Below are 115,343 nucleotides of genomic sequence, written 5' to 3'. Positions count from 1 at the left end.
CCACCTTGCCGCTGCGCCAGCCGCCGACCAGTTCGGGCGCTTCCACGCCCGACGCCATCGCCACGTCCGGACCGATGCGGACCCAATCGCCGGCCCCCAGTTCGCTGGCGCCGGCGGCCCCCTCTACCCGGACCCGGCCGTGCCGCACGGCGACGCTGGTCTCATCCCCGATCATGCGCACATCAAAGCCGGTGCCCAGAACGGTGGTCGTGACATCGCCCGCCGTCACCCGGAACGGCCGCGCGGGATCGGGCCGCACCTCGAACATGGCCTGGCCGGCCAGCAGGCGGACACGGCGCCCCCCTTGCCCATAGTCAATCGCGATGGCACTGTCCGGTCCCAGTTCGACGGTGGAGCCGTCCGCCAGCATCACGGTCTCGACCTGCCCCACCCCCGAGATGTGGTCAGCCGCCAGGCGCAGCGCGATCATCGGCCGGGCGATCAGCACCAGGGCGATGACCGCGGCGGCGGCGGCCATCACCCGACGGCGCCGCGGGTTGGCGGCACCCTGCGGCCCGCCACGCCGCCAGGGCAAGCCGTCACCCGGGCCCGGCACTTCATAGGTTCGCCGCTCCGGCGGCGCGGTGGCGATGATCCGGGCGGTCTCATCCATGTCGGCCCAGGCGGCGGCATGGGCGGCCTCGGCCGCCAGCCAGGCATCAAAACGTACCCGCAGCGCCGCGTCGTCGGGATCCTCCCGCAGCAGGATGAACCATTCGGCAGCGGCCCGTTCGGGCGTGGCTCCGCCCCCCGTCATGGCCGGCGTGCCTTTCGGCACCAGGCGCGGACGGTGGGGATCGGGCGGAACCGGGAATGGTGGCGGGGCCTGCATATGGAGGAGACGTTGGAATTCACGCGTTTTCCTGAAAATTCTTGCGCGGCGAATTTTTCGGCGACCATCGCATCAGCGCCCTTGGCGCCGGCATTGATTGCAGATTTCCATCCCACGCGTAATCAGGGTTTGCGTGTATGAGAGCGACATGCCCAGCTTCTCGGCGATCTCGCGCAGCTTCATTTCCTCAAAGTGGTACATCTTGATCGCGGCCCGCTGGCGCGGCGGCATAGCGTCGATGGCGTCCAGCACCCGTTCCATCATCTGCCGCGCCATGCATTCCGCCTCCGCCGACGGCCGCTCGTCGGCGATGTCGGGCATGTCCTCCGGGGCGATCACCGTCTCACGCGACTGGCGCGCCTGGGAGAAGACCAGGTTGCGGATGATGCGCCGGAGATAGCCCAGCGGTTCGCGGACCACCCCGCTTTCGACCTTCCGGTCCAGCAGCAGCCAGGCGTCCTGCACGATGTCCTCCGCACCCACGCGATCCCCCGACAGCTTGCCGGCGTAACTGACAAGCGTGTCGCGGTGCGTCCTGTACAGGCGCAGGGTTATGCCTTCGTCACTCAAAACGTCTGGCTTCCTTCAGCGCGATGTCTCGCGGCCGAAATGGACAAGGACCAATCAGTTGCGAGGCATTCGCACCCACACGTATCGGATCAGGTGCTGATCTGCAAATAAAAATCCAACCCCGGACGCCATCGGCCAAGGCGCTGTATTCACAACGGAATAACCGAAACCCCACCCACCAGGGGCGGCGCGCCCCGGGCAAATTGTCGCAGATACGCGATTAATGGCGGATTCCCTGGGAATCTTGAGAATCAGTCTTATTTGACGCGTTGACGCCCCGCAAAACGGCAAATAATAGTCGATCTCATTCCTAACAAGGAAATTACCCTTTCCCGCGTTGGGAACGGGGGGAGCCAATCGGCAAAAGCCGTGACATCAAGGTGGGGACCGTAATGTCGAGCAATCGCGATTTCATCATCGCCAGCCGGGCCAAGGCGCCGCGCACGCTGGCGCGCACCGCCCTGTCGCTGGCGGGCGGCCTGTCGCTGGCGGGCGGCGGCCTGCTGTCGGCCGGCGCCCAGGCGCAGACGGCGGCCCCCCAGGCCAGCGCGCCGGCCCCGGCCGGACAGCAGCAGCAGGGCGGCACCCTGGCCCTGCCGACCCTGTCGGTGCAGGACCAGGACGTGCAGGCGCCGGATTACCGGACGGAGCGGCCGGCCAACAAGATGCTGACGGAAAAGCTGCTGGACACACCGCAGTCGGTCACCGTCATTTCCAACCAGGAGATGAAGGACCAGGGCGTCACCACCCTGCGCGACGCCCTGCGCAACGTGGCCGGCATCAGCCTGGCGGCCGGCGAGGCCGGCGCCCAGGGCGACAACCTGACCCTGCGCGGCTTCAGCGCCCGGTCCGACATCTTCCTGGACGGCCTGCGCGACTTCGGCAGCTATTACCGCGACAGCTTCAACTACCAGTCGGCCGAGGTGCTGAAGGGCCCGGACAGCGCCATGTTCGGCCGCGGGTCCACCGGCGGCACCATCAACCAGGTGAGCAAGGCCGCCGGGCTGGAGGCCATCACCGCCGGCACGGCCGGCATCGGCACCGACGGCATGAAGCGCCTGACCGCCGACGTGGACCGGGCGATCGACGCCACCACCGCCGTGCGCATCAACGCCATGGGCACCACCGCCGACGTCACCGGCCGCGACGGTGCCAAGAATGAGCGTTACGGCGTGGCGCCGACGGTGGCCTTCGGCATCGGCACGCCCACCCGCGTGACCTTGAGCTATCTGCACCAGTCGGAAGACGACCGCCCCGACTACGGCATCCCCTTCCTGCTGGGCAAGCCGGCGCCGGTGGACTACCGCAACTTCTATGGTTTCCACAGCGACTACCTGAAGACCGACGCCAACGTCGTGACCGCCGACGTGCAGCACGACCTGACGCCGGCCATCACCCTGGAAAACCAGTTCCGCTACGGCAATTACTACCGCAACGCCCGCATCACCGAACCGCAGTTGAACACCGCGGTGACCACGGCCACGGTGGGGCCCCTGTCCGGCCTGAACGTCACGCGCAACGAGATCACGGTGCGCAGCGTGGAAACCAGCCTGGACGACCAGGCGACGGCCAACATCCATTTCCACACCGGGTCGCTGGAACACGCCGTGGTGACGGGGATCGAGCTATCGCGCGAAACCTCCGACCCCACGCGGACGGCGTGGACGGGCGTGCCCACCACCAGCCTGGTGTCGCCCAATGAGGCGCAGGCTTTCGCCGGCGTGCCCAAGACCTCGTCCCGGGTCAGCGCCACGGTGGACACGGTGGCGGTGTTCGCGGTGGACACGGTGAAGTTCAACGACCAATGGTCGCTGGTCGGCGGCTTCCGTTACGACCATCTGGACAGCGACTATGCCCAGACGGTGGCGCCGGCCACCGCGTTCTCGCGCACCGACAGCCTGCCGTCCGGCCGCGCCGCCCTGGTGTTCAAGCCCACGCCGGAAAGCAGCGTCTATGCCAGCTTCGGCACCTCGTTCAACCCGTCGGCGGAGCAGATCTCCCTGTCCGCCGCCACCGCCAACGTCGATCCGGAAAGCAACAAGACCTATGAGGTCGGCGGCAAGATCGACCTGCTGCATGACCGCTTGAGCGTGCGCACCGCCCTGTTCCAGACGGAAAAGGACAACGCCCGCGTCACCGACCCCAACAACTCCGCCCTCAACGTGCTGGGCGGCGACCAGCGGGTGCAGGGTGCGGAACTGGAGTTGGAGGGGCACATCACCGACGCGTGGCAGGCCACCATGGGTTACGCCTACATGGACGGCACGGTCATCAAGTCCACCACCTTCGCCCAAGTGGGCCGGGCGCTGGCCAACGTGCCGCACCACACCTTCAACCTGTGGACCACCTATCAGCTGACCAAGGACTGGCAGATCGGCGGCGGCGCCAACGCCGTGTCACAGCGCGCGGCGACCAGCAGCCCGGTGGCGGCCACCAACCTGATCAACGTCGTGCCCGGCTATTGGACCTTCAGCGCCATGGCCAAGTACGACCTGAGCGACAAGATCAGCATCCAGGCCAACGCCACCAACCTGCTGGACCGGTCCTACATCGACCAGCTGCACCCGGCCCACCTGGTGCCCGGCGAAGGGCGGACGGTTCAATTCACGCTTAATATCGCGTATTAATCTCAACTGGCCTTTCCATCCGGCATTCAGGGCGGCATTCCCATGCTTTTGCACATCCCCGGCGTCTTGACCCGTGAGCAAGTGGCGTGGTGCCGCCGTGAGGCCGAAACCGCCGACTGGGTGGACGGACGCGCCACGTCCGGCCACCTGTCGGCCAAGGCCAAGAACAACGTCCAGATCCGGGCCGGCCATCCGGCGGCCCGGACCATGGGCGACACCATCCTGGCGGCGCTGGAGGGCAACCCCCTGTTCCTGTCGGCGGCCCTGCCGCTGAAGGTTTACCCGCCGCTGTTCAACCGCTATGCCGAGGGGCAGACCTTCGGCACCCACGTCGACAACGCCATCTGCATCGTGCCCGGCAGCCCGCAGCGGGTGCGCAGCGACCTGTCGGCCACCCTGTTCCTGACCGACCCCGCCGATTACGACGGCGGCGCGCTGGTGATGGAGGACACCTACGGCACCCACCATGTCAAGCTGCCGGCCGGCGACATGGTGCTGTACCCCTCCTCCTCCCTGCATCGGGTGGAGCCGGTGACCCGGGGCGTCCGCTTCGCCTCCTTCTTCTGGATACAGAGCATGGTGCGCGATGACGGCGAACGCACCCTGCTGTTCGACCTGGACAGCGCCATCCAGGACCTGAACCGGGGGGCGGACGAACAGCCGACGGTGGTGCAGCTGACCGGCATCTACCACAACCTGCTGCGCCGCTGGGCCGACGCCTGATGCCAGGCCAAGGATCTAAATGAGACTTCGACGCATTTTCTAGTGATAAATTCGCCGTCTCGTTCGTCTTAGCTAGAGATGGACGCGTTGTTTTGAGGAAGGGGTAGGACCATGGTGATCACGAAGACAGCGGGCAAGAAGGCCGGCCAGGGCATGGGCTGGGCCGCCGGCCTGGGTGTCGCGCTGGCGGCCGGCGGCGCCTGGGCGCAGGATGCCGCCGTGCGCGCGGCCACCACGGTGCCCCATGATCTGTCCGCCATGGGCATGTTCCTGAACGCCGACGGTGTGGTGAAGACGGTGATCCTGGGCCTGCTGGCGGCATCGGTCGTCACCTGGACCATCCTGCTGGCCAAGGGCCTGGAGCTGCGCTCCGCCCGCCTGCGCCTGGCGGGTTCGCTGGCCAAGCTGGACGACGCGCCGTCGCTGGAGGTGGGGGCCGGGCAGCTGGACGCCCGGGACGACGCCCTGGCCGCCGCCTTCGCCCGCAGCGCCAACGCGGAACGCGCCCTGTCCGACGGCCTGCCGGCCGACGGCGTGAAGGAGCGGGTGATCCTGCGCCTGGAACGGCTGGAGGCGCAGGCCCGCCGCGCCATCGTGCGCGGCACCGGCATCCTGGCCACCATCGGCGCCACCGCCCCCTTCATCGGCCTGTTCGGCACGGTGTGGGGCATCATGAACAGCTTCATCGGCATCTCAAAGACGCAGACCACCAGCCTGGCCGTCGTCGCCCCCGGCATCGCGGAGGCCCTGCTGGCCACCGCCACCGGCCTGGTGGCCGCCATCCCCGCCGTGGTGGTCTACAACGTCTTCGCCCGCAAGGTTGACGGCTATCGCGTGCTGCTGGCCGACGTGTCGGCCGCCGTGCTGCGTCTGGTCAGCCGTGACCTGGACCGCGACGCCGTCGCCGGCCGCGGCCACGCCCGCACCCACGCGGCGGAGTAAGCGCCATGGCGGCCCGTCTTTCCCACGGCGGCGATGAGCTGGCCGAAACGCATGAGATCAACGTCACGCCCTTCATCGACGTGATGCTGGTGCTGCTGATCATCTTCATGGTGGCGGCCCCCCTGGCCACCGTGGACGTGCCGGTGGACCTGCCCACCTCCAACGCCCCGCCCCAGCCCCACCCCGACCACCCGGTGACGCTCAGCATCCGCGCCGACCTCAGCCTGGCGGTCAACGGCCAGGACGTGACGCGCGACGCCCTGGCAGCGGCCCTGGACAAGGCGGCGGAGGGCGACAAGGAACAGCGCGTCAACCTCAGCGCCGACCGCGTCGTCAGCTACGGCGACCTGACCGAGGTGATGAACAGCCTGCGCACCGCCGGCTACCTCAAGGTCTCGCTGGTCGGCCTGGACGGCGGGGGAGCCGCGCCGTGAGCGTGATGTCGGTGGGCAGCAAGGCGCCCCAATCCGGAACGGCGACCAACCAGCACGCCAGTGCCGACCTGGACGGCCAGGGCCCCGGCCGCTGGCTGGTCAGCTTGGGCCTCGTGCTGGGCCTGCACGCCCTGGCCCTGCCCTGGCTGATGAGCCGCGCCGACCAGGCGCCGCCCCCGCCGCCCGCCGCCCTGCAACTGGACCTGCCGCCGCCGCCGGCCCCCGCCCCGCCGGAACCGCCCAAGCCGGAGCCGCCGAAACCCGAACCGCCCAAGCCCGTGCCGCCGAAGCCGACCCCGCCCAAGCCGGTGGTGGTGCGGCCGGTGACGCCACCCCTGCCCGCCCCGCCGGTGCCCTCACCCGTGGCCGCCCCCACGCCGCAGCCGCCGGCGCCCAGCAGCGCCCCGGTGCAGAGCGAGGCCCCGGCCGTGCAGAACCCGCCCGCCCCGCCGGCCCCCGCCCTGAAGGGCCCGGACACGTTCGAGGGCCGGCTGCTGGCGCAGCTGTACAAGTACAAGCGCTACCCCGCCGCCGCCCGCACCCGCCACCAGACCGGCACCGCCATGCTGCGCTTCACCATGGACCGCAGCGGCCACGTCCTGTCCGCCAGCCTGGAGCGCAGCTCCGGCGCCAGCGCCCTGGATGAGGAAACCCTGGCCCTGGTGCGCCGCGCCGAACCCCTGCCCGCCATGCCCGACGAGATGCCGGGCGCCACCCTGGAACTGGTGGTGCCGGTGGAGTTTAGTTTGAATTAGTAGGGTGTTTTACCCGCACGCCCTCAAGCGCCGGGCGCGAGGCTATTTATTGGTTCTCTCAAGCGCCGGGCACGGCCATCCGGCCGCTGGGCTTATCCTCCCTTTTCGGTCCACTTCGTTCCCCAAAAAGGTCCGGCGGACGCGGTCGCGTCCTACAGCGGCATGAGGCAAACGCTCCTGCCGCTGCTTGGGGAAGCAGCCTCCCAAAAACAACCGGGTGGCACGGTGCAGCCCCCGCGAAAAAGCAAGCGGTTCATTTGGCGGGCCGGGCGCGCTTACGTGCCGTCCCGCCTTGCCCTCATTCCAGTTGCCCCGCTGATCCGGCTGGTCAATTATTTTGACCGGAGCGCCGCGCCAGACGGCGCGCACAGCGGGGCAGGAAGCGTTGACGGGACCCATGAAGGACAGCATCCGTCCGGCCAAACTGGCCGATACCATCGCGGAGCATCTGGAACAGCTGATCGTGGAGGGCAGCCTGCGCCCCGGCGAGAAGCTGCTGCCCGAACGCGAATTGGCCCTGCGCTTCAACGTCTCCCGCCCGTCCCTGCGGGAGGCGCTGGACAAGCTGGAACGGCGCGGCCTGCTGCACAGCGGCCGGGGTGGCGCCACCTTCGTCGCCCCCCTGTTGGGACAGTCGTTCACCGAGCCGCTGCACGCCGTGCTGTCCGCCCGGCCCGAGACCACCCTGGACTACCTGGAGTTCCGCACGGAGGTGGAGGGGGCCGCCGCCTACTACGCCGCCTTGCGCGCCACCGACGTGGACCGCGCCCAGATCGCCAAGCGGTTCGAGGCGATGGAGGCCGCCCACGGCACCGACGATCCCCAGGACGAGGCCAACGCCGACGCCGACTTCCACCTGTCGATCTACGAGGCCACCCACAACGTCGTCATCCTGCACATCATGCGGGCGCTCGCCGAGATGCTGCGCAAGGACGTCTTCTTCAACCGCGCCAAACTCTACCAACGCACCGGCGTCCGCCAACTGCTGCTAACGCAGCACCGCGCCCTGTTCGACGCCATCATGGCGGGTGACCCGGCGGCGGCGCGGGTGGCGGCGGAGAGCCACATCAACTTTATCCGTGACGCGCTGGTGGAGATCTCCCGAGCGGACGCCCGGCTGGAGGCGTCGCTCAGGAGGATCGCAGGTGGGGATATCGTGGCGGAGAAGTAAATTCGCTAAATCGGACATGAGACTTTCATATATCTGCAGAGCAATAACTCAATCCTAAGCAATAGTATTATTTGATGGTGCACCCGTGAACATCGCTGAAGATAATCTGCGTAGGTGATAATAACCTCCTTACCATCAGCTCCCTTTCCTGTTCGATATGAAATATCGCCCACTTCACGATTGAATACCAAATCTCCATGGTGAGAGGCGTTTCTGAGTTGATTATCATGCTCTTCGCATAAGGCCGAAAATTGCAAATTTTCTGAAAATGCAGAAAAGCGATTTGCTTTATCTAGCGTAAGATATTTCTCCAAAGATATGGTTGAAAGTTGGTCAAATGACCTTCCTAGCTTCACATTGTTGATCATTGTCAGAATATCAATAAATGACCCAAGGGCCTCGAAAGCATTTCCGTAATACATTTTGACAGAATTGAAGTTTACAGACGTTGCAGCCAAACTTCCCACCGTCATTCCTTGACCAACTGAAAAATGAACTTGGGAAAATTCACTCCACCCGGAGAAATATTCTCGCAGTATATCGAAATATTTTTGAGAGCGCATCGCCACTAAATTCGCGCTATAATGAATCATAACATCAGACAATTTACCAGACTCAGCTTCTGGTCGTATTATGTCGAGAGCATCTCTAAATCTCACTTCATAAGAAGTTCCAGTGAAATATAGAGCAAACCTCCACAGCCAATCCTGGATACCATCCAGTGGTTCATTGGAATAAAACTCATCACTCGCTTCTCGTAATATGTTTTCTGATAATTTTATTCTATTGCGGCGAAACAGTGACCAAGACTTCTTAAGCTTCTGCCATTCATTCTCTATATCAGGTCGGCGATATGGTCTAGCAGATAAGTTCTTTCCAGAGATATCAGCCACGCGCACGAGAGATCCTGATGCCTCTGCAATCCGAGCACGCTCATACATTTGTGATAGATGAGGAAATGCACCATCAACATTCCGCATGTCATCTGGAATGACGAAATTGGCATGGGTATTTACGATAATAAAATTCGATTCTTCTTGAACATTTTCACAATTTCCGACCTCTTCAATGCTATGTGTGCTGGTTTGATAGTCAGCTCTTAAACCAACTTCCATTTCCTCGCCACATGCCTGACAATCAAAACGATAGACATGAAAATCTTCGTGACCCATTCCCATGCGGACAACATGGCCCTGGCCACACGTACGGCATCGGAATGATGATCTGACTATCATTTTAACATCTCCTCCCGTGTCATTATTAGCGTGCGAAGAAAATCACTTGAGATGACCCCATCCTATGTGCCGCCATTCCCCTTGATAAATTCGTAAATACTATATCGCAGGTTGTCGCACCATTCACCCCGCTTGCACATCAAAACTCTCCACCCGTCCATCCGCCAGCACCTGAAGCACCACCCTCAACTTCCGTCCACTGACCTGCACCTCATAGGTCCGCGTGGTCAGCCCGTCCGCCTCATCCTGGCTGCGCAGGTCAAAGCTGTCGGGCTCACCCAACGGGCCCAGGGTCTGGGCGAACGTCCGGGCGCGCTTAGCATCAAAGTAAGCGTTGAAGTCAGCGCTCGCCTGAGCGCGGTCCAGACGCCCAGCCTGGATGTCGCGGAACAGGGCGCGGGCCTGGGCGTCGGTGGGGGTGGGTGGCACCACCAGGTAGGCCAGGCGGTCGGCGATGCGGGAGAAGGCGGGGCTGCTGCTGTCGTTGGTCAGGACGACGATGGCGATGCCTTCCGCCGGGTACAGGCGGTTGACGGCCAGGAAGCCCAGGCCCTGGCCGACATGATAGAGCAGGGTGCGGCCGCCACGTTTTGAGACGAACAGGCCCAGGGCGTAGGGCGAGGTGCCGCCGTCCGCCAGGGTGGGCGGGGTGATCTGTTCCTGCGCCTGCGCGGGTGCCAGCAATTGGTGCCCCAGGAAGGCCGCGTCCCAGCGGGCCAGGTCGCCGGCGGTGGTCACCACCTGGCCGGCGCCGAAGGACCAGCCCGCGCCCTCGGCCGGGGCCGGTTCCAGGGGGCCCAAGGCGGCGCGGACATAGCCGGTGGCGATACGCGGGGTTTGCGGGGTGAGGGCGTCCAGGTCGAGGGTCGCGGCCATGCCCAGCGGCGTGAAGACACGGGCTTGCAGGAAGGCGAACAGGGGCCCGCCCGCCGCCCTCTCCGCGATGCGGCCGGCCAGGACGTAGTTGAGGTTGGAATAACGGAAGCGGCTGCCCGGTTCGAACAGCAGGGGATGGCGGCCCCATTCATCGATGATGGCATCGGGCGTGGTCGGGCGGGTGCGCGGGCCGGCGGGATAGGTCTGCGGGTAATGGTCGGGGAAACCGGCGGTGTGCTGCAACAGCTGGCGCACCGTCGCCCGGCCGCCGTCCGACACATCCGGGTACCAGCCGGACACCGGGTCGTCCAGCGACAGCCGGCCATCCTGTTCCAGCAACAGCAAGGCATGGGCCGTCAGCGTCTTGGACAGGGAGGCCAGCTGGTAGCGGGTGTCCGGCGTGGCGGCAATCCGGGGGGACAGGCTGGCATCGCCATAGGCCGCGACGTAGGCGACATGGCCGTCCCGGACGATGGCGATGGAGGCGGAGGGCGCGCGCTCCTCGGCCAGCACCTGGCGCACCGCCCGGTCGATGCGCCGCGCCAGGGCGGGCGCGATACCGGTGGGCGCCACCGCCTGCGCCGTCCCGTCCTGCGGGGCCACCGCCAGCACTACCGCGGCCATCGCCGCCAACCGGCGCACCAACAGGTGCCAGCGTGCCATTCCGCGTCATCCCCCGTCGCCCATCCCGTTGTCCTTGATACCCCAACACGGCGGATCATTCGACCCCACCCGCGCCGAACGTGCCGCGCCGCGATTGCCCGGAAGGCGGCAACCGCCTAAGGTTGTTTTCTGTAGCATTCTTGCTCGCCCGATCGGAGCCGCACCCCATGTCCACCGCGCTGACCCTCTACATCATCCGCCATGCCGAAAAGCCGGGCGAGGCCTGGCCGGGGCCCGGTCTGACGGACCAGGGACAGGCGGATGACGAGTCCCTGGTCATCCGGGGCTGGCAGCGCAGCGGGGCGTGGGCGGCGCTGTTCGGGGCCGGGTTGGACAGTGGGGATTATGCAGCACCCCAGGCCGTCTACGCCGCCACGCCCGGGACGGCCTTGAGTCAGGGGCCCAGCAAGCGGCCGTTCGAGACGGCGTCGGCCCTGTCGGCCAGGCTGGGCCTGACCACCGACACCACCTATGGCAAGGGGGACGAGGCGGCGCTGGTGCAGGCGTTGCTGGGCCTGTCGGGCGTCGCCGTGGTGTTCTGGGAGCACAAGGCCATCGTCGAGGACATCATCCCCAAGCTGCCCGTCGACCACGGCACGCCGCCCAGCCATTGGCCGGGCGACCGCTATGACGTGGTGCTGCGCTTCGACCGCAAGGACGGGGACAGCCAGTTCCATTTCAAGGAGCTGTATCCCTGCCTGCTATCGGGGGACAGCGACACGCCGCTGGGCTGAGGCCGAGGAAGCCATAAGCGAATTTTCCGGAAATTCGCATTTCCGCATCCTTGCCCCTGGACCGGGAAAAACTCTGATCTAATTCACCGTCTGAGACCTTCGGTCCGATCCATCGGGATGGGGGGAACGGCGGTGCCTGACAGCTTTCATGGTGGTGCCGGGTCGGCGGGCCCGCCCCTGTACGACTGGATGGACGCGGAGGTTCCCGACGGCCGGCTGCTGATCGGGCCCACGCGCGGCCTGCCGGATTCCCTGCGGCGCTACTCGCTGCTTCATGCGGGCGTGCCCATTTGGCGGGAGCCGCACGTCGTCGGCTATATCAACGGCCTGGATGAAATCGGGCGGGCGCGGCTGCGCGTGGCCCTGCAAAGCGTCGAGTACCACGCCACCAATGAGGATTTGCCGACCCGCGCCGGCCGGGCCCTGGGCAACGGCACCCTGACGGCCGTGCTGATCCCCAGGGCCGTTCCGCCCCTGGTCGTGCCCCGGACGACGATATCCCCCGCGCAAGGGGACGGCGACCCGCCGGGCGAACCGGCGCAATGGTCGGTGACCGACCGCGTCGCCGCCATGCTCCGCCGCACCATCCCCCACCTGCCGCGCGACATGCAGCAGGCGGCGAAAAGCCTGTTCACGCTGGAAAACCTGTACGCCCTGGCGGGCTTCCTGGTGATCTGGGCCGCCGGCCACGCCGCCGGTTATGGCGAGGCCATCGACCTGGCCCTGCTGGTCATCGGTTACGCCATGGTTGGGTTCTCGGTGTTCAGCGGCCTGAACGATCTGGGCCACGGCGTCGCCATGGCCACCACCGCCAAGACGCAGCGCGACTTGGACGAAGCCGCGAAACGCACCGCCGCCGGCCTGACCACCCTGACCATCAACGCCCTGCTGGCGTTGCTGACCAAGCTGATGCCCAAGGCCGCCAGCGGCAAGTCGGCGCCCCGGGAAGAGGCGCCACCGCCGCCGCCCCGGGATCCGCCATTGCCGCCGAAGACGGTTGAGGCTCCCAAGCCGCCGGAACCTGAGATCAAGTCTCTGAAAGAGCGCTTTCCAAAAGAAGTCAATGACGCTTCCACGTTCAGAACTTTGGGCGTTGGGGAAAAAGGCGCTGCCAAATACATGGCTACTCCGGAGGGCCAACGTTTACTATCCGAGCTAAGCTCCGCCGACCCTATGGCGGACGAACAAACTATTTTGAGGCGCGCAACCGACTTATTGAGATCTGGCTCAAATCTCCCCAAAATGGAAAATACGTCATCTTCCTTAATTAAGATCGTACCCCAAGGAGAGGGGGTGACCCCCTATTCCCCATTTTTCACCACCGAACAGGGACTAAAAGACGCAGCTTCATCCGGGAAAGGGCTCTCCGACTATTTCGCCCTTCCCGCCAAAAGCGACGCAACTCTATATGATATTTATCAGATATCCCCAAAATCCAGTGTGGATTCGCCCGCTATATTTATCAATAATGTTGCACCGACCAGCGAACTTGGGGGCTTGGTGCAGCACCCGGGTGGTGCGATTCAATATCTTGTTCCGAACCGAGGACTTTGGTCCAACCCAGTGAAAATCGGCACAATAGGAAATTAGAGGGTGTGATGGACCAAGCTCTGATTAAACAAACTTCTATAGCGCTTGAAGATTTACTAAAAATCTACGCGAAGAATGACCCTGAAGCTCAAAGCTTATTCGGGGCGCTGAAACCTATTATCGATGATGCCAAGGCCGGAAAGATACAGTCACCAATGGATTGGGGAGATGTTCCTGGAGGATGGTTCTTCATGGAAGGAACTTTGCGCAAATACCGCGACCTTGAAAGCGCGTTTTCTAAGTTTCAGATTGAAGTGACGGGCGGCGAAACGCCTGACGTGAAGGCCGCGCTTCAAGCAATAAGGGCGATGAGGGCAAATAAGCCATAGAATCTATGAGGTATGGACGGGAACATCGCCCCTTCCGTTCGGTTGCGGCCAGGTCGACGCGCCCTCCCCCACACAGCCAGAGGCCCCGGCGGTCACCCGCCGGGGCCCTCAGCGCAGGCGTAGCGGCAGGCTCCCCCGCCCTACTGCGGGATCATCCCCGTCAGGAAGTAGGCTTGCAGCAGGGTGATCACGCCCACGATGCAGACGAAGAACACGCTGTGCTTCAGGGTGAAGCGCAGCAGGTTGGATTCGCTGCCCACCAGGCCCACGGCGGCGCAGGCCACCGCGATGCTTTGCGGGCTGATCATCTTGCCGGTGACACCACCGCTGCTGTTGGCGGCCACCAGCAGCAGGTCGGACACGCCGATCTGTTGCGCGGTCGTCGCCTGTAGTGCACCGAACAGGGCGTTGGACGAGGTGTCGGAGCCGGTGAGGAACACGCCCAGCCAGCCCAGGATGGGCGAGAAGAAGGGGAAGCCCTTGCCGGCGTCGGCCAGGGTCAGCGCCAGGGTGGAGGACAGGCCGGAATAGTTGGCGATGTAGGCGAAGGCCAGGACGGAACCGATGGTGTACATCGGCCACTTCAGCTCGTTCAACGTCTCGACAAACGTGCCGAAGGCACGGGCCGGGTTGTAGCGCAGCACGATCATGGTGAGCAGGGCCGCCACCAGGATGGCGCTGCCGGTGGCGGACACCACGTCCAGCTTGTACTGCGCGGCGTAGGGGGTGGGGTTGGCGACGATGGGCGCCACCTTCATCACCAGCTTGTCCAGCGACGGCACGTCGAACGCGAACACCGTGCCGGACAGCGCGCCGCCCTTGGCGAACAGCGCCTTGAAAGGCTTCAGGCTCCAGATCGTCACGATGACGGTGAGGATGAGGAAGGGCGACCACGCCTTGATGATCTGGCCCGGGGTGTAGCGGGTGGCGGCACGCTCCACCTCCGTCATCTCCTTGAAGCGGAAGATGGTCTTGGGCTTCCACACCTTCAGGAACCCGGTCAGGCACACCAGGCTGAAGAGGGAGGAGATGATGTCCGGCAGTTCGGCGCCGATGTGGTTGGAGGTGAAGTACTGCGCCACCGCGAAGCTGAGGCCCGTCACCAGGATGGCCGGCCACGTCTCCCGCACGCCCTTGACCCCATCCATGATGAAGATCAGCCAGAAGGGCACGAACAGGGACAGCAGCGGCAGTTGCCGCCCGGTCATGGCCGCCACCTTGTAGACATCCAGGCCCGACACCTGGGCGCCGACGATGATGGGCGTGCCCATGGCGCCGAAGGCCACCGGGGCGGTGTTGGCGATCAGGCAGAGGCCGGCGGCGTACAGCGGGTTGAAGCCCAGGCCCGCCAGGATGGCGGCGGTGATGGCCACCGGCGCGCCGAAGCCGGCCGCCCCTTCCAGGAACGCGCCGAAGGCGAAACCGACCATCAGCATCTGCAGCCGCTGATCCTCCGTGATCGAAATGACGGAGGCGCGGATGATCTCGAACTGCCCGGTCTTCACCGTGATCTTGTAGAGGAAGACGGCGGCGATGATGATCCAGGCGATGGGCCACAGGCCGTAGAAGAAGCCATAGACCACCGCCGCCAGGGCGGAGGCCGCCGGCATGCCGTAGGCGGCGATGGCGATCACCAGCGCGATCAGCACGGTCAACGTGCCGGCGACATAGCCCTTCATCCGCAGGACGGCAAGGGCCACGAAGAAAAAGACGATGGGCACCACCGCGACGATCGCGGACAGCGCCATGTTCCCAAACGGATCATAGACCTGGACCCAAGGCTGCATGGCCTTCCCCCCTAGTTATTGTCAGATCGCGGTACGGTTGGCCCGGTCGGGGCCAGGGCATAGGCAGACGTACTGGGACTGGAAACCGGATAGGCGGAATGTGCGGTGCGGGGCCCGGCCCAAACTGGGTACGGGCCGGTCTGTCGTTGTCGTCACCGGCGGCCTCGTGCCCCATCGGGGCGTGTAAGACGGCCGGCGTCCTCCCTAGCTTCACCGCGCCCGGGCGCGGTCCGGGTTCACCCCGGTTTGATCTCTCCCTGGTCAATTAACTGAACCACGGATATCGAGATGGATAACCCGCGCACCGGCCGGGCGCAAACGGAAAAGTCGAACCATCTCAAGTGGCCCCGTTTTGCCACGGCCCCTTCATCCCATACTGGCCGTGCACTTGGGCACAACCCCGCCCTTGGCAATAACGGCGCCGCAGCCATGGGGCCTATGCTGTCCAGCGGACCATTCGGCGGCGCACCATTTGGCCCCAGGCTTACGCGGTAGGCCGCCGCGACCAGATCGCCCAGAAGGCCCATGCTTGGTAAAATGATTTGACCAAGGCATCGTGCCGGTCAAAGAATGACGGCGACAAATCCCCGCCCCCGGCCGCACCGGAACGGGCGGGCACCTTCCTGGGAGGGAACGGTATTGACAGCAGCGTCCACGACCGCCGCCGCCAAAACGCCTTTTGACGCAACGTCCGGCGGCACGGCACCCAAGCCCGACACCGTCTATTTCTTCGGCACCTGCCTGGTGGACATGTTCTATCCGGAGGCCGGACTGGCGGGCATGGACCTGCTGCGCCATGCCGGGGTGCGGGTGATCTTCCCCGAGGCGCAAAGCTGCTGTGGCCAGCCGGCCCGCAATTCCGGATATTTCGAGGAGGCGCGGGAGGTGGCGCGGGCGCAGCTGGGCGCCTTTCCCGGCGACCTGCCCATCGTCGTGCCGTCGGGTTCCTGCGCCGGCATGATGAAGACCCATTACGAACATCTGTTCGAGGGCGATCCCGACCAGCCGCGCGCCGTGGCCTTCGCCGCCCGCATCCATGAGCTGACCGCCTTCCTGGTCAACGTGCTGGGCGTCACGCTGACGGATAAGGGGGAGCCGGTGACCGTCACCTGGCACCCGTCCTGCCATTCCATGCGCGAGATGGGCGTGACCGATGAGCCCAAGTCCCTGCTGCGCCAGCTGTCCAACGTCACCTTGGTGGAGAACAGCCGCGAGCGGGAGTGCTGTGGCTTCGGCGGCACCTTCTCCGTGCGCCAGACGGCCGTGTCCACCGCCATGGTGTCGGACAAGCTGGCCAGCGTGCGCGACACCGGCGCCGGCACCCTGCTGTCGGGCGACTGCGGTTGCCTGATGAACATCGGCGGGCATGTCGAAAAGGTGGGCGACGCCACCCGCTGCCGCCACATCGCCGAGTTTTTGATGGAGCGGTGTCATGGCTGATGGCGGGACGCATCCCGATCACGGACCCCGCTTCGCGGAGCGGGCGCCCGAGGCGCTGAACAACCCGCAGTTGCGCCGCAACTTCCGCCGCGCCATGGACGGCCTGATGGCCAAGCGCGCCGCCCAGTTCCCCGACCCGGCCTATTGGCAGGAGTTGCGGGAACGGGGGGCCGCGGTGAAGGCCCGCGCCCTGTCCAAGCTGCCGGAACTGCTGGAACGGCTGGAAGCCAACCTGACGGCCAACGGCATCCAGGTGCACTGGGCGGAAACGACGGATGAGGCCAACGCCATCGTCCTGGACATCCTGCAACAGGCCAGCGCCCGCACCGTCATCAAGGGCAAGTCCATGGTGTCGGAGGAGATGCACCTGAACGACCACCTGGCCCGGCATGGCATCGAGGCGGTGGAATCGGATCTGGGCGAATACATCATCCAATTGGCGGGCGAGGCGCCGTCCCACATCGTCATGCCCTGCATCCACAAGAACAAGGATGAGATCGCAGACCTGTTCGCGGAGAAGATACCGGGCCAGCCGCGCACCGATGACGTGGATGAATTGACCGCCGCCGCCCGCCGCGTCCTGCGCGAACGCTTCGCCAACGCCGACGCCGGCATGTCCGGCGTCAACTTCGCGGTGGCGGAGACGGGCACCCTGGTGTTGATCGAGAATGAGGGCAACGGGCGGCTGTCCACCACCCTGCCGCCGCTGCACATCGCGGTGACCGGCATCGAGAAGGTGGTGGAGTTCCTGGACGACATCCCGCCGCTGCTGGCCCTGTTGCCGCGCAGCGCCACCGGCCAGCCCATCACCACCTACGTCAACATGATCAGCAGCCCCCGGAAAGAGGGGGAGAAGGACGGGCCCAAGGCGGTGCACCTGGTGCTGCTGGATGCGGGACGCAGCCGCGTCTACCAGGACGTGGAACTGGCCGACACGCTGCGCTGCATCCGCTGCGCCGCCTGCATGAACCATTGCCCGGTCTATACCCGCGTGGGCGGTCACACCTATAACGCCATCTACCCCGGCCCCATCGGCAAGATCCTGACGCCGCAGTTGCAGGGGCTGGAGGCGGCGGGCGACCAGCCGCACGCATCCACCCTGTGCAACGCCTGTGCCGAGGTCTGCCCGGTCAAGATCCCCATCCCCGACCTGCTGGTCCGCCTGCGCCGCGAGGCGGTGCGGCCGACGGAGGTCGCGGCCAACCATCTGCCGGTGGTCAAGGACGGCGGGGCGGGGCGGTCGTGGACGGAAAACCTGGTCTGGGCCGGATGGCGCACCGTCTACACGCACCCGCTGCTGTACCGCGCCGTCACCCGCGCCCTGGCCTGGGGCGGCAACTGGATGCCGGCCGGCGCCCCCCTGATGCGCGACTGGACCAAGGCGCGGGCCAAGCCGCGCTTCAAGCCCCGCACCCTGCATGATCTGGCCCGCGAACGGGGTTACCTGGGCGAGGCGCCGAAATGAGCGCCACCGCCACCAGCAACACGGCGAGGGCCAACATCTTCGCCCGGCTGAAGGCCGCCCCCGGCCGGCTGGGGCCCGACCTGCCGCCGTGGAACCCGCCCACATATCCGGACCCGGCCGCCCGCCTGGCGCGCTTTCGCCAGATGGCGGAGGCCAACCATGCCGAGATCCACGACGTCACCACGACCAACTGGCCGGAACGGCTGGCCGCCATCCTGGGCAACCGGGGGGTGCGCACCCTGATGTACGCGCCGGACACACCCTGCGGCGACGCGCTGGCGGCGGCGGTAGCGGCGGGTGCCCGCCTGCCGGACCTGGTGCCCTACGATGCCACCGTGGAGGTGATGAAAGAAGCGCTGGTGCACCGGGTGGATGCCGGGCTGACCGGCACCCGGGGCGCCATCGCGGAGACCGGCACCCTGATCCTGTGGCCCACGGCGCAGGAGCCGCGCCTGCTGTCGCTGCTGCCACCGCTGCACATCGCCGTACTGGACGCGGCCACCCTGCACGACACCCTGGCCGTGGCGGTGAAGGACGGCGGTTGGGCGGGGGCCATGCCCACCAACGCCCTGCTGATCTCCGGCCCATCCAAGACATCCGATATCGAGCAGACCCTGGCCTATGGCGTCCATGGGCCCAAGGAACTGGTCATCCTGTTGGTGAACGCGCCCACGCAAGAATAGGCCGCACCGGATTGCAGAGGGAGGGAACGCCATGCCTGACACCGCCCTGGGAACGCATTTATCGCTGGATTACAATGGCCTGCGGGCCGACTTGGCGGCCCTGGTGCCGGCCGACCGGCTGATCACCGACCCGTTGCGCCGCCTGGCCTATGGCACGGACGCCAGCTTCTACCGCCTGGTGCCCAAGCTGGTCGTGCGGGTGGACAGCGAGGATGAGGTCAGCGGCGTGCTGGCCGCCTGCCGGCGCCACGGCACGCCGGTCACCTTCCGCGCCGCCGGCACGTCGCTGTCGGGCCAGGCCATCACCGACAGCCTGCTGATGGTGCTGGGCGACGGCTGGCACCGTTCCGTCATCTCCCCCGACGGGGCGGTCATCAAGGTACAGCCCGGCATCATCGGGGCGGAGGTCAACCGGCGCCTGGCGCCCTATGGCCGCAAGATCGGGCCGGACCCTGCCTCGATCGAGAGCTGCAAGATCGGCGGCATCGCCGCCAACAACTCGTCCGGCATGTGCTGCGGCACGCACGAGAACACCTACAAGACCATGCTGTCGCTGCGCTTCATGCTGGCCGACGGCACCCTGGTCGACACCGGCGACCCGGCCAGCGTCGCAGCATTTCGCACCAGCCACGCGACCCTGCTGGCCCAGTTGGATGAGATGGGCCGGCGGGTGCGGGCGGATGCCGTGCTGGCCAGCCGCATCCGGCGCAAGTTCGCCATCAAGAACACCACCGGCTACAGCCTGAACGCCCTGGTGGACTATGAGGACCCGGTCGACATCCTGGCCCATCTGCTGATCGGGTCGGAGGGCACGCTGGGTTTCATCGCCGAGGTCACCTACCGCACCGTGCCGGAGCTGGCGGACAAGGCCAGCGCCCTGTTGCTGTTCCCCGACATCGTGGAGGCCGGGCGTGCCGCCTGCCTGCTGAACGGCGGGCCGGTGGCGGCGGTGGAACTGATGGACCGGTCCAGCCTGCGCTGCGCCAAGGGGCAACCGGGGCTGCCGGACGAAGTCCACGCCATGGGCGACGAGGTCGCGTCCCTGCTGGTGGAGACGCGGGCCGAAAGCCCGGAAAAGCTGGCGGAGAACATCCGGGCCATCACCGACCTGCTGGGCGGCGTGACCCTGATCCGGCCCCCGGCCTTCACCACCGACCCGGTGGAATACGGCAAGCTGTGGAAGATCAGGAAGGGCCTGATCCCCACCGTGGGCGCGGTCCGCCAGACCGGCACCAGCGTCATCATCGAGGACGTGGCCTTCCGCATCGAGGATCTGGCCGACGCCTGCCGCGATATGCGGGCCCTGTTCGACCGCCATGGCTACCCCGACGCCATCCTGATGGGCCACGCACTGGCCGGCAATTTGCACTTCGTCTTCGCCCAGGACTTCAGCACCAGGGAGGAGATCGACCGCCACGCCCGTTTCATGGATGAGATGGTCCACATCGTGGTGGAGAAATACGACGGTTCCCTGAAGGCGGAGCACGGCACCGGCCGCAACATGGCGCCCTTCGTGGAACTGGAATGGGGCCGCGCCGCCACGGCATTGATGTGGGAGATCAAGCGCCTGATCGATCCCGCCAACCTGCTGAACCCCGGCGTGCTGCTGAACACCAACCCCACCCTGCACCTGGAGAACCTGAAGGCCCTGCCAGCGGTGCACGGCCTGGTCGATACCTGCATGGAATGCGGCTTCTGCGAGAAGATGTGCCCGTCCCACGGCCTGACCCTGAGCCCGCGCCAGCGCATCACCGGCCTGCGGGAGATCGCGCGGCTGGAGGCGCTGGGCCAGCCGACGGTGGAGATGCGGGACCTGTTTGACTATCACGCCATCGACACCTGCGCCGCCTGCGGCCTGTGCGCCACCGCCTGCCCGGTGGGCATCGAGACGGGGCAACTGACCAAGGCCTTGCGCGGCCGGCGCCATGGGCAGACGGCCCGCACCCTGGCCAGCCTGATGGCCCGCCACTACGGCACCGTATTGGCCGCCACCCGGGGGGCCCTCACCCTGGCCGGGCTGGCGTCCCAGGCCTTCGGGCCGAAGAAGGTGGCCAGCCTTGCCGCCCATGCCCGCCGCCTGACCGGCGACCGGCTGCCCCATGTCGGCCCGCACCTGCCGGACGGGGCCAGCATGGCCTGGCTGCGCGACGTGCCGCCGGCAAGCGATGTGGGCGAGCCCGTGGTCTACCTGGCGGCCTGCGCCGGCCGCACCATGGGCCCGGCGGTGGAGGATGCGGAGAGCGACCCCCTGCCCGCCGTCACCCTGCGCGTGCTGGCCCGCGCCGGTTACCGGGCCATCGTGCCCCAGGGGCTGTCCAACCTCTGCTGTGGCCTGGCCTTCGAGTCCGAGGGCATGGGTGAGGCGGCCGACGCCAAGGCGGCGGAGATGGAGGCCGCCCTGGCCCTGGCCAGCGACCATGGCCGCATCCCCATCGTGCTGGACGCCAGCGCCTGCACCCAGCGCCTGAAGACCTATCTGTCCGGCCGGCTGCCCGTCCGCGACCTGGTGGACTTCCTGGCCAAGGACGCCCTGCCCCGCCTGAACCCGGTGCCGCAGGAGGCACCGGTGATGCTCCACCTGAACTGTGCCGCCCGCAAGATGGGGCTGGACGGCCAGGCCACCGCCGTCGCCAAGGCCTGTGCCGGCACCGTGGTGTTGCCGGAACGGGTCGGCTGCTGCGGCTTCGCCGGTGATAAAGGGTTTGTGGAGCCGGAGTTGAACGACCACGCCCTGCGTTTCCTGGCCCCCCAGGTGCCGGCGGGCTGCGAGGCGGGATATTCCAGCAACCGCACCTGCGAGATCGGCTTGGCCGACCACGCCGGTGTGCCTTACCGCCATCTGGTCTACCTGGTCGACCGGGCGACACGATGACGGTCATACGCCCGCCGGCGGCGGGCAACACCTTCCGCACCGTTGACGGGGGCGCCCTGGCCCCCTACCCATTACGGGCGTCAAACAGCGGTGCGTCACAACCAGCTGGCCTTGGGGGCGAACCCCCAGGCCGCACGTAGGAAGATTGGGAGAAGACACATGACGGCACGGGTTACGGCCGGGCATCTTCAAGTGGCGCAGGAACTGTTCGACTTCGTCGAAACGGAAATGCTGCCCGGCACCGGCTTGTCGGTGGAGGCGTTCTGGCAGGGCGTGGACGTCCTGGCCCATGAACTGACGCCGCTGAACCGTGAACTGCTGGCCAAGCGCGACGCGCTGCAACAGCAGATCGACGACTGGCACAAGGGCCAGAAGGGGCGCCCGCTGGATCCGGCGGCCTACCGCGCCTTCCTGTCGGCCATCGGCTATCTCCAGCCCGAGGGGCCGGACTTCGCCGTCAGCACCAAAAACGTGGACGCGGAGATCGCCACCATCGCCGGCCCGCAGCTGGTGGTGCCGGTGATGAACGCGCGTTACGCCCTGAACGCCGCCAACGCGCGCTGGGGCAGCCTGTACGACGCCCTCTACGGCACCGACGCCCTGCCGGAGACGGACGGCGCGGAGCGTGGCCGGGGCTACAACCCCATCCGCGGCGCCAAGGTCATCGCCTTCGGCCGCACCTTCCTGGATCAGTCCTTCCCCCTGGCCGACGGCTCCCACCGCGACGCCACCGGCTATACGGTGGTGGACGGCGCCCTGTCGGTGACCTTGGAGGGTGGCGCCAAGACCGGCCTGGCCGACCCCAGCCGCCTGTGCGGCTGGCAGGGGGACGCCGCGGCGCCCACCGTGCTGCTGCTGGCCCGCCACAACCTGCATGCCGAGATCCACATCGACGCCGGCCACCGCATCGGCCGCGAGGACAAGGCCCACGTGGCCGACATCGTGCTGGAATCCGCCGTCACCGCCATCATGGACTGTGAGGATTCAGTGGCGGCGGTGGATGCCGCCGACAAGGTGCTGGCCTACCGCAACTGGCTGGGCCTGATGGCCGGCACCCTGACCGCCCAGTTCGACAAGGGCGGCCAGACGGTGGACCGCCATTTGAACCCCGACCGCACCTACACCGCCCCCGGCGGCGAGACCCTGAGCCTGCCCGGCCGCAGCCTGATGCTGATCCGCAACGTCGGCCACCTGATGACATCGGACGCCATCCTGCTGGCCGACGGCAAGCCCATCCCCGAGGGCATCCTGGACGCCATCATGACCGGCGCCATCGCCCTGCACGATCTGCGGCGCGACGGCGTGGGCGACACCCCGGACGTGCGCAACAGCCGCGCCGGCTCCGTCTACATCGTGAAGCCCAAGATGCACGGCGCGGAGGAGGTGGCGTTCGCCAACCGCCTGTTCGGGGCGGTGGAACAGCTGCTGGGCATGGCGCCCAACACCCTGAAGATGGGCATCATGGATGAGGAGCGGCGCACCACCGTCAACCTCAAGGAATGCATCCGCGCCGCCCAGCACCGGGTAGTGTTCATCAATACCGGCTTCCTGGACCGCACGGGCGACGAGATCCACACCTCAATGGAGGCCGGCCCGGTGGTGCGCAAGAACGACATCAAGTCCACCGCCTGGATCAAGGCGTATGAGGACTGGAACGTCGATATCGGCCTGGCCTGCGGCCTGAAGGGCCGGGCGCAGATCGGCAAGGGCATGTGGGCCATGCCCGACCGGATGGCGGACATGCTGGCCGCCAAGGGCGCCCACCCCCAGGCCGGCGCCAACACCGCCTGGGTCCCCTCACCCACCGCCGCCACCCTGCACGCCCTGCACTACCACACCGTGGACGTGGCCGCGCGCCAGGCCGTGCTGGCCGGCCACCGCCGCGCCAAGCTGGAGGATATCCTCACCCCCCCGCTGGCCAACGGCATCAACTGGTCGGAAGAGGAAATCCAGCAGGAACTGGACAACAACGCCCAGGGCATCCTGGGTTACGTCGTCCGCTGGATCGACCAGGGCGTGGGCTGTTCCAAGGTGCCGGACATCAACAATGTCGGCCTGATGGAAGACCGCGCCACCCTGCGCATCAGCAGCCAGCACATCGCCAACTGGCTGCACCACGGCGTCTGCACCAAGGAACAGGTGAGGGCGACACTGGAGCGCATGGCCGGCGTGGTGGACAAGCAGAACGCCGGCGACCCGGCCTATACGCCCATGGCCGCCGACCTCGCCAACAACATCGCCTTCCAGGCCGCCTGCGACCTGGTGTTCGACGGCGTGCGCCAGCCCAACGGCTATACCGAACCCGTGCTGCACCGCCGCCGGCGGGAGGCGAAGGCCAAGCAGGCGAGCCACTGATCCATTGATGAACCATCCCAGCCCCGCCCCTTTCCGGGGGCAGGGCTGGCCTCATCCGGACATAAGCCCATCTCACTTACGTGTATAAGCCTTTATACTTACAGCTCAACAGTTGAGTTGTTTGCCGGGTTTTCCTACCCTCGGGTCCACAAACCGGATCCGGAGCCAGCCCATGCCTCTCAGCTTCGTCACCTGGAACAGCCAGGGCGACCCCCGCAATTCCCCCGCCAAGACGGCGCAACTGAACAATCTGCTCACCGCCCACGGCTATGTCCTGGTGCAGGAGGCGGGCGCGCTGGCCGCCCAGGCCAGCTACACGGTCCTGGGCGTTCAGTACACGATCCTCAGTGAACAGCAGGCGGGCGCGTTCAACAACCGCTGCGGCACCGCCATTCTGACCCGCCGTAATTTCGTGGCCTTCGCCCCCTATACCTTGCCGAACAGCAATGGCCGCTTCGGCCTGTCGCTGCGTGACACCGGCATGGGTGTCATCGTCGGCACCCTGCATTCCAACGCGGCAGCGAACGCCGGCGTCGACCGCACCGGCTTCCTGCAGCACCTCGACCGCAACGCCAACGGCGGGCCGGTGATGGTGGGCGGCGACTTCAACGCCGTCCCGCCCCCCAACCCCTTCAACATCGGCACCTTCGCCCGGCCCGACATCTGGGAGGTCTACGCCAGCGGCGGCCCCACCCAATTCCCGGGTGGCCTTGAACTGGACTATTTCATCGGGCGCGGCGTCGTGGTGGCGGGCGCGGTCGCCCGCGACACCCCCGGTGTGGCCGCCGGCAGCGCCGGTTCAGACCACAAGTGGGTCACCGTCACGATTTCTTGATAGTTGACTATGACGTCTGCCGAATCGACCAAGGGAGTGGCGGCAGCTTGTGATCGGGAATGCCACGCTCTTTCAACGCGAACCGAGCAGTAGCATGATTATTGACCCACTCCGTCCAATCGGGCAGCCGGCCAGTGTCGATGAGGACGTGGTCCCAATCAGGCGGCGGCGAACACAGATATAGGGATTGATCGGGCATCCTTCTCGACACCGCCGACTCAAGGTTCAATGATGGCGTGCGTGTCAGGGGAAACCAAAAAATGCCATCGCTCTCAATGGCCTCAACCGCCAAATCTACGATCTTCTCGACGGGCAAAGTCCAATAATCTTCAGGCAAGGCCATGGCAATCCCTCTTCAATCTACCCAAATTACGATAACAAAATGAAAATATCTTCGGAAGATTCTATATTAGAAGAAAGGATATTCCAAGAAGCCTGGAACAATACTTCATAATAAAGACTCTCCTAATCGGCACGTCACGCCTGCTCTTCGGCGTCTTTTGCAAGCCAATCATCAAAGGATTCGCGGGAAATATTTGTCAGCATACTCGCGAAGACATTGCGATTCGCCGCATAAAGCACATGACGCATCTCCGTGAATACGTTAAAATTTTCACCCCGATTCGTTCCGATAAAATGCTCCTTATATCGCCGCACTAACCCAATCTTCTTTCTGAGGTAAAAGTTGAACTTCCCCCTACTAATATTCGGCTCACGTTCGATCACCTCGGCAGTAAAACCATCGATCATCCTTGGCTCGAACTCAACGCCTGGGAAAAAGTGGCGAGCAATACGCAGCAGCCTGAAAGCGTTAAGCGGCGCAAACTGCCCACGCTCAATGTCGTCGGCACTTGCCGCAGGGTAAGCTTGCCCCTCCTCCTGCGCGGTCTCCTGTGCCTCCGGTTCCGGCTCAACCGCAGCCTTATTAATCTCGACCTCGGTCTCATCTCTGACTTGGCGGAACTCACGGTCAGCAAGTTCAAATAGAGCGGCAAGTGTGTTTATACGGCGCTTGAGTGAGGGGGGAATTGATTTTTTATACTTTATCTTATGGTCTAACGTACTCCAAGAGTCCTGTATAATCGTGCGGATTTGGAGCTCAAATCGATAAGGAGCAAAGAGCTCATACTCGGGCATCCTCGCGCGTGCTGCGCTGAGCTTCAAGTCGAGGTGAAGACCTTTGTAGCCAAATGTGTTTTCCGTACCCTCGATTTCAGCTATTTTGTCTGTAAATTCTATTACGTCAAAGTGCTTATGAACGAGATCGCCAATTTTTTCAATCTAATCTTCGTACAAACACACAAGACGCAACCCGATCAGGTCGGTAATTCGATCTTTGATTTCGTATGGTATCTCATTTTTCTCCAGATCACCCCGATACTTTCGGGTGAATTTCTTAATGCACTCCTCTCGGTCTTTAATGCGACCACCTTGTCACGCAGACAATATCGCCCTTGAACCGCCTGTCCCCCAGCCCGTATCGACAATGGGAGCGTCCCCACCAGTGGAGGCCCCCATGGCCGAGATCACCACCACCCCCATGACCGTCACCCCCGTCACCCTGGTGGGGACCGTGGTGCGGCTGGAGCCGTTGAGCCATGAACACCTGGCCGGGCTGATCGCGGTGGGGCTGGCCCCGGTGCTGTGGCGCTGGGTGCCCACACAGGTGACGACGCCGGAGGAGATGCGGGCCTACGTCGTGGCGGCGCTGGAGGAGCGGGACCGGCATGCCAGCCTGCCCTTCGCCATCGTGGACAAGGCATCGGGTGCCGTCATCGGCAGCACGCGTTATGGCAACATCGACGGCGTCAACCGGCGGGTGGAGATCGGGTGGACCTGGGTGGCGCGGTCACATCAGCGCACCGGGGCCAACACCGACGCCAAGCGCCTGCTGCTGACCCACGCGTTCGAGGTGTTGGGCGCCCATCGGGTGGAACTGAAGACCGACGCGCTGAACCAGCAATCGCGCGCCGCCATCGCCCGTATCGGCGCGACGCAGGAGGGCATCTTCCGCAGCCACGTGGTGGTGCCGGCGCGCGTGGGGCCGGAGGGGGAGGTCATCCCCGCCCGCCTGCGCGACAGCGTCTATTTCTCCGTCATCGCCGCCGAATGGCCGGTGGTGAAGGCCCGGTTGGCGGACCTGGCCCGGCGCGCCTGAGCCGTCACACGACCGTCACATCCCCTATTGCCCCGACCGACCGCGCGGCCTATCGCTGTTGCGGTGCGGCGGGGCCGTTCGCAAGCGCGGCATGCCAGCCATGCGCCCACTTTCGGGGTAATCCAGTTCGTCTATCGATTTCCCAGATTGACCACGGCATTGCCCTCAATGCTAACTATGTTCATGTGTGATTTATAATAATACACACTGAATTAAGGGTTAAATTCGGCGGCCGGGTATCCGGCCCATGAGCCCCGAAGGGGCCGCGCCGAGGCAACGGGAGTACGAAGGATGAAGGGTCGGATCAAAAAGACGGGTGCCGTGTTGGCCGTGACCTTGGCCGGATGCGCCAGCGGCGCGCTGGCGCAGACCGCAGCCCCGGCCTCGGGTGCGGACGCCCGTGACGGCGGCGTGCCGGAGATCATCGTGACGGCGCAGCGCCGGGCGCAGTCGGCCCAGGATGTCGGCCTGTCGGTCTCCGTGGTGTCGGCCGGCGACCTGGCCGCCCATCACGTCAACTCCATCAACGATTTGCAGAACCTGACTCCGGGGCTGGAGGTCATCAACGCCTTCGGCGGCGGCCAGCCGCAGTTCCGCATCCGCGGTGTCGGCTTCAACGACTATGCCTCCAACAACTCCCCCACCGTCGGCATCTATGTCGATGAGGTGGCCTATCCCCTGCCCATCATGACCCAGGGCCTGATCTTCGACGTGGATCGGGTGGAGGTGCTGCGCGGGCCTCAGGGCGTGCTGTACGGCCGCAACACCACCGGCGGCGCCATCAACATCCTGACGGCGGAGCCGACCGACAAGGTCTCCGCCGGCATCACCGGCGACTACGGCAGCTATAACGCCAGCAAGATCGAGGCCTTCGTGTCCGGCCCGGTCAGCGACACGGTGAAGATCCGCCTGTCGGCCGTAACGCAACAGGGCGGCGCCTGGCAGACCAACCGGGTGACCGGCCAGGATCTGGGCAACGCCGACCGCACCGCCGTGCGGGCCAAGATCGACTGGACGCCCACGCCCGACACGGACGTGAAGCTGAACGTGCATTACGGCCGCGACCTGTCGGACGGTGCCGGCGCCTATCTGTTCAACCCCATCGCGCAGTCGTCCACCGTGACGGTGCCAGCCGACACCGACCCGTCCAAGACCGGCTGGGGCGTCTCTCAAGCCTTTTCCAAGGCCACCGGCATCGACCCGTCGTCCAAGCCCTTCCGCAACAACACCAGCGGCGGCGTGGACCTGACGGTCGAACACCGGTTCGAGGATTTCAAGATCACCAGCATCACGGCGTGGGAGGCCTTGAACCGCAAGGAGTTCGACGATTGGGATGGCACCGCCTACCACGACGCCGACGAATACTTCAACAGCCGCGCCCAGGATGTGTCGCAGGAACTGCGCGTCGCCTCCACCACCGCAGACAAGCTGCAATGGGTGGGCGGCATCTATTACTCGCACGAGACCCTGCGCGAGGCCTTCCTGTCGGATTTCAGCGACAATTACGGCTTCATCGCCAACACCCGTTATCACCAGACGGAGCAATCCATCGCCGGTTTCGGGCAGGTGGACTACGCCGTCACCGACAAGCTGAAGCTGATCGCCGGCCTGCGCGAGGAGCACGAGGACCGCACGCTGTACGACTTCAGCACCAGCACCATCCCCAGCGGGCTGGGCCTGGGCGTCGGTGCCGCCAAGGTGCCGACCGGCTTCACCCAGACCACCGGCAAGGTCGGCGTGGAATACAAGGTCGCCGACCCCGTCCTGCTGTACGCCAACATCAGCCGGGGGGTGAAGTCCGGCGGCTTCACCGCCTATAACGCCCTGTCGCTGGAGGCGCTGAAGCCCTTCGCGCCCGAAGTGCTGTGGGCGTACGAGGTGGGGGCCAAGTCCGAATTCCTGGACCACACCCTGCGCCTGAACACGTCGGCCTATTATTACGACTATCATAACCAGCAGGTGCAGTCGGTCGTCATCGACCCGGTCTATGGCGCGGTCGGCAAGATCGTGAACGCGCCCAAGTCCGAGATTTACGGTGCGGAGGTCGAGGTCGAATGGGCACCCGCCCACACCGGCCTGCTGTTCACCCAAGGCCTGGGCCTGTCGCATGGCGAGTACAAGGATTTCAAGGCGGTGGACACCGCCGCCTCGCTCGCCACCTGCTATCCCTGCACCGCCGTCTATACCGACCAGAGCGGCCAGGAGCTGGGCTATCCCCGCATCACCTACAACGGCAGCGCCAGTTATGACTGGAAGCTGCCGGGCTACAGCGTGACGCCGCAGGTGGACTACAGCTACCGCAGCAACCTGCGCTCGCCGCTCGGCAGCACCTACAACGTCCGGGGCTATTGGCTAGCCAACGCGTCGGTGACGCTGAAGCCGGACCAGGGGTCGTGGACGGCATCCGTGTATGGGCAGAACATCTTCGACAAGCGCTATGACCTGACCCGCAACTTCTTCACCAACGCCGACATCGCCATCCCCGGCCGGCCGGCGACCTGGGGCATCCGGTTGAGTTATTTGTACTGATCCGGGGCGCCGGCATCCGCCGGCTTGTCCTCAGTTCAAGGGGGCGTTAGCGCCCTAAAACTTCCGGCGGCTGCGGTCGCAGCCTAGCGGCATGAATGCCGCCGCTAGATTCTTCCCACCCTGTGATGGCGCCTATTGATAGCGCGCCATCACAGGCATTCAGTCCCGCCCGAACAGTCGCGAGCCTGCACCATGACCGCGTTTGAGGATTTCCTGGGCAACCCCGTCACGGCGGATGGCGACCATAGCGCCGGCCTGATCGACGATTTCGTCGGCGGCCTGCTGGCCTATGAGACGCGGGCGGTCAACCTGCTGGCGGTGGCGGACGAGGCCACCGACCTGCCGCTGGTCCAGACCTATGCCGGCATGCTGTGGATGTTCCTGGAATCCACCGATGGCCCGGCCAAGGCCGCCCCCTATGTGGAGCGCGCGCTGAAAGCCGCCGAAAACGGCACGGCGCGGGAAAAGCTGAACGCGGCCTTGCTGGACGCCTGGTGGCGGGACGACATCCCGGCGGCGCTGGCCATTGGTGAGCGCATCGCGGAGGACTTCCCCCGCGACCTGGCGGCGGTGAAGATCCACCAATACCTGAACTTCAACCGCGGCCAGTCGCCGGACATGGTGCGCATCGGCCTGAAGGTGCTGCCCCGGGCCGGCGACGTCGCCTATCTCCACGGCATGCTGGCCTTCGGGTTTGAGCAATGCCATCTGCTGGACGATGCGGAAGGTGCCGCCCGGCGCGCCATCACCCTGAAACGCAAGGAGCCCTGGGCCCACCACGCCCTGGCCCATGTGCTGCTGACGCGGGGCGAAATCGGCCAGGGCGTCGATTTCCTGCGCGGCGTGAAGGACACCTGGACAGATCTGAACTCCTTCATGTCCACCCATCTGTGGTGGCACTTCGCCCTGTTCCTGCTGAGCCAGGGGCGGGAGGCGGAAGCCGTGAAGCTGTACGACGCCCATATCTGGGGCATCGACAAGGGTTATTCCCAGGACCAGATCGGCGCGGTGCAACTGCTGACCCGCCTGGAACTGGCGGGGGTGGACGTGGGCGACCGCTGGGACGATGTGGCAGGCCATCTGGCCGCCCGATCGGGTGACACCGCCCAGCCCTTCCTGGCGCTGCTGTACCTGCTGGGCCTGGCCCGGGCCGGCCGGGCGGAGGCAAATACCTTGCTGAATGCCATCCGCGACCAGGCCGCCAAGGCCCCGGCGCACAGCCGCGCCACCTGGACCGACGTCGCCGTGCCGGCGGCCGAGGGGCTGGTGGCCTATCACCACGGCGATTACCGCACCGCCGTCACCCACCTGGGGCCCGTGCTGCCCCGCATGGTGGAGATCGGCGGCAGCCATGCCCAGCGCGACCTGTTCGAACAGGTACTGCTGGACGCCCATCTCAAGGGCGGACGTTGGGCGACGGCACAACAGCTGTTGGAACTGCGCCGGGGGTTCGATCCCGAAGGCGTGCCGGTGAACCGGGCGCTGGCCAAGGTCTACGATCACCTGGGTTTGCCGACGCTGGCCCAGCGCGCGGCGGGACGGGCGGCGGCCACGGCGGCGGCCCACCGCAACGACGCCCCCATCCTGACGGCCTGACCCCATGGCTTTGACCCTGCTTTCCCGCGCGCTTAGAACGCTGGCCGTGGTGGTGGCGCTGGTGGCGGTTCCCGCCGCCGCGCGCGACACCCTGACCTTGGGCCTGCAACTGGAACCGCCGGGCCTGGACCCGACGGCGGAGGCCTCGGCCGCCATCCCGCAGGTGGTCTTCCCCACTGTGTTCGAAGGCCTGGTCCATCTGGGCGAAGGCGGGCGGGTGGAACCCCTGCTGGCCACCGACTGGACGGTGGATCCCGACGGCCTGCGCTACGTCTTCCACCTGCGGGCCGGGGTGCGGTTCCAGGACGGCAGTCCTTTCGATGCTGAGGTGGTCAAGTTCTCGCTGGAGCGCGCGGGTGCGGACGGCAGCACCAACCCGCAGAAGGCCGCCCTGTCGCACATCACGCAAGTGGACGTGCTGGACCCGCTGACGGTGGCCGTGCGCCTGAAATCCCCCTACGGCAGCCTGATGCAGGTGCTGGGCTGGCCGGCGGCCGTCATGGTCTCGCCCGCCAGTGCCGCCGGCAACGTCACCCACCCGGTGGGTACCGGCCCCTACACCGTGGCGGACTGGCAGCGGGGCAACGCCCTGACCCTGGCCCGCAACCCGGCCTACTGGGGGGCCGCACCCCACCTGGCCAGCGTCGTGCTGCGCTTCATCGCCGACCCGGCCGCCGCCACGGCGGCGCTGAAGGCCGGCGACATCCAGGGCTTCCCGGCCTTCCCCGCACCCGAGGCCATCGCCGACATCAAGGCCGATCCCCGCTTCGCCGTCACCGTCGCCTCTTCCGAAGGCGAGACCCTGCTGGCGCTGAACAACAAGCGCCCGCCCTTCGACAATGTGCTGGTGCGCCGGGCCTTGAGCTACGCCGTGGACCGCCAGGCCGTCATCCAGGGCGCCATGTTCGGCTACGGCGACCCCATCGGCAGCCACTACCCACCGCAGAACCCCGGCTATGTCGACCTGACGGGCCTGTACCCGCACGATCCCGCCCGGGCCAAGGCCCTGCTGGCGCAGGCCGGATACCCCAACGGCTTCACCGCCACCATCCGCGTCCTGCCCCTGCCCTATGCCAAGCGGGCGGCGGAGATCATCGCGGCGCAGCTGGCGGAGGCCGGGGTCAAGGCGGTGTTGCAGGACGTGGAATGGGCCACCTGGATCTCGCAAGTCTACGGCCAGCACGATTACGACATGACCATCGTCGCCCATGTCGAGCCGATGGACTACGATATCTACGGCCGCGACGATTACTACTTCGGCTATTCCAACCCGGCCTACAAGGCGCTGCTGGCCAAGCTGGACGCCACGGTGGACGAGCCCGCCCGCCTGGCCCTGCTGGGCGATATCCAGCGCACGCTGGCCAATGACGCGGTCAACGTCTTCCTGTTCGAATATCCCTATTTCGGGGTGTGGGACGCGCGGGTGCGGAATATCTGGCACCCCACCCCGGTGCAGTTGACCGACCTGGCCACGGCGCAGTTTGATGACGCCGCAAGCGGCAATGCCGGCGGCGGCACCTCCCCCGTTGCCCGTTGGCTGGCCTGGGCGCTGGGCCTGGGCGCACTCGCCGCCGTGGCGACGGCGGCGGCCAAGGCGGGGCCGCGTTATGTGGCGGGGCGCCTGGTGTCGCTGCTGGCGACCCTGATCGCCGCCAGCTTGGTGATCTTCCTGGCCCTGCAGGTCATCCCGGGCGATCCGGCGCGGGTGATGATGGGCATGAGCGCCGACCCGACGGCATTGGCCACCCTGCGCCACCAGATGGGCCTGGACGCGCCGGCACCCCAGCGCTACCTGGCCTGGCTGGCCGGCATCGTCCAGGGCGATTTCGGGCTCAGCTACACCTATCGCGTCGATGTCGGCCGGCTGATGGCCGAGCGGCTGGCCGTGACCCTGCCGCTGACCCTGTACGCCATCCTGCTGTCCACCCTGCTGGCCCTGGTGCTGGGCGTGGTGGCGGCGCTGGGGGCCGTTCGTCCCCGCAGCGCCGGCCGTGTCCTCGACGGCGCGCTGAACGGCATCGCGCAGTTGCTGATCGCCGTGCCCAACTTCTGGATCGGCACCTTGGCAGTGGCGGTGTTCGCCGGCACCCTGCACTGGTTCGCGGCCGGCGGTTTCCCCGGCTGGGACGGCGGCCTTATCCCCGCCCTGAAGGCCCTGACGCTGCCGGCCATCGCCTTGGCCGCGCCGCAGGCCGGCATCCTGGCCCGGGTGCTGCGCGGTGAACTGATCGAGCAGATGGGCCGCGACTATATCCGCACGGCGCGGGCCAAGGGCCTGAGCGTGCGCCAGGCCCTGCTGCGCCACGCCCTGCCCAACGCGCTGGTGCCGGCCGTCACCATCCTGGGCATGCAGTTCTCCTTCCTGCTGGCGGGTGGCGTGATCATCGAGAACGTGTTTTTCCTGCCGGGGCTGGGCCGCCTGGTGTTCCAGGCCGTGGCCCAGCGCGACCTGATCGTGGTGCAGGGCGTGGTGGTGGCCCTGGTGTTCGCCGTCGTCCTCGTCACCTTCCTGGTGGACATCGCCACCGCCGCGGTCGACCCGCGCCTCAGCCGGGGGACCGAACGATGACCCTGTTCTCCGCGACCCTGAGCCCCCTCTCAAAAACCGCCCGGACCGCCAGCCTGACGGCCGGCCTGGCCCTGACCGGGCTGGTGGTGCTGGCCGCATTGCTGTCCTTCTTCTGGACGCCCTATGACCCCACCGCCATCGCGGTGGCGGGCCGGTTGGCGCCGCCCTCGGCCACGCACTGGTTCGGCACCGACGCCTATGGCCGCGACGTGCTGTCCCAGGTGCTGGCGGGGTCGCAAAGCGCCCTGGGCGTGGCGCTCGCCGCCGTCGTGGTGGGCCTGGGCGGCGGCGTGCCGCTGGGCCTTCTGGCGGCCGGCCGGCGCGGCTGGGTGGATGAGGTGGCGATGCGCGGCAGCGACGTGGTGTTCGCCTTCCCGGCATTGGTCACCGCCGTGCTGATCGCCGCCGTGGCCGGACACGGCGCGCTGGACGCCATCGCCGCCATCGGCATCTTCAACATCCCGGTCTTCGCCAAGGTGACGCGGGCCGCAGCATTGGGCGTGTGGGCGCAGGACTACGCCCTGGCCGCCCGCCTGGCCGGCAAGGGCCGGGGCCGCATCAGCCGCGAACACGTCCTGCCCAACATCACCGGCCTGCTGCTGGTGCAGGCGACCATCCAGCTGTCCTTAGGCATCGTGGCCGACGCCGGCCTGTCCTTCGTGGGCCTGGGCACCCAGGCGCCGCGCCCCAGTTGGGGCCGCATGCTGGCCGACGCCCAGACCTTGGCGGGGCAGGCGCCCTGGCTGCTGATCGTTCCCGGCCTGGCGGTGGTGGCCGCCGTGCTGGGCCTGAACCTGCTGGGCGACGGCCTGCGCGCCCGCCTGAACCCGGGACGGGGTGCATAATATGGCCTTGCTGGAGATCGAGAACCTCAGCCTGTCGCTGGACGACCGTGACATCCTGAAAGCCGTCAGCCTGGCCGTGGAGGCCGGGCAGATCGTGGCCCTGGTGGGCGCGTCGGGGTCGGGCAAGTCGATGACCGCGCTGTCGGTCCTGGGGCTGGAGCCGGCGGCGGCGGCGCGCACGGGTGCCGTCCGCCTGGGGGACCGCGACCTGACCCGGCTGACCGAGCGGCAGATGAACGCCGTGCGCGGCCGCGACATCGGCCTGGTGTTCCAGGAACCGATGACGGCGCTGAACCCGGTGCTGTCCATCGGCGACCAGGTGGCGGAAACCGCGCGCATCCACGGGACGGCCGGGCGCAAAGAGGCGGCGGCCATCGCCGACGCCGTGCTGACCCGCGTGGGCCTGTCCGCCGACCGCTTCCCGCGCACGCGCCGTCCACATGAGCTGTCGGGCGGGCAGCGTCAGCGCGTGGCCATCGCCGCAGCACTGGCGCTGAAGCCCAAGCTGCTGATCGCGGACGAGCCCACCACCGCCCTGGACGTCACCACCCAGGCCCGCATCCTGGATCTGCTGATGGGCCTGGTGCGGGAGGATGGCCTGGGCCTGCTGCTGGTCAGCCACGATCTGGCGCTGGTGTCGCGGGTGGCCGACCGGGTGGTGGTCCTGCACCAGGGTGCCGTGGTGGAGACGGGCACGCCGGTCGAGGTGTTCGGCCAGCCCAAAGCCGCCCATACCCAGGCCCTGCTGGCCGCATCCACCGTGCATCGCCGCCGGCCTGACACCTTCACGCCCACGGGCCAACCCATTTTGGCGGCGGAGGGCATCGTGCGCGACTATCCCCTGCCCCGCACCTCCTGGCTGGCGAAACCCGCCCATCTGCGCGCCGTGGACCAAGCCTGGGTGAGCGTCCACCGGGGTGAAAGCGTGGGCATCGTGGGGGAGTCGGGCTCCGGCAAGTCCACCCTGCTGCGCACCCTGCTGGCCGCCGACAGCCCCCAGGCGGGGGAGGTGCGGTTGCTGGGCCAGGCGTGGTCAGCGGCCTCTGAGGCCGCCCGCCGCCCCCTGCGTCGCCACGTCCAAATGGTGTTCCAGGACCCGGTGGGCAGCTTCGATCCGCGCTGGCGGGTGGAACGGCTGGTGGCGGAACCGTTGGCCCTGCTGGATAACCCGCCCCCGCCGGCGGTGGCGCGCCAGCGGGTGGAAAGCCTGTTGGAACAGGTGGGCCTGTCGGCCACGGATGCCGACCGCTTCCCGCATGAATTCTCCGGCGGGCAGCGCCAGCGCATCGCCATCGCCCGCGCCCTGGCCGCCGAACCCGACCTGATCGCCCTGGATGAGGCGACCTCCGCCCTGGACGTCGCCACCCGCGCCCAGATCCTGGACCTGCTGGCCGGCCTGTCGGACCGGCTGGGCCTGGCCTATCTGGTGGTGTCGCACGATCTGGACGTGGTGCGCGCCCTGACCGACCGCGTCCTGGTCATGCAGGGCGGCCGGGTGGTGGAGGAAGGGCCGACGGCCCGGGTGCTGAGCCAGCCGTCGCACCCCTACACCGCCAGCCTGCTGGCCGCGACACCGGTGCTGGCGGCTTGAAAGCCTCAGGCGTGATGCACCGCGCGGGCGATGGCGCGGGCCAGACAGTCGGCGGCGGCGGAGCCGATGCGCGCCACCCGCGCCCAACGGACGCCGCTTTCATCGGGCAGCGCGGCCCCCTTGGCCACGGCGAACACGGTGTCGCCGTCGAACGGCGTGTGCGTGGGGCGCACGGCACGCGCCATGCCGTCCTGCGCCATCATCGCCACCCGCTTGCACTCCGCCGTGGTCAGGTCGGCCGAGGCCGCCACGATGGCGATGGTGGTGTTGGCGCCCGGGGTGGGGCGGTCATGCACGCCCAGGCGCGACAGCGCCGGCACCGGGTCGGTGATGTCCATGGGACCTTCCGGCCGGCGGCCGCCGAACTCATCCCCGATCTCGAACGGCCAGGCCCAGTAGGTGCGCCCGTCCGGCATGTGGACGGACCCCACGGGGTTGGCCGCCACCAGCGCCCCCACCACCAGGCCGTCGCCCAGATCGATGGAGGCGGTGCCGATGCCGCCCTTGACCAGGCCGGCCATGGCGCCGCGCCCGGCGCCGACGGAACCTTGGGCCACCTCCGTGGTTGCCGCCTCGACGGAGCGCAGGCCAAGGTCACGGTAGGGCGGGACCAGTCCCCAATCCTTGTCGCCGCCGTTGGCCAGGTCATACAGCACGGCGGACGGCACCAGGGGGACGGCCGGCGTGCCCGGCCGCAGGGTCAGGCCCTGGCCCCGTTGCGACAGGGCCGCCACCACGCCGTCGGCCGCGGCCAGGCCGAAGACCGATCCGCCGGCCAGGACGATGGCGTGGGCCCGGCCCACCAGGTTTTCCGGCGACAGCGCCTCGGTCTCGCGCACGCCGGGGCCGCCGCCGCGCACATCCACCCCCGCCGCCCAGCCGTCGGGGCACAGCAGGGTGGTCACGCCGCTTTGGACATGGTCGTCCGTGGCGTGGCCGACCATCAGGCCGGGAACGTCGGTGATGGCGTTGCGGGGTCCGGGCACGGGCATGGTAGGCTTTCTCGACTGCAGGAACGCGCCGGATACTCCGCCTTCACCCCTTTCCATTCAATCGCAAACCCCTAAAGGGACGCATCATGCCGGCTACCCTCGACGCCTCCACCACCACGGCCCGCGTGGTGACCGCCCCGGCGCCCATCGCCCTGCGTCCCGGCCGCCCCCTGCTCAGTGTGGTGGTGCATGAGGGGGGTGAGCGCGCCGACACCACCGTGTTCCTGACCCATGGTAGCGGCGGCAACAAGAACCAGTGGCGCCACCAATGGCAGGCGTTGAAAAGGGCCGGCGTGCGCATCGTCGCCTGGGACTTCATCGGCCACGGCCAGAGCCCGCAGCCGCGCGACCACGCGGCCTATGAGGGCAGCCGCATCGTCGATGATTATCGCCACCTGCTGGACACCTACGGCCCCGCCCCCGGCCAGGGCCGCATCGTGCTGGCGGCCCATTCCTACGGCTGCCGCCTGACGCTCAGCCTGTTGCAGGATCTGGCGGCGGAGGGTCGGCTGGACCGGGTGGCGGCGGCCTTGCTGCTGGGTCCGCCTTCGCCCCTGGCGCAACTGGGCGCCAACCCGCTGGGCTGGCTGCCGCCCTTCGTGCTGGAATGGCTGCGCCCCGTCATCGCCGCCAAGTTCCGGGCGCTGGCCTGGCATCCGGATGTGGACGCGGAGCTGCTGGCCTTCGAGGAGGAGGCGACCAAGGGCAACAGCCTGTTCATGATGAAGGCGCTGATGGGCCAGGCGGTGCAGCCCGACCCGGCCAAGCTGAAGGACCTGACCCTGCCCGTCACCGTGGTGGCCGGCACCAACGACGGCCTGACCCCGCCCGCTGGCGCCCGCGACCTGGTCGACCGCCTGCCCAACGCCACCTACGTGGAACTGGAACGCTGCGGCCACCAGATCATGCTGGAGAAGCCGGCCGAGACCAACGCCCTGCTGCTGCGGCTGGCGGGGGTCTAATCGGCGCGGAACCACTGGTCCCCAATTCCTGCTCCGCCGCCGCCCGGCGGTCAGCCGATAGCTCGTCCACCAAGGACATACCTTCCGGAATATACCGACGCACCAACGCCTGCGCGCGGCGGACAGCTTCACCCACCGGCTCAAAGACGGCAACGCCATCGACCATCCTGGCAACGATCTTGCCGTCGTTCTGCGAATTCGGAACGGTGCGCATGTCAGAGGGGAACCCGTGTCCGGCGGTATGCCCTATTATGACATGCGCCCCCGGCTTGTCCCTACTCATACCGCAGCGCCGTCACCGGCGGCGCCTTGGCCACGCGGATGACGTGGACGGCGACGGTGGCCAGCGCCACCGCCAGGGCTATCACCCCCGCCGCCAGGAAAGTGCCCGGCCCCTGGTCCACCCGCACGGCGAACTGGATCAGCCAGTGGTGCAGGCCCCACCAGGCCAGCGGCCAGGCGATGAGGTTGGCCAGCAGCACGGGGCGGCTGAACTGCCAAGCCAGCAGGCCCAGGATGTCGCCCACGCCGGCCCCCACCACCCGGCGCACCCCGATCTCCTTGGTCCGGCGCGCTGCCGTCAGGGCGGTCAGGCCGAACAGGCCCAGATTGGCCAGCACGATGGCGAGCGCGCTGAACGTGGCGAAGATCCGGGCCTGACGCTCCTCCGCCGCGTAAAGGCCGGCCACGCGCTGATCGACGAAATCGCGGCGCAGGTAATCGGCGTCGGGATAAATCCGGTCGGCCACGGCGTTCACCGCGTCCACCGTGGCGTGCTGGTCACTGGCCGCCAGACGCAGAGTCAGGCTGTCGCCCCCGGCCTTGAGGACGAACACCAACGGCTGGTCGGATTGCCGGGCCGACTGGAACCGCATGTCCGCCACCACGCCGGCGACCTCGATAGCCTGGGTGCGCGCGCTGTCGGCATAGAATCGCTCCCCCACCGCGTCCTGGGGCCGGGCATACCCCATGCGGCGGGCGGCCTCTTCCGTCACGACGGCATAAAGAAGCACACCAGCATCGCCCTCCAGGGCGGGCTTCCAACCGGGGGGTAGGCCGCCGGCCACCCAGCGGGCGCCATAGGTGCCGAAGAAATCCTCATCCGCCGTGAAGGTGGCGATGCCGCGCGCCTCCCGCAGGGTGCTGCGGCTGTCCTCCGCTAGGCTGAGGTTGGACAGGCTTTCCGATGTCGCCGCCGGCACCAGGTTGGAATATCCCGCGTCCAGCACCCCGGGCAGGTGCCGCAGTTCCGCCTTCAGGGTGGCCAGGCGGGCGGCGTCGCCCGGCAGGTCGGACAGGACATACAAATTCTCCGGCGCATAGCCCAGGCCGGCGGCCTGGACATGCGCCACCTGGCGCTGCACCGTCAGGGTCGCCACCATCAGGGCGATGGACACGGCGAACTGCCCCACCACCAATGCCGCGCGCAATCGCCCCACGCCGGGGGCCTGGGTCCGGCCCTTCAGCACCTCCGCCGGGCGGTGGCCCGACAGCACCAGGGCCGGATAGAAGCCGCCCAGGCCGCCCACGACCAGGGGCGTCACCAGCAGCAACGGCAACAGCCAGCCATGGGTCAGGGGCGCCAGGCTGACATCCCGTCCCACCAGCGCCTGGAACACCGGCAGGGTCACCTCCATCAGGGCCAGCGCGGCCAGCGTGCCGATGGCGGCCAGCGCCACCGCCTCACCCGTGAAAAGGGCCAGCAGTTGCCGCCGCCGCGCGCCCAGCAGCTTGCGCACCCCCACCTCGCGCGCGCGGTTGATGGCCTGGGCCGTGGCCATGTTGGTGTAGTTGGCGATGGCGATGCCCAGGATCGCCATCGCCACGCCGCCCAGCACCCGCAACGTCCCGACGTCGCCGCCGGCGGTGAGGTCGCCCAGCGCCTTGACATGCAGGTAGATGCCGGGCACCGGATCCAGCCGCAGGCTCAACAGGTTCTGGTGACCGGCGCCGGCCTGGTCCGGGTTGGGCGGATTGTGATGATCGACGAAGGCGGGCAGTGCGGCGGCCACGGCGGCGGCCGACACGCCCTTGGCCAGGCGGACGTAGGTCACGGCCCCATGGATGTCGGTCCAGGGCCCGCCGGCGGTATGCGCCCACGACTTCGGCCCCCGGGCCGCGTCGGCGGCGATGGCGGTGAACGCCAGATGGCTTTGCGGCGGCGTCGCCAGGATGCCGGTGACGGTCAGCGCCGGCCCGTTCTTCACCTGGACCACGCGCCCCATGGGATCGGCGTCACCGAACAGGCCGCGCGCCGCCGCCCGCGTGACGACGATGCCGTCCGGCCGCGCCAGCGCCGTGGCGGCGTCACCGCGTTCCAGCGGATAGTCCAGCAGGCGCAGGAAGTTGGGATCGGCCCACAGCAGGTGCTGTTCGAAGAAACGGTCGGCGGCGCCCAACATCACCCGGTCGGATTCCATGCGGGTGGCGGCCTCCACCCCCGGCACCTCCTCCAGCAATGCCGCCGGCAGGTCGGTGGGGGCGTAGACCATGCGGATGGCCTGGCCGCCCACGTTGAACTGGCTGCCCACGCGGTACAGGCGGGCGGCATCGGTGAACCCCCGGTCCACCGACAGTTCCTGCGCCACATACAGGCTGACCAGCAGGAAGGCGGCAATGCCCACCGCCAAACCAGCCAGGTTCAGCAAGGTGAAACCCAGGTGGCGGCGCAGGAAGGAGGGCAAGGCGTTCATGTCCCGTCCCCCTCATTCATACCGTAGCGCCGTCACCGGCGGCGCCTTGGCCACGCGGATGACGTGGCCGGCCACGGTGGCCAGTGCCACGGCCAGGGCCAGCGCCCCCGCCGCCAGGAAGGGGCCCGGCCCCTGGTCCACCCGCACCGCGTATTGGATCAGCCATTGGTGCAGGCCCCACCACGCCAGCGGCCAGGCGAGGAGGTTGGCCAGCAGCACGGGGCGGCTGAACTGCCACGCCAGCAGGCCCAGGATGTCGCCCACGCCCGCCCCCACCACCCGGCGCACCCCGATCTCCTTCGTGCGCCGGGCCGCCGTCAGGGCGGTCAGGCCAAACAGGCCCAGGTTGGCCAGCACGATGGCGAGCGCGCCGAAGGTGGCGAACACCTTGGCCTGCTGTTCCTCCGCCCGGTAAAGGCCGGCGACGCGCTGGTCGGCGAAGTCGCTGCGCAGATGCTCGGCTTCCGGAAACAGACGGTCCACCAGGGCGTTGACGGCGGCCACGGTCGCCGGCTGGTCGCCCGCCGCCAGCCGTACCGTCAGGTTGTTGCCCCCGCCTTGCAGGTCGAACAGCAGGGGTTCCGCCGTCTGGCGCACGGAGTGGAAACGCACGTCGGCCACCACGCCGATGATTTCCGACAGCCGGCCTTCGCCATTGCGGTCGCGGAACCGCTCCCCAATCGCGTCGGCGGGCTGGCGATAGCCCATCTGCCGCGCCGCCGCCTCGGTGATCAGGGTATAGCGCGGGTCCTTGTCGTCGCTGGCATCCGGCCGCCAGCCGGGCGGCGCACCAGATCCCGCCACCAGGCGCAAACCGTAGGTCGCCAGGAAATCCTCATCCACCCCGAAGTATGAGACGCCGCGCACCTGCTTCAAGGTGCTGCGGGTGCCGTCCGGCAGGTCGAAGCCGGCCAGGCTGGCCGACTGGGTGGCGGGCGCCACCGAGGAGAGCGACGCCGCCTGCACGCCGGGCAGGTGCTGGACCTCCGTCCTCAATGTCTCTTGCGCCGCCCGATCCGTCGGCAGGTTGGACACCACATACAGGTTGTCGGTGCGATAGCCGGAGCCGGCCGACTGCATGTGCGCCACCTGGCGCTGCACCGTCAGGGTGGCGACCGTCAGTGCGATGGCGATGGCGAACTGGACCACCATCAGCACCGACCGCACCCGGCCGGCCCCAGGCGCCTGGGCACGGCCTTTCAGCACCTCCCCCGGGCGATAGCCCGACAGTACCAGCGCCGGATAGAACCCGCCCAGCACGCCCACCACCAGGGGCGTGGCCAGCAGCAGCGGCAGCAGCCGGCCCTGGGTCAGCGGCGCCAGGCTGACCGTCCGCCCAACCAGCTGGTGAAAGGCCGGCATGCACAGTTCCATGCCGGCCAGGGCGGCCAGCGTGCCCAGGGCGGCGATACCCACCGCCTCACCGGTGAAACGGGCCACCAGTTGCCGGCGGCGGGCGCCCACCAGCTTGCGGATGCCCACCTCCCGTGCGCGATTGATGGCCTGGGCGGTCGCCAGGTTGGTGTGGTTGGCGATGGCCACGCCCAGGATCAGCACGGCCACGCCGGCCAGGATGCGAAGGGTGCCGACATCGCCGGACTGCCGGTCGCCGATCACCCGGCCGCGCAGATAGATGTCACCCACGGGGTCCAGGCGCAGGACCAGGAAGTCGCCCACGCCGGCAGCCACCATCTCCGGCGACGGCGGGCTGTGGCGGTTGACGAAGGCCGGCAACTGCGCGGCCAGTCCGGCGACAACGCCCGGTGCCACGCGGACATAGGTCATGACCTCCTGTACCGAGGACCAGGGGGTGCCGGCCTGCCGCGCCCAGGACTTGTCGCCGCGCCCGGCATCGGCGGCGATGGCGGCGAAATCCAGATGGCTTTGCGGCGGCGGCGCCAGAATGCCGGTGACGGTCAGCGCCGCGCCATGCCGGACCAGCACGGTCCGCCCCATGGGATCAACGTCGCCGAACAGCATGCGCCCCAGCGCCCGCGTGATGACCACGCCGTCGGGACGCGCCAGCACCGTCGCTGGGTCCCCCTGTTCCAAGGGGAAATCCAGTACCCGCAGGGCGTTGGGGTCGGCCCACAGCAGCGGCTGTTCGAAATAGCGATTGTCGTCAACGCCCAGGGACGGCCGGTCGAACTCCACCCGCGTGACCGCCTCGATATCCTGGCGGAAGTCCTCCCGCAGGGTGGCGGCCAGGTCGGCAGGCGAGAAGGCCAGCGCCATGGTGTTGCCGCCGATGTTGAAATTCACGCCGACACGATAGAGGCGGTCGGCCCCGGTGAAGCCGTGATCGACCGATAGTTCATCGGCGACGTACAGGCTGACCAGCAGGAAGGCCGCGATGCCCACCGCCAGCCCGAACAGGCTGAGCAGGGTGGAGCCCAGATGGCGGCGCAGGAAGGACGGTAGGGTGTTCATGGTCATGTTCCTCAGCCCCTCACTCGTACCGCAGCGCCGTCACCGGCGAGGCATGGGCCACGCGCGCCACGTGGACCGCCACCGTGGCCAGCGCCACCGCCAGGGCCGTCCCGCCCACCGCCAGGAAGGTGGCGGGGTCCTGGTCGATGCGGACGGCGTATTGCCCCAGCCAGCGGTGCAGGCCCCACCAGGCCAGGGGCCAGGCCACCAGGTTGGCCAGCAGCACCGGCCGCGCGAACTGCCAGGCCATCAGCCAGACGATGTCGCGCACCCGGGCGCCAACCACGCGGCGCAGGCCGATCTCCTTCGTGCGCCGGGCGGCCGCCAGGGCGGTCAGGCCGAACAGGCCCAGATTGGCCAGCGCGATGGCCAAGCCGCCGAACAGGGCGAAGACCTTGGCCTGCCGCTCCTCCGTCCGGTACATCGCCTCAATCCGGTCGTCGGCGAAACCGCGTTGCAGGTGTTCGGCTTCGGGGTACAGGCGATCCACCAGAGTATTGATGGCGGCCACCGTCGATGGTTGGTCCCCCGACGCCAGGCGGACGGTCAGCAGGCCGCCGCCATGGCCCAGGGTGAACATCAGCGCCTCATCCGCGTCGCGGGCGGAACGGAAGCGGATGTCCGCCAGGACGCCCGCGACCTCCAGCGTCGCGTCCTCGCCAATGAGGCGGTCGCCCACCGCGTCGGCGGGATGGGCGTAGCCCAGGCGCCGGGCGGCGGTTTCGGTCAGCAGGATATAGCGCCGGTCCTTGTTGCCGTCGGGGTTCCAGCCATCGGGCCGCGCGGTGCCGGCCAGCACCGTCAGGCCATAGGTGGCGGCGAAGTCGCCATCTGCGCCGTAGCTGGGCATGTACACGTCACCAGCCGTGGCGCCGTGGGTGCCGGACGGTACCGTCACCTTTTCCATGAACTGGCTGATGTCGGCCGGCGCCAGGTTGGCCAGGGTGGCGGCGCGCACGCCGGGCAGGCGCGCCAGTTCCGCCTTCAGGGTCGCGGCCCGATTGGCGTCATGGGGCAGTTGCCCCACCACGTACAAATTCTCCGCCGCATAACCCAGCCCGGCGCCGCGCGCGTGATCCACCTGGCGCTGCACCGTCAGGGTGGCGATGGCCAGGGCGATGGAAATGGCGAACTGCGCCCCCACCAGCACGGCACGCAGCCGGCCCGACGACGGCACCCCGGCCGGTCCCTTCAGCACCTCCGCCGGGCGATAGCCCGACAGCACCAGGGCGGGATAGAAGCCACCCAGCGCCCCCACCAGCAAAGGCGTGGCCAGCAGCAAGGGCAGCAGGCCACCATGATACAGCATGGCCGGGCTGAGTGGCCGACCCACCAGCCCCTGGAAGGCTGGCAGGCAGACCTCCACCACCGCCAGGGCCAGCAAGGTGCCGACGGCGGCCAGGGCCACGGATTCCGCCGTGAACAGCACCACCAGTTCCCGCCGGCGGGCGCCCACCAGCTTGCGCAAGCCCACCTCACGCGCCCGGCCGATGGCCTGGGCCGTGGCCATGTTGGTGTAGTTGGCGATGGCCACGCCCAGGATCAGCAGGGCGGCGGCGGCCAGGATGCCGACCGTGCCGACGTCGCCGCCGGGCTTGGCCTGGTTGAAGGTCTTGATGTGCAGGTGGATGTCCGGCACCGGGTCCAGCCGCAGGGTCAGGAAGCCGGCGCGGATGTCCTCAGGCAGGGAGGTCAACACCGCCCGGCGCTTCACGAAATCCGCCAGCCGGGCCTGCACCCCCTGGGCGGAGGTGCCGGGCGTCAGGCGGATGTAGACCGCCGTGTCGCCGATCATGGCCCATTCGTCGCCGGCATGGTGGGCCCAGTCCTGGGCGCCGCGCGCCGCGTCCGCCGCGATGGCGGCGAAGGACAGATGGGTTTCGGGAAGGGGCGCCAGCAGGCCGGTGACGGTCAGCACCGCACCACCCTTGACCCGCAGGGTCCGCCCCATGGGATCGGCGTCGCCAAACAGGGTGCGGGCCAGGGCCGGCGACAGCACCAGCCCGTCGGGCCGCGCCAGCGCCGTGGCGGCATCGCCCCGCGCCAGGGGATAATCCAGCACCCGCAGCATGTTGGGATCGGCCCACAGCAGGGACGTCTGGAAGCCACGCGCCCCATCCTGCAACTCGACCTCATCCTCCGCCACGCGGGTCAGGGCCTCCACCTCCGGGAAGTCCTGCGGCAAGGTGCCGGCCAACTGCGGCGTGGTGGCGCCATGGACAATGACGTTGCCGCCCACCGACAGGGTGCTGCCCACCCGGTACAGCCGATCGGCCCCGGTGAAGCCCCGGTCGACCGACAATTCCCCCGCCACGTACAGGCTGACCAGCAGGAAGCCGGCGATGCCCGCCGCCAGGCCCGCCAAATTCAACAGGGTGAACATCAGGTGGCGACGCAGGAATGGCGGCAGGACGATCATGGGCACAGGACAGCTCCCCCAGCTTCGGCGCGAACGATACCGCATCGTTAAGCAAGGGGCATGCCTGATAGCAAGACACTGGAAAGACTAGATCATTTTCCATGCCCCATCTGTTCGCATGCGGACAGTGTCCGTTTGCGGACGCCTGATCCCAAAGCCGCCAGCCCCTTCGATGTTGAGGCCGTCGAGCGGATCGCCGCCGAGGAGAAGGAGGCACCAAGACCGGTCTCCAGGGGCCGACGGCGATCCCCGCACGGTTCAGCGATAATGGGCCAGTCTTCACGGACGGCTACCGAAGGTCCGCAATGCGCTCCTTCGCGGCCTGTCTTGCCCGGGGATCCGGATCGGATGCCATTACCTCCTTCAAGATCTCGATCTGCGCGACGTCGAGAGCCTTGCTTTCGGAAGACGGCAAATCCGGCAGCACGCCCGTCTCTTGCCAATTCGTCTGCGTGACCGGATTGATGGCCCGGCCGGTGGGCACGAAAATCATGAAATGGGCGTTGATCCGCCGCGGCTGTCCGGGATGCGCGCCCCCGCCCTGGGTCGAGGTGCCGACGATGATCGCACGTCGGTTGGCTTTCAGGGCATAGGCGAAATCCTCCGCGGCCGAGAACGTGTTTTCCCCGGTCAGCACATAGACCCTGCGCGTGGAACCATATTTGGTTCCTGAAACGCTGGCCCGGGTCCACCGTTCCTCAATACGGTTTTCGTCGCGCCAATAGATATCGTTGAGATGCGTCGGCGCATCGAAGAGGTAACTCGCGAACAGCATCACCGTGTCGGGATCGCCGCCTTCGCATTCGCGCAGATCGATGATCAGGGCGCGGGTATCGCTGACCAGCGCCATCGCGCCGGCGATCTTCGCGGCGGCCTGCGCCGGCCGGCCGAACGCGCGCAAATCGATGTAACCGATGTTCGACTTGAGCCGCGACACGGTCTGAAAGCCGTAATTCAGGCGCTTCTGGGTGCTCTCCTCCTCCGCCTTCTCCTCAGGCGTCTGGTCCTGGCCCGGCGGCAATTCGGCGATTGGCTTCTCGAAGTAACGCACCGTGAGATGCGCGTCGCCCGTATCCTTTTGCAGGCTGTCGGTCAGTACCTGCGCCAGTTTCTCCGCACTGGTGATCGCGTCGAAATCTCCCTGCGCCATCCTGGTCGCCAAGTGCTGCGCCATCTGGGCGGCCTTTTCGGGAAACACGTAGTAGCGCTCGATAGCGGCGACGGCGCCATCGATCACCGCGGTTCGCGCGGCGCGGTCAATCGCCATGTCGGCCTGAAACGGCGCGAACGGCCCCAAGCCCAACCGGTACGCGGCGAACCCGGCAATCCCGCCGGTAACGGCGATGGCCGCGATAACAGCCGTCGAGATCACCAGCGCCTTCTTCCATTTCCATGTCATGCCCATTTTCCGCCGCCTCATCCGTCAATCGAATGAGGGCACGCTGGACGCGGACTGTGGAGGCAATATGGATGTGGGCTACAGTTCGACGCGATAGCCCACGCCGTACACGGACTGGATGATGTCCGCGCCTGGCAACAGCGCGCTGAGCTTGCGGCGCAGGTTCTTGACATGGCTGTCGATCGCCCGGTCCGTGACGTCGAGATTGTCGGTGCCGGCCACGTCCAGCAGGCGTGCCCGCGACAGGATGACACCCGGTCGCTTCGCCATCGCCGCGAACAGGCGATACTCGGTCGGCGTGAGGTCCAGCACGTGCGACCGGATGCGGACGACCTGCATCTCCTCATCGATCTCGACCGGCGGCGCGTCGGCCCGTTGGCCAGCGGACCGGCGCAGGACCGTCTTGATCCGCGCGATGAGTTCACGCGGGCTGAACGGCTTGCACAGGTAATCATCCGCACCGGTTTCCAGGCCGAGCACCCGGTCGATCTCCTCGACCCGTGCGGTCACCATGATGATCGGAACGTCCGATTTCTCGCGCACGGCCCGGCACAAGGCGATGCCGTCGAGGCCGGGAAGTGTCAGGTCGAGGACGATCAACCGGGGACGCCGCTGCCGGATATGGGCCAGCGCCGCCTTCCCGTCGCCCATCACCAGCGCCTCATGGCCGGCCGCACGAACGTAATCGGCGATCAGCGCGGCCAGGTCGGGTTCGTCCTCGACGATCAGGATCGTGTCGCTCATTGGTGCACCAGGGGCAGGCTGATCCTGGCCTGCAGGCCCCCCAGGGGGGACGCGGCGAAGCCGATCCCGCCCGCATGCGCGTCGACGATCTGACGCGCCAGCGCCAATCCGAGGCCGGCGCCGCCATGCCTGCCGGCGCGCGCCTGTTCGGTGCGGAAGAAGCGCTCACCCAGCCGCCCGAGCGATGATTGAGGCACGCCGGGTGCGGAGTCATCGATGGTGACCAGCAGGGATCCGCCCTCCACCCATCCACTAACCTGAATGTGCCCGCCGGCGTCGGTGTATCGCACCGCGTTTTCGAAGAGATTGACGAACACCTGCCGCATCCGGTCGGCATCGCAGATCACGGTCGATTGGGGCGGCGGGGCATCGATCGTGATCGTCTGGGCCGCCACCGCCGCCCGGTCGCGGAAACTGTCGGCGACCGATCGAATCACCGGCCAAAGGTCGGCGGGGTGCTTCTCATAGCGCAGTTGCGCCCTGTCGGCCTGTGCGAGGGCGTACAGATCGTCCACCCGCCGCGTCATGGATTCCACGTGCGTCAGCATCATCCGGAGATTTTCGGGCGTGGACAGCCGGATGCCGTCCTCCAGGCTCTCAATCTGCGCGCGCAGAACGGCGAGCGGGGTGCGCAGTTCATGCGACGTGTCCGCCACCCATTGCCGCCGCGCCAGCTCGGCCTGTTCCAGGCGCGCGGCCATGTGATTGAAGGTGCGGGCCAGCTCACCCAGTTCGTCACGGCGGCTGTCGTCCATCCGTGCATCGAAGCGACCACTTTCCAGCATCCGGGCCCCCTCCACCAGCTTGCCGATGGGCCTGCGGAAATGGGCGGCCAGCAAGACCGCCAACACGATGGCCAGCAGCAAGGCGCCACCGGCAATCGCCCCGAGCCGACCGCTTTTCTGAAGCAGGAACGCCACGGCCAGCGTGTCGTCCGCATCGTCCGCGCCGGCCACGACAAGGTGGCCCACTGCCCGGCCGTCGACGATCACCGGCAGAGATCGCGTATCGATCGAGCCGATCGCCCGGATGATACGTCCCGGCATCACCCCGCTGAGAATGTGTCCATCGGCATCGACCAGTGCGATCCGGTCGCCGAATGTGCCGGACGTCCGGGCGAACCTGCCGGGGTCCCCCGCCCCCACCGTTTCAATCCGCCGGGCGCGCAGCCAACCGCGACGTTCCTGCGGATCATTGGGCAGGAATGCCCAACTGCCATGGCCGATGTAAGATGTCTCCAAAGCGCGGATCAACTCTCGGCTGCCCGGTTCGGGCACACGGGACGATGCTGCCCCGCCAGTGAGCAGGCTCCATCGGGTTGTGACGACCGCTGCCGCGCCCAGCACTGCCAGGAAGAGCAACACGGTCAAGAACAGTCGAGGACCGATGCCAAATTTCAAACTTGCCCGAGCCCATGCGAACAGAGTGCTGATGGCGCGACAAGCGGCCATCCTCGGTGCCGTTCGCCCTGGATATTGCCTGAGCGATGGCGCCGAACGCCGATAAGCCGTTGAATATTTCCCCGCACCACTCATGAAAGCCTCTCACGAATGAGGCATGGGTGCCATCGGGAATGGCCGCCTGGAATGAACGATCCGTAAGGGCCCTCACCCTTGAGGGCGTGTTCGCCGGCGTTGGCGGCGACCGGCGCGAGAAGCCCTGCCAGATGATCGAAACTAGCCCAGTCACTTATATACTGTCGATAGAATGTTTTCACATTCATATGTCATAAGAATAGCAATTAAGATTTTGAAATGCACTTTTTACGTGATAAACATTCGAAACGCTAATCCGACGCACGTTGCGATGGCGCACCAACGGGCCTGCTGGCCCGATTGTTTTTCTATGCCCCCGCTGTCCCTTGCAAAACGAGCGATATCCCGTGGACGCCATTCGCAACGTGCTGGAGACCATTCGTCAGGCCGCCAACCAATACCTGATGAATCTGGGACATCGCAGCGACGATTGGATTGTGCTGTCGAACATCGTCGACCATAGCGGCCAGGAAAGCGACCTGACCCGGGACAAGGTCGTGATGACCGTCTACAACATCACGCATGAAACGGTCATCGCCAGTTACACGGCGGCGCAACCGGGCACGGGCGGCAGCTTCGCGGTGGTGCAACCGCCGCTATATATCGACCTGCACCTGATCTTCATGGCCAATTTCACCGACCGCAATTATGCGGAAGGCTTGGCCGCCATTTCCCGCACCATCGCCTTCTTCCAGCAGAACCCCTGGTTCACCCATGCGACCACGCCGCAACTGGATCCCGTGGTCGACAAGGTGACATTGGAATTCACCAGCCTGGACCCCGTGGCGGTGAACTACGTCATGGGCATGCTGGGCACGCGCTATCTGCCCAGTGTGTTCTACAAGCTGCGCCTGATCCCCTTCGCCTCCACCGCCATGCAGGCCCGGGCCTATCCCGCCCGCGGCACCGATGCGCAAGGCCGGATGGAACGCCTGGAGGGGACGGCGACATGAGGCGGTTGCCGAACTGGTCCTTCCAATACATCACCGGTTCCAAGGATAAGGGCGCGGCGGCGGCCGATGTCCGGGCGATGGCCACGGAGTACGCGGCCGGCCGCTTCAAGCATCTGTTCAGCGTCAACTTTTTCCACAGCTACTACAACGGCAACCATGACCGGTGCCCCGATCTCCAGGCCATCCCAACGCCGGAGACGATGGAACTGATGCAATCCCAGGCCCTGGTCATGCGTCCCAACCAGGCCGGCTTCAGCGTCTATGTCGACGAAATGCGGATCACGTGGCTGCGGGATTATCTGCTGCGCCAGGGCGCGCCAATCGACAATCCCCCCCCTTGCGCGACCTGTCCGCCAGACGAGCCGGGCCAATCCGAGGCGACGGCGCGGACACTCCAGCCCCAGTACTGGACCCGGCTTTCATTCGCCGTGACCCCCATGGTCACCAGCTACGTCAGCCTCACCGCCATGCCGATCGACCTGAACCCCACGATCCTGAATGGCTACGGCTGCAACAACACATCCCATCGCCTGACCGGCCAAGATACCGGCGATATCCGGGCCACCTTCCATTGCGACCAGGGGGACGACTGGCAATTCGTGACCCGGCCGCAGTTCCCCATGGCGGTGCCGACGGACGCCCTGTGCGTCGACGTGTACGACATCTCCGGCCAGGTCGTGCACTGCCAGAAGATACGGCCCGACGATCCCCCGGACGACTATGTCGCCCCGCATTACGCGCAGGTGAACCTGGGGTCCTTGCCCATGGGGCTGTACAAGTTGCAGGTCCAGACCATGGAATCGCCGCCGCCGGCCGCGGAATACCGCCTTTACACGATCGCCAGCCCGACGCCCCTGTACTTCCTGGACATCCTGTTCAGCCAACCCGCGGACGACAGCCAATACGCCGACGGCGTCTATCCCTATCCGCCCCTGTTCTCCACCGACCCGTTCGATCCGGCCCGGGTGGGCGACATCCAATACAACCTGTACTTCGAAGCCCGCCCGACGCAATGGCGCTACTACGTGGTGTCGCAAAGCCCTGGCGGCATCCTGTCCGACCTGAAGATCGAGGGCCGGGGAATGGAGTTCGTCCGGCGGAACGACGTGCGCCTGCCCACGGGTGAGGTCGCGGCCGTACTGGACGCCATCGCGACCCTGCCGCTGAAGCAGCACCCGCCGGAACGCTTTCGCCTGCGCGGCCGCCGGCGGGCACCGGATGGCCATGAGAGCGAGGTCCGCATGGATTTCCTGCCGGCGGCCCCCAGCACCCCGGTCTGGCCCAACGACAGCGGGACCATTCCCGACCCGCTGTCGGCCGGCCTGTCCGAAATGTTCGTCTATGTCTGAGTCCGGCGTGCGGCCCCCCGCCTCGCGTCCGTCATTTTTCGACCCATGGGGAGGAGAGTTACCATGTCGAGCTTGAGGAACCGCACCACGCCGGGCGTCTATCTGACCGAACTGCCGGCATTCCCGCCATCCATTGTCGGCGTGGCGACCGCCGTGCCCATCTTCATCGGCTATACCGATTTCGCCCGCGACCCTGTCAGCTTTAAGCAAGTCTACATGCAGGCGGTCGAGTTGACCTCGATGGCTGATTACTACAGCTATTTCGGCTATGCGTACGATGTCCAATATGCCGTCACCGATTCCACGGCGGACGCTAATTTCGACTTCGAGGCCGCCAAGCCGGACGGCACGGGCGTCGGCTATTACGCCGTCAGCCCCACCACCACGGGGCATTTCAATCTTTTCACGGCCGTAAAGCTGTTCTACGCCAACGGCGGCGGCATCTGCTACGTCGTCTCCGTCGCCAACTATGGCGGCCAAAAGTCGACGGCCCCGTTCACCGGCACCCCCGTCTCGGTGGACAAGCAAGCCCTGCTCGACGGCCTGGCCGTGGCCCAGGACAAGGTCGGGCCGACCATGGTGCTGGTCCCCGACGCCTGCCTGCTGCCCTATGACGCGGCAAAGAAGGTAGCGACCGATTATTCGGAGGTCGTGTGCGCCATGGTGAACCAGGCGGCCACCCTTCAGGACCGGGTGGCGATCCTGGACCTGCCGGGGGCCACCGATCCGTCGACATGGACCAAGGACGGATTGGCCGCGCAGCAGGACACCTTCTACGGCGCGATCGCGCCGGCGTCGGCCAACTTCAGCTACGGCACCGCCTACGCCCCGGCCCTGCAAACCAACGTCCTGTCCGTCAGCGACGTGGACTACACGAACCTGCAAGGCACGCCCGCCGCGGGGACCAATCAGTTGGAGGGCCTGCTGAAGCAGCAGAACGCCGATCTTTATACGAAGGACTCCGCCAAGTACAAACAGGTCGACACCAAGTTGACGGAGGCGTTCCCGACCACGCCCCCGGCCGTGCCGCTTACGCCGGCGGAAATCCAGGCGCTGGACCAGTACCTGTGCAACGCCCTGCCCTTGCTTCAGCAGGTCGAGGAGATCCTGGTCCACAAGCTGAACGCGGCGCCGGCCAGCGGCCCCATGGCGGGCATCTGGACCAGCAACGACGCCAACCGTGGCGTCTGGAACGCACCGGCCAACATGTCGATGCTCTCGGTGATCGCGCCCGAGGTGCTGGTGACCGATGCCGAACAGGGCGATTACAACGTCCCGCTGAACGGCAACGCCATCAACATCCTGCGCGCCTTCACCAACCGCGGCACGGTGGTGTGGGGTGCCCGCACCCTGGACGGCAACAGCAACGACTATCGCTACATCCAGGTGCGCCGCACGCTGGTCTATATCGAGCAGTCGATCAAGACCGCGCTGCAGCCCTTTGTCTTCGCCGCCAACGACGGCCAGACCTGGGTAACGGTCACGGGCATGATCTCCAACTTCCTGACCGGGCTTTGGACCCAGGGCGGGCTGATGGGCGACAAGGCCAGCGACGCCTTCTCGGTGCAGTGCGGCCTGGGTTCCACCATGACGGGGCAGGACATCCTGAACGGCTATATGGTCGTCGCCGTCACCCTGCAGATGGTCCATCCGGCGGAATTCATCGAACTGACCTTCACCCAGAAGATGCAGGGCGTCTAAGCGCGCCCTTCACGCATCCGCGAAGAATAGGAGAACACCATGACTGGTGAAGTGCAAAACAACATTTGGCCGCTTCCTAAATTCTACTTCTCCGTCCAGATCGGCGGCAACAATGTCAGTTTCCAGGAGGTGACGGGCCTGGATTCCGAGGCGCGGCCCATCGAATACCGGCACGGGGACAGCCCCAGCTTCTACCCGATCAAGATGCCGGGCCTGGGCAAGGTGAGCAACGTCACCATGCGCAAGGGCATCTTCGTCAACGACGCCACCCTGTGGAACTGGTTCAACCAGATCAAGATGAACACCATCGCCCGCCAGACGGTGGTCATCAACCTGCTGGACGAAACCGGCGCGCCCAAGATGGTGTGGACGCTGAACAACGCCTGGCCCACCAAGGTCACCGGCACCGACCTGAAGTCCGAAGGCAACGAGGTTGCCGTGGAAAGCGTGGAGGTGGCCTACGAAACGCTGGTCATCTCCGCGCCGTAAGGTCCCATGCTGGGCAGCGGCCCCTATTACCCGGCACCGGGGTTCTACTTCACCGTCGCAGTGGCGGGCAGTGGAACCCCGCTGCAACTGCTGAGCCGCGCGGACGCCAGTTTCCAGGAGGTCAGCGGGATAGAGGCCAAGTTCGACGTCGAGGACCTGAAGGAGGGCGGGGAGAACCGCTATGTCCACAAGCTACCCGGTGTCGGTCGTTATCCCAACCTGGTGCTGAAGCGCGGTTACGTCACGGCACCGTCCTTCCTGTCGGAATGGGCGGCGCAGACGGTCGGCAGCACCCTGTCCCAGCCCATCCTGACCCAGACGCTGGTGGTGATGCTGCTGGGGGAGAACCAGTTGCCCCTGGTCGCCTGGAACTTCACCCGCGCCTGGCCCGTGCGCTGGGTCACCGGTCCGCTGAATTCCACGTCCAACGCCGTCCTGACGGAATCGCTGGAGTTCGCATACGCCTATGTCACCCGCATCCCGCTGAACGAGGCCTTGGCGATGGTCGCGTCGGTGGCGTTGCTGATCGATGCCTGAAACCAAGCGCCGACCCCGGTCGGCGGAAGCGAGGTGCGACATGCCCCTGGAAATCAGCGAAATCGGCGTCCGCCTGGCCGTGCGCGAGGGCGGCGGCCAGGCATCGGGCCGTTCATCGTCGGAGTGCGGCGGCGAGGGGGACGACCAGGGCGAGATGAACGGCGCATCGCTGAACGATACCCAGATCAACGACATCGTCAGCCGGTGCGTGCGCCGGGTGCTGGCGGTCCTGCGCGCGACAGAGACACGCTGACATGATGGGCAGCCTGGAAAAAATGACCATCACGGCCTATTCCGACGCGGATTTCAACACCGCGGTCGGCAAGCCCTTCACCGTGTGGATCAATCCGGCAACCTACGTCTATAAATTCAAGATCCTCTACAACAACCGCCAGGCCCAGGGCAGCAACGGCCCCTCGCCCGACTTCAACCGCGTCGGCTGCGACAGCGTCTCCTTCGACCTGGTATTCGATGCCACGGGCGTGGTGCCCAGCCCGCTGGCCGGCGTATCGGACGCGCCGGCCGACGGCGTGGCCGGCCTGATCGCGCAGTTCCAGGCGTTGGTCCTGAACATGAACAGCCGCATCCACAGCCCGAACTATGTGAAGCTGTCCTGGGCGCAATTGCAGTTCCAGTGCCGCATGTCCTCGCTGAACATCAGCTACACGCTGTTCAAGCCCGACGGCACGCCCCTGCGCGCCAAGGCCAGCGTCACCTTCCTGGGCTTCACCAGCGAAAACCAGCTGGCCAAGCAGGCCAACAAGAATTCCCCCGACCTCAGCCACCTGGTGACGGTGGCGGCCGGCGACACCCTGCCCGCCCTGTGCCACCGCATCTACGGCAGCAGCCTGTATTACATGGGCGTGGCGGCCACCAACAACCTGACCGACTTCCGCCGCCTGGTTCCTGGCAGCCAGCTGCTGTTCCCGCCGCGTGGCCGGCCCGACATCCGAGAGCGCCAGCCTGCTGGAGGGCCTGTCATGACGGCGCCGTCGCCCCTGCAGGCGGCCGGTGCCCTGGCCACCCATACCATCACCGCCAACGGCAAGGCGCTGGACAGCACCTGGCAGGTGCAGTCGATCGACGTGTGGAAGGGTGTCAACAAGATCCCGAAGGCCCGGCTGGTGCTGTACGACGGCAGCCCCGCGGAGGAAACCTTCCCCATCAGCGAGAGCGACAGCCTGATCCCCGGCGCGACACTGTCGATCACGCTGGGATACGACAACGCGCCGGGCACCACCGTGTTCACCGGCGTGATCTACCGCCAAGGCGTCGAGGTGACGGAGAACGAGGCGTCCAAGCTGATCGTGGAGGCCACCGACATGGCCATCACCATGACGCTGGAGCGCAACAACGCCATCTATGAGAAGACCACCGACAGCGACCTGATCGGCAAGCTGATCGGCAACGCCGGCCTGTCCAAGTCCGTCACCGCCACATCGGGCCAGCAGGATGTCATCGTGCAGTATTATTGCACCGACTGGGACCTCATGCTGATCCGCGCCCAACTGAACAGCATGGTGGTGATCGTGGACGCCGCCAAGGTGACGGTGGCGCCCCCCAACACCGGTGCGGCCCCGGTGCTGACCGTGACCTACGGCCAATCCATGCTGGACTTCAAGGCGGACATGGACGCGGCCACGCAATACACGCCCAGCGCCATCAAGAGCTTCGCCTGGGATCCGGCGGCGCAGGCGCTGGCCAAGTCATCGACGCCATCGGCCCCGGTGTCGGAGCCGGGCAACATCTCGTCCGAAACCTTGGCCAAGGTGTTCAAGGTTGGCCTATACCCCCAGCAGACCGGTGGCGACCTGCCCGCGGCGCAGCTGACCGCCTGGTCCTCGGCCGAGCTGATGAAGGTGCGCCTGTCCAAGATCCGGGGGGCCGTGGCCTTCCAGGGCAGCGCGCTGGCCAAGGTCGGGGCGATGATCACCCTGGCCGGCGTGGGTGCCCGTTTCAACGGCGACGCCTTCATCTCCGGCGTGCACCACAACGTGACCGACGGCTTCTGGCTGACGACGACGGAATTCGGCCTGTCGCCCAACTGGTTCTCCGCCACGGCGCCCGACATCGCCGCCCCCGGCGCCGCCGGCCAGTTGCCGCCCATCAGCGGCCTGCAAACCGGCGTGGTGCAGAAGATCGACGGCGATCCGGCGGGCGAATTCCGTGTCTACGTCACCATTCCCCTGCTGCAGGCCACCGGCACGCTGGGCGTGTGGGCGCGGCTGGGCAGTTTCTACGCTTCAAAAGGCTTCGGCGCCGAATTCTATCCCGAGGTGGGGGACGAGGTGGTGGTGGCGTTCATGAACGACGACCCCCGCTTCCCCGTCATCGTCGGCAGCCTGTACAGCAAGGGACGGGCGCCGCCAGTGCCGCCCACGGCCAAGAACACCCAGAAGACCATCGTCACCGCGTCCAAGCTGCGCATCGACTTCTTCGAGGACAAGAAGGCGGTGGAGGTCAGCACCCCGGGCGGGCAGAGCGTCCGCCTGGACGACGACGCCAAGACCATCACGGTGAAGGACATCAACGGCAACAAGGCGACGTTCGCCGCCGGCGGCATCACCCTGGAAAGTGCGGCCGACCTGACCCTGAAGGCCAAGGGCAGCATCAACCTGACGGCCCAGGCCAACATCGCCGCCAAGGCCAGCGCCAACGTCACGGTCGAAGGATTGCAGATCAAGCAGACGGCACAGACCAGTTTCCAGGCCCAGGGCAACGCGGAGGCCAAGCTGGTGGCGTCCGGCATCGTCACGGTCCAGGGCGCCCTGGTCAAGATCAACTGAACCCGCCGGAGGATGCCCCCCATGCCGCCCGCCGCCCGACTGACCGACATGCACACCTGCCCCATGGTGACGCCCGGCCTGCCGCCCATCCCCCATGTGGGGGGCCCGATCGTGGGCCCGGGCGCACCCACCGTGCTGATCGGCGGCTTGCCCGCGGCCAAGGTGGGCGACATGCTGGTGTGCGTCGGGCCGCCCGACAGCATCATCAAGGGATCGGCCACGGTGATGGTCCAGGGCATGCCGGCGGCCCGCATGGGCGACACCACCGCGCACGGCGGCAGCATCGTGCTGGGCTGGCCCACCGTCATGATCGGGGGCTAGGGGCCATGGGCCAGGACAGCGGTTCCTCCTCATCCTTCCTGGGCACGGGCTGGAGCTTCCCGCCCACCTTCAGCCGCGCCGGCAACACCATCGTCATGTCCAGCGACGTGGCGGACATCCGGGAAAGCCTGTGGATCCTGTTCTCCACCACCCTGGGCGAACGCATCATGCTGGCGACATACGGCACCAACTTGTGGCGCATGGTGTTCACCGCGCTGACCACGACCAAGGCCAATGAGATACGGGACCTGATCGCCAAGGCCATCCTGGATTGGGAACCCCGCATCGACGTCAACGAGATCACGGTCTATGAGCTGCGGCCCCTGGAGGGGCGGCTGAACATCGAGATCGACTTCACCGTCCGCATGACCAACGTCCGCAGCAACCTGGTCTATCCTTTCTACCTGCAAGAGGCGACGCTGCCGCCCGCCCCGCCTTGAGCATCGCCCAGCCATGCACACCGATCCCGGCCCCATGGTGCTGAATGACGCCCTGAGCCAACTGGACCGCCAGCTGGATGCGCCGGCGCCTGAACGGGTGCCCGTGGATGGCCGCAGCCTGGCCCAGTTGCTGGCCTTCGCCGCCGAATACGGCACGCTGATCAATTTCTATGACCTGACCAACACCCGGGACGGTGACTGGTCGGCCTTTTTCGCAACCGATCCCACCATCGCCCTGGCGCTGCTGGCCGGCCTGGACCTGCCCGCCATCGGCGCGGACCTGCAGCGGCTGTTGCGCGACCTGAAGGCAGCGGAAGGGCTGGAGGCGCGCCGGCACCTGTTGCGCCTGCTGCTGGCCGCCATCCTGCGCATGGTCCGTCTGCTGGACAACGGCGCGCAGTCGGACGGCGGGGCCGGCGCGGGCCTGGTGAAGGCCATCCGCCGCGAAATCCAGGGGCCGTTGGGCCAGAACCTGCGGCGCCTGGCCACGCTTACCGCCAGTTCCCCACCGGAACAGGGGCTGCGACTGGATCTGGCCGGCTTGACACCGCACTGGGGCCTGGCCCGGGCGGCGGCCGAAGGCGGCGCGGGTTTCGGCGGCCGCGACCGGGGCTGGATCGACCGGATCATCGCCCTGATCGGGGATGTGGCGGCAACGCTGCTGGCCGCCCTGCAGCGGCTGTGCGCCCAGGCGCGCGACGCGCTGGACGCGTCCATGCGGCAGGAGGGGCACGCCCCCCAGTCCGCCCTTTACATCACCTTCGCCACGCTGTTCTGCCAGCCGCAGACCGTCATCAACGGCTTCGCCCGGCGGCTGGTCGACTATTACTATTACACGATCCTGCGGCAGGACAGCCGCGCCCCCCTGCCCGACCAGGTGTACCTGACATTCACCCCGGTGGACGGCGTGGACCAGGCGTCGGTGCCCAAGGACACGCTTTTCCCCGCCGGTACCGACGCCGCCGGCCAGGACATCGCCTACGCGGCCGAGCGATCACTGGCGGTATATCCGTCGGCGGTGGCCGCACTGCGCACGCTGAGGGTGACGCAAGCCCCCCTGATCGCCGGCAAGGAGGGGGACGACGCCCCGGCCCAGGTGCTGACCGGCACGGTGACCCTGGCCGACAAGCCGCCCCAGATCGCCACCCCTTTCCCGCCATTCGGCGATGACACGGCCGGCAACGCCGGCGTGCTGGCGTCGGCGCCGGCCAGCCTGGGCTTCGCCCTGTCCAGCCACACGCTGATGCTGACCGGCGGAACGCGCACCATCACCTTGCGGCTGACCGTCACCGCCGCCAGCCTGGCCGGCATCGACGGCCACCTGCAGACCATCGGCCAGGCGTTGGACTGCACGGATCCGGCCACGGTGCTCGCGTGGATCCTAGGGAAAGGTTTCATCCTGCGATACTCTGCCGCCGGCGGATGGGTCACGATCCCGACCTACACCGTCAGCTTGCCGGTTCAACCCACCCCGCCGGCCACCTCGGCGGATCAGACCTTCCTCCTGTCCTTCACCCTGCCGGAGACGGCCGACGGCCTGGTCGCACTGGACACCACGCCGCCCGCCGATGGCGCCACGCCCCCGGCGGAGGGCAGCGCCATCCCGACCGCCGACCGGCCCGTGATCATGGCCAGCCTGATCACCGACCGCGTGGCCGTGGCCGGCGACAACGGCACGACGGTCTGGGTCTATCCCTATGCCGTGCTATCGGAACTGGCGCTCAGCGCCATGACCACCGAGGTGTCGGTGAGCGGATTCGCCAACCTCACGCTGACGGGGCCCAACGGCCCCATGGACCCCAGCCAGCCCTTCGCCCTGCTGGGCTCCCCCCCGACGCAGGGTGGCAGCCTGGACATCACGGCACCCGAACTGTTCGTGAAGACGCTGGACAAGCTGTCGCTGTCGATCAACTGGTACGACCTGCCGCAGACGAAGACCGGCTTCGACGGTTACTACCAGGGCTATGTCGTCGATCTGGACGGCAACAGCCCCCCGCAACCGCTGTTCACCAACACGTGTTTCCAGGTCGTCCTGGCGGTGGTGGAACCGGGCTTCTGGACGCTGCCGCTCCCGCCGCTGACGACGGTTGAGCCCTATTACCTGTTCCGCACCGCCAAGGATGATCCCACGCCGGTCAACCAGGAGAAGATCCTGCCGCTGACCGATTTCAGGGATTTGCAGCTGCTTCAGCAGGGCCCCCCCGACTATTACAACCCGGCCGCCAGCGCCCTGCGCGTGACGCTGAGCGAACCGCCCTACGCCTTCGGCGACACGCTGTACGCCCGCAATGTCATGGCCGCCGCCCTGCAAGAAGCGCCGGTGGCCGCAGCCTGCGCCGAAATCTGCGCGCTGAAATGCGCACAGGAAGGGGAATTGGCCGCGGTTGCGCCCGCCCTGGACCCAGCACTGCACGCCAACGCGGAAACGCCGGACGGCAAGTATCGGGAAACCGTGGACGCCGCCTGGAAAACCGCGTTGCAGCGCCTGAACGGCGCGGTGCTGAAGATCGTGAACGACGCGGTGGACAAGGCGGCCCCGGCCCTTTCCGACGTCGAAACCTCCCGCCTGCGGCTGAGTTTGCAGGACGCCCTGTCCGCCCCCCTGGCGGAGGGGGGCGGGCTTCTGTCGCGCCTGAGCAGCCTGGTGCGCGCCTCGGGACCGGAACCCGCCGACATCACCCGCAACCTGGCCGACTGGGTCAGGAACAACCGCCCCAAACTGGCCGCCGCCGGCGGATCCAGCCTGGATGTCGCCCAGGCGGGGCTGGACGCCGCCGCCAAGGTCAACGCCACCTGGGCGGCCTTGGGGGACGTGGGCCCCGGCAGCGCCCGGCCGCAGATGGAAGCCGCCCTGTTGGCCGCCAAAGCGGCGCTGACCGTGCTTCAAGGCACCTGCCTGCAACAGTGCATGGCGGATTGCACGGGCGGCCAGCCCACCAAGACCTATCCCAACACCCCCTGGCTGCCGACCGCCACGTCCGTGGCACTGGATTACGACGCCCGGTCCTACCTGCCTGGGCGCGTCCCGGGCGGGGGTGACACCTTCTATCACCTGCTGCCCCTGAACCAGGTGCGGGCGGTGCCCTGGCCCCTGGGGGGGACCGTGCCCCTGTTGGCGCCGCAGCCGGTGGAGGGGGCGTTGATGATCGGCCTGACCGGCGCACCGCCGGCACTGACCCTGCTGTTGCAGATGACGGCCGGCGACGCGGGATGGAGCAGCGATCCCCCACCCGTCACCTGGTCCCAGGACCTGGACGGCGCCTGGGCCCCCCTGACGGCACCGGACCATCTGCAGGGCGACGGCACCAATGAACTGCAGAACGCCGGCATCGTGACGCTGAAGCTGTGGCCCCAGCCTGGCGGCGCCGATGGCCTGTCCTGGCTGCGCGTGTCGGTGACCGAAGGCGCCGACCGCTTCCCCCTGCTGGCCGGCCTGGCGACCAACGCGCTGACGGCGGCATGGGTGGGACCGGGCGGGGCCGAGACACTGGGCACGCCCCTGCCGGCGGGCACCATCACGGCCAGCGCCCCCACGCTGGACACCATCGCCACCATCGACCAGCCCCTGCCATCCTTCGGGGGACGGCCCAGGGCGCAAGGGGCGGCCTTCCAGATGTGGATGGCCGAGCGGTTGCGCCACAAGGATCGCGCCATCCAGGGCTGGGACTACGCCAACCTTGTGCTGGCGGAGTTTCCCGCCCTGTGGCAGGCCGCCGTGATCCCCGCCGGCGACACCCTGGGCGACCCGAAGCCGGGCGAAATTCGGGTGGTGGTGGTTCCCGGCCCGCAGACGCCCAACATCACCGACACCACCGTGCCCCGCGCCGATCCCGTGCAACTGGCCGAGGTGGGCGCCATGCTGCGCGACCGCGCCAGCCCCTTCATCACCCTGGACGTGGCAAACCCGCCCTATGTCCGCGTCACGGTCCGCGCCTCCGTCAGTTTCCGCGACACCGACACCGTGGCCGCCTGGACCGACCGCCTGAACCGCGACCTGATCGCCTGGCTGTCGCCCTGGCCGCCCACGGGCCTGGGGCCGAGGCCGGCGGACTATTACAGCGAACTGGCGATCATGGAATTCATCCGGCACCGCCCTTACGTGCTGGCGGTTCTGGACCTGGACCTGGCATATGACCCGTCGCCCGACAGCGGTCCCTGCTATCTGACATCCGCCGCGCGGCACCTGCTGTCGGGTGAGGCCTCCGCCGCGCGGCGTCCGGCTACCCCGCTGGCCCTGCCGGCGCCGGCAACGGGGGCCCCGTCTTGAGCGCCCAGTCCCCCACCATCCCGGCGACGCCGCCGCAGGACCCGCCTTTCAGCTACGTCTGGCTGCGGGAGGAGGGCATCAGGCTGGTCCAGCAGATGGCGGGCACGGTCTGGACTGACTACAATTTCTCCGACCCCGGCGTCACCATCCTGGAACAGCTCTGCTACGCCCTGACGGAGTTGTCGTACCGGGCCGGCCTGCCCGTGCCCGACCTGATGGCCGACCCGGCCACCGGCCGCATGGCGCTGGGGGCCGGCGGCCTGTACCCCGCCCGCGCCATCATGCCGGTCAACCCCGTGACCATCGACGACCTGCGCCGGCTGGTGCTGGACCGCGTTCCGGGCGTGGGCAACGTCTGGTTCAAGCCCTGCCCCCCCGCCGACGCGGGCGGGGTCAACGGCCTGTACGACATCGCCATCCTGGTGCCCAACCAGGACCCCTGCTGCCGGTCCGACGGCCCCCTGCCGGATGAGGTGCGCGAGCGCGTGCTGGCCGCCTATACCGCCCATCGCGGCCTGTGCGAGGACGTGCACCAGGCCCGCGTGCTGACCCTGATCGACATTTGGGTGGCCGCCAAGGTGCAGTTGGATGAAGATGCCGACGTCAACACCGTGCTGGCCAACCTGCTGTTCGCGCTGGGCCTGCTGCTGGCGCCGGAACCCAGGCGGACCTCGCTGGACACCCTGGTCGCCGCGGGCCTGACCACCGCGGAAATCTTCGATGGCCCGCTGATGCTGCGCGGCTTCATCGCCGACGACCAGCTGACGCCGCAGCCCACGGCCGTGGCCATGCATGACCTGCTGCGCGTCATGGCGGGAACGGACGGCGTGGTGTCGGTCAGCGGCCTGATGGCGGAGGTGGACGGTGACGACCACCGCTACAGCGGCAACGACATCATCCCGGTGCCGCCGGACAGCCTGCTGTGGCTGCTGGCGACAGCACTGGAGGGCCGTTTCACCATCAGCCTGTTCCGGGGAACGGTGGAATGCCGGCCGGACCCGGACCGGGTGGCCCGGCTGCTGGACGGGCTATGGACGGTGCGGCGCCAGACCTATCCGCTGTGGCCCGACTATGCCGAGCAATATCCGGTGCCCGTGGGCCGGCGGCAGGACCTGTCGGCCTACACCTCCGTGCAGGAGCAGTTCCCCAACACCTACGGCATCAACAGCTATGGCCTGTCCGACACGGCGACAGCGGCCAGGCATGCCCAGGCGCGGCAATTGAAGGGCTATCTGATGCCTTTCGATCAATTGATGGCCGATTATTTCAGCCAGCTTTCCTTCCTGCGGACATTGTTCTCCCCCCGCGCCGGCGGCGCCAGCACCTACGCCGTGCAGTCGCTGGCCCCCATCGTGCCCGACGTCGCCCCCCTGCTGCGCCCCGACTATATGGCCGGCCTGCGGGCCATCACGGCGGCGGACGATCCGGTGGTCCGCCGCCAGTCGGCCATCGTGGACCTGCTGCTGTCGCTGTACGCCGAGCGGCTGGAGGCGCCGCCGCAGCCGGGCTGCACCTGCGATTCCGGCGCGGAGGTGGAAAACGCCCTGCTGCGCGCCAAGCAACAATTGCTGGCCCGCACCGTCCGCGCCACCCGCGACCGGGGACGCGGCGCCGACTATCGCCGCCCCTCGCTGGGGCGCAACGTCCCGGGCATGGAGGTGCGCTGCCGGATCGAACTGGGCGTGGCCGACGCCACGGCGGCGGACGGCGGCGCGGACGGCGCCCAAGCGGTCGGCGATCCCACCCATGCCACCCTGGGCCAACGGCTGCCGGCCGACATGGATGAGGTGGTGATCCGATACTTCCTGCCGGTGGACGGCATCATCGCCACCGACACCACCGAAGGCGCCGCAACGGTATCGCCCCTGGCGGGTCAGCGGGTGGCCGCCGCCCTGCTGCCGGCCCTGGCCATACCGGGGCGCTATCGCATCGGCATCCTGCCCGGTGAGGGCATGGTGCGGGCCGTGTGCCGGGGGGACGACGGCGCCTGGTGGCACATCGGGCATTATCAAGGTGCCGCGGCCGCCATTGAGGCCGTGGGCCGCCTGGCGCGGGCGGCCGGCGGCGGCGGCCACCGGCGCCAGTTGTACATCGTGGACCACACCCTGCTGCGCTGGGCCCGAGGTGCTGACCGGCGACGACGGCGCCTGTTACACCTTCCGCGTCACCGCCGTGATCGCCACCACCCCGGAAGAGGCCGCCGACGCGGGCTGGCGTCGGCAGGTGATCGCCCTGGTGCGGGAAAACACGCCGTCCCACGTGGCGCCAACCTGCCTGTTCCTGGACCGCCGGCGCCTGCGCCGCTTCCTGGCCCGCTATGACGACTGGCTGGCGGCGCTGCGCCGGGGGCCGGCCGGCCGGCGGGCGGAGGCCTGCCGGCGGCTGCAACATTTCCTGGAAACGCACGGGGCAGAGCCATACGACGGCGACCCGGCGGATCAACCCTTCCCCGATTGACGGCAGGAGAGCGGACCCATGTTCAAGCATGCCCCCGTACAGCGCGCCCCCCATCCCACGCGGCAAGACGGCGCCCATGCCGGGACGGCCGCCGCCGGGGACGCGCGCACCGCCCAATTGGCGGCGGACCTGAACGCCCGGCCGCAAGCGCAAGCGCTGAACGCGCTATCCAGCCAGCTGTCGGCCCCGCCGGCGCAGGTGCCGGCGCAGCGGAAAGCCGTAATTCAACGGTGGGCATCCCCATCGCTGGAACATGAACAAGACCAGGAGCGGGTGATGGGCCTGCGGGGACACGCCCTGTTCTACGCCCACGAGGACGAAGCGGACGTGGACGAGTACGAGAGCAATGAGGATTTGGCGAATTTCCTGCCGGCGCGCGAGAAGGCGGACCTCCAGCATCTCAGCGCATTGGACCAGTTGAGCCGCCGGAACATGACCGAAACCATCCACCACATCCTATCCCGCGACAAGATCAACAGTTTCTATAATTTACTGTCACCCGACCAGCAGGTGTTCATCGGCGACCTGTTCCGTCGGCAACAGGGGGTTGGCGGCTTTCAAGGGCACGGCGACGGTCCCAATGACCGGCGCGCGGCCTTGTTGAGCCTGCGATCCAACCTGAGCCTGGGGCCCGATGGCGCGAAGCGCGCCGACGACCCTGCCCGCAACGACTTCGGAACCGATTTCGATCCCAATTTCACCGCCACCGGCGAACTGGATGCCAATTCACAAATCTACGCGCAGGTCGATCACCTGATGGGCCAGGCGGTCGGCCAGCGCCAACCGGTCGATGATGGCGTGTTCAACCAGGTGGTCAACCTGTTGCTGGACGCGGAGCAGGGGCTTGCCGCCGCTCAGCGCAATGAAAGCTTCTGGGATAATCGTATCGCCACCGCGGGGGTGGAAGGGAATTGGGAGGTCCGGAACCGTGGCCAGCCGGGCCAAAAGTTCTGGAAGCGTGACAGCAACCGGAATTTCCCGCGCTGACCGGCAACCGCAAGGAGACCGCCATGCACGCCTACGAACAGAAGCGCCGCCCACCCGGTCCGCCGGCGCAGGCGGCGCGCAACGTCGCCGGCCCGGGAAACGGCAAGCTGGCTCAATTGGCGACGGACCTTAACGCCCGCCCCCAGGCGGAAGCGCTGGAAGACCTGTCGCGGCGCCTGTCCCCCCCGGTACAGCGCCAGCCCAACCGCACCGGGCTGCCGGACACCCTGAAGTCCGGCATCGAAAGCCTGTCCGGCATGTCGCTGGACCCCGTGCGCGTGCGCTATAATTCCGCCGAGCCGGCGCGTTTCCAGGCCCACGCCGTGGCCCAGGGCCACGACATCCACCTGGCCCCGGGCCAGGAGCGCCACCTGCCGCATGAGGCCTGGCACGTCGTGCAGCAGATGCAGGGCCGCGTCCCCGCCACCCTGCAAATGAACGGCACGTCCGTGAACGACGACCCGGGCCTGGAGGCCGAGGCGGACCGCATGGGCGCCCAGGCCCTGCAGATGAAACGGCAGGAAGGCGACGACGATAATGAGACGCTGCTGCGCGCCGGCCTGCTGGGCAGCACATCCCTGACGCCGGTTCAGCGGGCGCTCTGGGACTACTTGCCCAGCTGGCAAACGGCGAAGTCGCTTGCGGTCGGGGGCGCCGTCGGCACCGGCCTGTTCCTGGGCGGCCTGGCGGCGGCGCCGGCCGCGCTGGGCTTGGGCTTGTTGAGCGCGGCGGCGACACGCGTGGCGGGCGTGGGTGCGGGGCTTGGCGCCGGTGCCCTGGGCCTTGCCGGTGGTGCCGCCGGAATGGCGTTGGGCGGCCCCGTGGGCGCGGCCGTCCTGGGCGGCGTCGGCTCGGCATTCGGCGGCACGCTGGGCGCCGACGCGCAATCCAAGTTGACCCCGCATCCCAAGCAGCCGGGTCTGCGCACAGCACCAAAAACCGAAGAAGTCATCTGGCAACGGGCCCTGGAGAAGGCCGAGAAAATCCATCCCGTGCCGAATTTGGCCCAAATTGTCGCGCAAATAGATGATCCAGCGTTGCGAAATAATATGAATAGGTATGTGGGCAGCGCCCACGTGTCACATCAAGACATGAAAGACATAATCGAACACGATTACTCGACACGAGGGAGATATCCGCAAGTAAATAGTCCTGCCACGGCCCCGGCGAACATCACCGCTGTCCGGAATGCCGTCAACGCCGACCCCTTCATCCAAGACATTCTAAACGGGACACAACTTGCCCCGCCCACGGGGTATCCCCAGGCCATGGCCTTGAATGCGGGCCCAACCCGACATCCACCGGCCGCCGCGGCCGCGCGAAACAAATTCAACGCGCTTGTCAGCCGCCCGGCCGCCCTGCCGCCCATTGATGTGCGGAAAGGCAAGATATCGGACCCGATCTCCTATATGTCCGACACCGGCCGCCTGAGCATCGGCTGGGGATCATCAACCGACACCCTAGTCCATGAAATGGGCCATCACCTTGAAAACAATCTGGAACCAACCGAGTTCGGTTCCATGCACAGCTTCCTGCTGGCGCGCAGCAGCTCAAACACCTATCGCAAAGTCGGGTACAATCATCTCAGCAACAGCGTGCCTACGGCAGAAGGCTACGATGCCGACGTGCCGGTTCCCGACGTCGGCCTGGGACTGCGTCGCCATGCGCCCTTGACCAGCCTGGGGGCTGATTTCCTGGGGATGCAGCTCAGGATTCCTGGCGCCGAACAGGGCGTGGACAAATTTGTGCAGCACCATGCCCACACGCAGGAGTCCAGCTACGCGACACAGGTTTATGACGGCGGCGACCATCGGACGGAATTCCTGGCCACCACCATTCATCTGATGGCCGCCCCCGCCAGCGCCCGTGCCCTGATAAATGCCGATCCCTTGCGGGTGGCCCTGTTCCTATCCCTGGCCCAGCCCCAGGCCTATGGGCGGGTTCACCAGACACTGCAGTTGCAAGGCCTGGATCTCGACCAATTGATTCACAAGCTGAACTAGGCGCCCGCGCATGCCCGCCCAACGCCACCACCTGCGCCGACTGAGCGTGGAGGCCGACCTGACGGACGCGGGTCTGGCCGTGGCCCTGCGCAGCCGGGTGGAGGATTTGGCGCGGGACCGCGTGCCGGCGCTGTTGCAGCGCGTCTTCGACGCCGTGGTGCCGGCCGAGGCCCATGTCCACCTGGACCGCCTGGACCTGGACCTGGGCGTGCTGCCGGCGGCGGGGCTGGAGGAGGCCATGCTGCAAACGCTGGAGACGGCGTTGATGGAGGCGCTGACGGAAGCGGTGGCGAGGGCCCGCCATGCCCCCGACGACGACGCCCGCAGCCTGACAGCGGAGCAGACGCGGCTGGAAGCGCTGGACCGCTACCTCGCGCGCGGCACCCTGCCGTTCTGGGCGCAGGGTGAGGATTACGCCCCCGCCCCCCTGCTGCGCCGGGTGGCGGCGGAACAGCCGGCGGCCCTGGCCGCCCTGCTGCTGCGCCGGGGACGGGAACGGCGGGTGCTGGAACGCCTGGTCCTGCAAGCGGGGGAGGATGGGCTGCGCGACGTGCTGCGCCTGATGACCCCGGACGCGGCGGCGACCATCCTGGCCTATCTGGCCGACCTGGCCGTACTGCACCGGGAGGAACCCGTGGCGGCGCTGGCGGAATCGGCGTTGCGGCGCCTGCTGTGGCTGCTGACCCTGGACTATCTGGTGCGGGAAGCCGGATCGCAATTCAACCGCCGCAGCTATCTGGCCGATCTGCTGGCCGGCGTGGTGGAGCGCGAGGGCATACCCCTGTCCCGGCTGATGGACCTGCTGCGCCGGGGGCTGGAACGGCGGCGGCGCCACGGGCCGCTGGGGTCATCCCTGCCCGCGGTGCTGGAGGAGTTGCTGGCCGGGCGGGCGGCGGACGCCCCACCCCACGACGCGGCCCCACCGCCCGAACCGGACATCTTCACCGCCGTGGCGGCGGCGGCCGAAACCGGGCGACTGGATGACCTTCTTCTTCCCCTGCGCCGCCGCGCCGGCGACCGGCCGGCGCTGGAGGCGCTGCTGCGCCGGTTGTCGGCCATGGGCTTCGGCCGGCTGGTGGCGGCGCAGGAACCGGCACATGCCGATCTGATCCTGGCCTATCTGGCGGACCTGGCCGCCGCCCATCACGACGCGCCGCTGGTGGCCCTGTCCGACGCCGGCCTGGATCGGCTGTTGCGCCTGCTCACGCTGCTGGCCCTGTGGCGCGATCCAGGGTCGCAGTTCAACCGCCGTGATTTCATGCGCCGCCTGCTGCAGGGCATGGCCGCCGCCGACAGCGTTCCCTATGAGGCGCTGCTGGACCTGCTGTCACGGGCGGCGGCGCGAACCGCGCGGCACCGGCCGCTGTCCGCATCATTCCCCGCGGTGATGGTGGAACTGGCGGGGGAACGGGCGGTGACCACCGCCGCCCAGCCCCCCGCGCCAGCAGCCATGGCGGGCACGGCCCCCCTGGCCCGGCTGGAGGCGGCGCTGCGCACCGGCGAGGGCCTGTCGGAATTGGGAACGCTGGTCAACGACCTGGCCGCCACCACCCCCGGTTCCCTGGCCGACCTGGTACGGCGACTGGCATCTCAGCGGTCCGCACTGCATCGGCTGGCGGGATTGGCGCCGGACGCCCTGGGCCGCCTGCTTGGCCTGCTGGACGCCGAACACGCCGAACTGGTGCTGTCCTACCTGGACGGCCTGCAAGCGTTGCACCGGGCCGACGCCCTGCTGCCCGTGGACGAGGCGGCGTTCCGTCGCCTGACCTGGGCGCTGGCCCTGACCTATGTGGCCCGCGAACCGGGCAGCCAGTTCAACCGGCGCAGCCTGTTGCGCAGCCTGATCCACGGCATCGCCGCCCATGACGGGTTGGACCAGGCGCTGTTGCTGACGGCCCTGCGCCGTGGCCTGGACCGGCTGGCGCACCACCGGGCGCCGGCCGGGTCACTGCCCGCCGTGCTGGGCGAACTGCTGGCCGAGACCGGCGACGGTCCGTTGCCGGCCGATCCCCTGCCCCTGGTCGACCGTTTCCTGCGGACCGGCCAGTTGCCGGGCGTCGACCTGCGGGTGCTGGCCGCACACGACCCCACCGGGCTGGCGACCCTGCTGCGGCGCCTGGCGCGGGCGGAACCGGCCGCCTGGACCGTGCGTCTGGAGCGCCTGTTAAACTACCTGTTGCCCATCGAGGTCGCCCGCCTGCTGGCGCCCGACCATGCGGAAACCATGCAGCGTTGGCTGGACCGGGAGGACGGCGGTGACGCGGCGGCCTGGCAACAGGCGCTGGCCCCCCTGCTGCGGGGGGAGGCGCCGCTGACGCCGGTGGACGGCACCGACCCCACCAGCCGGTTCGACCGTGCGGCGTTGCTGCGCCATTGGCTGGATCATGGGACCTTCCCCTGGTGGGTCCCGCCCGGGCTGGAACCCTCGGCGGTGCTGGATGCGGCGCTGCCCGGATTGGCCGACGGCCCGATGGCGGCGCTGCACGCGCTGTTCCTGGTTCCCGACGCCGGGCAGCGCCTGGCCCGACTGGCCCGCGCCGTGGGCTGGCTGGGGGCGGAGCGGGGTGACGCCCTGCTGGCGCGGCTGGCGCCCTGGGCGCGTGATCCCACCGGGCCCCTGGCCCTTCTGTTGCGTGATCGGGCACCGGAGGGGCGGCGCGATATCCTGTTGCGCGCCGCCGCCGCCGGCCTGGCGGGCGCGCCGTTGAACCTGATGGACGTGTCATCGGCCGGCGCCATGCCGCTGGCCCCGGACGCCGCCCCGCCCCCCCGCGAGCCGCCCCCGGACCGGACCGGGGTGGACAAGGCGCAGGCCCTGGACTGGCTGACGGGGGATGGGGCTGACGCGCATCCGGCCCTTCCCCATCTGGCGCGCCTGATCGCCAGCATGGCGGACGCGGGCGATGCGGACCTGCGCCACGCCCTGATGGCCGGCCTGGCACATCCCGCCACGCGGCGACGCTGGGCCGCCTTCCTGCCGGACGAGATCCTGGGCCGGCTGCTGGAGATCCTGGCCGGCCCCCTGGCCACCTTCCTGCGGCAGGCGGCCGGCGTGCTGACCGCCGCCCACCGCCATTTTCCGACGGCGAGCACCCCGCCGGGGGCCCTGTCGGGGATCACGGCCGGCGGCCCGCCCTGGGCGATGTTGCTGGACATCCTGGCGGCCCGCCCGGCGGAAGACCGGACCGAGCGGTCACTGGCCAACGATTTGGTCCAGCGCCTGGCCGGCGCGGATCCGGCGGCCCAGGCCCCCCTGCTGGCACAGGCGCTGTTCCTGGCGCGTAATGCCGGCCTGGCCGGGCTTTATGCCGTGCTTCAGCCGCCGCAGGTCACCCGGGATCACAGGGCCGCCGCCCCATCCGGACCTTCGCCGTCGCGCCAAACACCCGCCGAACCCAACCGGGGCAAGACCCGGTTCGGCCCGGATGAGGAGGAAACGATGCCCACAGGTGAGTCCCTGTATGCCGGGAATGCCGGCCTGGTCCTGGTCGCCCCCTTCCTGCCCCACTTCTTCAAAGGCCTGGACGTGTTGAGCGACGGGCCGGACGGCAAGCCGCGCATCCAGGGGCTGGAGGCGGCGTCGCGGGCCGTGCACCTGCTTCAGCACCTGGTCGATGAACGCTGCGACCGCCCTGAACCCGACCTGGTGCTCAACAAGCTGTTGTGCGGCCTGGCGCCCTCCACGCCGGTGGCACCGTCCATCGCGCCCTCCGAGGCGGAGCTGGCGCTGTGCGCCCAGTTGACCCAGGCGATCATCGGCAACTGGCCCGCCATCCGCAGCACCTCACCCGCCGGCCTGCGGGAAACGTTCCTGCAGCGCCAGGGACGCCTGAACCAGACGGAGGCCGGTTGGGCGCTGACGGTGCAGCGCAAGACGGTGGACGTGCTGGTCGACCAGGTCCCCTGGAGCTTCAGCGTGGCGTTCCAGCGGTGGATGCCGGCACCCATCCACGTGACATGGTGAATCGGATGAGCGAGAGCGCGCGCCACCCCAATCCCATTGGCCCCAATCCTGCCGGCACAGGCCCGGCCGGCCCGGATGCCGCCGCGATCCATGCCGCCAACGGCCGCGTGCTGGATTTGGAGATCGCGTGGTTCCAGCGGGTGCTGGAGCACCGCTTCGCCGCACACGCGCCCCGCGACGGCGCGCCGCCACCGGCGGGCGGCCTGCCGCCGCCACCCCGCCTACCCAAGGGCGACGCCCCCTACGCCCGGCTGGTGCGCGACCTTCGCCTGGACGCGGCGGAGCGGCTGGTCCTGATCCTGGCCCTCATCCCCCATCTGGCGCCGGAACTGCTTGACCCCTTCCTCATCCAGAACCAGGCCATAGGCCGGCGCTTCAGCGAGTTCGGCGGCCACATCGGCCAAGCGCACGCGGGCTTCCTGCCCACGGCGGAGACGGCGCTGTTTCTGCTGGCCGGGGGCGACCGGGCCCGGCGCCTGGCCCACCGCCCCCTGTTCGCGGCCGAGCATCGCCTGACCGTCCAGGGCATCCTGGCGCCGGACCATCGCGGCGGTGAGGAGCCGCCACCGTCGGCCCTGCTGCGACTGTCACCGGAATATCTGGAACGGCTGTTGAGCGGGGGGGACTACCAGCCGCCGCCCGGTCCCGAGTTTCCGGCCCAGCGCATCACCACCGCGCTGGACTGGGACGACCTGGTGCTGGACACACCCACCCGCGCCCAGGTGGAGATGATCCGCCGCTGGATCCGCCACGCCGACACGCTGATGAACGGCTGGGGCCTGGCCAAGCGTCTGAAGCCCGGTTACCGCAGCCTGTTCTATGGGCCGCCGGGAACGGGCAAGACGCTGACCGCCAGCCTGCTGGGCAAGGCGCATGGCCTGGCGGTCTATCGGGTGGACCTGTCGCGCGTCGTGTCGAAATGGATCGGTGAGACGGAAAAGAACCTGGGCAACCTGTTCGACCAGGCCCAGCACCGCAATTGGATCCTGTTCTTCGACGAGGCCGACGCCCTGTTCGGGAAACGCACGGAAACGCGCAGCGCCAACGACCGCTCCGCCAACCAGCAGATCGCCTATCTGCTGCAACGGCTGGAGGATTTCCCGGGCGTGGTCATCCTGGCCACCAACCAGCGCGCCCATATGGATGAGGCATTCACCCGGCGCTTCCAATCCTCCATCCTGTTTCCCATGCCGGATACGGACGCGCGCCTGCGACTGTGGCGGGACAATTTCCAGGACCAGCCGTTCGACCTGGCCGCGGACGTGGATTTGGAGCGCCTGGCGACGGATCACGAACTGGCCGGCGGCAGCATCCTGAACGTGCTGCGCTACGCCTGCCTGCTGGCAGTGGAGCGGAAACCGGCCACCATCACCGCCAACGACCTGATGCAGGCAATTCGCCAGGAATTGAACAAGGAGGGGCGCTACTTGCGTTAGAGCGGAACGCGATCAGGTGGAATCACCTGATCGCGTTCCGCTCTATCATGAACAGCTTAAGAGCAAGATGCCCCAAGCACCATCCGATGCCAGGGTGAACCGCGCCGGGATTGTCGGAGGCTTTCACTCCTGAGAGACTGAAGCCACGATGAGCAAGACGACGAACAAGTTTTCCCCCGAAGTTCGGTCCCGCGCTGTGCGGCTGGTGCTGGATCATGAGAAGGATCATCCGTCCCGTTGGGCGGCGGTGATGTCGATCGCGGCGAAGATCGGCTGTTCGGGCCAGACGCTGAACGAATGGGTGAAGAAAGCCGAGGTTGAAGCAGGCACGCGGGCCGGTGTGCCCAGCGACGTTGCGGAACGGCTGAGGGCGCTGGAACGGGAGAACCGGGAACTGCGCCAAGCGAATGAGATCCTGCGCAAGGCGAGCGCGTATTTTGCGGCGGCGGAGCTCGACCGCCGGTTCAAGCCATGATCGCCTTCATCGATGAGCATCGGGGTGCGCACGGGGTCGAGCCGATCTGCCAGGTGTTGCCGATCACCCCGTCCACCTATCACCGGCATGCGTCGCGGCGCTCCGACCCGGACCGCCTGCCGGCGCGGGCCAAGCGGGACACGCGGTTGAAGGTCGCGATACGGCGGGTGTTCGACGAGAACTTCGCCGTCTACGGCGTGCGCAAGGTCTGGCATCAGCTCAAGCGGGAGGGCCACGCCGTCGCGCGCTGCACGGTCGCCCGACTGATGCGGGACCTGGGCCTGCGAGGTGTGATCCGGGGCAAGCCAGTGAAGACGACGGTGAGCGACAAGGCGGCGCCCTGTCCGCTGGACCATGTCAATCGGCAGTTCTATGCGCCCCGGCCGAACATGCTGTGGCTGTCGGACTTCACCTACGTCGCCACCTGGCAGGGCTTCGTCTACGTGGCCTTCGTCATCGACGCCTACGCCCGGCGCATCGTCGGCTGGCGGGTGTCGCGGACAGCCCATGCCGCCTTCGTGCTCGACGCCCTGGAGCAGGCCCTGCATGAAAGGCGACCGGCCAAGCACGGCGGCCTGGTTCACCATTCGGACAGGGGCGTTCAATACGTCAGCATCAAATACACCGAGCGCCTGGCCGACGCCGGGATCGAGCCCTCGGTCGGCAGTGTCGGGGATAGCTACGACAACGCCCTGGCGGAAACCATCAACGGTCTCTACAAGGCCGAGGTGATCCACCGGCGTGGACCATGGCGATCCTTCGAGGCCGTCGAATACGCCACCCTGGAATGGGTCGATTGGTTCAACCACCGGCGGATCCTGGGCCCCATCGGCAACATCCCGCCCGCCGAAGCTGAGGCTCGCTTCCACGCCATGACGGACACCCCGGCGATGGCCGCCTGACTCAAACCAAAACGCCTCCGACAATCCCGGCGCGGTTCAACTGGCCAAATTCATTTCCTCGGTGGCGCCAACTTTCCCACCACCAAATGCCCCCTTTACCGCATCGACCGCCCGCCCAAACGCCGCTTCAGCATCAGCAGCAATCTGCCCTACGGCCCACCCTATCTCAGATCCAGGCCCATGTTCGGCTATAGCCTGAGCAGCTCCAGGGGCCATCCGCATTTCGCCCATTCCCGCAGCACCTACGGCACCGGCCTCTTCCTCACCAACAGCAGCCGCAGCAGCAGCTCGTTCTTCCGCCAACGCAGCCTCGGAAGCTTCAGCAGCGCCCATGCCCGCAGCGGCACAGCAACCCGCAAGCCCCGTCGGATCAGTCAACCCAAGCGGATTGTTCCCCACGTAGGCATACCTGTTCAGCCCATCCTTGATGCCGCTGGGGTCCATCTGCAACCAGCGCCCAATCCCCGGCACGTAGCTGCGGTTCGGCGTGACGTACAGCCCGATCTCGTCATACCGCATGCCGGCGTAGCGATACGGCGATCCCGTCTGCCCATCCTGTGCACTCTGGCCAATCACAACACCCTGACGCGAGGTGTCGTACCGAGCCTCCTTTTTCCCGGTGGTTCCAACGGCTTACCGGGCGCGTTCGCCCGATGGGAGGCAGTTTAGCCCGGCGAGCCCCCTGACGCACGTTTTCCAGCACAGAGAACCCGCACCATCAGTCGCGTCCGTCTTCTTTTAATAGATCTGATTTACTCAGCGCGCTGATATATCCAACCTTCCTCAATTACATTTTCCTTGGGAAGCGCGTCCGAAGAAATTTCTAAGCGTTCTATGAAATCATCTACGACAGGAAAGTCAGCTATAATTTCCGTTATGGCTTCAGATATGTCATCGCGCGCTCTGTCACTGATATGACTATCTAAAATTGAACATAATTCCAATCTTTTATCGATTACCTTTACTTTTATCATTCGAATCTCAGGATGAATTCGACCAAGGAAGGCTCTCTGCGCGGACAACATTAAGCTCACATCAACGGGCATCTTTACCTCCACCTAGTACGGATTTGGCCGTGCGGGCACTATATGAACATCATCCTTTCCGTAGTGGATAATCCCAATATCCGTCGGATTTCGATCCCCAGTAACAGGATCAACATGAGTCCCAATGTTTTCCCCAAAATCCACGCGCTCTTTTGAACCTGCATCGCCTACCGGCGTGCTGCCCACTTGCTGCCCAGTTCCTGCGCCTTTATCGACGAGTTCTTGGGGGTCTGGGTGCGTCAATTCACTCTTACCAGGCTGGAAGTTTCTGTGGCCAGGTTGATGCTTACCTTGCTTATTTGGATTAACCTGCGGCCCCTCCCCTTCTTTATCAGAGAACGCCTTGTTGAGCATTAGCGCACCAGCAATGCCACCAGCGATGATACGATCTGGAACGCTTTGAGCAAAGTTCCCCAGATTAGCAAGTCCTTGGGTGATGTTCCCCGCCAGCACATTTCCAGCTTGTATGCCCTGAGGCGAGCCAGGTGCTAACTCAGGCGGCAGGTACACCGGCAACGGCCCTTCGGGCACCCACACCCCCATGGCCTGCAAGCCCAGCGGATCGTACTGGCTCAGCGGGTCATTGCCTACATAGGCGTACCGGTTGAGCCCGTCCTTGATGCCGCTGGGGTCCATCTGCAACCAGCGCCCGATGCCGGGGACGTAGGTGCGGTTGGGCGTCACATACAGCCCGATCTCATCATACCGCATGCCCGCATACCGGTACGGCGATCCGGTCTGCCCGTCCTGGGCACTCTGGCCAAAGTCGTTGTACGCGTAATAGGCGCTGATGGACTGGCCCGACGCGTTCAGCACCGTCACCACGCTGCCCTGGCGGTCGTGCACCGCCAGCGAGCGGGCCCCGCTGCTGTCCACCCATCCCATGACGTCCCCGCCGCCGGGGCCGCCCGTGGCCGTCGAGCGCACGTACCGCCGCACAAGATTGCCGTTGACGTCGTAGTCGCCCCACTCCACCCCCAGCGCCTCGAACGTCAGCGTCGTCACGCCGTTCAGCTGCTTCCACGCCCGCCCGCCCTCGGGGTAGTACCCCATGCTCTGCACCGTGCCGCCCTGCGCGTACCGCGTCAGCATGTTGCGGCTGTCGTAGCTCATGGCGATCAAAGCGCCCGCCGTGGTCACGTTCCCCCGGCCATCGTACCCATAGGCGTTGCCGTTAACCGAACTGTACCCGTTCAGCGCGTTGGCCGTGCCATAGCTCTGCGTCGCACCCACCGTCGACAGGAAACCGTCGTTGTCCACCGTGGTGGACGTCAGCTGCCCCGCCCCATCATAGGCGTAGGCATAGTTGATCGCCCCGCCGTTCCAACCGGCGCCCAGGAACGTCAGGTGACATGGCCGCGTCATAGCCGTACGTGTTCGTCATCACCGCAGCGGTCGAACTCGGGCCTCGCCACGTCCCCGTCTTCCGGCTCAGCGGGTCATATCCATACCCAACCCAGGTGTAGCCCCCGTCCTTGACCGCCGAAACCCGCGCAAGGCCGTCATAACTCCACGTCACCGTCGAACCGTCGGGCCACGTCGCCGACGTCCGGTTCCCAGCCGCGTCGTAGCCGAAGTTCATGCTCAGGCTGACCGGCCCGCCACCAGGACGCGGCACCTGCGTCGTCGCCGTCACCAGGTGGTTCGACCCGTCATACCCCAGCGTCCGCCCGGACGACCCGTCCGACGTCGCCTGCCGCCGCAGACGCCCGATCAGGTCATACCCCAGCGTCACCACCGGCAGGTTCGGCCGCGACACCGTCACCAGGCGGTTGGCCGCGTCGTAGCTCATCGTCGCCGTCGTGCCGTCCCGCTGCACCGTACTGGTCTGGTTGTCGTTGGCATCGTAGCCATAGCCGTCCGACGCCCCGTCCGGATAGCGCAGCGACGCCACACGCCCGAAGCCGTCATGCCCGCATACCGATACGGCGATCCGGCCTGCGCATTCTGCGCCAATAACTCAGAAGAACTCAGCTTTTAATACCGAAAGTAAATATTCTAGAGCCTCTGATTCCGAGAGAAATTGCCTAATACCTGTTTCAATTCCGCGCTCACTATAAAAAACACACCAGAATGAACCTTTCTTCTCCAGAATATAACACTCATTCCGGACATTTTGTAAATCGAAAGAATCTACATCTATTCCCAACGCATTGATGGAATTCATAAAATCATCTCGAGTCAATCCCCCATCCTCCTCAAATATCCATTAGAAATGGCATCCCGCACAGACATTGGAAGCTCATACTGCGTGCCTTGCCCAGGCTGACCAAACCATGGGGCAGATTTTCCAGATTGAACCAAAAGCGATTTTGTTACCTCATATACATTATAGGGCTTCGATGTAGTACCAGGTTCAAGAGCACGCATTATATTAGGCGTACCTTCGGGAGCAACAAATGTTCCCCCTTCATACCCATACCTATCAACACGGGCACCAACTCGTAAATATTCAGCCGCAGGCGCGTCCTGGAAACCTCTATTAGGAGGCCAATATGTCTGGATCGCGCCTCCAGTGGTACTCTCAGCCTTCGAAACCCCACCAAACGCCGCTTCAGCATCAGCAGCAATCTGCCCTACGGCCCACCCTATCTCAGATCCAGGCCCATGTTCGGCTATAGCCTGAGAAGCTCCAGGGGCCAGACTCGTTCGGCCCATTCCTACAGCACCTATAGCACCAGCTCCCCCCTCACCAACGGCTGCCGCAGCGGCCGCTCGCTCCTCCGCCAATGCAGCCTCGGAGGCTTCAGCAGCCCCCCCCCCAACACGGCAACAGCCTGCCAGGCCCGATGGGTCAACCAGCCCTAAGGGATCGTTGCCTACATAAGCATAGCGGTTGAGCCCGTCCTTGATCCCCGCCGGATCCATCTGCAACCAGCGCCCAATGCCGGGCGCATAGGTGCGGTTGGGGGTGACGTAGAGCCCGATCTCATCATACCGCATGCCGGCGTAGCGGTAGGGCGAGCCCGTCTACCCGTCCTGAGCACTCTGGCCAGAGGGGGCGACTGTCAGGGGATAACAGCCTCTTTACCCCCGCCGCCGCCAATAACTTGCAGCTAGAATTCAACGCCAATATTTGCTTCATACTCTTTATTGATTCTTTCATAAACCTCACGAACTACCAAGTCGAATTCCCCAACTCTAATAGAGTTTACAATAAAATTTGGATATGTCGTCATTTTATAAGCGATCAAGGAACAATCCCCGCAATCGATAAGGTAAATCCTCCATAAATCAAAAACATCTACCGGAACCCTTACATCAAAACGAGCGGGCATATCTAGATCGATATCGATCGTACTCTCCCCCCACAACACCTGGTCTATTTTTTCAAAAATATTATTGATAGGTTCTCTACAAAAAGAACTACCAGCTCTATTTCCACGGTCGCGAACTATCGGCGCCATTTGGAATAAGAAATCCCTCAACGATGTACCAAGATCGAAATTACCCACAGCATTTCCGAATATCCAATAACATACCTTCCCAAAAAGCCATTCTCCGCCAAAATTAATATCATACTCATACTCAATCGCGAATGATTCCTTGTTCCCAACAATCATCTCTACCTACCAATTTGTTTAAGGATCGAATTAGGAACCTCTGCTTCCGGCAATATTCCACTAAAATGCACCCCTCCAGCATTGTCTGAGAAATACCGATAATAACCTTTTTCACCCTGACTATACCAGGTCCCCATCCCTCCGCGAACAGAACCTGCATATACCTGCGCAGCATCAAATGGCTCAGGTGACTTTCTCGGATTAAACAAATCACCCCTACTAGCATCGTGAGCCGGATTTGCCCTGTACTCAGGCTTAATCCGCAGGTCAACAGAGTCTGGATGATAATCATCACCTTTCAGAGCCGGACTTCCGCCACTTGCTCCCCTAAATACTCCTTTTACTGCGTCGATTCCGCGGTGAATCGCGCCATCAATCTCCTCAAGAGCCTGTTCTGCAGCCCATCCCATCTCAGATCCGGGCCCATGCTCGGCTATAGCCCTGAGCGCTCCTGGGGCCATCCGCATTTGGCCCATTCCCGCAGCACCTACGGCACCGGCCTCTTCCTCACCAACAGCAGCCGCAGCAGCAGCTCGTTCTTCCGCCAACGCAGCCTCGGAAGCTTCAGCAGCGCCCATGCCCGCAGCGGCACAGCAACCCGCAAGCCCCGTCGGATCAGTCAACCCAAGCGAATTGTTCCCCACATACGCATAGCGGTTCAGCCCGTCCTTGATCCCGATGGGATCCATCTGCAACCACCTGCCGATCCCCGGCACGTAGGTCCGGTTGGGCGTGACGTACAGCCCGATCTCGTCATACCGCATGCCGGCGTACCGATACGGCGATCCCGTCTGCCCGTCCTGTGCACTCTGGCCAAAGTCGTTGTACGCGTAATAGGCGCTGATGGACTGGCCCGACGCGTTCAGCACCGTCACCACGCTGCCCTGGCGGTCGTGCACCGCCAGCGAGCGGGCCCCGCTGCTGTCCACCCATCCCATGACGTCCCCGCCGCCGGGGCCGCCCGTGGCCGTCGAGCGCACGTACCGCCGCACAAGATTGCCGTTGACGTCGTAGTCGCCCCACTCCACCCCCAGCGCCTCGAACGTCAGCGTCGTCACGCCGTTCAGCTGCTTCCACGCCCGCCCGCCCTCGGGGTAGTACCCCATGCTCTGCACCGTGCCGCCCTGCGCGTACCGCGTCAGCATGTTGCGGCTGTCGTAGCTCATGGCGATCAAAGCGCCCGCCGTGGTCACGTTCCCCGGCCATCGTACCCATAGGCGTTGCCGTTAACCGAACTGTACCCGTTCAGCGCGTTGGCCGTGCCATAGCTCTGCGTCGCACCCAGCGCCTTAGCTGTTTGCTCGCTATACTTGATTCCACTATCTGCTTTTGCGGGATACGCCAAAAACGGCCTCATTTGTGCAATTATTGGCGGCCCTGACGGAGTAATCACTATATATACTGACACTGGCCTCCAACACGCCGGCTTGGCTCCGCCTTGAAGCGTTTCCCCGCAAGGATCACCGCCCTATGTGCCGGGCAGCGGAACCATCCGCCACTGGGTTGGCGAAGGTGGCCGGGGCCGTCTCGATGCGTAGGCAGCTTTGCGGCAGCGGCCGCCATGGAAGATCGGCGGGCGGTCGGCGCCAGCGCCACATCGGGCCGATCCATCAAGGCCGACTGCCACGGCGGCACCATGCCGTGCCCCCGCCCCCGCACCTTTCACTGCGCCGGGTTTGGAAGCGCGCGCCGCGCCACGCGCTTTTTCAAGGCGTCCGGGGAATATCCGGCCGGCCCCACCCGTCTGAGGGGACAGGGACAAAGGGAGCCGCCGTATGACGCCGAAACGACACCTGTTCTCCGCCGCGCTGATGTTGGCCTTCGCCCTGGGGGGCACAGGGTTCGCGCACGCCGCGGGCGACGCCGCCAACGGCGCCCAGATTTTCAAGAAATGCGCCGCCTGCCATTCGGCGGAGCAGGGCGTGAACAAGGTGGGGCCCAGCCTGTTCGGCGTGGTCGGCCGCCCGGCCGGCAGCATCGCCGGCTATGCCTATTCCCCGGCCGTGCGGCAGGCGGCGGCCAAGGGCCTGGTGTGGAGCGAGGACACCATCGTCGCCTACCTGGCCAACCCGCATAAATACCTGGGCGATTTCGTCGGCGACCCATCGGTTTCCAACAAGATGCCCTTCAGCCTGGCGGATGAGCAGCAGCGCCAGGACGTGGTGGCCTACCTCAAGTCCCTGGCGCCGCAATGATGCGGGCAGGTGCCCTGGCCCTGCTGCTGGCCTGCGGCCTGGCAAGCCTGGCCTGGGCCGAGACGCCGGTGGTGCCGCCCGACCAGGCGGCCCTGCGGGCGGAGATGACGCGCATCCATGCCGGCCATGTGGACGCCGACGCCCTGCGACGCATCGACGGCGACATCGCCGCCATGCCCCCCGGGGCCATGCACATGGATGCCGCGCACATGGACGCCGCGCATGTGGACATGGAGATGGTCGTGGCACCGGCGACGCAAGCCCCCGCCCCGGCCGCCTCCAAATGGACGCGCCTGGCCAGCTACGCGGCGGAACCGCCAAAGGCGGACGCCCCGCCGCCAGCGCCCGCCAAGACCGAGGAAAAGCCCCAGCGCACCTATGTCGGGCGGGAGACGTGCGAGACCTGCCATCAGCAGGAGGCGGCCAACTGGGCGCACACCGTGCACGCCAAGGTCTTTCAGCAGAACCCGCGCACGGAGTTGCAGGCGCAGAATTGCGAGGCCTGCCACGGCCCGGGCTCCGCCCATGTCGAGGACCCGTCGGACCTCACCACCATCATCAGCTTTTCCAAGAAAAGCAAAACCCCGGTGGCGGAGCAGAACGGCCAGTGCCTGACCTGCCATGCCGGCGGCCAGCGCATCTTCTGGCATGACAGCGTGCATGACAGCAACCAGCTGGGCTGCGCCGACTGCCACAACCCCATGACCACCTTCGGCGCGCGCGGCCTGACGGCCCGGGAAAGCATCAATGAGACCTGCTTCCAGTGCCACAAGGCCCAGCACGCGGAATTCGCCCGCCGGTCGCACATGCCCCTGCTGGAAGGCAAGCTCAGTTGCACCGACTGCCACAACCCGCACGGATCGACCACGGCGCCGTTGCTGAAGGCCGACAGCGTGAACGAGGTCTGCTTCACCTGTCATGCCGACAAACGCGGGCCCTTCCTGTTCGAGCATGCGCCGGTGCGGGAAAGCTGCCTGAACTGCCATTCGCCCCATGGATCGAACTTCGAGAACCTGCTGAACGCGCCGCGCCCGGTGCTGTGCCAGCAGTGCCACTCGCAGGACGGCCATCCGGGCGGCCTGCTGACGGCCGGCAACATGGCGCGCGGCCCTATGCCCGACCCGCGGCTGATCGCCACCAGTTGCCAGACCTGCCATGTGAACATCCACGGATCCAACAGTCCCTCCGGCGCGCGGTTCGAACGATGAGACATCGTCCGGCATCCCTCACCCGCCGCCTGATCGTGGCCACCGTCCTGGAAATGGCCGCCGCCCCCATCGCGGTGACGGCGGCCCGCGCCGACAGCGGCACCACCGGCTATGGCGGCCCGGGCAATGTGCTGAACCCCACGGCCCAGGTGATGAACCGGGCGCGGGACGATGACGGCCTGTCCATCATCGACGACGTGACGCGCACGCCCACGGGCCTGATGTATCCCGTGCCCTTCCGCACACCGGAGATGACGCAGAGCAAGAGCGACCCCGACTGGTGGACCCAGGGCTGGTTCGAGGGCGGCATCATGGGCACCTTCGGCCAGGACAGCCGCTCGGCAGCACTGAACGAGTACGGCGACTGGAAAAACGGCGTCACCATCACCAGCCTGGGTTTCCAGGCGGAGAACCGCAAGACCGCGCTGCACATCTCCGCCATCGGGCAGAACGTCGGCCGCAGCGACCAGTATTACCAGGTGGATGTGGGCCGCTACGGCGTCTACGACCTGCAGGCCTATTTCGACAGCATCCCGCACACCTTCTCCACCACCGCCAAGTCGCTGTGGGACGGGGCCGGCACCGGCAACCTGACCCTGCGCGGCGGCCTGACGCCCGGCGGGTCCACCGCCGCCCAGGTCAACGCCGTGGCGGCGGCGGTGGGGCCTAGCACCCTGCGCATCCTGCGGGAAAAGGCCGGCAGTTCCCTGACCTACACGGCGGATGAGCACACCGAGCTGTTCCTGAAAATCTCCGATGAACAGCGCGACGGCACCCAACCCATCAGCGCCACCTTCGGCTATCCCTTCCAGAACGGCGCGACCCAGCTGATCCAGCCCATCCACTACCACACCGTCGATGTCACCGGCGGCGTCCGCTACAAGGAACAGAACTTCCAGGCCAACCTGTCCTATGCCGGGTCCTTCTTCCGCAACGACGTCCTGGAACTGACCTGGCAGAACCCGGGCCTCACCTCCAACACCACGGCCGGCGCCTACGTCCCGCAGACCGGCCGGCTGAGCCTGGCGCCCAACAACGACTATCACACCGTGAAGGGCGACCTGGCGGTGCAGCTCTCGCCCACCTCGCGCTTCACCGCCAGCCTTTCCTACAGCCTGATGCGCCAGGATGACGCGTTGCAGGCCCCCACCACGGGAAGCGGCCTGATCACCAGCGGCGCCAACACCATCAACCTGAACCAATGGAACAGCGCGTCGGCGCTGAGCCAGCCCACGGCCGACGCCGCCATCAACATCCTGAACGCGGTGGCGCAATACCACTACACCGTCAGCCCGGACCTGGGCCTGACGGTGGAGGTGCGCGACCGGGATGAGGCCAACCACACCAACTACGTCGCCTACAACCCACAGACGGGGCAATACGGCTACATCGCCATCGACGGCGGGCTGGCGCCCTTCATCCCATCCTTGAGCGGCATCTACCAGGCCAACACGCCCGGCAGCCTGGTCCAGATCCGCAACATGCCCTTCGCCAACAACGACCTGCAGGTCACGGCCAAGGCGGCCTATCGCCTGGACACCCACTGGAAGCTGGACCTGTCCTTTGAGAACGACACCATCGACCACACGGTGCGGGAGATCACGGACGCCCACGACAACATCGCCCGGGTCCAGGTGGGCACCACCGGCTATGAATGGGGCACCGCGCGCCTGTCCTATGAATTCGCGCGGCGCATCGGCAGCGATTACCAGTCCAACCCCTACACGCCTTATTATTCGTCGGCATTGCCCGGCTACATCCCGGCCACGCCGGCGGGCGATCCCGCCTTCGCCCTGGCGGACCTGCGCAAGTTCGACGTGGCCAACCGCAGCGAACACGCGCTGCGCGGCCAGGCCAACTACATCCTGTCACCCCGTAGCGACCTGCAACTGACCGGCAGCCTGAAGGTGGATGAATACGATGCCGCCTACGGCCTGCAGGCCACCCACGCTTATGACATCACCGCCGCCTACACCTACCAGCTGTCGGCGGCCACGACCTTCACCGGATATGTCACCTACCAGAACCAGGACCGGGGAGTGGCCAACATCAACGCCACCGGATCCGGCACCAGCGGCAGCGCCGGCGGCCCGGGCTATCCCCTGGCCAACGCCTGGACGGAAACGGTGGGGTCGGACAACTACACCGTGGGCCTGAACGCCCACCATAGCTGGGGCGTCATCTCGCTGAACACGGACTACACCTTCACCCGGGCCAGCACGGCCATCGACTACGCCTTCGCCGGCACAGGCGCCTTTTTCAACAGCCTGACGCCGGCACAGGCCGGCAACAGCTTCCCCGCGATCACCTACGACAGCCACGCCCTGCAAACCGACGTGCGCTGGCAGGTGTCGGAGGAACTGTCCTACCGCCTGTACTATCGTTTCAATTATGAGCGGGTGGTGGACTTCCACTACACCGGCCTCACGGCGGGCGTGATCAACAACAACACCTATCTGGGCGTCATTCCGGAGAACTACACGGTCCAGACCATCGGCCTGCTGGTCCAGTATGTTTTCTAGGTCAGTGTCAGCGCTTGACGAAGACGACGTCGGTATAGCGTTCCCCCGCCATCAGGCGGTTGTCCGGCCCGAACACCACATCGGGCGCCAGCCGGTCGGGGGGGATGGTGAGCGCCACGTCGAAGCCGGCGGCCACCCGGGTGTCGCGGAAGCGGAAGTTGGTGGTGACCAGGCACAGCAGGCCGCCAGGCTTCAGGCAGCGCGCGAAATCGGCCACCATGGCCTCGAACGTCGCGAAGTGGAGCACCGGATCGCAGCGCCGGGCGCCGGTGGTGGTCAGGGTGCCGTTGCACAGCACCGCCAGGCAGAAGATGGCGTCAAAGGTGCCGGCCGCCTCCCCCATCGTGCTGTCGCACACGGCGAAGTCCACGCCCGCCAGCCCCAGGGCACGGGCGTCCGCGATGTTGCGCGGGTCGATGTCGATACCCTTCAGCCCAGCCTCAGGAAACAGGCGGCGCAGGCTGGCCACCTCCTGCCCTGCCGAGCAGCCGAAGGACAACAGGCGGCGGTCCGGCCCATCGCCCAGCCGGTCGCGCACGAAGCGGAACAGCCAGGGGTAACGGTCCGGCCGGGTATAGCTGAACGGCTGGAAGCGCCGGGGGGAACGGCGCCACCGCCCCAGGCCGCGCAGCAGGCGCATCGGCGCCCTTGTCACCGTCGGCATGGCCATGGCGCCCCCTCTCTCCACATGGGTTGGAAGCGTAGAAGTATACGGTGTAAATTCAAACACTTGATGCGCGGCGCACCATGATGCCGCCGCTGGAATTCTTCACCGTTTCCAAGATCGGCTGGTATCTGGCAGCGCCCAGCCACGTGCTGGTGTGGACGGCCATCGCCGCCGCCGTGCTGGCGGCCCGGCGTCACCCGGCGGCGGTGGCGCCGGCCACGGCCTGTGCCGTGACGCTGCTGGCGCTGCTAACCCTGCCGGTGGGCAACTGGACCTTGCGCTCCCTTGAGGGGCTGTACCCCCGCCCGGCGGCGGAACCCGCCGCCGTCGACGGCATCCTCATCCTGGGCGAAGGCCTGAATGGCGAAGTGCTGCACGACCGGGGCGTGCCCGGCGTGGGCCCGGACGGCGGCACGTTGCTGGAGGCCGCCGCCCTGGCACGGCGCCATCCGGAGGCGCGCGTGGTCTTCAGCGGCGGATCGGGCGAGTTGGGCGCCCCCGGCATGCCGGAGGCCGGGGTGGCGCGCCACATCCTGGCCGGTCTGGGCCTGGATGACGCTCGCGTCACCTATGAGGTGCTGTCGCGCACCACGCTGGAAAACCTGGTGCTGGCCAAGCGGATGGCCCAACCGGCGCCCGGGCAGACCTGGTTGCTGGTGGCGTCGGCCTATCACATGCCCCGGGCCATGCTGTCAGCCGCCCGCGTCGGCTGGCCGGTTGTCGCGTGGCCGTCGGATTACCTGACCACGGCCCGGGGGCCCGAAACCCACCTGTCCCTGGCCGCCAATCTGGCGCACCTGGACCTGGCGGCGCATGAGGCGCTGGGCCTGCTGGCCTATCGCCTGCCCCCTGCTGGAACGCAGGCGCCCTGATGGCGCCCATCTGGATAGGCCCCATGCCACGGCCCGCCATCCTGACGGACATGGCGGCGACCTACGGCCGGCGGCTGGGCGACTGCATCGCCTTTCCGGGATTGGTCAATTCCCACGACCATCTGGCCTTCAGCTGCTATCCGCCCATGGGCGATCCCCCTTATGACGACTTCCTGGGATGGAGCCGGGACGTGCAGGCGGACCGGGCGCTGGTCACCCGCATCGAGGCCATCCCCGCCCCCTTGCGCCTTCAGGTCGGGCTGCTGAAGAACCTTCTGTGGGGCGTGACGGCCGTGGCCGACCATGGCGGTGCCGCCATTGATGGCCCCATCCGCGTGCTGGCGCCCTATCAGGACCTGCATTCGCCGGAACTGGCCGCCCCCTGGCGCTGGCTGGCCGGCCTGGGGCCGGCGGTGGCGCACCTGGCGGAAGGCGTGACGGCCGACAGCCGCCGCCGCGCCCTGGCGTTCCTGAAGGGCAACCTGCTCCACCGCGCCGTCGCCGGCGTCCATGGCGTGAGCCTGGAGGGCGACGATTTCCGGCACCTGGCGGCCCTGGTGTGGTGCCCCGCCAGCAACCTGTTCCTGTTCGGCCGCACGGCCGACGCCGCCACCGCCCTGCGCCACACCCGATTGCTGTTCGGCACCGACGCCACCATCTCCGCCCCTGGTACCCTGTGGGACCATCTGCGCCAGGCCCGCGGCCGCGTGGCGGATGCCGACCTGTTCGCCAGCCTCACATCCCACGCCGCCCGCTTCTGGCGGCACAGGGCCCCCGACGACCTGGTCATCGCCCGGCGCGCTGCCGATCACCCGTGGGATGCCTTCTACGCCCTGAGACCGGCCGACATCCTGCTGGTGGTCCGGGCGGGCCAGCCGATGCTGGTGGACGACCGCCTGGGCGCCCCGCCGGGCTTCGGCCGCCTGGTAGTGGGCGACGGGGCCAAGCACGTGCGCATGAACGTCGCGGACATGCTGGCGGCGCTGCGGCCTCAAATGGATACGGGCGCGCTGCTATCGCGGTTCGGCTGTGATGAACCGTCCGTCAGGTGATGGAGGGGTCAATATCCCCGCCAGCGTCGGCATCCTCTTGCAAAATGGCCTCGTAGTTCTGGCCGCCATAAAAGATGCCGACAATGGAAATAAGATCCGCGTCTATGTCGAAAGCGATCACCGCGCGCTTCCTGTAATTGGTGATGCGCAGACCGGGCCTCACGTCATCACGCATGGTCCCGCGATATGGATGGCCGCATAGGCGTTCACAATAGGTCACGATCGCTTCGGTATACCCGGCGGCAATGTCGGGTGAAGCCACCCCCGCGATATAGTGGTACAGCGCGGCCAACTGTTCCTGGGCCAGGGGGCTGAAGATGACACGATAGGTCATCGCGTCCTTTTGGCGTGTTCAGCGGCCAAGCGGGCACGCACCTGATCGACGGTGACAGCTTGGGACGGATCAGCCTTCAGCGCGTCATAAGCGGGACCGACCTGGCTGTGCAGCCAGTTTTCCACGGCCCGATCCCGTGCCATCAGCGCCCGAAGACCATCCCGTATCACTTCGCTTTCGCTAGCATATTCGCCAGCCTGCACTTTGGCCTTCACCGCCTCCGCCATTTCATTGGGCAGGGTGATGCTCAGTTGCTGGGTGGTCCGCATGCGCTGGCTCCTTAGCCGGAATATGATTTAATCCTATTCCTTCCGCGTCCCCCAGTCCAGCCACACCCTGAATCTAGGGTGACGTCGCGGAATAGATCGCCAGCGTTTCCACCCCGAAATGTCGCCACAGCACCCGTTCCACCACCAGGCCGGCCCGGGCCAGGCCGTCCAGCATGCCGGCGCAGTCGCCATGGCTGGTCAGCACGAAATAGGCGCGGCCGCCGGGCTTCAGCATGACCGGCAGTTCGGCGGCCAGCCGATCAATGACGTCGGGGCTGCGCCAGGATTGTTCGAACGAGGTGGTGGGCGTGCCCCGGAATTTGGGCAAGGAGAACAGCACCACGTCGAAGGCGCGGCCGGCCACCGGGGCGAACAGGTCGCCCTGGCGCAATTCCACCGGCACCCGGTTCAGGATGGCGTTGGCCCGGGCGCAGGACACCGCCTCCGGCACCACATCGACCGCCGTCACCTGATAGCCGCGCAGGGCCGCGAAGATGCCCAGCACGCCGCAGCCCGTGCCCACGTCCAGGGCGGTCGCCCCCTCCGGCACGGGCTGGAGCCGGGGGCTGGTGGCGATGAATTCCGCCAGGAAGCGGCCGGTGCGGAAGACCACGGGGTTGAACACCCCCGGCCAGACCACGAAGGACCGGCCCCGGATCCGCTCGAACACCGCCCGGCCCAGGCGGCGGCGCAGCACGGCACGCTTGGCCGCCGTCCAGGGCGTCCACAGCAACCGGGTGGCGGTGGAGACGGACGGCGGCGGCGGGGCCGGCTGGGGATTCGACATGACGATGCTCATAGCTTGAGGCTGCAAACACAATGCTGGCAGGTGGGGTTGGTCCCCACGTCCAGTCCGGCGCGAAAGGTCCGCGCCGCCGGGCCGTTCAGGATGTCCGGCAGGGGACCGTCGCGCAGGTTGCCGACGGGTTCATGGAAGAAACAGGGCCGCACCGTGCCGTCGGCCTCCACCACCGTGGAAACCCAGGGCGCGTTGCAGCGCACGGGTGGGGCCGGCGCCAACCCATGAGCGGCGCGGTACCGGGCGCTGATGCGGCGCAGGCGCGCCGGGCTTTCCTGGATGTAACGGCCGGCGAAGTCGCCGCCGTGGCTGGCCGCCAGCGCGTCGATGGTGGCGTCCAGCGCGTCGCATTCGGCGGGGGCCAGCCCCACCTCCTCCACCCGCCCATCCTCCCAGCCCAGCGGCCGGTTGAAGGCGGTGGAGGCGAGGTCGGCCCCCAGGAAGGAGATGCCGTCCAGGCCGATGGCCTTGGCGGCGTCGACGGTGGCCGCCAGTTCCCGAAAATTGCCCCGCTGGATGACGCAGCGCGCCGCCACGGGATAGTCTGCGCGATGACGGCGTAGCGTGCCCACACCGGCGGCCAGCGCGGCATAGGCGCCCTTGATGCCCCGGATGCGGTCGTGCGTCGCGCCCGGCCCGTCCAGCGACACGATGACCTCATCGCACCAATCCACGATGCCAGCGGCGTGGCGTTCCAGCAGCAGGCCGCTGCTGAGCAGGGTGATTTTCAGCGGCAGGGTCTTCAGCGCCGCGCACAGGGCCCACAGGTTGGGATGCATCAACGCCTCCCCACCCGACAGCACCACCCAACGCACCCCCAGGGCGCGGAAGTCGTCCACCAGCCGGTCCGCCGCCGCCTGTTCCAGGCTGGTGCCGCCGCGGTTGGCCTTCCAGATGTCGCACATGACGCAGCGGCAGTTGCAACGGCTGTGCGGCATCAGGGTGACCACCGGCACCCGGGCCAGGCGCTGGCCCCGCCACCTGCGGACCAGGGGAAACACGGCCACGGCCTAGAACCCCTGGATCTCAGGACGTTGATAGGGGAACACCTTGTCCAGCAAGCGCAGTTCGATCGGGAAGTCGTAGAACTGCGTCCTGTAGCGCCAGGAGGCCATGGTGCGCAGGGCGAAACGGCCGGTGCGGGTCAGGCGGGTGTCGGTCATGGTGGGGTACGCCGCGTGGAGCACGCGCTGGAAGTTGCCGATCCTGCGGCGGATCCTGTCGTTCATCCACGGCAGGTTGGACGACAGGTGCTGGGCGAACTTCTCCCACTTCGCCTCGGTCCAGGTGGCGACGTCCTTGGGGTATTCGAAACCCGCGGCCTGCGCCTCCTGCAGCATGGCGCCTTCCACCGGCACGGGACTGTAGATGTAGAAGACGATCTCCGTCGCCGGATTGACCTTCTTCAGCATCCGTATGAACTGGATGGTGTTTTCCGCATCCTTGTCCGGGTTCGGCGGATTGCCGATGATGAAGGACATCTCCGGCACCACGTCGTGGCGGCGCATCTTTTCCGCCACCGCCAGGATGGCGTTGCCGTCCTGCTTGCCGCCCTTGTTCATCCGCTTCAGGGTTTCCAGGTCGCCGGACTCAGCGCCCATGAACACCATCTTCAGGCCGCTCCGGCGCATCTTGGCCCAGGTGGCGTCGCTGAACTTCAGCATGGTGTCGGCGCGGCCGAAGCCCCACCAGCCGATGTCCAGGGGGGTGATGCGCTCGGCGAATTCCGCGCAGCGGGCCTCGTGGACGAAAAAGTTGCTGTCGTAGAACTCCACCGCCGTGGCGCCATGCTCACGCACCAGCTTTTCCACCACGGCGGCCGTGCGTTCCGCCGTCTGGGCGGAATAACGGCCGTTCACCTTGTGCACCACCGCGCAGAAATTGCACTGGAAGGGGCAGCCGTAGCTGGCATGGTGGGCGACGGTGCGTGAACCCAGGAAGGACGAACGGACATAGGCGTCCATGTCCACCCGGTGGTAGGGGAAGTCCGGCAGCGCGTTGATGTCGGGCACCGGCGGCTTCTGGTTCAAGTGCACCTTGCCCCCGGCGTCGCGCCAGCCCAGGCCGGGTAGGCCGGTCACATCCTCCCCCATCCGCACCTTGCGCACGAAATCACCGAACGCCAGTTCGCAATGGCCACGGAAAACGTAGTCCACGTACGGCTCCTGCATCACGATCTGGCCGTGCAGGCTGGGAAAATAGCCGCCCCACAGGATGGAGAGCTGGGGGAATTCCGCCTTCAGCGCCCGGCAGATGGGGGAGGCGTTGGACAGTTGCGGCCCCGGCATCACCGTCACGCACAGGATGTCGGCCTTGGTCTCGACCAGCGCCTGGCGCAGCGCCGCCAGCCCATCGGGCACCAGGTTGCCGTCGATGATGCGGTAGTCCTCCCGCCCTTCCAGCATGGCGCCGATGGCCAGCAGGGACATGGGCAGGACCGGCTTTTTGGAGGCGGAGCTGACGGGGTTGTAGAACAGGATCATGGCTCAGCGCTTCCCTTGGACATGCCGCAGCAGGGTCAGATGATGGTCGGCCAGCCCGGCCAGGGCGGTGCTGGCCCCCACCCGCCTTTCCCACCGCATCAGGCGGGTCAGGCGGCGCGGGTTGCGCACCAGCCCGGTGAACAGATCCGAGGGCGGCAGGAACAGGCCCACCGGATGGACGGACATTGCGTCGAAGGCCGGGGCGAAGGCGCGGGCGACGTCGCCCGGCGTCCAATAGCGGATGGGGATGGTGGTGCCGCCGATGTCGGCGGTGGCGCGGCCGAGCCAGCGGCGCACCGCCGTGCGATGCAGGCGTGCGCCGTGCCACGCCGTCTCCCACGCGCAGAAACGGCCCATGACGACCAGGGCCAAGACCCCGCCGGGGGCCACCGCCCGCCCCAGGGCCCGGGCCAGGGGCGCCAGGTCCAGGGCGCAGTTCAGCGCCCCGAAATTGGACAGCACCACGTCATAGGGGCCGCCCCCATCCGCCAGGAACAGGTCGCCGGGCGCGTTCAGGTCAACCTGCCGGGGGACGATCCGGTCGGCCAGGCCCGCGCGCGCGGCCTTGTCGACGGTCACCCGCAGCATGGCGGGCGACCCGTCGGCCGCCGTCACCCGGGCGCCGGCATGGGCCAGCCACAGCGCATCCTCCCCCGTGCCGCACCCCAGGTCCAGGACCCGCATGCCCGGCCGGACATGGGCCCCCACCTGGTGCCAGACGGCATGGCGCAGCCAGCGGCCGGGAATGCTGTGGGCGAAACCGGCGTCGTAATCGTCGGCGAAACGGTCGAAGGCGGCGGCGACGGGAAGCTCAGCCATAGTCGACCTCGTGCCGGGTGGCGTACATGGCGAGGCGGCTGAGGGCCGAGGACGCGCGCGCCTTGGCGTGGCGCAGCAGGTCGCGATCGGGCGTCGCCTCCAGCCGGCCCAGCCGGCTTTCCGCCGCCAGCCAGCGCTGGGCGTGGCGGTAGAAGCGGCGGGACTTGCGCCCCACCACGGTCAGGGCCCGGTCGCTGCCCTCATGCCAGGCGCCACCGCCGGCGATACGGTCCGCCACCTTGTCGTAATAGGGCGTGCCCTTGATGGGATAGCTGATGGTGGTCAGCACGTCGTCGGGGGCGGACAGGCGCAGGTGCCGCGCCGTGGCGTCGATGTCCTCCCACGTCTCACCGTCATAACCCAGCATGATGAAGGTGCCGGCGCGGATGCCCCGGTCCTGCACCAGGGCGATCATGTCGCGCATGCGCACGGCGTTGGTACGGCGCTGCATGGCGTCCAGGATGCGCTGCGACCCGCTTTCAGCACCAATCCAGATGCGATAGCAGGCCAGATCCGCCAGCAGGTCGGCCACCCGCTCGTTCAGGCGGTCCTCCCGCGTGATGGTCTCAAACGGGTATCGCAGGCCCCGGCGCTTCATCTCCGCCGCGAACTGCTCCAGCCATTTCTGGTTGATGGTGAAGACGTCGTCGGCGAACCACAACTGGTCCGGCGCGTAGGCGTCGCGGATGAACTCGATCTCATCGGCCACGTTCCGGGCGGACCGGCGGCGATGGCTGTGGCCGAAGACGGAATGGCTGCACCAGTTGCAGGTGTAGGGGCAGCCCCGTGCCACGATGAGGGAGACGGAACGGACGCCGTGGTGCGTCTTCCAGGTTTGCAGATAGCGCTCCAGATCGATGGCGCCCCGGTCGGGGAAAGGCTGGGCGTCCAGGTCGGCGATCTGCCGGCGCGCCGGCGTGTGGCGCACGCCGCCATCCGCGTCCCGGTAGGCGATGCCGTGGATCTGGTCCAGTTCCCTCAGGCCGTGGCGGGCCAGGTGGGGGATCAGTTCGGCCAGGGTCAGTTCCCCTTCCCCCGACACGACGATGTCGCCGCCGCGCGCCAGGTATTCCCCGGCGTAGTTCGCCGGCTCCGGCCCGCCGAAGATGACGGTGGCGCCCACGGCCTTGGCGGCGGCGGCCAGGCGCAGGGCGTTTCCCCGGGTCATGAGGTTGGCGTAGATGCCCACCACGCCGGGGCGCTTCGCCGCCAGGGCGGCCCGGGCCGCGTCCATATCCATGAAGGTGGTGTCCATCACCGCCACCCCGAAGCCAGAAGCCTTGAGGTGGGAGGAGAGGTAGAGCAGGCCCAAGGGCGGATAGGGCTTCATCACCGCCCGCTCCGCCGGGTCCTCCATCAGGAAATAGCCGTGGGTCAGCAGGATGTCGGTCACGATGCCGCCTTGCCCCCCGTCATCGCCCCGGGTGCGACCTCGGGGCCGGCGGAATGGGGCATCAGGCGCAGCAGGTGCAGCCGCGCCCAGGACAGTGGAATGGCGACACAGCAATAGACGACGAAGGCCAGCGCCCGCAGATGGCCGCCACCGTCCGCCTTGCCGGCCAGCACGCCGCGCAGTTGCGCCACCGCCCGGCGCACGCGGAAGTCCCGGTGCACATGGCGGTGCAGGTGGCGGTAGAAGGCGGTAGTGTACGGGCCCCGGGACAGCATGGCCATGTCGGACGACACGTCCCAATGCCGCTTGTCCCGCAACTGGTTTCGCACCCGATCGAAGAACACCGTCCCCGGCAGGGGGTAGGAGACGGAGATGCCCATCTCATCCGGCCGGGTGGCGCGCAGCATGGCCAGGGTCTGGCCGATCTCCGCCATCCCCTCGCCCGGATAACCGAACTGGAGGAAATGGCCGACGCGGATGCCGGCGGCCTTCAAGGTCGCCGTGGCATTCGCGATTTCCGCCGTCGACAGATCCTTGTCCATGGCGTCCAGGATCGCCTGGCTGCCGGACTCCGCCCCCAGCCAGACGATGTCGCAGCCGGCGCGCCTCAAATCATCGGCGGCCCCCTCGCGCAGCACCAGGTCGGCGCGGCTGAGGCATTTGAACGGCACCTTGACGCCCAACGCGTCGATGGCGGCCGCGAACTCCCCCCACCAGCGGGGCTTCAGCCCCATGATGTCATCCATGAACCAGATGTAGTCGGGGGCGGCCCGGCAGACCAGACCCGCCAGTTCCTCCGCCACCTGCCGGGGGGACCTCACGGCGTACCCCTGGCCCCAGATGGGCTTCGCGCACCAATTGCAGGAATAGGGGCACCCGCGCGAAGTGACGAGGTTGAGGGCGAAGAAACCATGGTGCCGGCGCCAGATCCGGCGATAGGCATCCATCTCCACCAGGTCCCAGGCCGGCGGCGGCAGGGCGTCCAGGTCCCGCAGCACCTCGCGCTTCGGCGTGCGCGCCGTCTTGCCATCCCGGCGCCAGGCCAGCCCCTTGATGGCGGACAGGTCGTCGGCGCCGGTACGCCAGGCGGCGGTCAGTTCCGCCAGGGTCAATTCCCCCTCACCCACGATGACGGCGCCGGCGCCCGCGTCGAGATAGGGGTCGGGGTGGTCGGCGGCGTCGGCGCTGCAGAGGACGACCCTGGCGCCCAGGGCCGTGGCGGCGGCGATCATGTCCAGCGCCGCCTGCCGCATCGCAGACAGGCACATCTTGGACAGGTAGTTGAAATTGTCGTCGTAAAGGACCGCCACGTCCGGCCGCACCTCCGCCACCCGCGCCGACCATTCCGCCACCGCGCCCGCCATCATGGCGTCGAAAAAATGCACCTCATGCCCGGCCGCCCGCAGCATGCCGGCGGCATAAAGGGTGCCCAGCGGCGGAAACGGCTGATGTTCCGCCCACCGCGCCGGATCCAGGCGAAGGAAATAAACACTGCCGACCAGTATGCGAGGCATCCGCCATCCCATCCGCGGAGGAAGAATGGAACGGCCCCCAGGCGCCGTCCCCACAAACCAAGGACGGAAACCGGGGGGCCTTTATTCCCTGGTTCCCTGGCGGCCTAGTTGGAAATCACCGCCAGCGAGGCGCCGGTGATGGCCAGCTGGCTGGTGACCTGGATGATGTCCATCAGGATGCTGTCCCAGGTGAAGTGGCGCAGCTTGCGCGGCACGACGATGACGGAGCCGGGCGCCAGCTTGGGCGGGGCGGACAGCCAGCCGCCACCGTCCACCTGGATGGCGGAACCGTCGGGCTGGACCACGAAGACATGGTCGTCGTCCGCGATCTCCGTCATGCCGCCGGCCATGGCGATGTAGTCGTCCACGCCGCGGTCGGCGCGGAACTGGATGCCGCCCGGCGCCATCACCTCACCCGACACCACCACGGCGCTGGGCTGGCGCGGCACGACCAGCTGGTCGCCCGGTTCCATCACCAGGTCCAGTTCCGGATGGGCCGCGATCTCGCGCGGGTCGACATGCACCGCCACCCGGCCGCTGGCGGGGCCGACGCCCTGGCGCAGGCGGCCGATCATCTGGGTGACGTAGGCGATCTCGCCATCCGTCACCTGCACCTTGCCGCCGACATTGCCGACGACGGAAACGATCTGCCGCTCCAGCGCGTCGGCCTCCTTCTCCAGGGTCTTGCGCTGGGATTCCGCCACCGACTGGCGCAGGAAGACCACACCCGCCGGGTAGGCGGCATCCGTGAACCCGCCGGCCCGCGCCAGCACGGAGGACAGATGCTCGCCCCGCAGGATCTCATACCCGCCGGGGAACTTGACCTCACCCGACAAGGCGACGTCGCCCGTGTCGCGATCGGAGAAGACCGGGTTGAAGCGCACCCGGTCGAAGGGCTTCAACGCCACCTGGGTGAATTGCGCCACCGGCAGGCCATAGCTGTGGCGCACCGTGCGCGACAGGCCGGAGGCGTTGTCGATGTCGGCGGAGGTCACCTCGAAGGCGTGCAGGTCGACCTTGGGCGTCAGGCCGCCGGCCGCCTGCACCAGCTTGTCCAGCGTGGCGCCCGGCATGACCAGGAAGTCGCCGGGGCTGTTGACCTCCCCCACCACGGTGACGTGGTAGTTGGTGAGCGTGCCGACCAGCAGGCGGCGGGTGTCGTCGTCCAGGCCCACGAACAGGCGCGGCGGCGGCCGGCGGAAACGCTGGGCCTGGCTGGCGCCCGGTTGGCCGGCACCCAGGGAACCGGCACCGACCGGCAGGGCCGCCATCTGGTCCTGGTCATCGTCCGCCCGGGCGGTGCTGCCATCCTGGGCGGTGACGACGTCGGGCGGCGCCACGATACCGGGGTTCAGCCGTTCCTCCTCCGGCCTGGCCGCTTCCTGGTCCTGGGGGGCCTGGATCTGCTGGCCGGCGGCGTAGGCGGCATAGGCCGGGTTGGCGGCCAGCAGCGACGCCCCACCCTGGGCCATGCCGGTGGATTGGCCCGCCGGCAACTGGATGCCCTGCAATGCGGCCAGTTGGGCGATGCGCGGATCCGCCGCCAATCCGGGCGGCAGGGCTGCCACTTGCGCCTGCACGGCGGCGGGATCGGCCACCGGCGGCGGGGCCACCGGATCGGGATGGTCATTGACCTTGCGTGTGGGGTTGCGCTGCTGGTCGCCCGCCTTGTGGGCGATGTAGCGCATCTCCGCCACGTTGGTGATGTAGACGACGTCGTTGGACTGCAGCGCCACGTCGGCCTTGCCCTCCAGCACGTCGGAGACGGCGAACGGTATGACCGTGCGCTGCAGGGTGGCCGGGTCCAGGCGGATGACGGCGTCGGCCAGCAGATAGGGCAAGGGCCGGCCCACCGGGGCCGTGAACATGTCGCTGGAGGCCAGCAGGCCGCGCAAGGAGCGCACGGTTTCCAGGGGATAGCTTCCGTTCAGGGCGGTGGCACCACGCAGTTCCACCTTGGCCAGCGAGATGTCGGCCGTGGGGGCCACGAACACCACGTCGCCGTCGCGGACCGTGGTGCCGCCACCGGCCCCCACCTGGACCATCTCACGCCTGCCGTCCTCCCGCGTGCGCAGGATGGAATAACGATAGCTGCCGCGCACCTCCGTCCCGCCAGCCATGCCCATCAGGGCGGACAAGGGCGTGGCTTGCTGCCCGGCCGGCAGTTCATAGATGGCCGGGCGCTTCACCTGGCCAACGATCGCCACGGCGCTGGTCTGCAAGGGCACGACGATGCGGTCGCCCTCCGCCAAGGGAATGTCGCGGCCGGCGGCGTCGCCCATCAGCAGGGTGTAGAGATCCAGGCGATAGCTGCGGCCACCCCGCACCACCTGCACGTCGCGCAAGGAGCCTGTGTTCCTGATGCCGCCCGCCAGGCTGAGGGCGTCCATGGCGGTGGCCAGGCCCGACAGGCTGAACAGGCCGGGCGCGTTGACCTCACCCGTCACGCGCACGGCGATCTGGCGCACGGCACCCACGGACACCAACACCTCCGTTCCCGTCAGGGCGCGCGCGGCGGCATCCTCCAGATCCGCGCGGAACCCGCCGAAGGGGCGACCGGCGGCGGCGATGGGCGGCAGGCTGGGGAACACCACGCGGCCGTCACGGTCCACCCGGGTGCGGTAACTGGCGTTCTGCTGGCCGCGCAGGGTCAGCACGATCTCATCCCCCTCGCCCAGGGTGTAGCCGTCCTGCAAGGCGCCACTCTGCCGCACCACCACGGGGGCACCCCGGCCGAACACCTCATAGCCGTACTGGCGGATGGGCTGGCCGGCCCGCGCGCTCATCAGCCGTTCGATCGCCGAGGGCGGGCCGGAAGCCTGGGGGGCCGGTTGGACGACCGGGTTCTGCACCTGCACGTCGGGCTGCAAGGAGGGGACGGTGGACTGGCCGGTCAGGCGCTGCTGCACCGAGCGCAGCAGGTCGCCCGTCAGGTCGTTGCCGTTGCCGCCGCCCAGCAGTTGCGACAGCCCCTGCGCCTGGGCCAGGCCCGGCGTCACGCCGGACGCCAACGCCGCCAGCACCAAGGCATGGTGGGCCCATTTGCGGCCTAAGCTCATCGTCGCCCCAATCTTCTTCGTCATCGTTTCAGGCCCTCACGAGCCAAGGTGTCCGGTGGAACGCCTGCCGCCACAGCAGGCGGGCCAGCCAGGTCCAGGATGGTGCCGCCGGCACCAGGGCGCCGGACCAGGCCCAGGCGGCCCCGAGATGGCCCCGGGTCAGCCAGGCGGCCCGCAGCAGCAGGCTGGCCCGGATCCTGGGATAGTCCGGCGCGACCTGGGCGGCCCGGCAGGCCCATTCCATGACCCGCACGTCGCCGGCCAGCCGCCCCCGGGGGTCCATGCCGCTGTGGAACCGGCCGGGCCGCGCCCGCCAGCGGGAGATGGGCCGATCCAGATAGACCACCCCGCCCCCCGCCGCGCGGGAGAAGACGGCAGTGGCCAACTGGTCGGTATGGCTTTCGTCCGCCGGGTCGAAGCGCAGGCGCGCGCCACCGCCGATCCGATAAAGGTTGGCCCCCAGGGGGCCGTAGAGCATGGCGCCGGTGGCCAGCGACTGGGCCAGAAAATCCCGTGCCGCCGCCCGGTCCGCCCCCCGCCACAGGATGCGCCGCGCGACGCGCCGGGGCCGCAAGGCCTCATCCACGATCTCATAGCTGGCGATGCCCAGGCAGGCGCCCGCCGCCACCATGCGGTCGCGCAACGCGACCAGGCCCACCCCATGCACCAGGTCGCCCACCATCAGGAACAGGGCGAAGCCGAAGCCCATCCCCTCCGCCATCTCCACGGCGCGGTTCCAGTTGGCGACGCGGCCCAGGTTCCGGTCGTTGCGGCAAAGGGTGATGGCCGCCCCGTGCGCGTCCCGGGTGGGCAGGGCATCGGCACTGCCGTCGGTGGAGGCGTTGTCGCACACCACGATCTCATAGCTGTCCGGGGGCAGGCCCGCCCCGGCGGCGGACGCCACCGTCTCGGCCAGCAGCGCGCCGCCGTTGTAGCTGGGCACCAGGATGGCGATCTTGAAGGTGCGCATGGTGGTCAACGGCGTCCCACGGCGCGGCCGCGCAGATGCACGGCACCGGCGGCCAGCAGGGCGCCCAGGATGACGCCCAGCGCCAGGAACAGGGGCCGGTTGGGCCACACCCGTTCCCGCGCGTCGGGCACGGTTGGGGGATCGATGATGCGGAAGGCGAATTCCGTCTGGCCGGTGGCGTACATGTAATTCTGCAGCGTGCGCTCATACGCGCTGACCAAGGCGGCGTTCAGGGCGTTGCTGTTGCCCTCCTTCTGGGCGTTCGCCATGGCGCCGCGCAGATAGTCCAGGTTGTGGTTGGCGTCGGCCAGGGCGCGGTCGCGCAGCTGGGCGTTGGTCAGCGCGATCAGGTCGCGGGCCCAGCGCACCGCCAGGTCCCTGTCCTTCCAGGTGATGGCCAGGGTGACGATGCCGCTGCGCCGGTCCAGCGTGATGTCACGGATGCTGCGGTTGAACAGCTTGAACCCCCGGCGCAGGGTCGGCACCTCGTCCGCCGGTACCGTCCACCGCTTGGCCGACGCGTCCCACTTGCCGGCGAACAGGATGGGCAGCAGGTCCTGCCGGGTGGCGTAGGTGTCGAACAGCTCACGCGAGCCCAGGACGGCCATGGCCTCATCCTCGTTGGAGGAGGAGGATTTGCCCAAAAGGCCCGCCACGCCTCCCAGCCCACCCAGGCCGCTGAGCAGGCCGGACGCGCTGCCCAGATCCAGGCTGCCCAGGCCGGACCCGCTTTTGGACACCGGCATCACCAGCACCTCCACCCGCCAGTAGGAGGGCAACAGGAAAGCCGCCGCCACGGAGGCGCCGACGCTGAGCAGGAACAGGAGGGTGGCCAGGAACCAGTGGCGGCGCAAGCGGCCCAGGAACAGGTCAAGACCATTGGAATCCTGGCCGCGCGGCACCCAGGCGATGTCGGCGGCATCATTGGGCGCGGCGCGGCTGGCCCATGCCAAATCTGGAGTATCCACGCCCACCGTTATCGCCCCCACTCGCCGGAAACCTGGCAGAACGACGGATGGCGGCGGGCCGATATTCCCCAATTCCGGAAAAATATAGTGCTTCCCCGCGCGGGGGCCCGGCGCCACCCTGTCCCCACTTCCAGGATCATCACCGCGACGGGTGCATCAGTGAAAAGGACGGGGCTGGGACTTGCCGGCGGGCTGGCCGACCAGGCCATCGTCAGCTTCGGCAATTTCGCGCTGAACGTGACGCTGGCCCGCGCCCTGCCCGCCGCGGACTACGGCGCCTATGCCGTGGCGCTGTCCTTCATCCTGGTGCTGAACACCCTGCACCAGGCGCTGGTGACCTACCCCTTGTCGGTGCGCGCGTCCCCAGGCGGCCGGCCGCTGGCCGTGGCCCTGCTGCTGACGCCGCTGTGCGCCCTGGCCTTCCTGCCCCTGCTGGCCATGGCCAGCACCAGCGTCGGCCATCCGGGCCTGCTGCCCGCCGCCGGGGCCGCCCTGGTCTGCTGGCAGATGCAGGAGGTGGTGCGGCGCGGTCTGCTGGCCGACGGCCGCCATGGCCCGCTGATCCTGCTGGACGCCCTGCGCTATCTGGGGCCGCCGGCCATCGTGTGGGCCCTGCGCGCCCATCTGGACATCAGCGGCGTCTTCCTGCTGGTCGCCGGCACATCGGCACTGGCGGCGTTGCCGGTGGCCTGGCGCCTGGGCGGGGCCTGGCGGACGGCCGCCCAGGGCCTGCGGGACGAGATCCCGGATCACTGGCGCCTGGGCGCGCCGGTGCTGGGGGCCAACCTGCTGGCGGCGCTGTCCACGCAATGGTTCCTGTGGCTGCTGGCCTGGCACGACGATGCGCCCGGCTCCGCCGCCCTGGTGGCCCTGGCCAACGTCGTGGCCGTGGCCAGCCCCGTCATCTTCGGCATGGAGAACGTGCTGGTGCCGGAGGTGGCGCGCGCGCGCGACACCTTGAGCTTCCGCGACCTGCTGCGCCTGGTGGGCCGGCGGGGCCTGGTGGCGGCGGGTCTGGCCGGGCCCCTGTTGCTGGTGGTCCTGGCGGCGCCCGACTGGGCGGCGCGCCTGTTCTATGGCGGCGCCAGCGCCTATGCCGGCCATGGGTGGGAACTGCGCCTGCTGGCGCTGGCCTACGCCTGCCAGTTGGCCGCCACCCTGTTCAGCGCGGCGCTGCGGGGATATCGCGCCAGCGGCGCCGTCTTGCGCATGCAACTGTACCCCGCCCTGTTCGGCCTGACCCTGGGCAGCTGGCTCACCTGGCGTTTCGGCCTGGGTGGCGCCTGCGTCGCCTCACTGGCGGCCGGCGCGCTGCGCGCCGCCGTGGGCCTGGCCTGCCTGCGGCACCTGCGGCCGCTGACCCGGGCGCGGCCCGCCTTGGCGGCGTCATGACGGCCGACACGCTGGCCCCCCTGGAGCGGTGGTTGTGGCGGGCCCTGCTGCTGTGTGTGCCGGTGTCGGCCACGCCCCTGCTGCCCTTCGGCAACGGCACGCTGGCCCGGCCGCTGGCCATCGTGCCGGCGGCCCTGCTGCTGATCCTGGCCGCCTATCGCCTGCTGGTGCTGGGCCAGCGGCCCCGCCTGGCCGCCGACGGCTTCGTGGCGCTGGGCCTGTTCACCCTCTACATCGTCGTCAGCGGCCTGGGCGTGGTGATGGTGCAGCCGCCCGACGCCTTCAAGGGCCAGACGCCGCTGGACAGCCTGGTCCGCGCCCTGCTGACCTGGGGCGTGGGCCTGGCCTTCTACGTCGTGGCCCGGCTGCAGATCCGCACGGCGGCCGACATCCGCCTGACCCTGCGCCACCTGTTCATCGGCATGGGCGTGTCCATCGCCTTCGCGGGATTGCAGGTGGTGGCCATGGCCCAGCATGGCGAGCTGCTGCGCATCGTCCAGGCCATCACCGACCTGATCGCCGTGCGTTATGACGGCCTGGTCAACCGCGCCCAGGGCATGACGTTCGAGCCGTCGTGGCTGGCCACCCAGATCATCGTGCTGCTGATCCCAGCCCTGATCGCCCGGTCCATGGCGCGTCAGGAAGGCGTAGGCGCACCGGCATCGCCCGGCCACGCCCTGCGCCTGGGCGCAGGCTTCGCCGTGGCCATCGGCGGCCTGCTGTTCTCCGGTTCCCGCTTCGGCCTGGCCTGCATCGTCGCCATGCTGGGGCTCAGCGTCTTCCTGGCCGCCCTGCGCGGCCGCATCGTGGCGGCGGCGACCTTCCTGGGCGTGATGGTGGCCGGCGGCGCCGCCGTGGTGGCCATGAGCGGCCTGGGTGCCGGCGCCGGCGCCACCTATGTCATGGGGCCGGTCGCCTATCTGACGGAATCCGCCGACCTCGGCAGTCTTGCCGGCGGGGACCTGGCCACCGGCCTGACCGACGCCCTGGCCCTGGCCGGCCGCTTCGCCGCGGCGGAGGCCGCCGGCCTCACCTGGCTGGATCATCCGGTCTTCGGCGTCTCTCTCGGCAACAACTACCGCTATTTCGGCGCATACGCGCCCGACTGGGCCTTCACCACACAGCTGTTCACCCAGGGCGCCAAGGAAGGTATCGGCTGGCTGGACCCCAATTCACCCGAGAAGGGCAATGCCAAGAACCTGTTCCTGCGCCTGCTGTCGGAAACGGGGGTGCTGGGTTTCGCCCTGTTCATCGCCTTCTTCTGGCGCCAGCTGTTCCGGGGCCGGCCGCACGACGCCTTCCACCGTTATTTCCGCCTGGCCAGCGCCGCGGCGCTGGGCTTCAGCTTCCTGAACCAGGACACCTTCGTCGACGCCGGCCTGTGGATCCCGCTGGCGCTCTGCTGCGCCATGAATCATTTGCCCCGCCACGATTTGGCGGCCGCCAGGGAATAGACGGGGGCCCCGATCCGTCCTGGGGAAAGGCGCACACGGGGATGCGCCCTCCTCAGGTGGACGTATGGACAACCCCACAAGACCCGCCTTGCCAAGACCCGCCCTGCGGATCGCCTTCGTGACGACCCGCGACCTGGCCCAGCGCAACGGCCGCACCCCCATCATGGGCCATATCCTGCGGGCCCTGCGCCATCGCCACACGGTGGAGGTGCTGACCCTGCATTCCGTGATGCAGGGTGGGGCGACGGATCGCCTGGCGGTCGCGGCGGCCTGGCTGGCCAGCCTGGCGGCGGGGCGCCCCCTGCCCCTGCAATGCCTGCTGTACGCCGGCCCGCGAGAGGCGAAGCGGGTGGCGGCCCGCATCGTGGCCGGGGCGTTCGACGCCGTCTATCTGGACACCGTGCGCTGCCAGGCCCTGCTGCGCACCTTGCGCCGCAGCCTGCCCGACCTGCACATCGTCACCGATTTCGATGACCTCATGTCCCGGCGCATGACCTTTCTGCGCCGCCACCGCCTTCCCCTGCTGACCGGCCATGTCGGTCCGCATTTCCCCCGCTGGGCGCGCCGCCTGACCGAAGGGCCGCTGGCCCGGCTGGTGACGGCGTATGAGGCCGGAACCCTGCCGGCGGCGGAGCGGGAGGTGATGCTGGCCTCCAGCGCCACGGTGCTGCTGTCGCCGGTTGAACGCCAGATGCTCTGCCAACACGCGCCGGCGGCCGGCCCACCGATGGTGCGCGCCATCCCGCCGGGCGTGTCTCCGCGCGCGGCCCCCTGGGGACGGGACGCCCCCCTGCGCTTCGTCTTCATCGGCAGCGACCGGCAGCTTCAGAACTGCACGGCCATCGATTTCCTGCTGGATCAATGGCGGCGCCTGCGACCCACCACGCGGCTGCACATCCATGGCCGCCAGACACGCCCCTTGGCGCGGGTGCCGGGCGTCCACTGGCACGGCTATGCCGACGACCTGGCGCAGGTGTACCGGCCGGGCAGCATCGCGCTGGTGCCGGCGCTGGTGGCCGGGGGCATCAAGACCAAGGTGGCCGAGGCCTGGGCCTGGGGCTGCCCCGTGCTGGGCAATGGCACGGCCATGGAGGGCCTGGGCGTCCCCGGATACCCGCTGACGCTGCCCGAAGACCAGTGGGCCCCCTACCTGACCCGGCCCGAAGCCTATGCCGACCTGTGGGCCGACGCCGCGCGTAAGGGAGCCGCGTTCGTGCGCGGCACCCTGTCGCCCGAGGGGTTCGAGCGCGCCTGGGAAGCGGCCCTGCACCCCAGGCCCGCCGCCCTGGCCGACCTTGCCGGCCAAGCCTCAGGATAGGGAGGGTTCGGGACGCAGATGCTGGACCAGGAACTTCTCCACCGGGGCGGCGTAGACGTCATGGTCGATGCGCCAACGCGCCACCCGGCGCAGCAAACCGCTGGCACCGGCTCCCGTGGCCACCGGGCCGGCGGCATACTTGTTGTAGAACTTGAAACGCTCGATCCGGCGGTAGAGATGCGGCGGCACCCAGGTGCCCGCCGGCCCCGCCACATAGTCGAACCGCGCCCAGTCATCCAGCGTGCGCGGCGTCTGGTCCGCCACGGCGGCGGCCAGGGCCGAGCCGGGATAGGGCTTGTAGTAGAACAGTGGGGTTTCGAACCGGGGGCTCATGGCGCGCAGGGTCTTGATCAGGCCCAGCGTCGCCTCGACCTGGTCCTCCGTCTCTTCCGGAAAACCCACGATGAAGGAGAAGATGACGGCGATGTCGTGCTGCCGGCACTTGGCGGCCGTTTCCAGGATGGCATCGATGGTGGTGTCCTTCTTGATGCGCCTCATCATCTCGTGGGATCCTGTTTCCACCCCCACCAGCACGCGGCGCAGGCCGGAACGGACGCACAGGCGCCAGATCTCATCCGGCAGCCGCACGCCCTGGTCGGCGCGCATGGTGCCGGCCCAGGTGAAATCCAGCCCCCGGCGCAGGAACTCCTCACAGATGTCGGCCACCCGGTTGCGGTGGGTGAAATAGGTCTCATCCTGGAAGTTCAGGTCGGTGAAGCGGTAGCGGCGCCACAGCGCCTCGATCTCCGCCCCCATGCGGCTGGCGGAGATGGCCTTCCAGTCGCGGCCATAGACGAAGGGGTCGGCGCAGAAGGCGCACCGGAAATTGCAGCCGATGGAGCCGATATAGTCCAGTTGCCGCCGGCCCTTGAACTGGAAATACCGCTCCACCGGGATCAGGTCGAAATTGGGCGGCGCGAAGGCGTCGAGGCTTTCCAGGTGCCGCGCCTTGGTGCGCACCACCCGGTCGCCGTCGCGATAGGCGATGCCGGCGATCCCTTCCACGTCGGCGCCCTCGGCCAGCCGATCCACGATCTCCGCGAAGGTGCGTTCGCCCTGCCCCGCCACGGTGATGTCGATGCTGGGCTCCGCCAGCGTTTCCACCGGAAAAAGGGAGGGGTGCCAGCCGCCGGCCACGGTGGTGAGACCGGGCCGGGCCCGTTTCACCGCCCGCAGCATGGCCAGCGCGTCGCCCAGCGGCCGGCCGGTCAGCATGGTGACACCGAAGCACAGGGCGCCGTCGATGGCCCGCAGCACCGCGCCCTGGGGATCCGCCTCGATCCGCGCATCGATGATGCGCACGTCGAAGCGCGCGGGATCAAGGTTGGAGCCGATGGCCAGCAGGCCCAGCGGCATGGTGTGGAAGACGGCGGTTGGGTTGTAAAGAACGACCTTGTGCCTGATGGCCATGATCCACCCAAAATCAATAATGGATGGCGCAGCATATACGGAAAAATAAAATAAACAATGCGCCATACATAATAAATAATCAGAACAAACAAATGTCGATACTGATCAGGCGGCAGGAGATTCCATGACAATCGCCCTCACGATGAATAAACTGGAGACGGCGATTTATTCTACGATCGCGTATCGGGATGTTTTTAACTTCCCGGTCACGGCGCTGGAAATCCATCGTTACCTGCATGGCATCCGCTGCGCGCCGGAGGACGTGCGGCACGCCTTGAGTGGCCCGGCCCTGGCGCGCCATCTGGAGGGCGACGGCACCTATCACGCCCTGCGCGGCCGGACCGATCTGTTCGCCATCCGCAGCGCCCGGCGGGACCTGTCGCGCCGGCAGCAGCCCACCGCCCGGCGCTACGCCCGCTTCCTGGCCAGCCTGCCCAACGTGCGCATGGTGGCGATGACGGGCTCTCTCGCCGCCGGCAACTTCCCGCCCGACGGCGACATCGACTTCCTGCTGGTGACGGACGCCGGCACCATGTGGCGCACGCGGGCCCTGTGCCGCCTGCTGGCTCTGGCGGATGCCAGGCTGGCCCGGGGCCTGTTCTGCCCCAACACCTTCCTGTCCCTGGCGGCCCTGCCCCTGGCCCGCCGCAGCCTCTATGACGCGCAGGAACTGTGCCAGATGATACCGCTCTACGGCTTGGACATGTACGAGACGGTGCGCGCGGCCAACGCCTGGACGGCCGACTGGCTGCCCAACGCCGCGGGCGCACCACCAGACAGCCTGAACCACCGCCCCTATGCCGCCGGCCTGAAACGCGCCGGCGAATGGCTGCTGGACAGCCCGGTGGGCCGGGCGCTGGAGGGGCTGGAGGCGCGGCGCAAAATCCACCGCTTCAACGAGACCGACCGGCTGAAGGGCGCCTGGACCCGCTCCACCCCCGAATCCCACAGCCTATGGGACGAGATGCGCCTGAAGATCGAGGCGGCGTGGCGGGCCCGCATGGATGAGCTGGCGGCGCGGTAGGCGGCCATGGCCACCCCCTTCCACAGCCAATACCTGGCCCTGGTGGCGGAGGTCGAGACGCGGTTCGCCGTGGCCCGCTGGACCTGCGGCGACGCCCATCTGTGGCCCCTGGCCCGCATGGACCTGTACCTGGACCTGTATCGCCGGCATGTGGCCGATCCCGACGCCGGCCAGCCGGCGCGGTTGACGCGGGCGTGGCGCGCTTTGGCGCACCCCCTGGCGCCATCGGGGCGGCGGGACAACGTCATCCTGCGGCCCCACCGGGCCGGCGCCCTGTTCCTGGGCGACGGCGTGTCGGTGGAACAGGTCGACGGCCTCTGGGAGGACCGCTATGGCGAGCCCCTGATGACCTTGCTGGAAGGGGACGGCACGCGGTGCCTGCAATTGCAGCCCGGCCGGCGGGCACCCTGGCGCCGCCCCGCCCTGGCCGTCGACCTCATCGCCATCGCGGCCCGGGCGCTGGCCCCGCTGGTCCGCAGCCCCCTGGACTTGCCGGACCATAGGGATGTGCTGGACTTCCTGGATCGCCAGGGCGTGCCGGCCCCCTCATTGGACCGGGCGCGCCTGGCGCGCCGGGCCCTGGGGCTGCGCGCGGGCGCCCAGGCCCTGGGCCTGGTGCTGGACAGCGCCCAAGCGCGCCTGGCCTTCACCACCACCTGGTATGCCGGCCTGGGCCCCGCCCTCGCCCTGGCATGCCGGCGGCGCGGCATCCTGTCGGTGGACGTGCAGCATTGTCCCCAGGGCGGCCGGCACAAGGCTTATGGCTGGGCGGCCGTGCCATCCCAAGGCTACACCACCCTGCCCGCCCTATTCTGGACCTGGGACGCGGCCGACGCCGACGCCATCAACCGCTGGGCCGATGGGCATTGGCACCAGGCCCTGCACGGCGGCCACCCGCGCCTGGGGCCCTTCCTGGACGATGCCGACCCACGCACCCGCACCTGGGACGGGCGCTTCCGCCTGGCGGCCGGCGGGGATGCCGACCGCGACATCCTGGTGGCCCTGCAGACCACCGGCCCGGCGGATGTCTGGGACAGCCTGGCCGACCGCATCGCCACCGCCCCACCCACCTGGCGCTGGTGGATCCGCCGGCACCCCGCGGCCAGCCCCCGGGACGACCGGCGCCATGGCCGGCTGCTGGCCCTGCGCGGCCCCCATGTCCGCATCGACGCGGCGGGCGCCCTGCCGCTGCCCGCCCTGCTGCGCCACATGGACACCGTGATGTCGCTGGCCTCCGGCGTGGCGGCGGAGGCGGTGCCCTTCGGCGTGCCGGCCCTGTTCCTCAGCGCCGACGCCACCGGCCCCTTCGGTCATCTGGTGGAGACGGGACACGCCCGGGTGGTGGCGGACATGGACGCCCTGATCCCCATGCTGGCGGCCCTGCCCAAGGTGTCCCGGCGGCCGGTTCAGGTTCCCGACCTTGCCGCCGGCCTGCGCCGGCTGGAGGCGATGGCAGCCGATTATCGCGCCCTGTGCGCCGACGCCTGAGCGGCAGGCGCGTCCAGGCGGCGGTCGGCGATGATGCGACCCCCGGCGAATTCCAGGAGGCGGTCGCACAGCGCCAGGCTTTCCTGGCGATGGGCGATCAGCACGATGGTGGGCCGCCACGGCAGGGCCGCCAGGCCGGCCAGCAGGGTACGCTCGCCCGCGATGTCGATGGCGCTGGTGCTTTCATCCAGCACCAGCAGGGGCGGCCGGCGCATCAGGGCGCGGGCCAGGGCCAGGCGCTGACGCTCACCGCCCGACAGCAGGCCGCCCTGGGCCCCCACCACCGTGTCCAGCCCCTGGTCCAGCCGATCCACCAGGACGCCGGCACCCGCCAGGCCAAGGGCGGCGCGCATGTCCGCCTCACCGGCGGCGGGATTGGCCCAGGCCAGGTTGGCGCGGATGCTGTCGTGGAACAGGAACGTCTCCTGCGGGGCGTAGGCGATGGCGGCCGCCCATCGCCTACGCACGGGGCCCGCCAGCACGCGATCACCCACGGTGATGGTGCCGGCGTCCGGCGCCGTCAGGCCGACCAACAGGTCGGCGAAGGTGGTCTTGCCGGCGCCAGAGGCGCCCATGACGCCCACGAAGCCGCCGGCCTCCAGGCACAGGTCCAGGCCAGACACGCCCCGGTCGCCACCGGGATGGCGGTAACCGACCTGATGGAAACGGATGTCCTGGGGCCCGGTCCAGCCGGCGCCGTCGTCGGCCCCCTCCGCCGCCGACGGCGCGCCCTCCGCCAGTTCCGCCTCCAGCGCCCGGATCTTCTCGTACGACGGCAGGAAATTGGCGAACTGCTGGGCGCCCTGCTGCAACTGTGCCGCCGGCGCGCTCATGCGCGCCAGCACCAGCACGAAGACGATCAGCACCGCCGGCGGCACGTCCAATCCCCATACGCCCACCACGATGGCCACGGCCCCGGCCAGGGAGGCCAGCGTGGTGAAGGCCAGTTGCGCCTTGCTCTGCTCCCGCGCCAGGGCCACCTGCCGGCCCATCAGCCGGCCCAGCGTCTCATTGAACTCATCGGCGAAGCGCTGCTGCAAATTCTGGCTGAGCGCCAGCTTCAGGCCGCCCAGGAACTGGGCCCCGCTGGTGGCCAGGTGCAGATTGGCGTCGGCCACCTCACGCCCCAGCCGGCGGGACCGCACCAGTTGCGGCACCAAGGCCAGGCTGGCGACGGCCAGCAGCACGCCGATGGTGGCGGCCAGCGGGACGGAAAACAGGCAGGCCAGCCCCCACTGCACCAGCAGCAGGAACAGCGAGGTGGCGCCCTGCAACATGAAATGGGCGCAGGCGCCGGTCAGGATGATGTCGCTGCTGAGCAGGTGGTTGACCCGCGCGTGCGGCAGGGCCGACAGCCGCGTCCACGGCGCCGCGATCAGCCGGGCGACCAGGCGGGTGCGCTGTTCCTCGACGAAGCCGATGCGCAGCCGGGCCAGCAGCACGTCGCGGTGCCACAGCACCAGGGCGCGCAAACCCACCAGCAGGGCGAAACAGGCCAGCAGCGGCAACAGGCGGGCCAGCGGCGGGCCGCCGGCCGGGTGCCAGGGCAGCCGGCCGGCCAACGCCGCCGTCCAGCCCGTGCGGCCATCGCCCATCACCAAATCCAGCAATGGGACCAGCAGCACCAGGCCCACGCCTTCCGCGCCGGCGCCAATGACGACCAGCAGGGCGGCCTTCACTCCGTCGCCCCGGGCGTGGGCGCAGAAATCCAGGAAGAAATCCCGGGCCGACCGGGCCAGGCCCCATCCCGCACCGCGCTTGTCCATGATGATGAGGATTCCCTGATTACATGCTGATTTCTTGGCACAAATCGGGGCCGGACACCGCAACTATATATTTCACCGGGCGGGGAATAAGCGGGCCGCCCCGTCCGTCTTCAGGGGTGATGTCCTCCGCTATTTCCGCCCCCACCCCGCCCTTGCGGGTGCTGGTCATCGGCGCCGGCCCGATGGCGACCCAAGTACACCTGCCCGTGCTGGCGGGCCTGCGCGACCGTGGCCTGGTAGACCTGGCGCTGGTCTGTGATCTGGACCGGACGCGGGCGGACGGGGCCGCCGCCACCTTCGGCTTTGGCGCCAGCACCGGCGACGCCGATGGCGCCTTGGCCCGCGGGGATATCGACGCCGTCCATATCCTTGCCAGCGCCCAGATTCATTACGAATACGGAATGAGGGCGCTGGGCCAGGGCAAGCACCTGTTCGTGGAGAAGCCGGTGACGCCCAGCGCCGCCCAGGCCCAGGCGATGGCGGACCTGGCCCATGCCCGGGGCCTGGTGGCGGTGGGCGGGCACAACCGCCGCTTCTACCCCAGCCTGCGCGCCGCCCGGGCCCGTGCCGGGCGGGCCGGCTGGCGCCAGGCGCAGGCCGTCTTCCACAAGCCCATGGCAGGCCAGGCGCCGGGCTTCGGCGCCGCCAGTTGGCTGGGCGCCAACGGCATCCACTCCCTGGACGCCCTGCTGTGGATGATGGACGGCCCGCCGGAGCATCTGGCGGCCCACGCCTCGGGTGAGACCTTCAGCGCCCTGATGCGCTGGCCCGGCGGCGCCCAGGCCGTCTTCCTTTGCGATAACGCCGCCGGTTTCCGGCGTGAGGACTACGCCTTCCACGCCGCCGGCGTAAGCTGCGCGGTCACCGAGACGGCGCTGACGGTGCGGATGGATGGCCGGCCCCTCACCACCGCCTTTCCCGGCGGCATGACCAGTTTCGCCCTGGAGCATGACGCCTTCCTGGAGGCCATCCGCACAGGGACTGAGCCGCCGCACGGCCTGGCCGCCCTGGTCCCGTCCCTGCATTTGTGTGAACTGATCGAGCGCGGCCATGTCGGCCCCGTTTCCCCACCCCGGACATCCACATCCAGGGTGGCGGCACCGGAACGCACCATCCTGGTCGCCGGTCCCTGGGGTGCGGCGCTGGCGCCCCTGCTGGCCGATTATCGCCTGGCCACCCCGGCCGACGTCACGGACACGCGGCCGGACGTGGTGGCCGCCCTGCTGGGCCCAGGGGCGCCGGCACCGGACGCGACACTGCTGAACCGCCTGCCCAACCTGAGGGTGGTGGGCGTGGCCGGCCTGTCGGTGGCCCGCCTCGGCGGCGACGCCTTGCTGGCCCGGGGCATCGCCCTGGTCAACGCCAGCGACGCCCATGCCGAGAGCGTGGCGGAGTTCGCGCTGGGCCTGGCCATCCTGGGCCGCCGCCGCGCCTTCCCCGGCCATGCGGTGATGCGTCTGGGGGGCTGGGGCGTGGTGGTGCCACCCCGGGGATTGCGCGGGCTGGCCAGGCGATTGAAACCCACCCTGCGCCGGCTGGGCCTGCTACCCTGGGTGCTGCGGATGAAGGTGCGCCTGGATGCCGGTGGGGGCGGGGGCGGCCGGCCGGCGCAGGCCCGCGACCTGGCGGGTGCCATCGTGGGCCTGGTCGGCTGGGGCGCCAACGCCCGGGCCTTCGCCCGGCGCCTAGCCGCCTGCGGCGCCCAGGTCCTGGTGTGGTCGCAAACCGCCGACGGGGCCGACATCCGCCGGGAGGGGGCCCAGCCCGCCGCCCTTGACCAGGTGCTGGCGGCGGACATCGTCAGCCTGCACCGGGGCCTGACATCCGCCACCCGGCATACCCTGGGTACCGCCGAACTGGCCCGCCTGCGCCCGGGTGCGGTGCTGATCAACGTGGCGCGCGGCGGCCTGATCGAGCCCGCGGCCCTGCTGGACCGCCTGCGCCGGGGCGACATCTTCGCCTGCCTGGACACTTATGAGGAGGAACCGTTGCCGCCCCGCCATCCCCTGCGGCGCCTGCCCAACGTGTTCCTGACGCCCCACATCGCCGGCGGCAGTGTCGACATGCGGCAGGCCGCGGCGGATGAGGTGGTGGCCAAGGTCGCCCGGCTGCTGGACGGCGGCGCGGTGGACACGCTGACGTCGGACCGCCTGCGCGGTATGAGCTAAAAAGTCCGCTCCAGCCCCAGCGCCAGGAAGTCCCGGTCGGCCAGCGGCTGCTGGCTGGGCGCGCCGATGTAATGGGTCAGGGTCAGGTTGGCCTTCCATACGCTGCGGTAGGCCGCCGTCACCCCCACCGTCAGGTCGCCGGCACCGGCGTTCTGGGCGTAGTAGCTGAGGCTATGGCCGGTCAGGTTGTAGCCCAGGCCCAGGGGCACGGTCAGATCCAGGTTGGGGAGAACCTGGAAGTAGTGCGGCTCGAACAGCACGCGGGCCTTGGTGGCGGCCTGGCGCCACTGGCCAATGCCGTCATCGCGCGCCAGGCCCACGACGTCATCCACCACCGCCTCGGCGTTCACGTCGGCACTGTCCCATAGGCCGAACCGGCCCAAGGCCGTGGTCAGGGACAACTGGCCGTGCACCACGTCGCCCCGGACATAGGCCGCGTACCGTCCCGTCACCGACCCGCCGGCGGAAGGCGGCGGCAGGACCAGGGGCATGCCGTGGCGGGCGGAAACCTCGCCCGTCACCGTGCTGTCGCCCACCGACGCGCTGAAGCTGGCGCCGTAGAGGTGGACGCCGCCGGGATAGACCAGGCGGTAATAGCCGGCCGCCCCCGGCACCGTGGCGTCCCCGTCCGGCCCCACGGCATATTGCGGGTCCATGGCGTTGTAGCGCAGGGCGTACAGGCCGTAATCCACCCCGTCCAGGGTGGCGTGCGCGGCCACGCCGAACTGGCCCGCCGCGTCCGGCGTGCGGTCGTCCTGCCGGGTCAGATAGCGGCCGGGCCCGACGAAAAGGCGGTCGGCGCCGGCACCCAGGTAATCCAGATAGCTGAAATAACTGCCGCTGCCCGCCTGGCGCGCCGGCCGCCATTCGAACTGGTCGTAAAAGGACAGGGCGACATCCGGCAGGGGCTGCACCGTCAACGCCACCTGCCCCACCGGGCGGTAAATGTCGCTGGTGTAGGCGCTGGGGCCACTCACGGCGCGGCTGTAGTCGGCGGGCGCCATGGCGGCGGCGATGGAATTGGCGTCGTAGAACAGGCTTTCGCCCCACACCAGCGCCTGGCGGCCGACCCGTATGGACACGGGCGTGCCGGCCACGGTGAAGGCGCCCCGGGCGAAGGCCTCGCGCATTTCGGCATGCTGGCCTTCCAGGTCGCGCACCGCCGGCGCGAAACGCCCCGGCGGCGCGGTCGAGGCGTTGATGGCGTGGGGGGCCGCGTCGTCGGCGCCGCCCTGATAGACGGTGTCGTACCAGGCGGCCGCACTGGCGTGCAGGCCCCAGTCGCCCCAACCCAGATCCAGGGCCGACAGCACGTCCAAGCGGTTGGACACCACGCCCTGGCCGAAATTGCGGTCGCCGTCGTCCCAATTGGGGTTGGCCAGCAAGGCGCCCTCACGCGGACCCAGCCGGTCGGCCAGGGTGTAACGCACGGTGTTGTCCCAGCGCAGGTCCAGGCCATCGGCAGAGTAGAGCTCCGCCCCGCTCGCGGCGGCGGCCAGGCTGAACGCGGACAGGCAGGCGGCGAAGGGAAGGCCCCGGAAATGGCGAGGGCGGGCGGGCATTGCGCTGGGTCTGGATCCGTCAAAGGCTTGATGCATCGACACTACCATACCCTGCGACAGGACGTGTCCGGGCCACATGCCGCTTGTGTCGCCCGGGCCCGCACGCCATGATCCCCGGCGCCCATCGCCGCCACCGGCGAACGCGCGGGAAAGCCGGGCGCGACACCCACCACACCCTCAGGCGCCCCATACGCAAGCCCATGCGATCCACCGCCGTCCTGACCGCCCTGCTGCTGGCCACCGTCGCGCTGACCGGCCATCCCGTCGGCGCCCGCGCCCAGGTGACCGAGCAGGAAGCCGCCCAGCTGAAATCCCGCCTGACGCCTGTGGGGGCGGAGCGCGCGGGCAACACCGACGGCGGCATTCCGGCCTGGACGGGCGGGCTTTCCACACCCGCCACGGTGCCACCGGCGGGCCCGCGCCCCGACCCGTTCGCGGGGGAAAAGCCGTTGTTCTCCATCACCGCCCGGAACTTCCGCGACTACGCCGACCGCCTGCCGGAGGGGGCGAAACACCTGTTCGGGCGGGACGCCGACTATCGCATGGACATCTACCCCAGCCACCGCACCGCCGCGGCGCCGAACTGGGTCTACGACAACATCCTGTGCAACGCCACCCGCGCCCGGCCGGCGCTGGAAGGCATCGCCTATGGGGTGGAAGGTGCCGTGGGCGGCATTCCCTTCCCCCTGCCCAAGGACGGGTTCCAGGCCATGTGGAACCACCTGCTGGCCTATTGGGGCCCGGCGCGCGAAGTGACGGTCAGCACCTATGTCGTGCCGGCGGACGGGGTGGTGGAAAAGGCCAGCGGCTACAAGGAAATCGCCGATTTCCCCTATTACTACCGCGACGCCACGCCCGACAGCTACGGCGGCTATTACTTCAAGACCCTGCACCTGGCGGTCGCCCCGGCCTCGCGCGTCGGTGAAGGCTACCTGAACTGGCAGCCCATCAACGTCAAACAGCGCAATTTCAATGCATGGCGCCTGCTGCCGGGGGAGCACCGGGTGCGCAAGGCGCCGGCCATTTCCTACGACGTGCCGGACACCGACGCCGCCGGCTATATGAGCGAGGACGAGTACTACATCTTCTTCGGCGGCCTGGACCATTACGACTTCAAGTTGGTGGGCAAGGCCGAGATGTTCGTGCCCTACAACAACAACCGCCTGTACACCCGGCCGGTCTCCGAGGTGCTGGGCCCCACCCACCCCAACCCCGACGCCCTGCGGTACGAGTTGCACCGCGTCTGGGTGGTCGACGGCACCCTGGCCCCTGGCGCGCATGACGTGGTCCCGCATCGGCGGCTCTATCTCGATGAAGACACCTGGATGGCGGTTTACGCCGATTCCTGGGACGAACAGGGCAAACTGTGGAAATTCGGGCAGGCCACCATGTACCTGATGCCGGACGTGCCGGCGGTGGTGATCGGCAGCCAGTTCATCCATGACTTCGAACTGGGCGGCTACGCCTACACCTTCGCCTTCAATGGCGAGGCGGCACCCTACACCGTCACGTCCCCCCATCCCGCCACCCTGTTCAGCCCGGACAGCCTGTCCGCCCGCTCCATCCGCTAACCAGGTCGGG

Annotated in this window: 85 protein-coding genes, 1 pseudogene and 1 other annotated feature (1 of these 87 cut by a window edge); of the genes and pseudogenes, 51 read left to right on the top strand and 35 right to left on the bottom strand. The window is 67.8% G+C overall.

Annotated elements, in window-relative coordinates:
* Together PW843_27970 and PW843_27965 are read right to left on the bottom strand one after the other, a co-directional pair.
* A protein-coding gene (locus tag PW843_27970; GenBank protein ID MDE1150403.1) for a FecR domain-containing protein crosses the window boundary here: on the bottom strand, positions 1–757 show its 5' portion. It extends 215 nt beyond the left edge of the window; 757 of the gene's 972 nt are visible here — the first part of the coding sequence; the start codon lies at positions 755–757; the stop codon falls past the left edge of the window.
* 147 nt (positions 758–904) lie between these two features.
* On the bottom strand, positions 905–1,402 hold the full coding sequence (locus PW843_27965; protein ID MDE1150402.1) for a sigma-70 family RNA polymerase sigma factor: 498 nt from the start codon (positions 1,400–1,402) through the stop codon (positions 905–907).
* A gap of 392 nt (positions 1,403–1,794) precedes the next feature.
* Here PW843_27965 and PW843_27960 point away from each other — a divergent pair, with 392 nt between their 5' ends.
* The 6 genes from PW843_27960 to PW843_27935 all read left to right on the top strand — a co-directional run bounded on the left by PW843_27960 (position 1,795) and on the right by PW843_27935 (position 8,054).
* Positions 1,795–4,029 carry a TonB-dependent siderophore receptor gene (locus tag PW843_27960; GenBank protein MDE1150401.1) on the top strand — a complete coding sequence of 745 codons (2,235 nt, stop codon included), beginning with the start codon at positions 1,795–1,797 and terminating at the stop codon, positions 4,027–4,029.
* A 42-nt stretch (positions 4,030–4,071) separates the two neighbouring features.
* A complete protein-coding gene (locus tag PW843_27955) occupies positions 4,072–4,752 on the top strand; it encodes a Fe2+-dependent dioxygenase (protein ID MDE1150400.1) in 681 nt (226 codons plus the stop codon).
* 111 nt (positions 4,753–4,863) lie between these two features.
* Positions 4,864–5,694: a tonB-system energizer ExbB gene (exbB, locus tag PW843_27950; GenBank protein ID MDE1150399.1), complete on the top strand. Its 831-nt coding sequence runs from the start codon at positions 4,864–4,866 to the stop codon at positions 5,692–5,694.
* Positions 5,695–5,699: 5 nt separating this feature from the next.
* Positions 5,700–6,128: a TonB system transport protein ExbD gene (exbD, locus tag PW843_27945; GenBank protein ID MDE1150398.1), complete on the top strand. Its 429-nt coding sequence runs from the start codon at positions 5,700–5,702 to the stop codon at positions 6,126–6,128.
* A 5-nt stretch (positions 6,129–6,133) separates the two neighbouring features.
* Positions 6,134–6,883: an energy transducer TonB gene (locus PW843_27940; protein ID MDE1150397.1), complete on the top strand. Its 750-nt coding sequence runs from the start codon at positions 6,134–6,136 to the stop codon at positions 6,881–6,883.
* Positions 6,884–7,280: 397 nt separating this feature from the next.
* A complete protein-coding gene (locus PW843_27935; protein MDE1150396.1) occupies positions 7,281–8,054 on the top strand; it encodes an FCD domain-containing protein in 774 nt (257 codons plus the stop codon).
* Between the two features lie 5 nt (positions 8,055–8,059).
* Here the strand turns inward: PW843_27935 and PW843_27930 are convergent, their stop codons facing one another.
* Both PW843_27930 and PW843_27925 read right to left on the bottom strand, forming a co-directional pair.
* Positions 8,060–9,226, bottom strand: a complete 1,167-nt coding sequence (locus PW843_27930) for a hypothetical protein (protein MDE1150395.1) — start codon at positions 9,224–9,226, stop codon at positions 8,060–8,062.
* Positions 9,227–9,412: 186 nt separating this feature from the next.
* A complete protein-coding gene (locus PW843_27925; GenBank protein MDE1150394.1) occupies positions 9,413–10,828 on the bottom strand; it encodes a serine hydrolase in 1,416 nt (471 codons plus the stop codon).
* A 167-nt stretch (positions 10,829–10,995) separates the two neighbouring features.
* Between PW843_27925 and PW843_27920 the strand changes: the two genes are divergently transcribed.
* The 3 genes from PW843_27920 to PW843_27910 all read left to right on the top strand — a co-directional run bounded on the left by PW843_27920 (position 10,996) and on the right by PW843_27910 (position 13,481).
* Positions 10,996–11,562, top strand: a complete 567-nt coding sequence (locus PW843_27920) for a histidine phosphatase family protein (protein MDE1150393.1) — start codon at positions 10,996–10,998, stop codon at positions 11,560–11,562.
* 132 nt (positions 11,563–11,694) lie between these two features.
* A complete protein-coding gene (locus PW843_27915) occupies positions 11,695–13,152 on the top strand; it encodes a hypothetical protein (protein ID MDE1150392.1) in 1,458 nt (485 codons plus the stop codon).
* A gap of 8 nt (positions 13,153–13,160) precedes the next feature.
* Positions 13,161–13,481: a hypothetical protein gene (locus PW843_27910; GenBank protein MDE1150391.1), complete on the top strand. Its 321-nt coding sequence runs from the start codon at positions 13,161–13,163 to the stop codon at positions 13,479–13,481.
* Positions 13,482–13,621: 140 nt separating this feature from the next.
* Here the strand turns inward: PW843_27910 and PW843_27905 are convergent, their stop codons facing one another.
* Positions 13,622–15,268: a lactate permease LctP family transporter gene (locus tag PW843_27905; GenBank protein ID MDE1150390.1), complete on the bottom strand. Its 1,647-nt coding sequence runs from the start codon at positions 15,266–15,268 to the stop codon at positions 13,622–13,624.
* Between the two features lie 639 nt (positions 15,269–15,907).
* Here PW843_27905 and PW843_27900 point away from each other — a divergent pair.
* The 6 genes from PW843_27900 (at position 15,908) to PW843_27875 (ending at position 24,918) form a co-directional block, all read left to right on the top strand.
* Positions 15,908–16,708, top strand: a complete 801-nt coding sequence (locus tag PW843_27900; protein ID MDE1150389.1) for a (Fe-S)-binding protein — start codon at positions 15,908–15,910, stop codon at positions 16,706–16,708.
* Entirely contained in the window at positions 16,701–18,173 is a 1,473-nt protein-coding gene (locus PW843_27895; GenBank protein ID MDE1150388.1) for a LutB/LldF family L-lactate oxidation iron-sulfur protein, read from the top strand. Before PW843_27900 ends, PW843_27895 begins: the two co-directional genes overlap by 8 nt.
* A complete protein-coding gene (locus PW843_27890; GenBank protein ID MDE1150387.1) occupies positions 18,170–18,856 on the top strand; it encodes a lactate utilization protein in 687 nt (228 codons plus the stop codon). The genes PW843_27895 and PW843_27890 overlap by 4 nt, the downstream gene beginning before the upstream one ends.
* A gap of 31 nt (positions 18,857–18,887) precedes the next feature.
* Positions 18,888–21,728, top strand: coding sequence for an FAD-binding and (Fe-S)-binding domain-containing protein (locus tag PW843_27885; protein MDE1150386.1), 2,841 nt, complete (start codon positions 18,888–18,890; stop codon positions 21,726–21,728).
* A 159-nt stretch (positions 21,729–21,887) separates the two neighbouring features.
* A complete protein-coding gene (locus PW843_27880; protein MDE1150385.1) occupies positions 21,888–24,083 on the top strand; it encodes a malate synthase G in 2,196 nt (731 codons plus the stop codon).
* 172 nt (positions 24,084–24,255) lie between these two features.
* Positions 24,256–24,918, top strand: coding sequence for an endonuclease/exonuclease/phosphatase family protein (locus PW843_27875; GenBank protein MDE1150384.1), 663 nt, complete (start codon positions 24,256–24,258; stop codon positions 24,916–24,918).
* A 7-nt stretch (positions 24,919–24,925) separates the two neighbouring features.
* Here the strand turns inward: PW843_27875 and PW843_27870 are convergent, their stop codons facing one another.
* Together PW843_27870 and PW843_27865 are read right to left on the bottom strand one after the other, a co-directional pair.
* A complete protein-coding gene (locus PW843_27870; protein ID MDE1150383.1) occupies positions 24,926–25,261 on the bottom strand; it encodes a hypothetical protein in 336 nt (111 codons plus the stop codon).
* Between the two features lie 134 nt (positions 25,262–25,395).
* Positions 25,396–26,340, bottom strand: a pseudogene (locus tag PW843_27865) (hypothetical protein).
* 94 nt (positions 26,341–26,434) lie between these two features.
* Between PW843_27865 and PW843_27860 the strand changes: the two are divergent.
* The 6 genes from PW843_27860 (at position 26,435) to PW843_27835 (ending at position 36,206) form a co-directional block, all read left to right on the top strand.
* Positions 26,435–27,076, top strand: coding sequence for a GNAT family protein (locus PW843_27860; protein ID MDE1150382.1), 642 nt, complete (start codon positions 26,435–26,437; stop codon positions 27,074–27,076).
* Between the two features lie 291 nt (positions 27,077–27,367).
* Complete coding sequence (locus PW843_27855; protein MDE1150381.1) at positions 27,368–29,605, top strand: TonB-dependent receptor; 2,238 nt, start codon at positions 27,368–27,370, stop codon at positions 29,603–29,605.
* A gap of 192 nt (positions 29,606–29,797) precedes the next feature.
* A complete protein-coding gene (locus PW843_27850; protein MDE1150380.1) occupies positions 29,798–31,201 on the top strand; it encodes a tetratricopeptide repeat protein in 1,404 nt (467 codons plus the stop codon).
* Between the two features lie 4 nt (positions 31,202–31,205).
* Positions 31,206–33,770, top strand: a complete 2,565-nt coding sequence (locus PW843_27845; protein ID MDE1150379.1) for an ABC transporter substrate-binding protein — start codon at positions 31,206–31,208, stop codon at positions 33,768–33,770.
* Positions 33,767–34,615: an ABC transporter permease gene (locus tag PW843_27840; GenBank protein MDE1150378.1), complete on the top strand. Its 849-nt coding sequence runs from the start codon at positions 33,767–33,769 to the stop codon at positions 34,613–34,615. The genes PW843_27845 and PW843_27840 overlap by 4 nt, the downstream gene beginning before the upstream one ends.
* Position 34,616: 1 nt before the next feature.
* Positions 34,617–36,206 (top strand): dipeptide ABC transporter ATP-binding protein, encoded by a 1,590-nt coding sequence (locus tag PW843_27835; GenBank protein ID MDE1150377.1) that lies wholly within the window; start codon positions 34,617–34,619, stop codon positions 36,204–36,206.
* A 5-nt stretch (positions 36,207–36,211) separates the two neighbouring features.
* On the opposite strand, the gene PW843_27830 is transcribed toward PW843_27835, so the two are convergent.
* Positions 36,212–37,198 (bottom strand): P1 family peptidase, encoded by a 987-nt coding sequence (locus PW843_27830; GenBank protein MDE1150376.1) that lies wholly within the window; start codon positions 37,196–37,198, stop codon positions 36,212–36,214.
* An 86-nt stretch (positions 37,199–37,284) separates the two neighbouring features.
* Between PW843_27830 and PW843_27825 the strand changes: the two genes are divergently transcribed.
* Entirely contained in the window at positions 37,285–38,160 is an 876-nt protein-coding gene (locus PW843_27825; GenBank protein ID MDE1150375.1) for an alpha/beta hydrolase, read from the top strand.
* A 275-nt stretch (positions 38,161–38,435) separates the two neighbouring features.
* Here PW843_27825 and PW843_27820 read toward each other — a convergent pair whose 3' ends face one another.
* The 6 genes from PW843_27820 to PW843_27795 all read right to left on the bottom strand — a co-directional run bounded on the left by PW843_27820 (position 38,436) and on the right by PW843_27795 (position 49,245).
* Entirely contained in the window at positions 38,436–40,853 is a 2,418-nt protein-coding gene (locus PW843_27820) for an ABC transporter permease (GenBank protein MDE1150374.1), read from the bottom strand.
* Between the two features lie 12 nt (positions 40,854–40,865).
* Positions 40,866–43,283 (bottom strand): ABC transporter permease, encoded by a 2,418-nt coding sequence (locus PW843_27815; GenBank protein ID MDE1150373.1) that lies wholly within the window; start codon positions 43,281–43,283, stop codon positions 40,866–40,868.
* A gap of 19 nt (positions 43,284–43,302) precedes the next feature.
* Entirely contained in the window at positions 43,303–45,702 is a 2,400-nt protein-coding gene (locus tag PW843_27810; GenBank protein ID MDE1150372.1) for an ABC transporter permease, read from the bottom strand.
* 289 nt (positions 45,703–45,991) lie between these two features.
* Positions 45,992–47,101: a S41 family peptidase gene (locus PW843_27805; GenBank protein MDE1150371.1), complete on the bottom strand. Its 1,110-nt coding sequence runs from the start codon at positions 47,099–47,101 to the stop codon at positions 45,992–45,994.
* Positions 47,102–47,179: 78 nt separating this feature from the next.
* Entirely contained in the window at positions 47,180–47,845 is a 666-nt protein-coding gene (locus PW843_27800) for a response regulator (protein ID MDE1150370.1), read from the bottom strand.
* Complete coding sequence (locus PW843_27795) at positions 47,842–49,245, bottom strand: ATP-binding protein (GenBank protein MDE1150369.1); 1,404 nt, start codon at positions 49,243–49,245, stop codon at positions 47,842–47,844. Before PW843_27795 ends, PW843_27800 begins: the two co-directional genes overlap by 4 nt.
* Positions 49,246–49,727: 482 nt before the next feature.
* On the opposite strand from PW843_27795, the gene PW843_27790 reads away from it, so the two are divergent.
* The 17 genes from PW843_27790 to PW843_27710 all read left to right on the top strand — a co-directional run bounded on the left by PW843_27790 (position 49,728) and on the right by PW843_27710 (position 74,447).
* On the top strand, positions 49,728–50,333 hold the full coding sequence (locus tag PW843_27790; GenBank protein MDE1150368.1) for a DUF4255 domain-containing protein: 606 nt from the start codon (positions 49,728–49,730) through the stop codon (positions 50,331–50,333).
* Positions 50,330–51,682, top strand: coding sequence for a hypothetical protein (locus PW843_27785; GenBank protein MDE1150367.1), 1,353 nt, complete (start codon positions 50,330–50,332; stop codon positions 51,680–51,682). The genes PW843_27790 and PW843_27785 overlap by 4 nt, the downstream gene beginning before the upstream one ends.
* A 63-nt stretch (positions 51,683–51,745) precedes the next feature.
* Positions 51,746–53,383, top strand: coding sequence for a phage tail sheath subtilisin-like domain-containing protein (locus tag PW843_27780; GenBank protein ID MDE1150366.1), 1,638 nt, complete (start codon positions 51,746–51,748; stop codon positions 53,381–53,383).
* A 39-nt stretch (positions 53,384–53,422) separates the two neighbouring features.
* Positions 53,423–53,872, top strand: coding sequence for a phage tail protein (locus tag PW843_27775; GenBank protein MDE1150365.1), 450 nt, complete (start codon positions 53,423–53,425; stop codon positions 53,870–53,872).
* 6 nt (positions 53,873–53,878) lie between these two features.
* Entirely contained in the window at positions 53,879–54,409 is a 531-nt protein-coding gene (locus tag PW843_27770; GenBank protein MDE1150364.1) for a phage tail protein, read from the top strand.
* Positions 54,402–54,662 (top strand): DUF5908 family protein, encoded by a 261-nt coding sequence (locus tag PW843_27765; protein ID MDE1150363.1) that lies wholly within the window; start codon positions 54,402–54,404, stop codon positions 54,660–54,662. The genes PW843_27770 and PW843_27765 overlap by 8 nt, the downstream gene beginning before the upstream one ends.
* A gap of 22 nt (positions 54,663–54,684) precedes the next feature.
* Complete coding sequence (vgrG, locus tag PW843_27760) at positions 54,685–57,195, top strand: type VI secretion system tip protein VgrG (GenBank protein ID MDE1150362.1); 2,511 nt, start codon at positions 54,685–54,687, stop codon at positions 57,193–57,195.
* Positions 57,196–57,216: 21 nt separating this feature from the next.
* Positions 57,217–57,516: a PAAR domain-containing protein gene (locus PW843_27755; protein MDE1150361.1), complete on the top strand. Its 300-nt coding sequence runs from the start codon at positions 57,217–57,219 to the stop codon at positions 57,514–57,516.
* 5 nt (positions 57,517–57,521) lie between these two features.
* Positions 57,522–57,956 carry a GPW/gp25 family protein gene (locus PW843_27750; protein MDE1150360.1) on the top strand — a complete coding sequence of 145 codons (435 nt, stop codon included), beginning with the start codon at positions 57,522–57,524 and terminating at the stop codon, positions 57,954–57,956.
* 13 nt (positions 57,957–57,969) lie between these two features.
* On the top strand, positions 57,970–62,223 hold the full coding sequence (locus PW843_27745) for a hypothetical protein (GenBank protein ID MDE1150359.1): 4,254 nt from the start codon (positions 57,970–57,972) through the stop codon (positions 62,221–62,223).
* Complete coding sequence (locus tag PW843_27740) at positions 62,220–64,544, top strand: hypothetical protein (GenBank protein ID MDE1150358.1); 2,325 nt, start codon at positions 62,220–62,222, stop codon at positions 64,542–64,544. Before PW843_27745 ends, PW843_27740 begins: the two co-directional genes overlap by 4 nt.
* Complete coding sequence (locus tag PW843_27735) at positions 64,483–64,680, top strand: hypothetical protein (protein ID MDE1150357.1); 198 nt, start codon at positions 64,483–64,485, stop codon at positions 64,678–64,680. Before PW843_27740 ends, PW843_27735 begins: the two co-directional genes overlap by 62 nt.
* 18 nt (positions 64,681–64,698) lie before the next feature.
* Positions 64,699–65,667 carry a hypothetical protein gene (locus PW843_27730; GenBank protein ID MDE1150356.1) on the top strand — a complete coding sequence of 323 codons (969 nt, stop codon included), beginning with the start codon at positions 64,699–64,701 and terminating at the stop codon, positions 65,665–65,667.
* Positions 65,668–65,690: 23 nt separating this feature from the next.
* A complete protein-coding gene (locus PW843_27725; GenBank protein ID MDE1150355.1) occupies positions 65,691–67,670 on the top strand; it encodes a DUF4157 domain-containing protein in 1,980 nt (659 codons plus the stop codon).
* 10 nt (positions 67,671–67,680) lie between these two features.
* Positions 67,681–71,634, top strand: coding sequence for a contractile injection system tape measure protein (locus PW843_27720; GenBank protein ID MDE1150354.1), 3,954 nt, complete (start codon positions 67,681–67,683; stop codon positions 71,632–71,634).
* A 5-nt stretch (positions 71,635–71,639) separates the two neighbouring features.
* Complete coding sequence (locus tag PW843_27715) at positions 71,640–73,070, top strand: ATP-binding protein (GenBank protein MDE1150353.1); 1,431 nt, start codon at positions 71,640–71,642, stop codon at positions 73,068–73,070.
* A gap of 148 nt (positions 73,071–73,218) precedes the next feature.
* A protein-coding gene (locus PW843_27710; protein ID MDE1150352.1) for an IS3 family transposase occupies positions 73,219–74,447 on the top strand; the annotation gives its coding sequence in 2 pieces (ribosomal slippage) (positions 73,219–73,507 and positions 73,507–74,447; 1,230 coding nt in all).
* Positions 73,500–73,616 (top strand) — a sequence feature (AL1L pseudoknot). It overlaps the preceding gene by 117 nt.
* Before the next feature lie 36 nt (positions 74,448–74,483).
* On the opposite strand, the gene PW843_27705 is transcribed toward PW843_27710, so the two are convergent.
* The 6 genes from PW843_27705 to PW843_27680 form a co-directional block, all read right to left on the bottom strand.
* Entirely contained in the window at positions 74,484–75,023 is a 540-nt protein-coding gene (locus PW843_27705) for an RHS repeat-associated core domain-containing protein (GenBank protein ID MDE1150351.1), read from the bottom strand.
* Positions 75,024–75,199: 176 nt separating this feature from the next.
* On the bottom strand, positions 75,200–75,493 hold the full coding sequence (locus tag PW843_27700; protein MDE1150350.1) for a hypothetical protein: 294 nt from the start codon (positions 75,491–75,493) through the stop codon (positions 75,200–75,202).
* 12 nt (positions 75,494–75,505) lie between these two features.
* Positions 75,506–76,753: a polymorphic toxin type 50 domain-containing protein gene (locus PW843_27695; GenBank protein MDE1150349.1), complete on the bottom strand. Its 1,248-nt coding sequence runs from the start codon at positions 76,751–76,753 to the stop codon at positions 75,506–75,508.
* Positions 76,754–76,781: 28 nt separating this feature from the next.
* Positions 76,782–77,387: a hypothetical protein gene (locus PW843_27690; protein MDE1150348.1), complete on the bottom strand. Its 606-nt coding sequence runs from the start codon at positions 77,385–77,387 to the stop codon at positions 76,782–76,784.
* Between the two features lie 1,162 nt (positions 77,388–78,549).
* Positions 78,550–79,056 carry an Imm42 family immunity protein gene (locus PW843_27685; protein MDE1150347.1) on the bottom strand — a complete coding sequence of 169 codons (507 nt, stop codon included), beginning with the start codon at positions 79,054–79,056 and terminating at the stop codon, positions 78,550–78,552.
* A gap of 2 nt (positions 79,057–79,058) precedes the next feature.
* Positions 79,059–80,222 (bottom strand): RHS repeat-associated core domain-containing protein, encoded by a 1,164-nt coding sequence (locus tag PW843_27680; protein MDE1150346.1) that lies wholly within the window; start codon positions 80,220–80,222, stop codon positions 79,059–79,061.
* A 609-nt stretch (positions 80,223–80,831) separates the two neighbouring features.
* Here PW843_27680 and PW843_27675 point away from each other — a divergent pair.
* Genes PW843_27675 through PW843_27665 form a run of 3 tightly spaced genes read left to right on the top strand, consistent with a single transcriptional unit; the run spans position 80,832 to position 84,981 of the window.
* A complete protein-coding gene (locus PW843_27675) occupies positions 80,832–81,251 on the top strand; it encodes a c-type cytochrome (protein MDE1150345.1) in 420 nt (139 codons plus the stop codon).
* Positions 81,248–82,459 carry a DmsE family decaheme c-type cytochrome gene (locus PW843_27670; GenBank protein ID MDE1150344.1) on the top strand — a complete coding sequence of 404 codons (1,212 nt, stop codon included), beginning with the start codon at positions 81,248–81,250 and terminating at the stop codon, positions 82,457–82,459. The genes PW843_27675 and PW843_27670 overlap by 4 nt, the downstream gene beginning before the upstream one ends.
* Positions 82,456–84,981, top strand: a complete 2,526-nt coding sequence (locus PW843_27665) for an MtrB/PioB family outer membrane beta-barrel protein (protein MDE1150343.1) — start codon at positions 82,456–82,458, stop codon at positions 84,979–84,981. Before PW843_27670 ends, PW843_27665 begins: the two co-directional genes overlap by 4 nt.
* A 7-nt stretch (positions 84,982–84,988) precedes the next feature.
* On the opposite strand, the gene PW843_27660 is transcribed toward PW843_27665, so the two are convergent.
* Positions 84,989–85,651, bottom strand: a complete 663-nt coding sequence (locus tag PW843_27660) for a class I SAM-dependent methyltransferase (GenBank protein ID MDE1150342.1) — start codon at positions 85,649–85,651, stop codon at positions 84,989–84,991.
* 77 nt (positions 85,652–85,728) lie between these two features.
* Between PW843_27660 and PW843_27655 the strand changes: the two genes are divergently transcribed.
* Both PW843_27655 and PW843_27650 read left to right on the top strand, forming a co-directional pair.
* Positions 85,729–86,520, top strand: coding sequence for a YdcF family protein (locus PW843_27655; protein ID MDE1150341.1), 792 nt, complete (start codon positions 85,729–85,731; stop codon positions 86,518–86,520).
* Positions 86,521–86,543: 23 nt separating this feature from the next.
* Positions 86,544–87,572, top strand: coding sequence for a hypothetical protein (locus tag PW843_27650; protein ID MDE1150340.1), 1,029 nt, complete (start codon positions 86,544–86,546; stop codon positions 87,570–87,572).
* Here the strand turns inward: PW843_27650 and PW843_27645 are convergent.
* The 11 genes from PW843_27645 to PW843_27595 all read right to left on the bottom strand — a co-directional run bounded on the left by PW843_27645 (position 87,565) and on the right by PW843_27595 (position 100,165).
* Positions 87,565–87,906 carry a type II toxin-antitoxin system RelE/ParE family toxin gene (locus tag PW843_27645; GenBank protein ID MDE1150339.1) on the bottom strand — a complete coding sequence of 114 codons (342 nt, stop codon included), beginning with the start codon at positions 87,904–87,906 and terminating at the stop codon, positions 87,565–87,567. The two genes, PW843_27650 and PW843_27645, sit on opposite strands and share 8 nt — an antisense overlap.
* Positions 87,903–88,175, bottom strand: coding sequence for a type II toxin-antitoxin system ParD family antitoxin (locus tag PW843_27640; protein ID MDE1150338.1), 273 nt, complete (start codon positions 88,173–88,175; stop codon positions 87,903–87,905). The genes PW843_27645 and PW843_27640 overlap by 4 nt, the downstream gene beginning before the upstream one ends.
* A 73-nt stretch (positions 88,176–88,248) precedes the next feature.
* Positions 88,249–88,962: a methyltransferase gene (locus PW843_27635; protein MDE1150337.1), complete on the bottom strand. Its 714-nt coding sequence runs from the start codon at positions 88,960–88,962 to the stop codon at positions 88,249–88,251.
* An 8-nt stretch (positions 88,963–88,970) separates the two neighbouring features.
* The gene (locus tag PW843_27630; GenBank protein ID MDE1150336.1) at positions 88,971–89,981 is read right to left on the bottom strand and encodes a radical SAM protein; all 1,011 of its coding nucleotides are present in this window, start codon (positions 89,979–89,981) and stop codon (positions 88,971–88,973) included.
* A 3-nt stretch (positions 89,982–89,984) separates the two neighbouring features.
* Positions 89,985–91,457: a radical SAM protein gene (locus tag PW843_27625; GenBank protein ID MDE1150335.1), complete on the bottom strand. Its 1,473-nt coding sequence runs from the start codon at positions 91,455–91,457 to the stop codon at positions 89,985–89,987.
* A gap of 3 nt (positions 91,458–91,460) precedes the next feature.
* The gene (locus PW843_27620; GenBank protein ID MDE1150334.1) at positions 91,461–92,276 is read right to left on the bottom strand and encodes a class I SAM-dependent methyltransferase; all 816 of its coding nucleotides are present in this window, start codon (positions 92,274–92,276) and stop codon (positions 91,461–91,463) included.
* A complete protein-coding gene (locus PW843_27615; GenBank protein MDE1150333.1) occupies positions 92,269–93,669 on the bottom strand; it encodes a radical SAM protein in 1,401 nt (466 codons plus the stop codon). The genes PW843_27620 and PW843_27615 overlap by 8 nt, the downstream gene beginning before the upstream one ends.
* Positions 93,666–95,183: a radical SAM protein gene (locus PW843_27610; GenBank protein MDE1150332.1), complete on the bottom strand. Its 1,518-nt coding sequence runs from the start codon at positions 95,181–95,183 to the stop codon at positions 93,666–93,668. The genes PW843_27615 and PW843_27610 overlap by 4 nt, the downstream gene beginning before the upstream one ends.
* 104 nt (positions 95,184–95,287) lie before the next feature.
* A complete protein-coding gene (locus tag PW843_27605; GenBank protein ID MDE1150331.1) occupies positions 95,288–98,266 on the bottom strand; it encodes an SLBB domain-containing protein in 2,979 nt (992 codons plus the stop codon).
* A 4-nt stretch (positions 98,267–98,270) separates the two neighbouring features.
* The gene (locus PW843_27600) at positions 98,271–99,212 is read right to left on the bottom strand and encodes a glycosyltransferase (GenBank protein ID MDE1150330.1); all 942 of its coding nucleotides are present in this window, start codon (positions 99,210–99,212) and stop codon (positions 98,271–98,273) included.
* 5 nt (positions 99,213–99,217) lie between these two features.
* On the bottom strand, positions 99,218–100,165 hold the full coding sequence (locus PW843_27595) for a hypothetical protein (protein MDE1150329.1): 948 nt from the start codon (positions 100,163–100,165) through the stop codon (positions 99,218–99,220).
* A gap of 174 nt (positions 100,166–100,339) precedes the next feature.
* On the opposite strand from PW843_27595, the gene PW843_27590 reads away from it, so the two are divergent.
* From PW843_27590 to PW843_27580, 3 genes are all read left to right on the top strand, one after another.
* Positions 100,340–101,572 carry a hypothetical protein gene (locus PW843_27590; protein MDE1150328.1) on the top strand — a complete coding sequence of 411 codons (1,233 nt, stop codon included), beginning with the start codon at positions 100,340–100,342 and terminating at the stop codon, positions 101,570–101,572.
* A complete protein-coding gene (locus PW843_27585) occupies positions 101,569–103,026 on the top strand; it encodes a hypothetical protein (protein ID MDE1150327.1) in 1,458 nt (485 codons plus the stop codon). Before PW843_27590 ends, PW843_27585 begins: the two co-directional genes overlap by 4 nt.
* A gap of 118 nt (positions 103,027–103,144) precedes the next feature.
* Positions 103,145–104,344: a glycosyltransferase family 4 protein gene (locus PW843_27580; protein MDE1150326.1), complete on the top strand. Its 1,200-nt coding sequence runs from the start codon at positions 103,145–103,147 to the stop codon at positions 104,342–104,344.
* Here PW843_27580 and PW843_27575 read toward each other — a convergent pair.
* Positions 104,336–105,754, bottom strand: coding sequence for a radical SAM protein (locus tag PW843_27575; GenBank protein ID MDE1150325.1), 1,419 nt, complete (start codon positions 105,752–105,754; stop codon positions 104,336–104,338). The genes PW843_27580 and PW843_27575 overlap by 9 nt on opposite strands.
* A 124-nt stretch (positions 105,755–105,878) precedes the next feature.
* Here PW843_27575 and PW843_27570 point away from each other — a divergent pair, with 124 nt between their 5' ends.
* Complete coding sequence (locus PW843_27570; GenBank protein MDE1150324.1) at positions 105,879–106,778, top strand: hypothetical protein; 900 nt, start codon at positions 105,879–105,881, stop codon at positions 106,776–106,778.
* 6 nt (positions 106,779–106,784) lie between these two features.
* A complete protein-coding gene (locus PW843_27565; protein MDE1150323.1) occupies positions 106,785–108,266 on the top strand; it encodes a hypothetical protein in 1,482 nt (493 codons plus the stop codon).
* On the opposite strand, the gene PW843_27560 is transcribed toward PW843_27565, so the two are convergent.
* Entirely contained in the window at positions 108,239–110,032 is a 1,794-nt protein-coding gene (locus PW843_27560) for an ABC transporter ATP-binding protein (protein ID MDE1150322.1), read from the bottom strand. The genes PW843_27565 and PW843_27560 overlap by 28 nt on opposite strands.
* 119 nt (positions 110,033–110,151) lie before the next feature.
* Between PW843_27560 and PW843_27555 the strand changes: the two genes are divergently transcribed.
* A complete protein-coding gene (locus PW843_27555; GenBank protein MDE1150321.1) occupies positions 110,152–112,200 on the top strand; it encodes an NAD(P)-dependent oxidoreductase in 2,049 nt (682 codons plus the stop codon).
* Here the strand turns inward: PW843_27555 and PW843_27550 are convergent.
* Positions 112,197–113,762: a DUF1302 family protein gene (locus tag PW843_27550; GenBank protein ID MDE1150320.1), complete on the bottom strand. Its 1,566-nt coding sequence runs from the start codon at positions 113,760–113,762 to the stop codon at positions 112,197–112,199. The genes PW843_27555 and PW843_27550 overlap by 4 nt on opposite strands.
* Positions 113,763–113,962: 200 nt before the next feature.
* On the opposite strand from PW843_27550, the gene PW843_27545 reads away from it, so the two are divergent.
* The gene (locus PW843_27545; GenBank protein MDE1150319.1) at positions 113,963–115,333 is read left to right on the top strand and encodes a DUF1329 domain-containing protein; all 1,371 of its coding nucleotides are present in this window, start codon (positions 113,963–113,965) and stop codon (positions 115,331–115,333) included.
* Positions 115,334–115,343 lie beyond the last annotated feature (10 nt).

It is taken from the genome of Azospirillaceae bacterium (assembly GCA_028283825.1).
In the GTDB taxonomy this organism is placed as follows: Bacteria; Pseudomonadota; Alphaproteobacteria; order Azospirillales; family Azospirillaceae; genus Nitrospirillum.
Note: the sequence above shows the minus strand (reverse complement) of the source record. Positions and strands in the feature narration are given on the sequence as shown.

Excerpts from the sequence above, each read along its gene's own strand:
- PW843_27960 (MDE1150401.1), top strand. The coding sequence starts at position 1,795 with ATGTCGAGCAATCGCGATTTCATCATCGCCAGCCGGGCCAAGGCGCCG.
- PW843_27955 (MDE1150400.1), top strand. The coding sequence starts at position 4,072 with ATGCTTTTGCACATCCCCGGCGTCTTGACCCGTGAGCAAGTGGCGTGG.
- exbB (MDE1150399.1), top strand. The coding sequence starts at position 4,864 with ATGGTGATCACGAAGACAGCGGGCAAGAAGGCCGGCCAGGGCATGGGC.
- exbD (MDE1150398.1), top strand. The coding sequence starts at position 5,700 with ATGGCGGCCCGTCTTTCCCACGGCGGCGATGAGCTGGCCGAAACGCAT.
- PW843_27940 (MDE1150397.1), top strand. The coding sequence starts at position 6,134 with ATGTCGGTGGGCAGCAAGGCGCCCCAATCCGGAACGGCGACCAACCAG.
- PW843_27935 (MDE1150396.1), top strand. The coding sequence starts at position 7,281 with ATGAAGGACAGCATCCGTCCGGCCAAACTGGCCGATACCATCGCGGAG.
- PW843_27930 (MDE1150395.1), bottom strand. The coding sequence starts at position 9,226 with ATGGGTCACGAAGATTTTCATGTCTATCGTTTTGATTGTCAGGCATGT.
- PW843_27925 (MDE1150394.1), bottom strand. The coding sequence starts at position 10,828 with ATGGCACGCTGGCACCTGTTGGTGCGCCGGTTGGCGGCGATGGCCGCG.
- PW843_27920 (MDE1150393.1), top strand. The coding sequence starts at position 10,996 with ATGTCCACCGCGCTGACCCTCTACATCATCCGCCATGCCGAAAAGCCG.
- PW843_27910 (MDE1150391.1), top strand. The coding sequence starts at position 13,161 with ATGGACCAAGCTCTGATTAAACAAACTTCTATAGCGCTTGAAGATTTA.
- PW843_27905 (MDE1150390.1), bottom strand. The coding sequence starts at position 15,268 with ATGCAGCCTTGGGTCCAGGTCTATGATCCGTTTGGGAACATGGCGCTG.
- PW843_27895 (MDE1150388.1), top strand. The coding sequence starts at position 16,701 with ATGGCTGATGGCGGGACGCATCCCGATCACGGACCCCGCTTCGCGGAG.
- PW843_27890 (MDE1150387.1), top strand. The coding sequence starts at position 18,170 with ATGAGCGCCACCGCCACCAGCAACACGGCGAGGGCCAACATCTTCGCC.
- PW843_27885 (MDE1150386.1), top strand. The coding sequence starts at position 18,888 with ATGCCTGACACCGCCCTGGGAACGCATTTATCGCTGGATTACAATGGC.
- PW843_27880 (MDE1150385.1), top strand. The coding sequence starts at position 21,888 with ATGACGGCACGGGTTACGGCCGGGCATCTTCAAGTGGCGCAGGAACTG.
- PW843_27875 (MDE1150384.1), top strand. The coding sequence starts at position 24,256 with ATGCCTCTCAGCTTCGTCACCTGGAACAGCCAGGGCGACCCCCGCAAT.
- PW843_27870 (MDE1150383.1), bottom strand. The coding sequence starts at position 25,261 with ATGGCCTTGCCTGAAGATTATTGGACTTTGCCCGTCGAGAAGATCGTA.
- PW843_27860 (MDE1150382.1), top strand. The coding sequence starts at position 26,435 with ATGGCCGAGATCACCACCACCCCCATGACCGTCACCCCCGTCACCCTG.
- PW843_27855 (MDE1150381.1), top strand. The coding sequence starts at position 27,368 with ATGAAGGGTCGGATCAAAAAGACGGGTGCCGTGTTGGCCGTGACCTTG.
- PW843_27850 (MDE1150380.1), top strand. The coding sequence starts at position 29,798 with ATGACCGCGTTTGAGGATTTCCTGGGCAACCCCGTCACGGCGGATGGC.
- PW843_27845 (MDE1150379.1), top strand. The coding sequence starts at position 31,206 with ATGGCTTTGACCCTGCTTTCCCGCGCGCTTAGAACGCTGGCCGTGGTG.
- PW843_27840 (MDE1150378.1), top strand. The coding sequence starts at position 33,767 with ATGACCCTGTTCTCCGCGACCCTGAGCCCCCTCTCAAAAACCGCCCGG.
- PW843_27835 (MDE1150377.1), top strand. The coding sequence starts at position 34,617 with ATGGCCTTGCTGGAGATCGAGAACCTCAGCCTGTCGCTGGACGACCGT.
- PW843_27830 (MDE1150376.1), bottom strand. The coding sequence starts at position 37,198 with ATGCCCGTGCCCGGACCCCGCAACGCCATCACCGACGTTCCCGGCCTG.
- PW843_27825 (MDE1150375.1), top strand. The coding sequence starts at position 37,285 with ATGCCGGCTACCCTCGACGCCTCCACCACCACGGCCCGCGTGGTGACC.
- PW843_27820 (MDE1150374.1), bottom strand. The coding sequence starts at position 40,853 with ATGAACGCCTTGCCCTCCTTCCTGCGCCGCCACCTGGGTTTCACCTTG.
- PW843_27815 (MDE1150373.1), bottom strand. The coding sequence starts at position 43,283 with ATGAACACCCTACCGTCCTTCCTGCGCCGCCATCTGGGCTCCACCCTG.
- PW843_27810 (MDE1150372.1), bottom strand. The coding sequence starts at position 45,702 with ATGATCGTCCTGCCGCCATTCCTGCGTCGCCACCTGATGTTCACCCTG.
- PW843_27805 (MDE1150371.1), bottom strand. The coding sequence starts at position 47,101 with ATGACATGGAAATGGAAGAAGGCGCTGGTGATCTCGACGGCTGTTATC.
- PW843_27800 (MDE1150370.1), bottom strand. The coding sequence starts at position 47,845 with ATGAGCGACACGATCCTGATCGTCGAGGACGAACCCGACCTGGCCGCG.
- PW843_27785 (MDE1150367.1), top strand. The coding sequence starts at position 50,330 with ATGAGGCGGTTGCCGAACTGGTCCTTCCAATACATCACCGGTTCCAAG.
- PW843_27780 (MDE1150366.1), top strand. The coding sequence starts at position 51,746 with ATGTCGAGCTTGAGGAACCGCACCACGCCGGGCGTCTATCTGACCGAA.
- PW843_27775 (MDE1150365.1), top strand. The coding sequence starts at position 53,423 with ATGACTGGTGAAGTGCAAAACAACATTTGGCCGCTTCCTAAATTCTAC.
- PW843_27770 (MDE1150364.1), top strand. The coding sequence starts at position 53,879 with ATGCTGGGCAGCGGCCCCTATTACCCGGCACCGGGGTTCTACTTCACC.
- PW843_27765 (MDE1150363.1), top strand. The coding sequence starts at position 54,402 with ATGCCTGAAACCAAGCGCCGACCCCGGTCGGCGGAAGCGAGGTGCGAC.
- vgrG (MDE1150362.1), top strand. The coding sequence starts at position 54,685 with ATGACCATCACGGCCTATTCCGACGCGGATTTCAACACCGCGGTCGGC.
- PW843_27755 (MDE1150361.1), top strand. The coding sequence starts at position 57,217 with ATGCCGCCCGCCGCCCGACTGACCGACATGCACACCTGCCCCATGGTG.
- PW843_27750 (MDE1150360.1), top strand. The coding sequence starts at position 57,522 with ATGGGCCAGGACAGCGGTTCCTCCTCATCCTTCCTGGGCACGGGCTGG.
- PW843_27745 (MDE1150359.1), top strand. The coding sequence starts at position 57,970 with ATGCACACCGATCCCGGCCCCATGGTGCTGAATGACGCCCTGAGCCAA.
- PW843_27730 (MDE1150356.1), top strand. The coding sequence starts at position 64,699 with ATGTTCAAGCATGCCCCCGTACAGCGCGCCCCCCATCCCACGCGGCAA.
- PW843_27725 (MDE1150355.1), top strand. The coding sequence starts at position 65,691 with ATGCACGCCTACGAACAGAAGCGCCGCCCACCCGGTCCGCCGGCGCAG.
- PW843_27720 (MDE1150354.1), top strand. The coding sequence starts at position 67,681 with ATGCCCGCCCAACGCCACCACCTGCGCCGACTGAGCGTGGAGGCCGAC.
- PW843_27715 (MDE1150353.1), top strand. The coding sequence starts at position 71,640 with ATGAGCGAGAGCGCGCGCCACCCCAATCCCATTGGCCCCAATCCTGCC.
- PW843_27700 (MDE1150350.1), bottom strand. The coding sequence starts at position 75,493 with ATGCCCGTTGATGTGAGCTTAATGTTGTCCGCGCAGAGAGCCTTCCTT.
- PW843_27685 (MDE1150347.1), bottom strand. The coding sequence starts at position 79,056 with ATGATTGTTGGGAACAAGGAATCATTCGCGATTGAGTATGAGTATGAT.
- PW843_27680 (MDE1150346.1), bottom strand. The coding sequence starts at position 80,222 with ATGAGCTACGACAGCCGCAACATGCTGACGCGGTACGCGCAGGGCGGC.
- PW843_27675 (MDE1150345.1), top strand. The coding sequence starts at position 80,832 with ATGACGCCGAAACGACACCTGTTCTCCGCCGCGCTGATGTTGGCCTTC.
- PW843_27670 (MDE1150344.1), top strand. The coding sequence starts at position 81,248 with ATGATGCGGGCAGGTGCCCTGGCCCTGCTGCTGGCCTGCGGCCTGGCA.
- PW843_27665 (MDE1150343.1), top strand. The coding sequence starts at position 82,456 with ATGAGACATCGTCCGGCATCCCTCACCCGCCGCCTGATCGTGGCCACC.
- PW843_27660 (MDE1150342.1), bottom strand. The coding sequence starts at position 85,651 with ATGGCCATGCCGACGGTGACAAGGGCGCCGATGCGCCTGCTGCGCGGC.
- PW843_27655 (MDE1150341.1), top strand. The coding sequence starts at position 85,729 with ATGATGCCGCCGCTGGAATTCTTCACCGTTTCCAAGATCGGCTGGTAT.
- PW843_27650 (MDE1150340.1), top strand. The coding sequence starts at position 86,544 with ATGCCACGGCCCGCCATCCTGACGGACATGGCGGCGACCTACGGCCGG.
- PW843_27645 (MDE1150339.1), bottom strand. The coding sequence starts at position 87,906 with ATGACCTATCGTGTCATCTTCAGCCCCCTGGCCCAGGAACAGTTGGCC.
- PW843_27640 (MDE1150338.1), bottom strand. The coding sequence starts at position 88,175 with ATGCGGACCACCCAGCAACTGAGCATCACCCTGCCCAATGAAATGGCG.
- PW843_27635 (MDE1150337.1), bottom strand. The coding sequence starts at position 88,962 with ATGTCGAATCCCCAGCCGGCCCCGCCGCCGCCGTCCGTCTCCACCGCC.
- PW843_27625 (MDE1150335.1), bottom strand. The coding sequence starts at position 91,457 with ATGATCCTGTTCTACAACCCCGTCAGCTCCGCCTCCAAAAAGCCGGTC.
- PW843_27620 (MDE1150334.1), bottom strand. The coding sequence starts at position 92,276 with ATGGCTGAGCTTCCCGTCGCCGCCGCCTTCGACCGTTTCGCCGACGAT.
- PW843_27610 (MDE1150332.1), bottom strand. The coding sequence starts at position 95,183 with ATGCCTCGCATACTGGTCGGCAGTGTTTATTTCCTTCGCCTGGATCCG.
- PW843_27605 (MDE1150331.1), bottom strand. The coding sequence starts at position 98,266 with ATGACGAAGAAGATTGGGGCGACGATGAGCTTAGGCCGCAAATGGGCC.
- PW843_27600 (MDE1150330.1), bottom strand. The coding sequence starts at position 99,212 with ATGCGCACCTTCAAGATCGCCATCCTGGTGCCCAGCTACAACGGCGGC.
- PW843_27585 (MDE1150327.1), top strand. The coding sequence starts at position 101,569 with ATGACGGCCGACACGCTGGCCCCCCTGGAGCGGTGGTTGTGGCGGGCC.
- PW843_27575 (MDE1150325.1), bottom strand. The coding sequence starts at position 105,754 with ATGGCCATCAGGCACAAGGTCGTTCTTTACAACCCAACCGCCGTCTTC.
- PW843_27570 (MDE1150324.1), top strand. The coding sequence starts at position 105,879 with ATGACAATCGCCCTCACGATGAATAAACTGGAGACGGCGATTTATTCT.
- PW843_27565 (MDE1150323.1), top strand. The coding sequence starts at position 106,785 with ATGGCCACCCCCTTCCACAGCCAATACCTGGCCCTGGTGGCGGAGGTC.
- PW843_27560 (MDE1150322.1), bottom strand. The coding sequence starts at position 110,032 with ATGGACAAGCGCGGTGCGGGATGGGGCCTGGCCCGGTCGGCCCGGGAT.
- PW843_27555 (MDE1150321.1), top strand. The coding sequence starts at position 110,152 with ATGTCCTCCGCTATTTCCGCCCCCACCCCGCCCTTGCGGGTGCTGGTC.
- PW843_27550 (MDE1150320.1), bottom strand. The coding sequence starts at position 113,762 with ATGCCCGCCCGCCCTCGCCATTTCCGGGGCCTTCCCTTCGCCGCCTGC.
- PW843_27545 (MDE1150319.1), top strand. The coding sequence starts at position 113,963 with ATGCGATCCACCGCCGTCCTGACCGCCCTGCTGCTGGCCACCGTCGCG.